General features: G+C 69.8%; 98 protein-coding genes and 1 pseudogene (1 of these 99 cut by a window edge). 41 read left to right on the forward strand and 58 right to left on the reverse strand.

The genetic code is table 11. The features are described from left to right. Nucleotides 1–42 precede the first annotated feature (42 nt). Genes OO70_RS05785 through OO70_RS05805 form a run of 5 tightly spaced genes read left to right on the forward strand, consistent with a single transcriptional unit; the run spans nucleotide 43 to nucleotide 3,501 of the window. A complete protein-coding gene (locus OO70_RS05785; protein WP_043664829.1) occupies nucleotides 43–1,542 on the forward strand; it encodes a ferritin family protein in 1,500 nt (499 codons plus the stop codon). Between the two features lie 10 nt (nucleotides 1,543–1,552). Further along, nucleotides 1,553–1,807, forward strand: coding sequence for a toluene-4-monooxygenase system B family protein (locus OO70_RS05790; protein ID WP_043664831.1), 255 nt, complete (start codon nucleotides 1,553–1,555; stop codon nucleotides 1,805–1,807). Beyond that, the gene (locus OO70_RS05795; protein WP_063749679.1) at nucleotides 1,800–2,156 is read left to right on the forward strand and encodes a Rieske 2Fe-2S domain-containing protein; all 357 of its coding nucleotides are present in this window, start codon (nucleotides 1,800–1,802) and stop codon (nucleotides 2,154–2,156) included. Before OO70_RS05790 ends, OO70_RS05795 begins: the two co-directional genes overlap by 8 nt. After that, nucleotides 2,153–2,467: an MmoB/DmpM family protein gene (locus OO70_RS05800; protein WP_043664834.1), complete on the forward strand. Its 315-nt coding sequence runs from the start codon at nucleotides 2,153–2,155 to the stop codon at nucleotides 2,465–2,467. The genes OO70_RS05795 and OO70_RS05800 overlap by 4 nt, the downstream gene beginning before the upstream one ends. A 32-nt stretch (nucleotides 2,468–2,499) precedes the next feature. Next, nucleotides 2,500–3,501, forward strand: coding sequence for a ferritin family protein (locus tag OO70_RS05805; RefSeq protein WP_043664837.1), 1,002 nt, complete (start codon nucleotides 2,500–2,502; stop codon nucleotides 3,499–3,501). 66 nt (nucleotides 3,502–3,567) lie between these two features. Here OO70_RS05805 and OO70_RS05810 read toward each other — a convergent pair whose 3' ends face one another. From OO70_RS05810 to OO70_RS05830, 5 genes are all read right to left on the reverse strand, one after another. After that, nucleotides 3,568–4,125 carry a YciI family protein gene (locus tag OO70_RS05810; RefSeq protein WP_043664839.1) on the reverse strand — a complete coding sequence of 186 codons (558 nt, stop codon included), beginning with the start codon at nucleotides 4,123–4,125 and terminating at the stop codon, nucleotides 3,568–3,570. A gap of 53 nt (nucleotides 4,126–4,178) precedes the next feature. After that, nucleotides 4,179–5,120: an alpha/beta fold hydrolase gene (locus tag OO70_RS05815; protein ID WP_043664842.1), complete on the reverse strand. Its 942-nt coding sequence runs from the start codon at nucleotides 5,118–5,120 to the stop codon at nucleotides 4,179–4,181. 87 nt (nucleotides 5,121–5,207) lie between these two features. Then, entirely contained in the window at nucleotides 5,208–5,852 is a 645-nt protein-coding gene (locus OO70_RS05820) for a molybdopterin-dependent oxidoreductase (protein ID WP_043664844.1), read from the reverse strand. 497 nt (nucleotides 5,853–6,349) lie between these two features. Next, a complete protein-coding gene (locus OO70_RS05825) occupies nucleotides 6,350–7,195 on the reverse strand; it encodes an aldo/keto reductase (protein WP_106971631.1) in 846 nt (281 codons plus the stop codon). Nucleotides 7,196–7,252: 57 nt separating this feature from the next. Beyond that, nucleotides 7,253–8,140, reverse strand: coding sequence for a helix-turn-helix domain-containing protein (locus OO70_RS05830; RefSeq protein ID WP_043664850.1), 888 nt, complete (start codon nucleotides 8,138–8,140; stop codon nucleotides 7,253–7,255). A 215-nt stretch (nucleotides 8,141–8,355) separates the two neighbouring features. Here OO70_RS05830 and OO70_RS05835 point away from each other — a divergent pair, with 215 nt between their 5' ends. Continuing rightward, nucleotides 8,356–9,333: an aldo/keto reductase gene (locus OO70_RS05835; protein WP_043664853.1), complete on the forward strand. Its 978-nt coding sequence runs from the start codon at nucleotides 8,356–8,358 to the stop codon at nucleotides 9,331–9,333. Here OO70_RS05835 and OO70_RS05840 read toward each other — a convergent pair. Further along, entirely contained in the window at nucleotides 9,324–9,557 is a 234-nt protein-coding gene (locus OO70_RS05840) for a PASTA domain-containing protein (RefSeq protein WP_043664855.1), read from the reverse strand. The genes OO70_RS05835 and OO70_RS05840 overlap by 10 nt on opposite strands. A gap of 165 nt (nucleotides 9,558–9,722) precedes the next feature. Then, nucleotides 9,723–11,114: an MFS transporter gene (locus OO70_RS05845; RefSeq protein WP_051740716.1), complete on the reverse strand. Its 1,392-nt coding sequence runs from the start codon at nucleotides 11,112–11,114 to the stop codon at nucleotides 9,723–9,725. 157 nt (nucleotides 11,115–11,271) lie between these two features. Between OO70_RS05845 and OO70_RS05850 the strand changes: the two genes are divergently transcribed. The 3 genes from OO70_RS05850 (at nucleotide 11,272) to OO70_RS05860 (ending at nucleotide 13,822) form a co-directional block, all read left to right on the forward strand. Next, complete coding sequence (locus OO70_RS05850; protein ID WP_043664857.1) at nucleotides 11,272–12,153, forward strand: aldo/keto reductase; 882 nt, start codon at nucleotides 11,272–11,274, stop codon at nucleotides 12,151–12,153. Between the two features lie 94 nt (nucleotides 12,154–12,247). Next, complete coding sequence (locus OO70_RS05855) at nucleotides 12,248–13,057, forward strand: SDR family oxidoreductase (RefSeq protein ID WP_043664861.1); 810 nt, start codon at nucleotides 12,248–12,250, stop codon at nucleotides 13,055–13,057. A 24-nt stretch (nucleotides 13,058–13,081) separates the two neighbouring features. Continuing rightward, nucleotides 13,082–13,822 carry an SDR family oxidoreductase gene (locus OO70_RS05860; protein WP_043664863.1) on the forward strand — a complete coding sequence of 247 codons (741 nt, stop codon included), beginning with the start codon at nucleotides 13,082–13,084 and terminating at the stop codon, nucleotides 13,820–13,822. Between the two features lie 34 nt (nucleotides 13,823–13,856). Here OO70_RS05860 and OO70_RS05865 read toward each other — a convergent pair whose 3' ends face one another. Together OO70_RS05865 and OO70_RS05870 are read right to left on the reverse strand one after the other, a co-directional pair. Beyond that, nucleotides 13,857–14,486 (reverse strand): flavodoxin, encoded by a 630-nt coding sequence (locus tag OO70_RS05865; RefSeq protein ID WP_051740718.1) that lies wholly within the window; start codon nucleotides 14,484–14,486, stop codon nucleotides 13,857–13,859. Nucleotides 14,487–14,571: 85 nt separating this feature from the next. Next, the gene (locus tag OO70_RS05870) at nucleotides 14,572–15,423 is read right to left on the reverse strand and encodes an aldo/keto reductase (RefSeq protein ID WP_043664869.1); all 852 of its coding nucleotides are present in this window, start codon (nucleotides 15,421–15,423) and stop codon (nucleotides 14,572–14,574) included. 237 nt (nucleotides 15,424–15,660) lie between these two features. Between OO70_RS05870 and OO70_RS05875 the strand changes: the two genes are divergently transcribed. Both OO70_RS05875 and OO70_RS05880 read left to right on the forward strand, forming a co-directional pair. After that, a complete protein-coding gene (locus OO70_RS05875; RefSeq protein ID WP_043664871.1) occupies nucleotides 15,661–16,578 on the forward strand; it encodes a helix-turn-helix transcriptional regulator in 918 nt (305 codons plus the stop codon). Nucleotides 16,579–16,659: 81 nt separating this feature from the next. Then, nucleotides 16,660–17,586, forward strand: coding sequence for a helix-turn-helix domain-containing protein (locus OO70_RS05880; protein ID WP_051740720.1), 927 nt, complete (start codon nucleotides 16,660–16,662; stop codon nucleotides 17,584–17,586). Between the two features lie 42 nt (nucleotides 17,587–17,628). Here OO70_RS05880 and OO70_RS05885 read toward each other — a convergent pair whose 3' ends face one another. The 6 genes from OO70_RS05885 to OO70_RS05910 all read right to left on the reverse strand — a co-directional run bounded on the left by OO70_RS05885 (nucleotide 17,629) and on the right by OO70_RS05910 (nucleotide 22,601). Further along, nucleotides 17,629–18,039 (reverse strand): nuclear transport factor 2 family protein, encoded by a 411-nt coding sequence (locus OO70_RS05885; RefSeq protein ID WP_043664874.1) that lies wholly within the window; start codon nucleotides 18,037–18,039, stop codon nucleotides 17,629–17,631. A 2-nt stretch (nucleotides 18,040–18,041) separates the two neighbouring features. Continuing rightward, a complete protein-coding gene (locus OO70_RS05890; protein ID WP_043664877.1) occupies nucleotides 18,042–18,848 on the reverse strand; it encodes an MBL fold metallo-hydrolase in 807 nt (268 codons plus the stop codon). A gap of 45 nt (nucleotides 18,849–18,893) precedes the next feature. Further along, on the reverse strand, nucleotides 18,894–19,502 hold the full coding sequence (locus OO70_RS05895) for a DsbA family protein (protein WP_043664879.1): 609 nt from the start codon (nucleotides 19,500–19,502) through the stop codon (nucleotides 18,894–18,896). 143 nt (nucleotides 19,503–19,645) lie between these two features. Next, nucleotides 19,646–20,140 carry a MarR family winged helix-turn-helix transcriptional regulator gene (locus tag OO70_RS05900; RefSeq protein WP_043664882.1) on the reverse strand — a complete coding sequence of 165 codons (495 nt, stop codon included), beginning with the start codon at nucleotides 20,138–20,140 and terminating at the stop codon, nucleotides 19,646–19,648. A gap of 118 nt (nucleotides 20,141–20,258) precedes the next feature. Continuing rightward, on the reverse strand, nucleotides 20,259–21,389 hold the full coding sequence (locus tag OO70_RS05905; protein ID WP_043664885.1) for an ABC transporter substrate-binding protein: 1,131 nt from the start codon (nucleotides 21,387–21,389) through the stop codon (nucleotides 20,259–20,261). A gap of 174 nt (nucleotides 21,390–21,563) precedes the next feature. Next, nucleotides 21,564–22,601, reverse strand: a complete 1,038-nt coding sequence (locus OO70_RS05910) for a LacI family DNA-binding transcriptional regulator (RefSeq protein WP_043664888.1) — start codon at nucleotides 22,599–22,601, stop codon at nucleotides 21,564–21,566. A gap of 299 nt (nucleotides 22,602–22,900) precedes the next feature. On the opposite strand from OO70_RS05910, the gene OO70_RS05915 reads away from it, so the two are divergent. From OO70_RS05915 to OO70_RS05930, 4 genes are all read left to right on the forward strand, one after another. Further along, complete coding sequence (locus OO70_RS05915; RefSeq protein ID WP_234336726.1) at nucleotides 22,901–23,788, forward strand: carbohydrate ABC transporter permease; 888 nt, start codon at nucleotides 22,901–22,903, stop codon at nucleotides 23,786–23,788. Continuing rightward, entirely contained in the window at nucleotides 23,785–24,606 is an 822-nt protein-coding gene (locus OO70_RS05920; RefSeq protein WP_043664893.1) for a carbohydrate ABC transporter permease, read from the forward strand. The genes OO70_RS05915 and OO70_RS05920 overlap by 4 nt, the downstream gene beginning before the upstream one ends. Before the next feature lie 55 nt (nucleotides 24,607–24,661). Further along, on the forward strand, nucleotides 24,662–25,927 hold the full coding sequence (locus OO70_RS05925) for an ABC transporter substrate-binding protein (RefSeq protein ID WP_043664895.1): 1,266 nt from the start codon (nucleotides 24,662–24,664) through the stop codon (nucleotides 25,925–25,927). 108 nt (nucleotides 25,928–26,035) lie between these two features. Next, nucleotides 26,036–29,116 (forward strand): alpha-L-rhamnosidase, encoded by a 3,081-nt coding sequence (locus tag OO70_RS05930; protein ID WP_051740722.1) that lies wholly within the window; start codon nucleotides 26,036–26,038, stop codon nucleotides 29,114–29,116. Between the two features lie 29 nt (nucleotides 29,117–29,145). Here the strand turns inward: OO70_RS05930 and OO70_RS51105 are convergent, their stop codons facing one another. Continuing rightward, nucleotides 29,146–30,414: a tyrosine-type recombinase/integrase gene (locus OO70_RS51105; RefSeq protein WP_234336729.1), complete on the reverse strand. Its 1,269-nt coding sequence runs from the start codon at nucleotides 30,412–30,414 to the stop codon at nucleotides 29,146–29,148. A gap of 29 nt (nucleotides 30,415–30,443) precedes the next feature. Next, a complete protein-coding gene (locus OO70_RS05940; protein WP_043664898.1) occupies nucleotides 30,444–30,863 on the reverse strand; it encodes a TOBE domain-containing protein in 420 nt (139 codons plus the stop codon). Nucleotides 30,864–31,185: 322 nt separating this feature from the next. On the opposite strand from OO70_RS05940, the gene OO70_RS52090 reads away from it, so the two are divergent. The 4 genes from OO70_RS52090 (at nucleotide 31,186) to OO70_RS05960 (ending at nucleotide 35,063) form a co-directional block, all read left to right on the forward strand. Next, a complete protein-coding gene (locus tag OO70_RS52090; RefSeq protein ID WP_043664900.1) occupies nucleotides 31,186–32,463 on the forward strand; it encodes a methyltransferase domain-containing protein in 1,278 nt (425 codons plus the stop codon). Nucleotides 32,464–32,484: 21 nt separating this feature from the next. Then, nucleotides 32,485–33,243, forward strand: a complete 759-nt coding sequence (locus OO70_RS05950; RefSeq protein ID WP_043664903.1) for a class I SAM-dependent methyltransferase — start codon at nucleotides 32,485–32,487, stop codon at nucleotides 33,241–33,243. A 222-nt stretch (nucleotides 33,244–33,465) separates the two neighbouring features. Next, nucleotides 33,466–34,155: a M24 family metallopeptidase gene (locus OO70_RS05955; protein ID WP_043664905.1), complete on the forward strand. Its 690-nt coding sequence runs from the start codon at nucleotides 33,466–33,468 to the stop codon at nucleotides 34,153–34,155. A 62-nt stretch (nucleotides 34,156–34,217) separates the two neighbouring features. Then, nucleotides 34,218–35,063, forward strand: a complete 846-nt coding sequence (locus OO70_RS05960) for an MOSC domain-containing protein (protein ID WP_043664906.1) — start codon at nucleotides 34,218–34,220, stop codon at nucleotides 35,061–35,063. Nucleotides 35,064–35,183: 120 nt separating this feature from the next. Here the strand turns inward: OO70_RS05960 and OO70_RS05965 are convergent, their stop codons facing one another. Together OO70_RS05965 and OO70_RS05970 are read right to left on the reverse strand one after the other, a co-directional pair. Then, entirely contained in the window at nucleotides 35,184–37,628 is a 2,445-nt protein-coding gene (locus tag OO70_RS05965; protein WP_043664908.1) for a glycoside hydrolase family 2 TIM barrel-domain containing protein, read from the reverse strand. A gap of 49 nt (nucleotides 37,629–37,677) precedes the next feature. Then, the gene (locus OO70_RS05970) at nucleotides 37,678–38,625 is read right to left on the reverse strand and encodes an alpha/beta hydrolase (protein WP_043664910.1); all 948 of its coding nucleotides are present in this window, start codon (nucleotides 38,623–38,625) and stop codon (nucleotides 37,678–37,680) included. A 181-nt stretch (nucleotides 38,626–38,806) separates the two neighbouring features. Here OO70_RS05970 and OO70_RS05975 point away from each other — a divergent pair, with 181 nt between their 5' ends. Further along, nucleotides 38,807–39,739: a LacI family DNA-binding transcriptional regulator gene (locus OO70_RS05975; protein WP_043664912.1), complete on the forward strand. Its 933-nt coding sequence runs from the start codon at nucleotides 38,807–38,809 to the stop codon at nucleotides 39,737–39,739. Between the two features lie 22 nt (nucleotides 39,740–39,761). Here the strand turns inward: OO70_RS05975 and OO70_RS05980 are convergent, their stop codons facing one another. The 3 genes from OO70_RS05980 to OO70_RS05990 all read right to left on the reverse strand — a co-directional run bounded on the left by OO70_RS05980 (nucleotide 39,762) and on the right by OO70_RS05990 (nucleotide 41,403). Next, a complete protein-coding gene (locus OO70_RS05980; protein ID WP_043664915.1) occupies nucleotides 39,762–40,130 on the reverse strand; it encodes a roadblock/LC7 domain-containing protein in 369 nt (122 codons plus the stop codon). Nucleotides 40,131–40,216: 86 nt separating this feature from the next. Continuing rightward, nucleotides 40,217–41,056, reverse strand: a complete 840-nt coding sequence (locus OO70_RS05985) for a hypothetical protein (protein WP_043664916.1) — start codon at nucleotides 41,054–41,056, stop codon at nucleotides 40,217–40,219. Then, nucleotides 41,053–41,403, reverse strand: coding sequence for a hypothetical protein (locus OO70_RS05990; RefSeq protein WP_051740725.1), 351 nt, complete (start codon nucleotides 41,401–41,403; stop codon nucleotides 41,053–41,055). Before OO70_RS05990 ends, OO70_RS05985 begins: the two co-directional genes overlap by 4 nt. A 164-nt stretch (nucleotides 41,404–41,567) precedes the next feature. Here OO70_RS05990 and OO70_RS05995 point away from each other — a divergent pair, with 164 nt between their 5' ends. Further along, nucleotides 41,568–41,933 (forward strand): hypothetical protein, encoded by a 366-nt coding sequence (locus tag OO70_RS05995; RefSeq protein ID WP_043664919.1) that lies wholly within the window; start codon nucleotides 41,568–41,570, stop codon nucleotides 41,931–41,933. A 176-nt stretch (nucleotides 41,934–42,109) separates the two neighbouring features. Here the strand turns inward: OO70_RS05995 and OO70_RS06000 are convergent, their stop codons facing one another. Continuing rightward, nucleotides 42,110–43,750, reverse strand: coding sequence for a CocE/NonD family hydrolase (locus tag OO70_RS06000; RefSeq protein WP_043664921.1), 1,641 nt, complete (start codon nucleotides 43,748–43,750; stop codon nucleotides 42,110–42,112). A gap of 62 nt (nucleotides 43,751–43,812) precedes the next feature. Beyond that, nucleotides 43,813–44,454 carry a helix-turn-helix transcriptional regulator gene (locus OO70_RS06005; RefSeq protein WP_043664924.1) on the reverse strand — a complete coding sequence of 214 codons (642 nt, stop codon included), beginning with the start codon at nucleotides 44,452–44,454 and terminating at the stop codon, nucleotides 43,813–43,815. A 377-nt stretch (nucleotides 44,455–44,831) separates the two neighbouring features. Here OO70_RS06005 and OO70_RS06010 point away from each other — a divergent pair, with 377 nt between their 5' ends. Next, nucleotides 44,832–45,767 (forward strand): hypothetical protein, encoded by a 936-nt coding sequence (locus OO70_RS06010; RefSeq protein WP_043664926.1) that lies wholly within the window; start codon nucleotides 44,832–44,834, stop codon nucleotides 45,765–45,767. Between the two features lie 8 nt (nucleotides 45,768–45,775). On the opposite strand, the gene OO70_RS06015 is transcribed toward OO70_RS06010, so the two are convergent. Continuing rightward, nucleotides 45,776–48,619: a helix-turn-helix transcriptional regulator gene (locus OO70_RS06015; protein WP_051740727.1), complete on the reverse strand. Its 2,844-nt coding sequence runs from the start codon at nucleotides 48,617–48,619 to the stop codon at nucleotides 45,776–45,778. A gap of 192 nt (nucleotides 48,620–48,811) precedes the next feature. On the opposite strand from OO70_RS06015, the gene OO70_RS06020 reads away from it, so the two are divergent. Further along, nucleotides 48,812–51,679, forward strand: a complete 2,868-nt coding sequence (locus OO70_RS06020; protein ID WP_234336735.1) for an AAA family ATPase — start codon at nucleotides 48,812–48,814, stop codon at nucleotides 51,677–51,679. 55 nt (nucleotides 51,680–51,734) lie between these two features. On the opposite strand, the gene OO70_RS06025 is transcribed toward OO70_RS06020, so the two are convergent. Beyond that, a complete protein-coding gene (locus tag OO70_RS06025) occupies nucleotides 51,735–54,935 on the reverse strand; it encodes an alpha-L-rhamnosidase (protein WP_043664927.1) in 3,201 nt (1,066 codons plus the stop codon). 176 nt (nucleotides 54,936–55,111) lie between these two features. Next, on the reverse strand, nucleotides 55,112–56,986 hold the full coding sequence (locus tag OO70_RS06030) for a transglycosylase domain-containing protein (protein WP_234336736.1): 1,875 nt from the start codon (nucleotides 56,984–56,986) through the stop codon (nucleotides 55,112–55,114). A 303-nt stretch (nucleotides 56,987–57,289) separates the two neighbouring features. Between OO70_RS06030 and OO70_RS06035 the strand changes: the two genes are divergently transcribed. From OO70_RS06035 to OO70_RS06055, 5 genes are all read left to right on the forward strand, one after another. Further along, nucleotides 57,290–58,051: a response regulator transcription factor gene (locus OO70_RS06035; protein WP_078651259.1), complete on the forward strand. Its 762-nt coding sequence runs from the start codon at nucleotides 57,290–57,292 to the stop codon at nucleotides 58,049–58,051. A 173-nt stretch (nucleotides 58,052–58,224) separates the two neighbouring features. Next, the gene (locus OO70_RS06040) at nucleotides 58,225–59,760 is read left to right on the forward strand and encodes a sensor histidine kinase (RefSeq protein ID WP_234336739.1); all 1,536 of its coding nucleotides are present in this window, start codon (nucleotides 58,225–58,227) and stop codon (nucleotides 59,758–59,760) included. Next, entirely contained in the window at nucleotides 59,760–60,317 is a 558-nt protein-coding gene (locus OO70_RS06045) for a hypothetical protein (protein WP_043664930.1), read from the forward strand. Before OO70_RS06040 ends, OO70_RS06045 begins: the two co-directional genes overlap by 1 nt. Before the next feature lie 123 nt (nucleotides 60,318–60,440). After that, a complete protein-coding gene (dacB, locus tag OO70_RS06050; RefSeq protein WP_234336744.1) occupies nucleotides 60,441–61,715 on the forward strand; it encodes a D-alanyl-D-alanine carboxypeptidase/D-alanyl-D-alanine endopeptidase in 1,275 nt (424 codons plus the stop codon). A 67-nt stretch (nucleotides 61,716–61,782) separates the two neighbouring features. Further along, on the forward strand, nucleotides 61,783–62,289 hold the full coding sequence (locus OO70_RS06055) for a MarR family winged helix-turn-helix transcriptional regulator (protein WP_043664936.1): 507 nt from the start codon (nucleotides 61,783–61,785) through the stop codon (nucleotides 62,287–62,289). A gap of 10 nt (nucleotides 62,290–62,299) precedes the next feature. Here OO70_RS06055 and metX read toward each other — a convergent pair whose 3' ends face one another. From metX to OO70_RS06125, 14 genes are all read right to left on the reverse strand, one after another. Then, nucleotides 62,300–63,445 (reverse strand): homoserine O-acetyltransferase MetX, encoded by a 1,146-nt coding sequence (metX, locus tag OO70_RS06060; protein WP_078651260.1) that lies wholly within the window; start codon nucleotides 63,443–63,445, stop codon nucleotides 62,300–62,302. Beyond that, nucleotides 63,442–64,803 carry a bifunctional o-acetylhomoserine/o-acetylserine sulfhydrylase gene (locus OO70_RS06065; protein ID WP_078651261.1) on the reverse strand — a complete coding sequence of 454 codons (1,362 nt, stop codon included), beginning with the start codon at nucleotides 64,801–64,803 and terminating at the stop codon, nucleotides 63,442–63,444. The genes metX and OO70_RS06065 overlap by 4 nt, the downstream gene beginning before the upstream one ends. Before the next feature lie 306 nt (nucleotides 64,804–65,109). After that, entirely contained in the window at nucleotides 65,110–65,667 is a 558-nt protein-coding gene (gene ssuE / locus OO70_RS06070; protein WP_043664942.1) for an NADPH-dependent FMN reductase, read from the reverse strand. Nucleotides 65,668–65,723: 56 nt separating this feature from the next. After that, nucleotides 65,724–66,473 carry an alpha/beta hydrolase gene (locus OO70_RS06075; protein ID WP_043664945.1) on the reverse strand — a complete coding sequence of 250 codons (750 nt, stop codon included), beginning with the start codon at nucleotides 66,471–66,473 and terminating at the stop codon, nucleotides 65,724–65,726. Nucleotide 66,474: 1 nt separating this feature from the next. Next, entirely contained in the window at nucleotides 66,475–67,509 is a 1,035-nt protein-coding gene (locus tag OO70_RS06080) for an LLM class flavin-dependent oxidoreductase (RefSeq protein WP_043664948.1), read from the reverse strand. A gap of 20 nt (nucleotides 67,510–67,529) precedes the next feature. Beyond that, nucleotides 67,530–69,266, reverse strand: a complete 1,737-nt coding sequence (locus tag OO70_RS06085; protein ID WP_043664950.1) for an FAD-dependent monooxygenase — start codon at nucleotides 69,264–69,266, stop codon at nucleotides 67,530–67,532. Between the two features lie 10 nt (nucleotides 69,267–69,276). Further along, a complete protein-coding gene (locus OO70_RS06090; protein WP_043664952.1) occupies nucleotides 69,277–70,617 on the reverse strand; it encodes an LLM class flavin-dependent oxidoreductase in 1,341 nt (446 codons plus the stop codon). 48 nt (nucleotides 70,618–70,665) lie between these two features. Beyond that, the gene (locus tag OO70_RS06095) at nucleotides 70,666–71,514 is read right to left on the reverse strand and encodes an ABC transporter ATP-binding protein (protein WP_043664955.1); all 849 of its coding nucleotides are present in this window, start codon (nucleotides 71,512–71,514) and stop codon (nucleotides 70,666–70,668) included. Further along, entirely contained in the window at nucleotides 71,511–72,485 is a 975-nt protein-coding gene (locus OO70_RS06100) for an ABC transporter ATP-binding protein (protein ID WP_043664957.1), read from the reverse strand. The genes OO70_RS06095 and OO70_RS06100 overlap by 4 nt, the downstream gene beginning before the upstream one ends. Beyond that, nucleotides 72,485–73,390 (reverse strand): ABC transporter permease, encoded by a 906-nt coding sequence (locus OO70_RS06105; protein WP_043664961.1) that lies wholly within the window; start codon nucleotides 73,388–73,390, stop codon nucleotides 72,485–72,487. Before OO70_RS06105 ends, OO70_RS06100 begins: the two co-directional genes overlap by 1 nt. A 2-nt stretch (nucleotides 73,391–73,392) precedes the next feature. After that, nucleotides 73,393–74,424, reverse strand: coding sequence for an ABC transporter permease (locus OO70_RS06110; RefSeq protein ID WP_043664964.1), 1,032 nt, complete (start codon nucleotides 74,422–74,424; stop codon nucleotides 73,393–73,395). A 45-nt stretch (nucleotides 74,425–74,469) separates the two neighbouring features. Further along, nucleotides 74,470–76,029: an ABC transporter substrate-binding protein gene (locus OO70_RS06115; RefSeq protein ID WP_043664967.1), complete on the reverse strand. Its 1,560-nt coding sequence runs from the start codon at nucleotides 76,027–76,029 to the stop codon at nucleotides 74,470–74,472. 487 nt (nucleotides 76,030–76,516) lie between these two features. Next, on the reverse strand, nucleotides 76,517–77,449 hold the full coding sequence (locus tag OO70_RS06120; protein ID WP_043664970.1) for a DsbA family oxidoreductase: 933 nt from the start codon (nucleotides 77,447–77,449) through the stop codon (nucleotides 76,517–76,519). Continuing rightward, nucleotides 77,446–77,895: an RrF2 family transcriptional regulator gene (locus OO70_RS06125; RefSeq protein ID WP_043665523.1), complete on the reverse strand. Its 450-nt coding sequence runs from the start codon at nucleotides 77,893–77,895 to the stop codon at nucleotides 77,446–77,448. Before OO70_RS06125 ends, OO70_RS06120 begins: the two co-directional genes overlap by 4 nt. Before the next feature lie 164 nt (nucleotides 77,896–78,059). On the opposite strand from OO70_RS06125, the gene OO70_RS06130 reads away from it, so the two are divergent. From OO70_RS06130 to OO70_RS51115, 3 genes are all read left to right on the forward strand, one after another. Further along, the gene (locus OO70_RS06130) at nucleotides 78,060–78,566 is read left to right on the forward strand and encodes a cupin domain-containing protein (RefSeq protein WP_043664974.1); all 507 of its coding nucleotides are present in this window, start codon (nucleotides 78,060–78,062) and stop codon (nucleotides 78,564–78,566) included. Between the two features lie 83 nt (nucleotides 78,567–78,649). Next, nucleotides 78,650–79,267 carry a TOPRIM nucleotidyl transferase/hydrolase domain-containing protein gene (locus OO70_RS06135; protein ID WP_043664976.1) on the forward strand — a complete coding sequence of 206 codons (618 nt, stop codon included), beginning with the start codon at nucleotides 78,650–78,652 and terminating at the stop codon, nucleotides 79,265–79,267. Between the two features lie 73 nt (nucleotides 79,268–79,340). Continuing rightward, nucleotides 79,341–80,048 (forward strand): SMI1/KNR4 family protein, encoded by a 708-nt coding sequence (locus OO70_RS51115; protein ID WP_158711412.1) that lies wholly within the window; start codon nucleotides 79,341–79,343, stop codon nucleotides 80,046–80,048. Nucleotides 80,049–80,475: 427 nt separating this feature from the next. Here OO70_RS51115 and OO70_RS06145 read toward each other — a convergent pair whose 3' ends face one another. The 9 genes from OO70_RS06145 to OO70_RS06185 all read right to left on the reverse strand — a co-directional run bounded on the left by OO70_RS06145 (nucleotide 80,476) and on the right by OO70_RS06185 (nucleotide 93,802). After that, nucleotides 80,476–85,020 (reverse strand): non-ribosomal peptide synthetase, encoded by a 4,545-nt coding sequence (locus tag OO70_RS06145; protein ID WP_051740731.1) that lies wholly within the window; start codon nucleotides 85,018–85,020, stop codon nucleotides 80,476–80,478. Further along, the gene (locus OO70_RS06150; RefSeq protein ID WP_043664979.1) at nucleotides 85,020–85,274 is read right to left on the reverse strand and encodes an acyl carrier protein; all 255 of its coding nucleotides are present in this window, start codon (nucleotides 85,272–85,274) and stop codon (nucleotides 85,020–85,022) included. Before OO70_RS06150 ends, OO70_RS06145 begins: the two co-directional genes overlap by 1 nt. Then, complete coding sequence (locus tag OO70_RS06155) at nucleotides 85,271–86,971, reverse strand: acyl-CoA dehydrogenase family protein (protein WP_043664981.1); 1,701 nt, start codon at nucleotides 86,969–86,971, stop codon at nucleotides 85,271–85,273. The genes OO70_RS06150 and OO70_RS06155 overlap by 4 nt, the downstream gene beginning before the upstream one ends. Then, the gene (locus tag OO70_RS06160) at nucleotides 86,968–88,605 is read right to left on the reverse strand and encodes an acyl-CoA dehydrogenase family protein (RefSeq protein WP_043664985.1); all 1,638 of its coding nucleotides are present in this window, start codon (nucleotides 88,603–88,605) and stop codon (nucleotides 86,968–86,970) included. Before OO70_RS06160 ends, OO70_RS06155 begins: the two co-directional genes overlap by 4 nt. Then, complete coding sequence (locus OO70_RS06165; RefSeq protein WP_234336748.1) at nucleotides 88,605–90,341, reverse strand: fatty acyl-AMP ligase; 1,737 nt, start codon at nucleotides 90,339–90,341, stop codon at nucleotides 88,605–88,607. The genes OO70_RS06160 and OO70_RS06165 overlap by 1 nt, the downstream gene beginning before the upstream one ends. Before the next feature lie 104 nt (nucleotides 90,342–90,445). Then, nucleotides 90,446–90,652 carry an MbtH family protein gene (locus OO70_RS06170; protein ID WP_324604836.1) on the reverse strand — a complete coding sequence of 69 codons (207 nt, stop codon included), beginning with the start codon at nucleotides 90,650–90,652 and terminating at the stop codon, nucleotides 90,446–90,448. Between the two features lie 42 nt (nucleotides 90,653–90,694). Then, nucleotides 90,695–91,870, reverse strand: a complete 1,176-nt coding sequence (locus OO70_RS06175) for a methyltransferase (protein WP_456113473.1) — start codon at nucleotides 91,868–91,870, stop codon at nucleotides 90,695–90,697. Continuing rightward, entirely contained in the window at nucleotides 91,867–93,213 is a 1,347-nt protein-coding gene (locus tag OO70_RS06180) for a glycosyltransferase (protein WP_051740733.1), read from the reverse strand. Before OO70_RS06180 ends, OO70_RS06175 begins: the two co-directional genes overlap by 4 nt. A gap of 64 nt (nucleotides 93,214–93,277) precedes the next feature. After that, complete coding sequence (locus tag OO70_RS06185; protein WP_043664989.1) at nucleotides 93,278–93,802, reverse strand: YceI family protein; 525 nt, start codon at nucleotides 93,800–93,802, stop codon at nucleotides 93,278–93,280. A gap of 333 nt (nucleotides 93,803–94,135) precedes the next feature. On the opposite strand from OO70_RS06185, the gene OO70_RS06190 reads away from it, so the two are divergent. The 4 genes from OO70_RS06190 (at nucleotide 94,136) to OO70_RS06205 (ending at nucleotide 98,168) form a co-directional block, all read left to right on the forward strand. Further along, on the forward strand, nucleotides 94,136–94,603 hold the full coding sequence (locus OO70_RS06190; RefSeq protein ID WP_043664992.1) for a MarR family winged helix-turn-helix transcriptional regulator: 468 nt from the start codon (nucleotides 94,136–94,138) through the stop codon (nucleotides 94,601–94,603). 200 nt (nucleotides 94,604–94,803) lie between these two features. Continuing rightward, nucleotides 94,804–96,045 carry a PucR family transcriptional regulator gene (locus OO70_RS06195; protein WP_234336750.1) on the forward strand — a complete coding sequence of 414 codons (1,242 nt, stop codon included), beginning with the start codon at nucleotides 94,804–94,806 and terminating at the stop codon, nucleotides 96,043–96,045. A gap of 350 nt (nucleotides 96,046–96,395) precedes the next feature. Next, nucleotides 96,396–97,049, forward strand: coding sequence for a class I SAM-dependent methyltransferase (locus OO70_RS06200; protein WP_043664994.1), 654 nt, complete (start codon nucleotides 96,396–96,398; stop codon nucleotides 97,047–97,049). A 72-nt stretch (nucleotides 97,050–97,121) separates the two neighbouring features. Next, nucleotides 97,122–98,168 (forward strand): barstar family protein, encoded by a 1,047-nt coding sequence (locus tag OO70_RS06205; RefSeq protein ID WP_043664997.1) that lies wholly within the window; start codon nucleotides 97,122–97,124, stop codon nucleotides 98,166–98,168. Nucleotides 98,169–98,224: 56 nt separating this feature from the next. On the opposite strand, the gene OO70_RS06210 is transcribed toward OO70_RS06205, so the two are convergent. Further along, nucleotides 98,225–99,028, reverse strand: coding sequence for a class I SAM-dependent methyltransferase (locus OO70_RS06210; protein WP_043665543.1), 804 nt, complete (start codon nucleotides 99,026–99,028; stop codon nucleotides 98,225–98,227). A gap of 114 nt (nucleotides 99,029–99,142) precedes the next feature. Further along, nucleotides 99,143–100,105 carry an NAD(P)H-dependent flavin oxidoreductase gene (locus OO70_RS06215; protein WP_043665545.1) on the reverse strand — a complete coding sequence of 321 codons (963 nt, stop codon included), beginning with the start codon at nucleotides 100,103–100,105 and terminating at the stop codon, nucleotides 99,143–99,145. An 89-nt stretch (nucleotides 100,106–100,194) separates the two neighbouring features. On the opposite strand from OO70_RS06215, the gene OO70_RS06220 reads away from it, so the two are divergent. Continuing rightward, nucleotides 100,195–100,596 (forward strand): ankyrin repeat domain-containing protein, encoded by a 402-nt coding sequence (locus OO70_RS06220; protein ID WP_043665000.1) that lies wholly within the window; start codon nucleotides 100,195–100,197, stop codon nucleotides 100,594–100,596. Nucleotides 100,597–100,626: 30 nt separating this feature from the next. Here OO70_RS06220 and OO70_RS06225 read toward each other — a convergent pair whose 3' ends face one another. Beyond that, the gene (locus OO70_RS06225) at nucleotides 100,627–101,220 is read right to left on the reverse strand and encodes a TetR/AcrR family transcriptional regulator (protein WP_043665003.1); all 594 of its coding nucleotides are present in this window, start codon (nucleotides 101,218–101,220) and stop codon (nucleotides 100,627–100,629) included. 91 nt (nucleotides 101,221–101,311) lie between these two features. Here OO70_RS06225 and OO70_RS06230 point away from each other — a divergent pair, with 91 nt between their 5' ends. Together OO70_RS06230 and OO70_RS06235 are read left to right on the forward strand one after the other, a co-directional pair. Beyond that, complete coding sequence (locus OO70_RS06230) at nucleotides 101,312–102,256, forward strand: alpha/beta fold hydrolase (protein ID WP_043665006.1); 945 nt, start codon at nucleotides 101,312–101,314, stop codon at nucleotides 102,254–102,256. A 99-nt stretch (nucleotides 102,257–102,355) separates the two neighbouring features. Beyond that, a pseudogene (locus OO70_RS06235) lies at nucleotides 102,356–103,466 on the forward strand (IS630 family transposase). A gap of 446 nt (nucleotides 103,467–103,912) precedes the next feature. Here OO70_RS06235 and OO70_RS06240 read toward each other — a convergent pair. The 4 genes from OO70_RS06240 to OO70_RS06255 all read right to left on the reverse strand — a co-directional run bounded on the left by OO70_RS06240 (nucleotide 103,913) and on the right by OO70_RS06255 (nucleotide 106,449). Next, on the reverse strand, nucleotides 103,913–104,644 hold the full coding sequence (locus OO70_RS06240) for a DUF7873 family protein (RefSeq protein WP_006376607.1): 732 nt from the start codon (nucleotides 104,642–104,644) through the stop codon (nucleotides 103,913–103,915). A 268-nt stretch (nucleotides 104,645–104,912) separates the two neighbouring features. Then, nucleotides 104,913–105,524, reverse strand: coding sequence for a hypothetical protein (locus OO70_RS06245; protein WP_043665011.1), 612 nt, complete (start codon nucleotides 105,522–105,524; stop codon nucleotides 104,913–104,915). Beyond that, a complete protein-coding gene (locus OO70_RS06250) occupies nucleotides 105,511–106,011 on the reverse strand; it encodes a sigma-70 family RNA polymerase sigma factor (protein WP_043665014.1) in 501 nt (166 codons plus the stop codon). The genes OO70_RS06245 and OO70_RS06250 overlap by 14 nt, the downstream gene beginning before the upstream one ends. A gap of 42 nt (nucleotides 106,012–106,053) precedes the next feature. Further along, the gene (locus tag OO70_RS06255) at nucleotides 106,054–106,449 is read right to left on the reverse strand and encodes a hypothetical protein (RefSeq protein ID WP_043665016.1); all 396 of its coding nucleotides are present in this window, start codon (nucleotides 106,447–106,449) and stop codon (nucleotides 106,054–106,056) included. Between the two features lie 296 nt (nucleotides 106,450–106,745). Here OO70_RS06255 and OO70_RS06260 point away from each other — a divergent pair, with 296 nt between their 5' ends. From OO70_RS06260 to OO70_RS51120, 3 genes are all read left to right on the forward strand, one after another. After that, nucleotides 106,746–109,040 (forward strand): FUSC family protein, encoded by a 2,295-nt coding sequence (locus OO70_RS06260; RefSeq protein ID WP_043665019.1) that lies wholly within the window; start codon nucleotides 106,746–106,748, stop codon nucleotides 109,038–109,040. Nucleotides 109,041–110,125: 1,085 nt separating this feature from the next. Continuing rightward, nucleotides 110,126–110,257 (forward strand): hypothetical protein, encoded by a 132-nt coding sequence (locus OO70_RS56595; protein WP_267881211.1) that lies wholly within the window; start codon nucleotides 110,126–110,128, stop codon nucleotides 110,255–110,257. 64 nt (nucleotides 110,258–110,321) lie between these two features. Next, on the forward strand, nucleotides 110,322–111,038 hold the full coding sequence (locus OO70_RS51120) for a HEAT repeat domain-containing protein (RefSeq protein WP_199827253.1): 717 nt from the start codon (nucleotides 110,322–110,324) through the stop codon (nucleotides 111,036–111,038). A 37-nt stretch (nucleotides 111,039–111,075) separates the two neighbouring features. Here OO70_RS51120 and OO70_RS56600 read toward each other — a convergent pair whose 3' ends face one another. Next, nucleotides 111,076–115,343: the 3' portion of an RHS repeat-associated core domain-containing protein gene (locus OO70_RS56600; protein ID WP_267881207.1), read on the reverse strand. 2,356 nt of this gene lie beyond the right edge of the window; 4,268 of the gene's 6,624 nt are visible here — the last part of the coding sequence; the start codon falls outside the window, past its right edge; the stop codon is at nucleotides 111,076–111,078.

Raw genomic sequence — 115,343 nt, forward strand, 5'->3', positions numbered from 1 at the left:
GACGAGGCAGCCCGCGCACCATTCCAGCAGGATGTGATCCGCATGCTTCTCACCCAGGACGACTGGTACGAGACCTCGCGCGACCTCGACTGGACCTTCTCGTACGTGGACCGCGCCGCCGCCTTCCCCACGGAGTGGACCGGCGCCGAGGGCATCCCGGAGGACGCGTGGGAGGCCTGGGAGGAGCCGTTCCGTGTCTCGTACCGGGACTACGTGCGCGTCCAGCGCGAGAAGGAGTCCGGCGTCAAGGCGGTGAGTAACGCCCTTCAGCGGGCGGGGAGTTACGACCAGTTGCCCGCCTCCCATGTCGCCGCCTCGCAGATGCACATGGGCCTGATCACGATGGTCGAGTACATGGCCGTCACCATGCAGAGCCGGTTCTGCCGCTTCGCGCCCTCCCCGAAGTGGCGCAACCTCGGCGTGTTCGGGCTGCTCGACGAGACCAGGCACACCCAGCTCAGCCTGCGGTTCTCGCACGCGCTGCTGAAGCACGACACCCGCTTTGACTGGGCGCAGAAGGCGTACCACACCAACCAGTGGGCGGTCGTCGCGGCGAAGAACCTCTTCGACGACATCATGCTCAACGCCGATTGTGTGGAGGCGTGCCTCGCTTCCAACCTGACCCTCGAACACGGCTTCAGCAACATCCAGTTCGTCGCGCTCGCCTCCGACGCGATGGCCGCAGGCGACGTCAACTGGTCGAACCTGCTGTCCTCCATCCAGACCGACGAGGCCCGTCACGCCCAACAGGGCTTCCCCACCCTGGAAGTGGTGATGGCCCACGATCCGGGGCGGGCCCAGCGGATCGTGGACGTGGCGTTCTGGCGCGCCTCCCGGATCTTCCAGACGCTGACCGGACCGGCGATGGACTACTACACGCCGCTGGACAAACGGAAGATGTCCTACAAGGAGTTCATGCTGGAGTGGATCGTCGACCAGCACGAACGGGTGCTGGAGGACTACGGGTTGAAGCGCCCGTGGTACTGGGACGACTTCCTGTACTCCCTCGACAACGGCCAGCACGCGATGCAACTCGGCCTGTGGTTCTACCGGCCCACCCTCTTCTGGAACACCAGCGCCGGCGTGTCACGGGACGAACGGGCCTGGCTGAACGACAAGTACCCGCAGTGGGAGGAGAATTGGGGCGTCCTGTGGGACGAGGTGATCCGCAACATCAACGCCGGACACATCGACCGCACCCTCCCCGAGACACTCCCCGCCCTGTGCAGCGTCACCCAACTGCCCCTCGGCACCGCGATGTCCCGTGACCGCCTGGCCCCCGTCTCCCTCGTCCGCGACGGCCGCGTCCACCACTTCGACAGCGAGATCTCCAAGTGGTGCTTCGAACAGGAACCCGAGCGGTACGCGGGACACCGCACGGTCGTCGACCGGTTCATCGGCGGGGAGATCCAACCCATGGACCTGCCGGGCGCGTTGGCGTGGATGGGCCTGACCCCGGACGTCATGGGCGACGACACGGACGGCTACCGCTGGGCACGCGAATACGCCACCGAATCCAAGGCAACCGAATCCAAGGCATAGGGGGAGTGTCATGGCGCTGTTCCCCATCGTCGGCAGGCTGGTCGGCGACTTCATCCCGCACCTGGTGGCCGTCGACACCGACGACACCATGGACACCGTCGCGCGGAAGGTGGCCGTGCACAGCGTCGGACGGCGGGTGGCGGCTCCGCCCGGCGTCCCGTCGTACGACGTGTACCTCGGCGACCGCAGGCTCGACCCCTCGGTCAAACTCGGCGAACTGTCCCTGCTGCCCCTGCAATGGCTGGACGTGCGGATCCGTGACTGAGAAGGAGGCCCCCGCCGACTACGTCCCGGTGGCTCCCCAGGACGCCCTGTGGGACGGCGAGATGGAACCCTTCGAGGTCAACGGCACGGAGATCCTGCTGGTCCGCATCGAGGGCGACTACCTCGCCTACCAGGGGACCTGCCCGCACCAGCGGCAGTCCCTCGCCGAGGGAGACCTCGACGGCACCGTCCTGACCTGCGCCTTCCACCTGTGGGAGTTCGACGTGCGCACCGGCCGGGGCATCAACCCGCGCGGCTCCTGCCTCGTACGACACGACACCCGCATCGCCGACGGCCAGGTGTACGTCAGCCGCCACCCGTCCGACGAAAGGCCGGCCCCCACCCCATGACCGTCTACGAACTGGACAGCGACGCCCCGCTCGACCCCGTCCTCGTCGGCCCCGTACTGCGGTCCGGACCGCTGGCGGACGCCGTCATCGAGGCGGTGTCCGACGACAACCCCGACCGGGACGTGTACGTCGTGGACCGCGACGACTACGTACGCGTCCACACCCCGCACGAGTGCCGGCTGACCTGGCGCAGCCTGGAGGAACACCTGGGCGGGACCTTCCAACTCTCCGCCCTGGAGATCGAGATGCCCTCCTTCAAGGGGCGGATGCGTTCCCGGTCGCAGGAATACATGTGGTTCCACAGCGAGTGACGAGGCAGTCGGCGACGAGGTAAGGAGAAGCCATGGCACAGCAGCGCGCGACCCGCCTGCGCACCTGGAGCGCCTTCGGCGACCTGGGCCGCCGCCCCAGCGAGTACGAGGTCCTCACCCACGGCATGAACCACACGATGGGCGCGACCCCGCTGGAACTGCCCCCCGACGCGCACGGCAACCGCTGGCTGCGCGAACACCGCGACGGCATGGCCCTGACCGTGCCGGACTGGGACGCCTTCCGCGATCCCGACCGGGTGACGTACGGCAGCTATGTGGCCATGCAGGACGACCGTGAGACATACGTCGAGGGCCTGCTCGAACGCTTCGACAAGGAACAGCACGACGAGCGCCTCACCGCGGGCCGACTCGACCTGCTGGCCCTGGCCGTCACCCCCGCCCGCTACCTGGTCCACGGCCAGCAGATGCTCTCCGCCTACCTCCAACAGCTCGCCCCCGGCAGCTACATCGCCACCTGCGCCGCGTTCCAGACCGCAGACCAGCTCCGCCGCGTCCAACTCCTCGCCTACCGCACCACCCAACTGTCCCGTGCCCATCCCGACCGCGCCTTCGGCATCGCCGAACGCACGACCTGGGAGCACCACCCGGACTGGCAGCCGTTCCGACAGGCCGTCGAGGAGGCCCTGGTCGCCTACGACTGGGACCTGGCCCTGGTCGCGTTCCAACTGGTCCTCAAACCGGTCGCGGACGCCGTACTCCTGCACGGCCTGGCCCGCCGCCTCGACACAGTCGGCGCCCCCCTCGACTCCCTGATCACCGACGACCTGGTGCTGGACGCCCAACGCGCGGCCCGCTGGACCCGCGCCCTGCTGACGTTCCTGACCGACGCCGACCCCGGAAACCGGGCGGTCCTCCAGGGTCACCTCGACACATGGGCCGCGCACGGCACCGCCATGGCGGCCGCGGGCGCCCGCCTGCTGGGCACCTCGGACATCGAGGCCACGGCCCTGAGCACGTGGGACGAACTGCTCGCAGCCGGTGGGCTCACTCGGCCAGGGACACCTTCGGCATGAACTCCGGTGAGCGCGGCTCCAGTTGACAAGGTGGCGGAGTTCGGGGGACGTGCGCGGACCCTGGGGTCAGGACGGCCGCCCGCCGAACTGCCAGTTGTGCACCTCGATGTCCGCGTACCGCTCCTCGGTCAGGACCGCGCGTGCCGTCTCCGGGTCCGGTGCGCGAAGCAGGACCGCCGTACCCAGCCAGGTGGCACCGTCGTCGGACAACAGCGGCCCGTACGCGATGAGTTCGTCCCGGCCGGGCGGCACCGCGAGGTCTGCCGCAGGCTGCCGCCCGGCGCCGAGACCGATCACCAGGTACCGGTTGCCGCCGGTGCGGCCGCCGGGGAAGTCCCACATGGTGCGCCCCAGCGTGTTGCGCCAGCGGCGCAGCATGACGTCCCGGAAGACGCCTGCCTGGTAGTTCGGCTCGTCGAAGGCGAACGCCCGGGCGGCGGCCGGATCGGGCAGGTCGAGGATGTGCACACTGCCGGTGGCGGTGTCACCGTCGTCGGCCAGGGTGGGGCCCCGGGCGATCATCTCCTTCGCGTACTGGTCCATGTAGGACCAGTGTTCTTCCAGCAACTCGTCGCGAAGTGGCCCGGAGTGGGGCCGGTCACGGTGGTAGCAGAGGAATTCCATGCCCGAAGGATCTCCTCATGGGGGTGAGCAGCGCGAGCGGGTTTCGGTTTCCCCTACGCCGTGAGGAAGTCGATGAGCGCCGCGTTGACCTCGTCGGGCCGTTCCTGCTGGGTCCAGTGCCCGCAGCCGGCCAGCTCGATGGGCTTGCGATGCATGTGGGGCATGAAGGTGGGCAGCTGCTCGATGATCTCGCGGGCGCCGGGGAAGGCGGGGACGAGGTCGCGGTCGCCGTAGATGTACAGGGAGGGCACGGTGACCACGGCGTTGTCCCACGGCGCGGTCAGTTCCCAGTTGCGGTCGAGGTTGCGGTACCAGTTCAGGGCGCCGGTGAAGCCCCCGGAGAAACTCTCGGCGAGCGCGTCCAGATCGTCCTCGGTGAGCCACTCCGGCAGCACCTCGGGATCCTCCATGGCCCCGAGCCAGCCCCGCTCGGGGTCGACCATCGGCTGCATGATCTCGCCGGAGGGGGAGGCCGCGGCGGAGGCGGAGTAGAGGAACTTGCGGAGCGTGGTGCGGGTGTCTCTGGCGAACTCGGCGTCGGCGACACCGGGACGCTCGAAGTAGTTCCAGTAGAACCGGCCCCCGAACAGTTCCCGCATCATGGCCAACGGACGGTGCGGCCCCCGGAACGGCGGCGGCACGCTCAGACCGGCCACTCCCAGCACCATGTCAGGCCGCAGCAGCGCGGTGTGCCAGGCGACCGGCGCGCCCCAGTCGTGGCCGACGACGTACGCCTTCTCCTCGCCCAACTCCTTGATCAGGCCGACGACATCGCCGACCAGGTGGAGGATGGTGTACGCGTCGACGTCGTCCGGATGGTCACTGGTGCCGTACCCGCGCTGGTCGGGGGCGACCACGCGGAAGCCCGCGTCGACCAGGGGGCCGAACTGGCGGTGCCAGGAGTGCCACGACTCGGGGAAGCCGTGGAGGAGAACCACCAGGGGGCCCTCGCCCTGCTCGGCGATGTGCAGCCGAATACCGTTCACGTCGACCATGCGATGCGCAACCATGGGGACGAGCCTACGTGCCGTGATCGTCGGGCGGCAGGGCGGGTTTTGGACCTGAGGGGAGAGCCCGGACCTTCAGTTGTTCTGGCCCGAATCGTCCGCGTCCTGCTCCTGGTAGGAGTAGCGCTGCTCTTTCCAGGGGTCGGCGATGTTGTGGTAGCCGCGCTCCTCCCAGAAGCCGCGACGGTCCTCGGTGAGGTACTCGATCGCGCGCAGCCACTTGGGGCTCTTGTAGCCGTACAGGTGGGGCACCACCAGGCGCAGCGGGAAGCCGTGTTCGGCGGTGAGGGGCTCGCCGTTGTGGTGGGTGGCCAACAGGGTCTGCGGGGCCGTGAAGTCGGCGAGGCGGAGGTTGGCGGAATAGCCGTACTCCGCCCAGGCCATGACGTGCGTGACCTCCGGCGCGGGCGGGACCAGGTCCAGGACGGCGGTGGCGGGGATGCCGTACCACTCGTGGTCGGTGGAGGTCGGGCCCGACGCGCAGTGCAGGTCGGCGACGACCGTGACGTGCGGCAGGGGCGCCAGTTCGTCGAACGTCCAGCTGTGCTCGGCGCCGTCGGTGGTGGCACCGTGGACGCGCAGGTTCCAGCGTTCGGGGCGGAAACGGGGGACCGGCCCGTAGTGCGAGACCGGCCATCCGTGCACATGACGCTGCCCGGGCGGGATACGGCGGGACGCGTCGGCGGTGGCCTCGGCCGCGCCTTGTCGGTCGCTTGCCACGCGGCACGTCCCTTCTTCGCTGGTGACCTGGTTATGGCCACCTTTCCCGAGCAGCGTAGGCGTTCACATCCAACGCGACCGAGGCCGGGGCTCGGGTGTACCTGCGCGCGTCGCCGCTGATCGGCCTTTCGGTTGTGGCGGCCAGTTCCGTCAGCTGGATTCCGGGCGTCGACGCCTGGTGTGAGGAAGATCGCGATCATGCGCGGACTGATGCCCACGGTGCGACAGTGAGCGGCCCCGGGCCGGGCGGGCCCATGCGCCCGATCCCTCACCGAGCACTCGTGGCCGACGGACTCATAATCCGTCGGCCGTGCCGGGCGCCCCATAGATCATGGCGTAACCGCCGAACTCGGGGCGGCGAGAAACGGCCCGTACATCCTTTGGCGCGGGGGACGGGGGGCAAGCCCAGCCCGTGCGCAACCGACGGCGCGTGCCCAACGACGGTGATCGCGGACCCCGACCTTTGCGCAGCCCTTCCTTTGAGATGCAGGGCGTTCTCAGCCGAGGCGGTATCCGCCGACGGCGCTGACCATCTGTGGGTCGCGGTGGTCGAAGACGATGCTGGCGCCGGTGTCCAGCGTGGCGATGCGGTCCATCTCGTCGGCGGTGAGCTCGAAGTCGAAGACCGTGATGTTCTCGGCCATGCGCTCGGGGCGCGAGGACTTGGGGATCACCACGACACCGCGCTGGGTCAGCCAGCGCAGCACCACCTGGGCGACGGACTTGCCGTGCGCTTCACCGATGGCGCTCAGTGTCGGGTCGCCGAAGATGTTGTTGCGGCCCTCGGCCAGCGGGCCCCACGCCTCGATCTGCACGCCGCGTTCCGCCATGAGGGCCTGGTCGTCGGCGCGCTGGAAGTACGGGTGGGTCTCGATCTGGTTGACCGCCGGGACGATCTCGTTGTGGTCTGTCAGGTCGACCAGACGGTCGGCATAGAAGTTCGACACGCCGATCGCCTTGATCAGACCCTGGTGGTGCAGGTCCTGCATGGCTCGCCAGGAGCTGTAGTAGTCACCGAAGGGCTGGTGGATCAGGTACAGGTCCAGGTAGTCCAGTCCGAGCAGGCGCAGGGACGTGTCGAAGGCCGCCTTGGCGCCCTCTTCGCCCTTTTCGTTGACCCACATCTTGGTGGTGATGAACAGCTCGTCACGGGCGATGCCGCTGGCCTTGATCGCCTTGCCTACGGCCTCTTCGTTGCCGTAGGCGGCGGCGGTGTCGAGGTGTCGGTAGCCGGTGGCGAGGGCGTCGGTGACGACCCGCTCGGTCTCCTCGGCGGGGACCTGGAAGACGCCGAAGCCGAGGATCGGCATCTGGACACCGTTGTTCAGCGTGACATGGGGGATCTTGGACATGGTGAACCTTTCGGGGTGGTGCTGAAGGGCACGAGGGTGGGCCAGGGCCTACTGGCCGCTGTCGCTCGGTTCTTCCCGAGCGGGCTCGACCGGGTCCGGCGCGGCAGCCCAGCTGGCGAGCAGGTCGAGGGCCTGGCGGCTGGGTGAGCCGGGTTCCGCGGTGCAGATGATCAGTACGAGACCGGCGTCGGCAGGCATGTCCAGGGCTTCGTAGGAGAGGTCCAGGTCACCGACGACCGGGTGGTGCAGCCGCTTGATTCCCGTGCGGTGCAGCCGGACGTCCTGTGTGGCCCACCGGGTGCGGAACTCCTCGCTGCGGGTGCACAGTTCGCCGATCAGATCGGTGAGTGCCCTGTCGTAGGGGTTCTTGCCGGCCATGAGGCGCAGTCCGGCGACGCTGTCGCGGCCGGTGGCCTCCCAGTCGAGGTAGTAGCCGGCCGCGCGGGGGTTCAGGAAGCGGAACCGCGCGGCGTTGACCGGGCGGGCGGGGTCCTCGTACAGCGGGGAGAGGAGGGCTCTGCCCAGCGTGTTGGTGGCCATGACGTCCCCGAGGCCGTTGGTGACGTAGGCAGGGGAGAGCTGGCTGTCCAGGATCGCCTGGATGGCCGGACGTACCCGCTGTACCGCCGGGCGTCGGCGTACCGCCGTGCCGCTGTTGGCCGCACGCACCAGGTCGAACAGGTGGGCCCGCTCGGCCTCGTCCAGCAGCAGCGCCCGGGCCACGGCGTCCAGGACGCTCTCGGAGGCGCCGCGCACGTTGCCGCGCTCCAGCTGGGTGTAGTACTCCACGGACACCCCGGCCAGGTCGGCCACCTCGCTGCGTCGCAGACCGGGTACACGGCGGGTGCCGCCGTGGTCGACGAGGCCCGCCTGCTCGGGGGTGACCTTGCCGCGGCGGGAGATCAGAAAGTCCCGTACCTCGCTGCGGTTGTTCATGTCTTTCACGCTACGAGCCTCACCGCGAAGGTGGGAGATGCTGCCAGTACCCCCCTCGGCGGCACCCTGTTGACATGTCTGCCGTCGAGGTACGGGCCGCCGGGGATGCTACGTGGGGGGTGCTGGCAGCATCTCCCACCGCCACTGTCGGCTACCTAGCCTCGTTGACGAGGCAGCCGGTGTCGCCCGGCTGCGCCGACGATGAGGAGCGCGTCATGCAGTACACCCGTCTGGGTACCTCCGGCCTGAAGATCAGCCGCATCGCACTCGGATGCATGAGCTTCGGCGACACCTCGCAGATGCCGTGGGCGCTGGACGACGACGGCGCCGAGCCGATCTTCCGCCAGGCCGTCGAGTCCGGGATCACCTTCTGGGACACCGCCAACATCTACGCCTACGGCACCTCCGAGGAGATCGTGGGCCGCGCGATCAAGAAGTACACGAAACGCGACGACGTCGTCCTGGCCACCAAGCTGTTCAACCCCATGCACGACGGACCCGGTGGGTCCGGCCTGTCGCGCAAGGCCGTGATGGAGCAGATCGACGCCTCCCTGACCCGGCTGGGCACCGACTACGTCGACCTCTACCAGATCCACCGCTTCGACCCGCAGACCCCGGTCGAGGAGACCATGGAAGCCCTGCACGACCTCGTCAAGGCCGGCAAGGTCCGCTACCTCGGCGCCTCCTCGATGTGGGCCTGGCAGTTCGCCACCATGCAACACGCCGCCCACAGCCACGGCTGGACGCCCTTCGTGTCCATGCAGGACCAGTACAGCCTGCTGGCACGGGAGGAGGAGCGGGAGATGTTCGGCCTGCTCGCCCACTCCGGCGTCGGCTCCATCCCCTGGAGCCCCCTGGCCGGCGGCCGCGTCGCCCGCCCCTGGGGCCAGGACAGCACCGCGCGGGCCAGGACCGCCCCCGACACCGACTACGCCGGACGCCCCCTGTTCGTCGACACCGACGAAGCAATCGTCGACGCCGTCCAGAAGATCGCCGACGCGCACGGTGTCCCGATGGCCCAGGTCGCGCTGGCGTGGGTACTGAAGAACCCCGTCGTGTCCGCGCCCATCGTCGGCGCCACCAAGACCCACCACCTCACCGACGCCGTCGCCGCGCTCGACCTCACGCTGACCGACGACGAGATCGCCGCGCTGGAAGACCCCTACACCCCGCGCCTGCCCACCTACTTCTGATCGAGCAGCGGATCCCACTTCGTCCAGATCCTGACTGCCGCGGCAGGTGCTGCCATGGTTCCGGGCGGGGGCTCCTGGTGAGCGATCACCATGCTCCGTGGCAGTTGCCGGTCCATGTCGTAGTAGCCCAGGAACAGCCCCAGACCACGGCAGAGAGCGTGCGCTTCTCGTCCCGTCATCCCGACCACGTCAGGGACTTCGATATGCGTCGGCCTGTCATCCATTCCGGCACCATACGACCGGCCGCGCCGCCGCGGGGCTACTCGGCCGACCCGGTTGCCGGGGACCTCGTGCCGGCGCGGCTCGCCGTCGCTCTCGTCGTAGCGGGAGGCGTCGTAGGCCAGGGCGGGCTGCCCATCACCGCCGAGTCCCTGCTCCGATCCGCCGGATCACCGGCTCGCCGTAGGCCTGAGCAGCAGCCCGCCGGTCATGGCGGTCGCCGCCAGCAGTGCCGTGCCGATGAGCAGGCTGACGTGCATGCCGTGCAGGAAGTCGGACCGGTCGGCGATCAGGGCGCCGAAGACGGCGACGGCGAGGGCCCCGCCGAACTGGCGGGAGGTGTTGAGGACGCCGCCGGCCAGGCCCGCCTGCTCCGGGCGCACGCTTCCCAGCATCAGTCCGGTCATCGCGGGTACGGCCAGGGCGCCGCCGAGGGAGACCGGGATCATCAGGATCGCGACCAGCCAGATGGGGGTGGTCCCGGGCAGGAAGAACAGGAGCAGCAGGCCCGCCGCCATGATCCACATTCCGGCGGTCATGACGAGCCGGGCGCCGAACTTCCGTACCAGTCGGGCGGTTTGGAGGGCCACGACGCCGGTCAGCAGCGTCATCGGCAGGAACGCGATGCCGGCGGCGAGCGCGGACAGGCCGCGCAGTTGCTGGAAGTAGAGGCTGAGCAGGAATGTCAGGCCGTAGAAGCCGATGTTGAGGGTGAACCCGGCCAGCAGGGTGACGGTCACCGGGCGGGAGCGGAAGAAGGTGAGCGGCAGCATCGGGTGGCGGCCTCGGGCCTGGGAGCGCAGGAACACCGCGAGCGCCATTGCCGACAGCGCGAACGCGGCGATCACCGGGGCGTCGCTGAAGCCGTACTCGCCGCCCTCGATCAGCGCGTACGTCAGACCGCCCATCGCCAGGACCACGCTGATCTGCCCGGTCCAGTCGAAGGGCACCGGTCGTCGCGGGGAGCGGACGACGCGGGTGAGCAGCGCCAGGGCTACGGCGCCGACCGGCAGGTTGATGAAGAAGATCCACCGCCAGTCCACGGCGCTGAGCGCACCGCCGAGCAGGGGTCCCGCGGCCGAGCCGACAGAGCCGCCCAGCGCCCAGAACCCGAGGGCACGGACGCGATGGGCGGCGTCCGGGTACGCCTCGCGGATCAGAGCGAGGGTGGCGGGCATCATGACCGCCGCGCCCGCGCCCTGCACCAGGCGGGCCGCGACCAGGACGGGCAGCGTGGGCGCCAGGCCGCAGGCCGCCGAGGCGATCAGGAACAGCCCCATGCCCACGCCGAACGCCTGCCGGGCGCCGATCCGGTCCGAGACGGACCCGGCGGACAGCAGCAGCGCGGCGAGCACCAGGGTGTAGCCGTCGACGACCCACTGGAGCCCGGTCATACCGCCGCCGAGGTCGGCGCCGACGGTGGGCAGGGCCACGCTCACGATCAGCGCGTCCAGGGTGATGACGAAGAAGCCGAGCAGTGCGGCACCGAGCGCGAAAGCGGGGGCGGTTGTCCTGCCGCCGCCGGGCGGAGCGGTGGCAGTGGGCGCCTGCGTGCTGGTCATCGAGACTCTCCTGGTGACGTGATCCTTCGAGCTCCCAGCGTGGGAGCGGAGCGTCGGGCGTTCCAGGCCGGGTTGTGCGGGGGTGTGGGATGCGGGGTAGTGACAGGGCCCCTCAGATGAGATGCGGGGGCGTCGGACGCCTGCCTATCGTCGAAGCATGTCCCCCCTCACGATCACTCTCAGCAACGGTGTCGAGATGCCCGCTCTCGGGCTCGGCGTCTTCCAGACACCGCCCGATGTCACGACCGCCTCGGTCGAGGAGGCCCTGCGCGTCGGCTACCGCCACATCGACACGGCCGCCGCCTACGGCAACGAGCGGGAGGTCGGCGACGGCATCCGCCGCTCCGGCCTGGCCCGCGACGAGGTGTTCGTCGAGACGAAGCTGTGGATCAGCGACTACGGCTACGACAGCGCGCTGCACGCCTTCGACAAGAGCGCGGGCAAGCTCGGCGTCGACCAGCTCGACCTGCTGCTGCTCCACCAGGCCCTGCCCTCCGCCTTCGACCGCACCCTCGACGCCTACCGGGCGCTGGAGAAGCTGCTCGCCGACGGCCGGGTACGGGCCATCGGCGTCAGCAACTTCATGCCCGAGCACCTGGAACGGCTGCTGGCCGAGACGTCCGCCGTGCCCGTGGTCAACCAGATCGAGGTCCACCCCTACTTCCAGCAGACCGCGCTGCAGCGCCTGCACGGCCGGCACGGCATCCTGACCCAGGCGTGGTCGCCCATCGGCGGCATCACCTCCTACCGCGGCGGCGAGAAGCGGACCTTCGACGACCCGGTCCTGCTGGAGATCGCCGGGCAGCACGGCAAGTCGGCCGCGCAGGTCATGCTGCGCTGGCATCTGCAGGAGGGCCGCTCCGCGATCCCGAAGTCGGTCAAGCCCGCCCGCATCGCCGAGAACTTCGACGTCTTCGACTTCGAGCTGACCACCGAGCAACTCGCCGCGATCGACGCGCTCGACACCGGCGTACGCGGCGGACCGGAGCCGGACGCCATCACGCTTGAGGCCTACGGCATCGAGATCCCCGAGGCGTGAAGTCGCCCTGCCGGTGGTGCGGTTCGCCGACGCCTCCCTCAGCACACCGATGTACCGCTGACTCCTGTCCTCACGTCACGGAAGAGCCTCCGTCATGACCCGCGCCACCCCTCTGACCGTCCTGGTCGTCGGCGCCACCGGCAGCATCGGAACCCTCGTCGTCGCCGAAGCCCTCCGGCAGGGCCACCAGGTGAAGGCCCTCGTCCGCGATCCCGGGCGCGCGCGGACCGCGCTGCCTGAGGCCGCTCGGCTCGTCACCGGGGACCTCACCGATGCCGACACCCTCAAGGAGGCCGTCGACGGCATCGACGCCGTGGTCTTCACCCACGGCTCCCACGGCGGCCCCGGCCAGGCGGAACGCATCGACTACGGGGCCGTCCGCAACACCCTGGCGGCACTGGGCGACCAGCCGGCCCGGATCTCGCTGATGACCGCGATCGGTGTCACTGGCCGCCCCAGGAACGCCGACGGCACGGTCCGCGACGACATGATCACCGACGCCCACGCGTGGAAGCGCCGCGGGGAACGCCTGGTCCGGGCCAGTGGGCGCCCGTACACGATCGTCCGACCGGGCTGGTTCGACTACAACGCTCCCGGCCAGCTCGCCCTGACGATGCTTCAGGGCGACACCCGGCACGCCGGCAGCCCCAGCGACGGTGTCATCGCCCGTCGGCAGATCGCCCAGATCCTCGTCTCCGCGCTCACCTCGCCCGAGGCCGACCACAAGACCCTCGAACTCGTCGCCGAGCACGGGCCCGCCCCCGCCGACCTCGACCCGCTGTTCGCCGGCCTCACCGCCGATGTGCCCGGTTCCCTCGACGCCGCCCTGGACAGCGCCAACATGCCGCTCGACGCCGAACCCGCAGCCGTACGACAGGACTTGGAAGCTGTCCGGCACGCCTGACCGCCAACCATTCTCAGGGAGCCCATGGTGGAGAACAACAGCGGCAAAGTCGTCGTCATCACCGGCGCCAGCAGCGGACTCGGCGCGGAGACCGCCCGGCACTTGACCGCACGCGGTGCCAAGGTCGTGCTCGGGGCCCGCCGTCTGGAGCGGCTGGAGGAAATCGCCGACGAACTCGGCCTCGACCGCAAGGCGGTCGTGCGGACCGACGTGAGCGACCGCGGGCAGGTGAAGGCGCTGGTCCAGCGGGCCGTCGACCTGCACGGCCGTATCGACGTCATGCTCAACAACGCCGGTCTCATGCCGCTGTCCCCGCTGGAGATGGAGCGGTTCGACGAGTGGGAACAGGCCATCGACGTCAACATCAAGGGCGTTCTGTGGGGCATCGCGGCAGCCCTGCCGCACTTCAAGGAGCAGCGGTCCGGCCACTTCATCAACGTCTCCTCGGTGGCCGGACATGTCATCAGCCCCGGCGGAGCGATCTACTCGGCGACGAAGTACTCCGTGCGCGTCATCTCCGAGGCACTGCGCCAGGAGGTCAAGCCGTACGACATCCGCACCACGGTCATCTCGCCCGGCGCGGTGGACACCGAACTGCCCGCCTCGGTCAAGGCCGAAGGCGTCGCGGACGCGGTCGCGGGCCTCTACCAGGACTACGCCATCCCTGCGGACAGCTTCGCCCGCTGCGTGGAGTTCGCCATGAGCCAGCCCCAGGAAGTCGACGTCAACGAGATCCTGTTCCGTCCGACCCGTCAGCAGCGGTGACCGGCGGCCCGGCGAAGGTCCTGGGCCCGCCCGGTCACGAGGCGGGCAGTCCGACGCGCCGCAGCCAGGCGTCGACGGCGGCACCGGCGTCCCGGACTTCCTCGCCGCGTACCGCGAGGCCCTCGGCGATCGTCGCGCCGGGGCAGGAGGCGGCGTAGTCGCGTGCGGTGGTGCCCAGGCCGCTCATGGCGTGGGTGGTGAACGGGACGACGGTTCTGCCGCGGAAGTCGAGGGCTTCGGTGAACGTCGTCATGATCATGGGAGCGCGGACGTTCCAGATGGGGCTGCCGAGCAGGATCGTGTCGTAACGGCCGATGCCGGCAAGTGGGTTGGCGATGGCCGGACGTGCGTCGGTGTCCTGCTCGCGGACGTTGCGTCGGACGGTCGCGTCGTAGGCGGACGGGTAGGGGTCCGCGGCCCGGATGCGGTGGACGTCGCAGTCGATCCGGTCCGCGATCATCCGAGCCAGGACCTCGGTGTTGCCGACCTCGATGTTCCGGCGTCCGCCGTTGTAGTAGTTCTCGCCCGGCCGGGAGAAGTAGGCCAGCAGGACGGTGCGGGCACCCGGGGCGGGTGTGCCGGACTGCTCGGCGGACTCGGATTCGTCCGGGCGGGGTGAGGCGGGGGAGGCGGAACAAGCGCCGATCGCGGCACCTGCCGTCATGACCGTTCCTCCTGTGAGCAGGCCGCGGAGCACTGTGCGGCGCCGCGGCGCGGTGGGAAGGGTATGGCTCATCGCTGGGGCGCGCTCAGCCGTTCACGCGTCGCGCGCTGAGCCACTGGACCATCGCCGGGTCGCGGTGGTCGAAGAACAGCGAGGCGCCGGTGTCCAGGGTGGCGATGGCCGACATCTGGTCGTCGGTGAGCTCGAAGCCGAAGACGTCGAGGTTCTCCGCCATGCGCTCGGGCCGGACCGACTTGGGGATCGCGACAACGCCCCGCTGGACCAGCCAGCGCAGCACCACCTGGGCCACCGACTTGTCGTGCTGCTTGCCGATCTCGCTCAGCAGCGCGTTGGTGAACAGGTCGTTCTTGCCCTCGGCGAACCCGCCCCAGGACTGGATCCGGACCCCGTGCTCGCGCATCAGGTCCTGGTAGTCGGCGCGCTGGAAGAACGGGTGGGTCTCGATCTGGTTGACCGCCGGGGTGATCTCGTTGTTGATGATCAGGTCGAGGAGCCGGTCCGGGTAGAAGTTGGCGACGCCGATCGCCTTGGCCAGGCCCTCCCGGTTCAGCGCCTCCATGGCACGCCACTGGCCGTACACATCGCCGTAGGGCTGGTGCATCAGGTACAGGTCGACGTGGTCCAGGCCGAGCTTGGCCAGCGACGTCTCGAACGCCCGCCTGGTGTTCTCCTCGGCGGGTGCGTCCTGGACGTACAGCTTGGTCGTGACGAAGAGTTCCTCGCGCGGTACGCCGCTGTTCTTGATGGCGCGGCCGACGGCCTCCTCGTTCTCGTAGGAAGCGGCCGTGTCGAGCAGCCGGTAGCCGGCCGCGAGGGCCTCGGTGACGGCCTGTTCGGTCTGCTCCGCCGGGATCTGGAAGACGCCGAAGCCGAGGATCGGCATGTCGACACCGTTGTTCAGGGTGACGCTCTGCATGAGGGGTGCCTTTCGAGCGGGATGCGGGTGCGGAGCAAGCACGGGCCGGATGCCGGGCGACGCTCGAACACGGGCGGGAGGTGCCGACGCGACCGGTGTGAAGCCCGCCGGAATTCACCTTCGCGCTTTTTCGCCACCGGTGGCAGGCCGAGCCGTGCCAGGGGGTGGCGAGCCGGGTAGTGACAGGGCCCCTCACCGCTCTGCCGCGCAGGTCAGAGCGGTGTGACACTGAAGGGCATGGCATCCGAGCAGAGCAGTGACGGCGGCGCCGAGCTGGGCCGGTTCCTGCGTGCCCGCCGCACACAGACCGCACCCGAACAGGTCGGCCTCACGGCCGGCGCTGGCCTTCGCCGCACCCCCGGTCTGCGTCGCGAGGAGCTGGCCACTCTCGCCGGGATCAGCATTGACTACTACGTACGCCTGGAACGCGGCAAGGAGACCTGGCCCGGTCCCTCCGTCGTCGACGCCCTCGCCCTCGCCCTGCAGCTGGACGACGCCGAACACCAGCATCTGCGCGAACTGGCCGTCCGCGCCGCGCGGTACGCCCCCGAGCCGCCGCCCGTCCCGAGCCGGACCGTGCGCCCGCACCTGAAGCTGCTGCTCGATGCGATGCGTCCGAACCCGGCGTACATCGTCAGCCGCAGCATGGATCTGCTCGCCGCCAACCCCGGCGGCCTCGCCCTGTACGCGGGCCTGGACGACTGGCCCGCCACCCAGCGCAACCTCGCCCGCTACTTCTTCCTGCACCCCGCGGCCCGCGAGCTGTTCCCCGACTGGGACATCCAGATACGCGCCTGCATCGCCCGGCTGCGCGCCCTGGCCGGCACCGCCCCCGACGCCCCCGACCTGACCACCCTCGTCGGCGAACTCGTCCTCAAGAGCCCCGACTTCGCCAGGCTGTGGGACCGCTACGACGTCACCGGCCGCAAGGCCACCCACAAGACGTTCCACCACCCACAGGTCGGCGAAGTCACCCTGGCCGCCCAGTCCATGGACCTGAACGGCACACCGGGCCAGCGCCTTGTCGCCTACGCTGCGGAACCCGGCACCCCGGACCACGACGCCCTGCTCCTGCTGGACATGACCGCTCCCGACTCAGGCCCCGGCAAGCGGCCGGGCATGAACGACGTGCTGCAGCCGCGCGCATTGCCCTGATCCGGCAGCGGGACCCCGCAGGCCACGCAGGGACGCACACCCACTGATACATGACCCCAAGAAGACGGGCAAAATGGTCGCATGGAGCGCGCAGCGGAGAAGGCGAAGGTCCATCCGACGGGTGCCACGAGCGACCTCGGCACCTATCTGCGCGCCCGCCGTGCGCAGGTCACCCCCGAGCAGGCCGGGCTGACCGCAGCCCCCGGCCCGCGCCGCACGCCGGGTCTGCGCCGCGAGGAGCTGGCCACGCTCGCCGGGATCAGCATCGACTACTACGTACGCCTGGAACGCGGCAAGGAGACCCACCCCGGCCCCACCGTCGTCGACGCCCTCGCCCGCGCCCTGCTCCTCGACGCGTCCGAGCACCGGCACCTGCGCGAGCTCGCTTCCCGTGCCGCCTACGCCCCCGAAGCGCCGCCCGCACCCGGCCACACCGTGAGACCACAGCTGTTGGCGCTCCTCGAGTCCGTGCGCCCGAACGCGGCCTACGTCGTCAGCCGCACCCTGGACCTGCTCGCTTTCAACCCCGGCGCGCTACGGCTCTTCGCCGGACTGGCCGACTGGCCGCCGCCGCGACGGAACTTCGCCCGCTACGCCTTCCTCCACCCCCTCGCCCGCGACGTACTCGACGACTGGGACGAGCAGGCCCGCGCCTGCGTCGGCCGGCTGCGCGCCCTGGCCGGTACCGAACCGGACGCCCCGGACCTGGCCGAGCTGGTCGGCGAACTCCTGGCGAAGAGCCGGGACTTCGCCGACCTGTGGAACCGCTTCGACGTCAAACCGCACGCCCCGGACCCCAAGACCTTCCACCACCCCGAGGTCGGCGACCTTCGCCTCGGCTACGAGTCGATGCCGCTGGAGCACAGCCAGAAGCAGCGGTTCGTCGTGTTCTTCGCCGAGCCGGGTACCGCCGACCACGACAAGCTGATCCAACTCGACGCGGAACGCGGGGAGTTGGGGCTCGACGTCGAGGAGGGACGGCTGTCCCGGCGCCGGGCGGCCGACTGAGCAGTAAGGGCCGCCCGGCTTACCGGAAGAACTCCCGTTCGCTCAGCGGGACATGGCGTCGCGCACGAGAGCCGTATCGACGAACTGCTCGAAGCGCACGATGAGTCCACCGCGTACGACGAAGTGGTGCGCGACGCGGACGTCGATCGACTTGGCGGTGGACTTGTTGACGGCGGTGTAGCGGGCCAGGACGACGACGTTCTCGCCGTCGACGACGTAGGTGTCGTCGTGGGCGGTCCAGTCGTCCCAGTCCTGGCCGAGCTTCTCCATCACGTGGGACGTGACCCCGTCGGGGGTGCGGTAGGTGCCGGCGAGGGGGAAGCCGGCCATCTCCGTCCACTCCACGTCGGGGGCGAGGGTGGCGCGGAGGGCTTCGAGGTCACCGGCGGCGGAGGCCAGGTACTGGCGGCGTACGACATCGGCGGGGGCGGTGGAAGTCGTGAACTCGGCCATGGTCAGCCCCACTTCATCTCACCCTTGGCGACCTTCGCACCGATCTGGGCGGCGATCAGCATCCCGTTGCCCGGGTAGCGGCTGACCAGTGCCTCGGTCAGCGCGGCGCCGTCGGCCGCCTTGCCGAGTTCCTCCTCGAAGGCGAGCAGGTAGTCGCGGGTGGCGGTGATGGCGGAGGCGTCGGCGGCGGTGCCGGGCAGGCGGTGGCCGGGGACGACCAACTCCGGCTTCAGGGCGGCCATTTCGTCCAGCAGGTCGACCCAGGACGCGCGATCGCCCGGGGTGGGGGTGTCGGCGACCCAGACGTGCTCCTGCTGGAAGAGCAGGACGCCGCCGAAGAGCGCGCGGTGCTCGGCCTGCCAGAGGTAGTGGCGGTCGGGCAGGCCGGCCGGGCCGCCCTTGAGCTGGAAGCGGTGGCCTTCGAAGGTGAGGTCGCCGGTCAGCGGGGTCAGCTCGACCAGGCGGGTGGGCAGGTTGGGACCGAGGGCCTCCCACGCCTTGAGCTTGCCCTCGTAGGAGTCCCGGATGTGCTCTATGACGAGCGGGGTGGCGACGAACGTCGCATCGGGGAAGGCGTCGGCGATCACCTCGGCGCCGAAGTAGAAGTCCGGGTCGGCGTGGCTGATGAACACGGTGGTCAGCTTCTTGCCGGAGTCGAGGATCTCGGCGGCGAGGCGGTGGCCGTCGGCGCGCGTGAAGGCGGCGTCGACCAGCAGCGCCTCCTGCTCGCCGGTGACGAGCGTGGCCGTCTTGTTCTTGCTGCCGGCGGGGAAGTCGAGGTCCAGGATCTTGAAGGCGAGGCTGCTCATGCGGGGGCTCCTTTGCGCAGGGGATGGGGTGGGGCCAGGGGAAGATCAGTGGACGGAGAAGCGTGCGTCGACCTCGTCGGCGGTGGCTTGGCCGTAGGCCAGCGGGGTGACGGAGTCGCCGTCGACGGCCAGCAGAGTGGGGAACCCGGTGACGCCGAGCTGGACCGCGCGGCGGAAGTCGGCGTGGGCCGCTGTCTGTGCCTCGGGTGCTTCGAAGGCGGCAACGACGGCATCCGCGTCGAGCCCGGCGGCCCGGGCGACCGTCCGGTAGGTCACCGCCTCGGACAGGCTGCGTCCGTCGACGTAGAAGGCGGCCTGGAGGGCCGCGGCCAGCTCCGCCGCGCGGTCGGGGGCGACCTGGCGCAGGGCTGCGACACCGCGGGCGGCGGCCTCGGAGTCCATCACGAAGGAGCCGTCGGCGATCAGCTGCTCGTAGCTCTCGCCGAACTCGGCGCCGGTCAGCTCGGCGATCTTGGCGTTCGCGCCCTGGACGTAGCCGAACTCGCGGATCGGCACCCGGCGCGACCCGGTGAACAGGCCACCGGAGACGACCTCGACCGGTAGTTCGGGATGGCGGGAGGCGACCTCGCTCAGCGTTCCGGAGAATCCGTGCGACCAGCCGCAGTAGGCGTCGAAGACGTAGACGAGCTTCATGGATGACCTCGAAGGCGTGTCCTGCCCACCCGGTGTGGGCATTCGTCTGACGAAACAGTAACTGACTAGTCAGGTATTTCCTGATGGGTGTGAGGTGGGACACGCGGATGGAGCTGTGGTTGCTACATCAGGCCGGTCGTCGGTCAGGGCAGTCGGGGCAGCACGTCCCGGGCGGTGTGGCTGAGGATGCGGAGGTCCTCAGCGAACCGCTCGCGGTCCTCGGCGGGGAGCGGTGCCACGAAGTACCGCTTGATGTTCGCCACGTGCACCCGAGACGCGTGCACCGCCGTCTCCTCACCCAGCGGAGTGAGTCGCACCAGCTTCGCGCGCCGGTCCTCGGGGGAGTCGGTGCGTGCCACGAGTCCCGCCGCCACCATCCGGTCCACCAGCCGGGTGGCACCGCCCGTGGTCAGGACCTGTTCCTGGGCGATGGCCCGCATCGACATGCCCGGGGCGCCCGCCCGCCCGAGGATCAGCAGCACCTCGAACATGAGATGGCTGATCCCGCACTCCTCCTCCAGGGCCCGCCCGAGGATGTACTCCAGTCGGTTCGCCGCCCCCTGCAGCCGCCCGAACGCGAGGATCAGTTCGTGGTCGGCGGCCTCCTTCGCCGTGCTGATGCCCGCCTGCTCGCTCACGGCCTCGCCGCCCCTTCCGCCGTCCCGGGTATCACCGTACCGATCATGCCCGGGGCGGAGGGGTGTCAGGTCCGGCGGGCGCGGTCGCGGGGCATCGGCCGGCGCGCCCGCTCCACGTCTATGCCCCTGGGTGCAGTCCCAGCCAGCCGGGCGTCGGGTCGCCCTTGACCTCGCCGAAGTAGAGGGCGAATGTCTGCTTCCAGCGCTCGACCGCCGCACGGTCCGCCATGAAGCGGGGGAAACCGTCCACGTGGGCGTTCGGGTACTCCCACATTGGCTTCAGTCCGGCCGGGGGAGTGATGTCCGTGCGGACGGACCAGCCGTTGAACGACCCGTTCTGCATCTCGGTCGACAGCTGCCAGTTGAGGAAGAGCTTGGCGGCCGTGGAGTTCTTGGCCTGCTTGAGGATCGCGGTGCGCTGGCCCCAGGCCATGAACGGGTGCCCGGCGCCGATGGCGAACGTCACGGGGGACGTGCCGACGGCGGACCCCGCGGTGCCGACGCCGATCGCCTTCTGCCCGCCGAAGACCGCGTCGCCCGGGGAGTTGCTGCCCCGCCCGAACTGCACGTCCTGCGTGGCGAATTGGGCCACCCAGTCCCAGCCGTACGTGCGGGCGTACAACGAGAAGAGGTAGAGGACCGCGTCGTCGTCGTGCGGGTAGGCGGAGGCGATCTTCCCCTTCCACTTCGGGTCGACCAGGTCGCGCGGGGTGAGCGGCGTCGTCCCGCCGACCGTCGCCGTGTCGTACAGGAAGCTGAAGGCGATCGCCCCGGTGGCCACCCACGCGCCCTGCGGATCCTTGAACGCGTCGTGGACCTTGGCGAACCCGGCGGGCTTGTAGTGCAGCAGGCGGCCCTGCTGCTTCCAGCGGTCGAAGTCCTGGAGGGTCTGGAACTGGACGACGTCCGGGACGAGGGTGTCGGTGGCGAACTGGTTGTCGACGCGGACGTCGTGGTACTTGCTGTAGTCGACGATCAGCGTGAGGTCTATCTCCGGGAAGCGGTCCTTGAAGGCCGCCTTGGTGCCGTCCTGCTGGGTGGGGGTGTCGCCGCCGGCGTAGACGACGAGCTTGCCGCCTTCCGCGAGCGCGGCCTGGTAGAGCTCGTCGAGCGTCCGGGGTTCCTCGCGCCCGCCCGCGAGGCGGGACCCTGCGGGGGAAGCCGCGGCCGGACTCGCCGAGGCGCCGAACGCCCCGACTCCCAAGGCGGCACCGGTGGCCAGGACATGTCGTCTGCTGAATCTGGGCACGCTGAGGAGACCTCTCTCATGGGGGGGTGAAGCCCGCCGCCTGGGCGCGGCCATGGCCGTCGGGCGCCCTTCATCCTTGCCGAGCCCCGCCCGGATGGGCAACGTTTTCCAAAGGCTCAGTCCCAGGTTCAACCGAACGGTTGAACGCCCGCTGCACAGCTCGGGGTTGACGTCCTACTTCGCCGGTCGTGCCGTGGACCGGCGCGGTACGAGCGTGGGGGAGAGAGTGACCTGGGCCGAGCGGCGCCCACGGTCGGCGATCCGCTCCAGGAGGAGGCGTACGGCGTTCTCGCCCATCTCGCGGCCGCCCTGGTCGACGCTGGTGAGCGAGATCGGGCCGAACGCGGCGAACGTGGTGTTGTCGTATCCGGCGACCGAGAGGTCGCCGGGAACGGACAGCCCGGCCTCGGTGACCGCGTCGAGCACGCCCATGGCGACGATGTCCGCTCCGGCGAAGACCGCCGTGGGCCGGACGGGCCGGGCCAGCAACTCCTTCGTGCCCCGGTGGCCGCCTTCCTGGGTGTAGCTGGTGGAGACGACGTCGATCCACTCCTCCAGTCCGTGCTTCCGCATGGCCAGGCGATAACCGTCGGCGCGGCGGGCGTTGGGCATCTCCGTGAGGCGTGTCGGGTCGGTCTCGTGATGTTCGATGTGGGCGATCCGGCGATGGCCGAGGGCGGCCAGGTGGCCGACGACCAGGGCGGCGCCCTCGACGTCGTCGTCGACCACGGTGTCGTACGCGGGGGATGACCCGTGGCGGCCGATGACGACGGTCGGCACGGCGGTGCCGACGCGCTCCATGTGGGCGCGTGACGAGATCGGTGCGACCAGGATGATGCCGTCCATGCCCCGGTCGATCATCGCCTCGGTGACGCGTGCCTCCTCCTTCTCCCCGTTGAAGCCCGGGCCCAGCAGCACCTGGTACTCGGTGTCCGCCAGCGAGGCGGTGACGCCGTCGAGGATCTCGGGGAAGAAGGGGTTGCGGATGTCGGGCAGCATCACGCCGATGGTGTACGTCTGTCCGCGCAGGCTCCGGGCGCCGGCGTTCGGCCGGTAGCCCAGCTCGTCGATCGCGCGGCGCACCTTGGCGCGCATCTCGGGGCTGGCGCCGTACGCGTTGCGCAGCACCTTGGAGACGGCTGTCGTGGACACCTCTGCGTGACGGGCGACGTCGACGATGGTGACGCGTCGAGGCCGGGCCTGCGGCTCCATCCGGTTCCTTGTCCCTTCGGGAAACGTTGTCGAGGAGTGTAGGGCGGAATGTGCGATTCGGCGGAGTCGTCGCAGAGGCTGAGCCGCGCCGCCGCCGTAACAATCACGCAGCTTGCGCGGCATCTTGACGTCACGCGGGACGCTCTCTAGGGTCTGGCAACATCTTTGGGGAACGTTACCCACATCGCTACCCACATCGTCCACGACGACCACCGGTCGGCACCCCGCACAACAGCCCGAAGTGCCGGAACCTCGATTCAACGCCCGGTTTGAAACGTTTCAAGGAAGGAGGTCCGACGGTGCCGAAGGTACGGCGAGCCCGAACCACCCCGCCCTGGTGGTTCGCGCTGCCCGCGATGCTGCTGTTCGCCTTCGTGGTCCTGGTGCCGAGTGCCCGCGGTGTGTACTACGCGTTCACCGACTGGGACGGTCTCGATCCCGGCTTCTCCTTCGTCGGCCTGGACAACTTCTCCGCGATGTTCCGCGATGCCGATGCGGTGCAGGCCATCTGGCACACGTTGCTGATCGCCGTGGCGATCACGGTCGTCCAGAACGCGCTGGGCCTGCTGCTGGCCCTCGGCGTCAACTCGGCCATCAAGTCCCGGAATGTGCTCAGGGTGTTCCTGTTCGCCCCGGCCGTGATCACCCCGATCGTGACCGCCTACCTCTGGCGCAATCTGCTCGGTCCGGACGGCGCGGTCAACAGCCTGTTCGGCGTCGTGGGGTTGGGCGGCTGGCGGCAGGACTGGCTGGGCAGTCCGCAGGTCGCCCTGTGGTCGGTGATCGGGGTGATCGTCTGGCAGTACGCGGGCTATTCGATGGTCATCTTCCTGGCCGGACTCCAGTCCGTACCCAAGGAGATCCACGAGGCAGCCGCCATCGACGGCGCGGGCCCGGTGCGCCGCTTCTGGTCGGTCACCCGCCCGCTGCTGGCCCCGGCCCTCACCATCAACCTGATGCTGTCGATCATCGGCGGCATCAAACTCTTCGACCAGGTCTACGCGTTGACGGGCGGCGGCCCCGGCCACGCCACCGACACACTCTCGACGCTGATCTACAAGGACGCCTTCACGCTCGGCGAGTTCGGCTACAGCATCGCGCTCGCCGTGGTCCTCACGGTCATCGTGGCCGTCGCGTCCACGGGCCAGTACCTCGTGTTGTCCCGCAACGAGAGGGCCACGTCGTGAACCGCTACCGCCGTCACACCTTCGCTCTGGAACTGTCGATGATCGCCATCGCCCTGGTCGTCGGCTTCCCGGTGTACGTCCTGGTCAACCTCGCCGTACGGCCCGCCTCGGACACCTCGTCGCCGATCAGCCCGACCACCTCGCCGACCCTGCACAACTTCACCCAGGCCTGGCAACAGGGCGCCCTCGGCGGCGCGTTGGGCAACAGCGTGCTGGTGACGGCGTGCAGTGTCTTCGTCGTGCTGGCCGTCTCGTCGCTGGCGGCGTACCCGCTGGCCCGCGTCACGGCCCGCTGGTCCCGGGGCACGTTCCTGGCCTTCCTCCTAGGACTGGTGCTGCCCTTCCAGCTCGCGTCGCTGCCGCTCTACCAGACCATGCGCGACCTGGGTCTGCTCGGTACCCCGTGGGCCCTGGTCCTCTTCTACTCCGGCCTCCAGGTCCCGTTCACCGTCTTCCTCTACGTCGGCTTCCTGCGCGCCCTGCCCCGCGACTTCGAGGACGCGGCCCTGATCGACGGCTGCACCCCGCTACAGGGCTTCCGCTACGTCGTCCTGCCCATGCTCAAGCCGATCACGGTGACCGCCCTCGTGCTCAACACGGTCGCTGTCTGGAACGACTTCTTCACCCCGCTGCTGTACCTCAGCGGCAGCGCCCAGCAGACCATGCCGGTCGCGATCGCCGGGTTCGTCGGCCAGTACGTCACCGACTGGAACCTCATCTTCGCCGCACTGGTGATCAGCATCCTGCCCGTCCTGCTCGTCTACTTCCTGCTCCAGCGCAGCATCATCAACGGCTTCGCGGGAGGGCTGCGCGGATGACATCCGAGGTCCACCCGTCACCGATGCCCGGTGGCTCTTCCCTGAGGGGGACATCATGAAGACACGCCAACTGCCGGTCCTGATCGCCGCGTTGACGGCCGGCGCCCTGCTGGCAGCTTGCAGCGGCGGCACCAAGGCCGGGGGATCCGGCGGCGGTTCGAAGACCCTGACGCTCGCCTCGGTCGACCAGGGCTCGGTCGAGGACGTTGTCAAGGCCTTCGAGAAGGCCAACCCGGGCGTCAAGGTCCGCTACACCACCAGCGGCGCCGACCAGTACCAGCAGCAGATCCGTACCCAACTCGCCTCGGGTACCGCGCCCGACGTGATGTCGGTCTGGCCCGGCAACGGCAACCCGGGCGCCACGGTCGTGCTCGCCAATCCGGGCTATCTGCGCGACCTCTCGGACCAGCCCTGGGCGGCGAAGATGCCGGACGCCATCAAGACCGTGGCTCAGTACAAGGGCAAGACGTACAACGCGATCTTCGGGCAGAACGGCATCGGCGCGGTCTACAACCAGCAGGCCATGGCGAAGGCGGGACTGACCCCACCCGACACCTGGACCGATCTGCTGGCCTTCTGCAAGGCCGCGAAGGCCAAGGGAACCCCCGCCTTCGCACTGGGCAACCAGGACAACTGGGTGACCCAACTCGTCCTGTACGCACTGGTCGCCACCACCGTCTACGGCCCCGACCGCGCCTTCGACCAGAAGATGCAGGCGGGCCGGGCCACCTTCGCCCGGTCGCAGTGGGCCACCGCCCTGGACAAGTACCTGACGATGGAGAAGACCGGCTGCTTCCAGAAGGACCCGCTGGGCACCAACTACGAGGCCAGCCAGGCCCTCGCCGCCTCCGGCAAGACCCTCGGCATCATCCAGGGCAACTGGGTGATCGCCCTCCTGAAGGGCAAGAACCCGCAGGGCACGTTCACGCTCAAGGCGCTCCCGGCCACCGACGACCCGTCCCAGACCCTCATTCCGGCGGCGGCGGGCGCCGGCTACGGCGTCAACGCCAAGGCGAAGAACCCCGAACTCGCCCTGAAGTTCGTGAACTTCGTGATGTCGCCCGAGGGCATGACCCTGTTCGTCAAGAAGCAGGGCGGCCTGCCCTCTCTGCCCGACACGGGCTACTCCGTGGACCCGTCGCTGGCCGAGCTGTCCAAGTTCATCGGGTCGGACCGCACGGTGCCGTTCATGGACCAGCTGTGGCCCAACGCCAAGGTCCAGCAGACCATGCTCAGCGGCCTCCAGGAGATCTTCAGCGGTCAGTCCACGCCCGAAAAGCTCCTCGACGAGATGGACGCCGACTACAAGGCCGGCTCCTGACCAACCCCCCCCAACACCCGAAGGGATGACGGTGTGAGCAATGCACCCCACAGCAATGCACCCCACCATGCGGACGGCACGAACCGTGAGGGAATCCGCCGTAGAACCATGCTCCTGGCGACGGCCGGCGCGGTGCCGGTAGTGGCCGGGGCCGTGGGCGGCTCCGCCGCCGCGCAGGCGGCACCGGGCCGCCGCGCGGACGCCGCGGTGACCGGACTGACCGCGGAACACCGCGCTGACCCCCTGGGCGTGGACGCCGAACGGCCGCGCTTCGGCTGGCACATGCGGTCCGCCTCGCGCGGGCGGAGCCAGGGGGCGTACCAGATCCTGGTGGCGAGCTCACCGGACAGGCTGACCGCCGGTCGCGCGGACGTCTGGAACAGCGGCCGCGTGCGCTCCGCCGATTCCGTGGCCGTCCGCTACGCGGGCAGGGCGTTGAACGCCTCGACCCGCTACCACTGGACCGTCACCGTCTGGGACGCCGAGGGCCGTCCGGTCGGTACGGCGCCCCCCGCCTTCTTCGAGACCGGCCTCATGAGCACCGACGGCGTCGGCGGATGGGCGGGCGCGCAGTGGATCGGGATGAAGGGGAAGGTCCCCAACTCGGCCGGGGCGCCGATGCTTCGGAGGCACGTGGTGCTGAAGAAGGGGGTGCGTGAGGCGCGGCTGTACGTCTCGGCCCTCGGCGTGTACGAGGCCTACGTCAACGGTCGTCACGTGACCGTCCCGCAGGACGACGGCACCACGATCGAACTGCTCCCCCCGGGCTCGACGAACTACGACGCGCGCGTCAACTACATGACGTACGACGTCACGGACCTCGTGACGCGAGAGCGCGCGGACGTCACCCTCGGGTTCGTCCTGGGCAACGGCTGGTACAACGGCCGTATATCCGACGGCAGTACGTACTACTCGGCGGCCGGCAACGCCCTCGCCGTCAAGGCCGAGCTGCTGATCCGGTACGCCGACGGGACGTCGCAGACGGTCGTCACCGGGCCGGACGGCGGCTGGAAGGCCACCGACACCGGCCCCTACCGCGCCGACGACATCTACGACGGCCAGACCTACGACGCCCGGATGGAGCTGCCGGGCTGGGCCGTGCACGGGTTCGACGACTCCGCCTGGTCGGACGTGGAGCGGGTCGCCTTCGACGGCAAGTTCCCGGACGCGCGGCTCCTCGCGTACCCGGGCGAGACCGCGCGCTTCATGGACCGCTGGGACCGGCGACCGCAGTCGATCACCGTCGCCACGGGGGTGACCGGGCAGGACGGCAGCCCCAACGGCAGGGGACGCATCGTCGTGGACCCCGCCCGGACGGTGACCGACGCCGCGAAGGCGGCCTCCGCCCCGGTCACGATCGGCAGCGGCGAGACGGCCGTCTTCGACCTCGGCCAGAACATGGTCGGCGTGGCCCGCTACAGCCTGCGCGGCCCCGCCGGAGCCAAGGTCGAGTTCAGGTTCGGCGAGATGCTCAACGACGACAGCGCCGGCGCGGACGGCCCCGAGGGCTCCCTCTATCGGGCCAACCTCCGCAGCGCCAAGGCCACCAGCACGTACGTCATGAAGGGGGACCGGCACGGGGAGACCCACCAGGACTCGCTGACCTTCTACGGCTTCCGGTACGTGTCCGTCACGGCGACGGACACCGTCACGATCACCGGTCTGACCGGCAAGGTCGCCACGTCGGCGATCCGCGAGATCGGCACCCTCACGACCAACGATCCCGACATCAACCAGCTTGCGAGCAACATCCGTTGGGGCCAGCGCGGCAACTACCTCTGGGTACCCACCGACTGCCCGCAGCGCGACGAACGCCTCGGCTGGACCGGCGACACCCAGATCTTCTCCACGACCGGTCTGTACAACGTGGACGCCGGGATCTTCCTCAGCCACTTCCAGGACACGGTCGTCGACTCCCAGGCCATCTACGGTACGGACAAGGCCCAGTTCACCGGGGTCGCTCCCACCGGACGTTTCAACTTCCCCGGTGGCGGCAGCGGTTGGGCGGACGCCGGTGTCATCGTGCCGTGGACCGTGTGGCAGATGACCGGGGACGCGACCGTCGTCAAGGACAACTGGCCCGCGATGACCCGCTACTTGGACTGGATCCAGGAGCAGACCGGCGACACCTACGCCGGACAGGGCTCCCTCACGGGCGACTGGCTGGGGCCCCAGAAGACCAGCGCCCAGCTGATGAGCGACGTCTACTACGGCTACAGCACCCGGCTGATGGCACAGATGGCCCGCGCGATCGGCAGGATGGCCGAGGGAGAGGTGTACGACCGGCTCTTCGGACGCATCAGGCAGGCGTTCATCACCAAGTACCTGAGCACCGAGGGCGGCACGGTCACGGTCAGGTCCAGTCTCGGCGACGCCTCCCCGATCGAACCGGGCTCCGACCCCAACCAGAAGACGGAGGACAACAGTCAGACGGCGCTGCTCTGGGTCCTCAAGCTCGGCTTCTACGAGACGGAGGCCCAACGCCGCACGCTCGTGGGCCTGTTGGCGGACAACATCGGCAACGACGCGGCCTACAAGGCCGCGCACCCGAACAGCAGCCGGGTCAGGTACGCCGAGAACACGCTGTCCGTCGGCTTCCTCGGCGTCAACGTCCTCGCCCCCGTCCTCACCGACGAGGGGCGCGCGGACCTGGCGTACAGGCTGCTCCACCAGGACGCCCTGCCGTCCTGGCTGTTCTCCGTGCGGAACGGCGCCACCACCGTCTGGGAGCGTTGGAATTCCTACTCCAGGGAAGACGGGTTCGGGCCGGTCAGCATGAACTCCTTCAACCATTACGCCTACGGCGCGATCATGGAGTGGATGTACGCCTACATGGCCGGCATCGCCCGAGACCCGGACAGCCCCGGCTTCAAGCACTTCGTCCTGCAACCCCACGTCGATCCCACCGGCAGGATCACGCAGGTGTCGGGCTCGCACGAGTCGCCGTACGGCGAGATCAGGAGCGAGTGGAAGGTGGAGGACGGAGGCGGGAGCCTTGTGTACGACGCGCTCGTGCCCGCCAACAGCGAGGCGACGCTGCGACTTTCTGCCGTCTCCGCCGATGCCGTCCGCGAAGGACGGACTCCGCTGGCCCGAGTGGACGGGGTGCGTCTCCTTGGCCACAAGGACGGCGTGGCCTCGTACCGCTTGCCCTCGGGCCGATACCACCTGACCGCTCGGCTCCGCTGATCTGTTGACGCCTGACCAGCGGGTGCCGGTCAGACAGGTGCCGACATCACGAAGCGGCCGTGTCCATCGGGGGATGCGTTCAGGACGCTGGTTGGACACAATGATCGGAAAAGACTGACAAGGGAAGGTGTGGGGCGGGTGGGACTCGAACCCACGGCCGACGGTGAAGCGCGTGAGTGAGAAGTCGGACGGTTGCTCCTGCGGGTAGCGGTCGTTGAAGTTCTCCACTCTGACCAACTCCAGCTCGTTCGCCGCGCAATGGTCTTGTATCCACCTGACGGCGGCGTGGCGGCATCATCTTGGCTCCGCCCGGCCAGCGCGGCCAGGCCGAGGAGTTCGGAGTCCGGCTGGGTCTGCGCGCCGACGGCCCGGGTGCCTTCCGACTGCCGTGCGCTGCGGGCGAAGAGGACAGCAAGGCCGTCGTGCCAGACAGCCTCGGGGACCTCCAGCGGGGTACGTACATCGAAGGCGATGGCGCGGGGGACGGCAGCCATGATCGACTCGGCCTCGGCCCGCATCATCTCGGGTAGCACGCTGGTGTAGGTGTCGGAGGTGATCTGGCGCGAGGAGTGGCCGAGCTTCTCCTGGACCACCTTGATGCCGTTCCCGGCGAGCAGAGACATGGTGGCGGTCAGGTGGCGTAGGTCGTGGAGGGGGACCGGCGGCAGACCGGACAACTCGACGGGACGGGTGAAGCGTCGGGATATCCAGTCGGGGTGGAGCGCCTCACCGTTCTCCTGCGTCCACGTCCGCCCGGTCTCGACGTAGGTGTCGCCCCACTCCTGGCGCTTGCGTTCCTGTTCGGCGCGGAAGCTGACGAAGGTGTCACCGGACTCAAGGCTCAGTGACAGGGTGCGGACGCTGTCGGCCTTCGGCGCTTCGCCGTACGGCTGGTAGGCGAACTCCACGATCTGCTTGGAGATCCGCAGCCGGAGTGCGTCGGTGCTGACCTCTGTCCAGGGGATCCTCCCGGACTCCATGTGCCCCATCGTGCCGGAGGTTGCGGGCAGTTGGCCGCGCCGCCCGGTGTAGGTCCCGTGCGATATGCCGTTCTTCAGCAGCCCCACCGACCTTGCGGAGTATTTGGCGAACTGATTGTCGAGGGTTTCCGGTGGCATGGCGGCAGTTCGTCGGCTGTCACGGGAATTTCCTGCACGGCGTTCAAAGGCAGAACGTGAGTTCCCGCGCGGAGCTGCTCGCGGGAACTCTCCAGCGATGGCCTCGTGTCTCGCCCTCAACGGCCCATGCCGGGATCGCTGTCTGAACTTGATCGGGTGATGCGGGTCGGTTTGGTCCACGTCTGAAACTGTCGAGCAGGACTGCCTGGTCAGACCGTTGCCAGCGACACCTCGGTCGACTTGATCAGCGCGACCACCGGCGAACCGGTCCGCAGACCCAGGTCACCGACCGCGTCCTTGGTGATCGCGGCGGTCAACTCGCCCCCGTCGACCGTGACTTTGACGACGGCCATCGCCCCGCCGGTGGCGACATCGCTGACCGTGCCGGGCAGCTGGTTGCGGATGGACAGCCCCTCCACCCGGCTCGTGGCGAGCGCGACCTCGGTGGACTTCATCATGGCGCGTACGGCCGTACCCTCGGCGAGCCCCAGGTCCTTCACGGCCTCCAGCGTGATCGCCGCGGTGAGGTCCTGGCCGCCGTCGAGGCGCACCTTCACGGTCGCCATCACCGCGCCCGGCGTGACGGCGGTGACGGTGCCGGGAATCTGGTTGCGGATGCTCAAGCTCATGACGGAACGCCTCACAGAGAAAAGTCTCGATTGCCGGATTTATTACTGACTGTGCGTCCACAAGCTAGTCGCTCCGGCCGCGCTCGTCACAGACCCCGTCGCATCCGCCACCTGAGAGTTTGCTTCGGCCTGGCAAATCGGAGGAACCCGCGAACAGGGACGTCGACCGTCGGCATCCCGCCGTTGCGCCGGAGGTATGCGCGCATGCCGAGGCTGCGAAGGAATTGAACTGGCACATGCGAGGTGACCTGGGCCCTTGGTCTCGTATCCGCGTTTCGGTTCAGCCGTCGCCCGGGTACGGTCGTGCGGGAGGTGGTGGCCCGTGATCCAGATCGTGGAGCACGCACCGCAGGAAGGCCCCTACGCCATCGGCACCGCGCTCGAGGCGGCCGGGCTGCCGACCCGGGTCTGCCGCACCTGGGCGGGCGATCCGGTGCCGGAGACAGCCGACGACCTGGTCGGCCTGGTGGTGATGGGCGGGGCGATGGCCGCCTACGAGGACTTCCCCGGCCGTAGCGCGGAACTGGTGCTGTTGCGCGCCGCACTGGAGGCCGAGGTCCCGGTGCTGGCCGTGTGCCTCGGCGCGCAGTTGCTGGCCGTGGCGGCGGGCGGTGCCGGCCGGCCCGGCGAGGGCGCGCAGATCGGCTGGGCCGACGTACGGATGACGGAGGCCGCGCAGGCCGACGTCCTGTTCGGGGCCGTTCCCGAGCGGCTGCGGGTGCTGCACTGGCACGGCGACACGATGGACCTGCCGGCCGGGGCGACGCTGCTGGCGTCCTGCGACCGCTATCCGGTGCAGGCGTTCCGGGTCGGCGGCTCGGCGTGGGGGATGCAGTTCCACCTGGAGGTGGACGAGGCGGCGGTCGGCGCCTTCGCCGACGCGTTCCCGGAAGAAGCGGCCACCGCCCCCGGCGTGGTCGAGTCCGCGCCCGCCGAACTGGCCGCGCTGGCCCGCCACCGCGACGGCGTCTTCAAGCGCTTCGCCGCCTTCGTCGCGGAGCGGGCCGAGCAGACGGCGACACGAGCCTTCTTCACCCGGCGAGCGGCCACGTGGGAGCGACGGTTCGCCGGCGACGGCCCCCGGTACGCGGCGGCCGTCGACCGGATGGAACTCCGCCCCGGCCGGCGCGTCCTGGACCTCGGCTGCGGCACCGGCCGCGCTCTGCCCGCGCTGCGCGCCCAGGTCGGCGACGCGGGCCTCGTCGTCGGCATCGACCTCACGCCCGCGATGCTCACCGCCGCGCTCCGCGAAGGCCGCGACAAGGACGGGCAGTTACTCCTCGCCGACGCCTGCCGACTGCCGTTTCCGACAGGGACAACGGACGCGATCTTCAGCGCGGGCCTTGTCAACCACGTACCCGACCCGGCGACAGCCCTGCGCGAATGGGCCAGAGTCACCACCCCGGGCGGCACCCTGCTCCTTTTCCACCCCTCCGGCCGCGCCGAACGCGCCGCCCGCCACGGCCGCCCCCTCGACCCGGACGACCCCCTCGCCGAGGAGAACCTCCGCCCCGCCCTGCACGCGGCGGGCTGGCACCTGACCTGCTACGAGGACGCCCCGCACCACTTCCTTGTCCGCGCGTCACGCAATGCTGGATGAGCCACCGAGAGGACTGAAGACATGACCCAGGTCACGGGGGACACCGACTACGGCCTCGTCGGCGCCGCGTACACCCGCATCCGCCGCACCGACCCTCGCATCGCAGCCCTGGTCCACGCGGCCCTCGGCGACGCCCGGACCATCGTCAACGTCGGTGCGGGCGCGGGCAGTTACGAACCTCTCGACCGCCACGTGCTTCCCGTCGAACCGTCCCCGGCCATGCGCGCCCAGCGCCCCGCCCATCTGGCACCCGCCCTCCACGGCGTCGCCGAACACCTGCCCTTCGACGACGACTCCGTGGACGCCGCGATGGCCATGGTCACCGTGCACCAGTGGCCGGACGCCGAGGCCGGACTGCGCGAGATGCGGCGCGTCGCTCGCGGTCCCGTGGTCGTGCTGACCTTCGACGGCGACGAGCTGGACCGACTCTGGCTGATGGACTACGTCCCCGAACTCCGGGTCGCGGAAGCCGCCCGCTACCCGGCCGTCGACACCATCACCCGCACACTCGGCCCCGGCACCCGGGTCCGACCGGTGCCGGTCCCCATCGACTGCGTGGACGGCTTCACCGAGGCGTACTACGCCCGCCCCGAAGCCTTCCTCGACCCGGCCGTACGCCGGGCCCAGTCCGCCTGGACCTTCCTCGAACCCGGCGTAGAGGAACGCGCGATGGCGACGCTCGCCGCCGACCTGACCTCCGGGGCATGGGACGAGCGGTACGGCAGCCTCCGTACGCGGCCGGAATTCCACGGCGCGGTCCGCCTGATCGTCAGTCCCTGACCTCAGCACCGGGCACGGCGGGAGTGAGCGGTCCGTGGCACGGCGGCAACCGAGAGCGCGGCGCGCGGCAGAAGGCGGACGAGGGGCCGGTGCCCGTGAACCCGCTGCCGGTCCGGCAGGTTCCGCTCGCGCGGGCCGCCGCGCCGACCAGGGCCGATGCCAAGAGAGTCCGCCGTACGGAACGCCGTTGCCGAGGACGATCTGGCTGACTAGGTTCGGCTCATGGCTGACGACGAACCCACGCGGGCCGCACGCCTGCTCGATGCCCAGGCCAAGGCCGCACTGCTCTTCGCGGAGATCGAGGAGCGCGGGCTCGTGGCGCCCGGCGAGGGGGAGCGGGCGGTCAGCGACCGGGTCCGCGACCTCGCGAACGAGATGTTCGGCACCACCAGGCACTGGCACAAGCGGATCGTGCGCTCGGGACCGAACACGCTCAAGCCGTACAAGGAGAACCCGCCGGACCGGCTGATCGGCGCGGACGACATCGTGTTCGCCGACTTCGGGCCGATCTTCGAGGAGTACGAGGCCGACTTCGGCCGGACCTTCGTCCTGGGCGACGACCCGGTCAAGCACCGACTGCGCGACGACCTCGCCAAGGTGTTCACGGCCGGCCGGCGCTTCTTCGAGAACACCCCGGACATCACCGGCCGGCGCCTGCACACCGAGGTCTCCCGCCTTGCCGACAAGGCGGGTTGGGAGCTCGGCGGCTGGCATGCCGGACACCTGGTCGGCGAGTTCCCGCACGAGACGATCGAGGGCGCCCATGTCGAGTCGTACATCACCCCCGAGAACGACACCCCGCTGCGCCGCACCGACAAGGCGGGCCGCACCTGCCACTGGATCCTCGAGGTCCATCTGATCGACCGCGAGCGGGAGTTCGGGGGCTTCTACGAGGAACTGCTCACCCTCTGACGGCGGTTGGCGCTTCGAGAAATCCACTGAGGTGGCGGCGGACCGGCGGCCATAGTTGATCCATGGGGACTGTGGCCGCGCTGTACCGGTATCCGGTGAAGTCGATGTTGGGTGAGGCAGTGATCGCCGTCGCGGTCACGGAGAGCGGGCTTTCCGGGGACCGGGTGTACGCCGTCCTCGACGGGACGGGCGCGGTGGGCAGCGCCAAACACCCGCGGAAGTGGGGCGAGTTGCTGCGCTGCCGGAGCCGACTGGACGACTCGGGTGTGGTCCGGGTCGTACTGCCGGACGGGACCGCGCTGCCGGTCGAAGAACCGGACCTGGACGGGGAGTTGTCCAAGCTGCTGGGGCGCCAGGTGTTCGTCTCGGCTGTCGTACCGGACCACGGTCGACTGGAGCGCGCGGTACCCGAGTACGAGGGCGGTGTCCCGGAGGTCGTGCGGGAGTCGGCGACCGTCGACGTCACGGGGGACAGCATCACCACGGGCGGTGTCGCACCGGGGACGTTCTTCGACTTCGGCCGGGTCCATCTCGTCACCACGGCGGCCCTGGACCGGATGCGCACCGTGTACCCCGCCGGGGACTTCGACGCGCGCCGCTTCCGGCCGAACCTGGTCGTGAACACCCTTGGCGGGCCGGGCTTTCCGGAGGACGCCTGGGTGGGGTCGCGCCTGCGAGTGGGGGAGGCGCTGTTCCGGGTGCTGGTGCCCACACCGCGCTGCGTGATCCCCACCCTCGGCCATGACGAACTGCCGCCGGACCCCGGCATCATGCGTGCCGTCGCCCGCGACCACCGCATACCGGTGTTCGACCTCGGTCGGCTGTCGTGCCTAGGTGTGTATCTGGACGTGCTGGAGGCGGGGACGGTGCGGGTGGGTGACCCGATCGCGTTGGAGGAAGCTGCGTGACCGCGACATGGGGTGGGCGCGGGTTCTTGCCTTCACTCTCACGTCGGTCGGGGACCGGCGCATCGACGCGCCCTTGAGCGCGGGTTCCCCGGCACCGACGAAAGGCCTTTGCGCGTGCCGTCACCCGAGGCGCTGCACGGTGACGACGACTTCCAGCGGCGCGCACTCCGGTGCCGAGGCGACGAGGTGGATCCTGCCGGGGCCGGTCGGGCGGAGGACGGCGAGGGCGCGGCCCTCGTAGGTGCGGCGTTCGGTGGCGTCGAAGCGTTCCTCGGTGGACGGGTCGGCGCTGCCGAAGCCCAACAGGACCCCGGCGCCGGAGACTTCGACGGTGACCGGGCGGTCGGCGGCGGTGTGCAGGGTGCCGTTCGGGTCCGTCAGTGTGAGGGTGACGTAGGCGAGGTCACCGCCGTTCGTCGTGATGCTCGGGCGGTCGGATGCGGCGTTCAGCTGTACCGGGCCGGTCGCGGTGTGCAGGGTGTGGCGGCCGGTCTCGGTGCCGTCGCGGTAGGCGATGGCGAGGAGTTCGCCGGGCTCGTACGCCGTGTCGAACTCGGTGCGGAAACGGTGGTCCTCTCCCACCGGCCGGCGCCCCAACGAGCCTCCGTTGACGAGGAGTTCGACCTCGTCGGCGTCGCCGTAGACCTCTATCGTGATCGGTTCGCCCTCGTGTCCGGGCCACGTCCAGCTGGAGAGGGAGTCGCTCCAGGCCCATGGTGTTCCGGCCCAGGTCTTGCCGTGGTGCTCGGGGCGGCGGACCGCGAGGTAGGGCTCGGTGCGCAGGCCGAAGACGATCTCGCGGTAGTAGGAGGCGGGGCGGCGGTGGCCGGTGATGTCGAGGTCGCCGCAGCCCGCGAGGAGGTAGGGGTAGGGAGCGGTGTGCGAGGGGCGCGGCGACTCGGGGGTGAGGTATTGGGGGCGGCCGATGCCGACCTCGCCGAGATAGTCCCAGCCGGTCCAGGTGAAGTCGCCGATGACGTGGCCGAGTTGCTCGACCAGGCGCCAGTTGCCGTCGATGCGGGTGGGGAAGGTCTCGGTGCCGAGGATGATGCGGTGGGGGAAGAGGTCCTTGTCCATGGTGTAGCGGGCTTCGGCGTAGTTCATGCCGGCGACGTCGAGTACGGCGAAGGACTCGGCGGTCTTCTCGGTCACGAGAGTGGAGGCGCTGATCGCGTTCATCATGTCGCCCGCGTCGGCCATGAGGGTGTTGATGCCGGCGCCGTCCGCCGGCGCTTTCTCTCGCATAGCCCTGAGTTCGGACAGGACGGCGAGCATGCCGTTCACCGCGTTCGTGACGTAGCGCGTGGGGTCCGACGAGCGGACTTTCTCGGCGAGTCTGCGTCCCCACGCGGCACCTGAGGGTGTGCCGGTCTCCGGGATCTCGTTGCCGATCGAGTACATGATGACGCTGGGGTGGTTGACGTCCTTGGCCACCATCGCCTCGATGTCGCGTTCCCACCACTCGGGGAAGTCGAGGCTGTAGTCGAACTCGCTCTTGCCCGACGTCCACACGTCGAAGGCCTCGTCGACGACGAGCATGCCGAGACGGTCGCACGCGTCCAACATCGGCTTGCTCATGGGGTGATGGGACATGCGGAGCGCGTTGAACCCGGCGTCCTTGAGGAGTTGGACCCGGCGTTCCTCGGCGCGGGCGAAGGTCGCCGCGCCCAGAACTCCGTTGTCGTGGTGGACACATGCGCCGCGCAGCTTGACCGTCTCGCCGTTGATCCGCAGCCCGTGCTCGGGATCCAGGCGCAGCGAGCGGATGCCGAAGCCGACGGTCTCGGCGTCCAGGTCCTTCAGGGCCACGGTGGCGGTGTACAGGGCGGGCGAGGCCGGGCTCCACAGGAACGGGGCCCGCACGTAGAGGCGTTGGCGTACGGTCGCGGGTTCACCCGGCATCACCGTGGCCTTCGAGACGTCGCTCGCGACGACGCTCCCGCCGCCGTCGCGGATCTCGGTGACGACATCCACCGTACGGATCGCGATCGAGTCGTTCTCGACCCGCGTCATGACCTCGACCACCGCCCGCTCGCCGTCGATGTCCGGGGTGGTGACCCGGACCCCGTCGGGCGCGATCCGCACCACCTCGCCGACGAGCATCCAGGTGTCGCGGTAGATGCCGGCGCCGGTGTACCAGCGCGAGTCACGATGGGTGCGGGCCTCGACGCGGATCTCGTTGTCCTCACCGAAGCGCAGGAAACGGTCCGCGTCGATGTGGAAGTGCGAGTAGCCGAAGGGGCGTTGGCCCGCGTAGTCCCCGTTGACGAAGACGACGGCGTCGCGCTGGACGCCCTCGAACTCGAAGAGGATCCGCTTGCCCCGATGCTCCTCCGGAACGAAGAACGTCTTGCGGTACTCGTACGTCCCGCCCGGGAAGTACGCCCCGGCGCCACCCTCCATCGTGACTTCGCCGCCGGGCCCGGAGCGCTCCCGCTCGCGCTCGATCATCGCGTCGTGCGGCAACGTCACCGGCCTGAACGGCACCTGCGCTCCGGAGAGTTCGGCGAACGGATTGACCTTGGGGCGGGTCTGCCAGCCGTCGTTGAAGGACGTGCGGATCATGAGGGCTCCGTGAGGTGTGGCGGAGGTACCGGTGCGGGTGGCCGACGGCTCATGCCTCGCCGGGTGCCGTCGAGGCCGATCCGGTCACCCGTGCGCCCAGCCAGGCACGGCCGCGCGTCAGCAGCGCGCGGGCGATGCGTGTGTCGGGGGCCCAGGTCTCGAAGCCGTGGGGAGCGCCGGGGACGAGATCGAACGCGCAGTCCACGCCCGCGTCGCGCAGCCGGTCGGCGTAGGTGCGGCACTCGTCGGCGAACAGGTCGATGTCGCCGACGCCGATCCACGCCGCGGGCAGCCCGCTCAAGTCGGCGCGCCGGGACGCGACCGCGTGGTCCGGGGTCTTCGGGCCGCCGGGCCCGGTGCCGAGGTAGGCGTCCCAACCGGCCCTGTTCGCCCTGCTGTGCCACACCCGGTGCCGCACCCCGTCCAACTCGCGGCGCGCGGCCGTGCGGTCGTCGAGCATCGGGGCGAACAGCCACTGCGCGACCGGCTGGACCCCTCCGGCGTCGTACACCCGCTGCGCCAGGCAGGCGGCCAGACCCGCGCCCGCGCTGGCACCCCCGACGGCGACGCGCATCCGGTCGATCCCCAGGGAGCCGGCCGACTCCTGCAGCCATCGCCAGGCGGCGGAGACGTCGTCGAGCGCGGCCGGGAAGGGGTGTTCGGGGGCGAGCCGGTAGTTCGTCGAGACGACGACGATGCCGAGGTCGCGGGCTGTCGCCGAGCAGAAGGCGTTGTCCTGGACGACATCGCCGATGACGTACCCGCCGCCGTGCACCCACAGCAGTGCCGCCCCCGAGCCACCACCGGCAGGGGTGTACACGCGCATGCCCCGGCCCTCGTCCAGGACGCGGACGTCGACACCTTCGACCGGCTCGCCCGGCCCGTGCCGCACGACCAGGGCGTGCACCAGGCGCCGCCCCCATGTCCGACGTAGTGGCAGCCGTGGCATCCGCGCGACGGCGCGCCGCAGTTCAGGGTCGACCGCGTCGAGTCTCATGGGCGGCTCTCCTCGAATCCGGTCCGAAGCACGCATCTCGAAGCACGCATCCCACAGTAGGTAAATCGTATTACCTACTGTCTGCGGTACGGTATCCAGCGCATCCCGCACCGCACAAGCCCCAGATCAGACCCCACGCAGGAGGCCCGGGCGCCGGGCCCCCGTTCCGAGGAGCGAGCCAGTGAGCAGGTCCCCGCGCGCGACAGCCAAGGACGTCGCCCGGGCCAGCGGCGTCTCACAGACCACGGTGAGCTTCGTTCTCAACGGGGCGGCCGGGCACGTCTCCGAGGAGACACGGGAACGGGTACGGCAGGCCGCTCACGAACTCGGCTACGTCCCCAACGGCTCGGCGCAGGCGCTGCGCAAGGGGGCGTCCCGCATCGTCCTGCTCAACATCGAGGGAGCCCCCACCGGCAGCAGCCTCGGCAGCTACATCAAGGGCCTCGACGCCGAACTCGCCGTACACCAGCACGTGTTGCTGGTACTGCACGGCCACCTCTCCTCGCAGGCCCTGTCCGACGTGGCACAGGCCGTCTCTGCGCGGGCCGTGATCGACCTGGGCGACGCGGGCCGTGCGGACGACCTCGGCACCGACACCGAGACGTCCCTCGACGCCTTCTCCGCCCAGGCCGACGTACCGGTCCGCTATCTGGTCGACCGGGGCCACCGGCACCTCGCCACCGCCATGCCCGACACCCCGGAACTCCGGACTCTGGCCGGTCTCCGGGGCCGGCTGATCCGGCGGGCCACGCACGCCGCGGGGCTGCCCGACTGCCCCACGCTCGTCCTGCCCGGCAGCCTCGACACCGCCGAGGAGCGGCTACGGGCGTTCCGTACCGAACACCCTGACGTCACAGCCGTCCTCGCCTACAACGACGACCTCGCCCTCGTCACGCTCGCCGCGATGCGCCGCCTCGGACTACGGGCACCGGACGACCTCGCCGTCATCGGATTCGACGACACCCCGCACGGAGCGCTCTTCTCGCCCGCTCTCACCACCGTGCACATCGACGCGGAGGCCATCGGCCGCAGCGCAGCACGCGGCGCGCTGGGCCTGCCGGCGGCCGACACCGCCTCCGAACCGGCACAAGTGATCGTCCGGGAGTCCGCGTAGACGCCCATGCGCCCTATGTGTCCTATACGTCCTTGTCGAGGTGCCGGCGCAGCTGCGCCGTGACGGCGGGGATCTCACGGCGGAACGCCGCCTCGTCCAGGCCGTCGTCCGCCACGACGGCGAGCAGCGCCCGCTCTCCGACGGCCGTCACGATCACATGGCCCGTGCTGCACCGCGCACTGATCTCGCGCAGGTGCCCGGTGCCGCCCTGATCGGCGAGCCGGTGGCCGAGAGCGATGGTCGCCGCCGCCACCGCGGCCATGGATTCGGGGTGGGTCTTGTTCACGTCGCTGGCCACGACGAGCCCGTCGCTGGTGGCCAGCGTGGTCTCGGTGACTCCCATTACGTTGTCCCGCAGGGCGATGAGGAGGTCGGTCACGGGGTCGCTCATGGTGTCTTCTTCCTGTTGCGTGCAGGCGGAGGGACAACGAGGCAGGAGGGGAGCCCGGCCCGAACGAGGCCGGGGGCAGGCGGTGTTCAGTCGTGGGGCCGATGTGCCGGTGCGGAGTGCCGGCCGGGGAGGCGACGCGGGAGCGATGTGGAGTCGAGCGCGGAGGGTGCCGCGGCGGGGGGTGCGATGCGCGGTGCCGTGCTCGGCCGCTGCTCCGTGGAGGGTGTGTGCGGTCGGACGAGACCGCGGTCCAGCAGGAGTCGTAGGTCGATCATGACGGAGAAGAGGCCTCGGCCCAGAGTGAAGGCGATGTCCCGTGCCGTCCTGCGTCCGTCCGTGGTGGCCAGGACGTCCTGGTGTCGGGCGGGAAGCCTGCCGACGATTCCGGGGATGCGCGCGGTGGATGCCGTGCGCAGGCGGGTGCGGGCGAGGGCGGCGACCGAACCGGGTTCCCCGGCAAGGAGGTTGACGCGCCGGGACACTTCGCCGAGGAGTCGCTCGGGGGTGACGCCGGCGTTGCGGTACAGCGTGGGCACGGGGTCGGTCACCTCCCAGCTGTCGGGTACGGCGAGGGACAGTGCGAAGGCGGCGTCGAAGAGCGCGCTCAGGCTGATGACTTCCAGTTCGCCGGCGCCGACCAGCCCGCGGTGCACCAGTTCGGCGGCGAGGTGTTCGTGGGTGGTGTCGGCGGCGCGGACCGCCGACCATGCCTCTTCGCCGATTCGGCCCGACCTGAGCAGCAGGCCTTCGACACCGGGTGCGCCAGGGGTCTCCATGGCCACCACAAGGCCGTCGCGTACGTGGATCGCGCCACCCGGGGTGCCGGTGACGACCACGGTGCAGGAACGCTGTTGGGTCTGGAGGGCCACCAACAGGGCGGGAACATTGCGGGAGTCGGGAAGCGGTTCCTTGGTGCCTTCCGTCATGCCAGCAACTCGTCGGCGTGCCGGTTCAGTTCGCGCAGTGCCCAGGTGAGGTTGGTGCGTTCGCGGTCGACGGTCGCGCACAGCAGCAAGGGGTCGCCCTGCCGCGGGAGTTGGATCGTCACCAGATGCTGGGTGGAGGTCGTCACGATGACGTTCTCCAACTCGCCCGCCGCACCTGCCCGAGTGAGGCGGATACGGGCGATCTCCGCTATTTCGCAGGAGTCCTGACTGGCACTCACATCACCCAGTTCCGCATAGGAAAGGCCGGTGACGGCATCCAGCAGTGCGGCTCCGCTGATACCGGGCGTGGTCAGGGCGCGGCCCAGTGCGGCGTCGAGCGATGACAAAGGTCCCCCCTTCAGTCACTCTGCCGAGCAGACTACTTTATTTGCCAACTATCGCAACTCTGACCAAAGATGGTGTTGTCTGATACCCGCACGGTTCGCATTGGGACCGTATTCGTGGCGAGATCCCGTGTCTTGCCGGGTCGTGAGGGGAAACGAGGCACCACGTGAACATTGAGGCGACACTCAAGGAAGCGATGACTATCGACGGGGCCCTGGGGGTGTCCCTGGTCGACTACGAGAGCGGCATGACGCTGGGGGCGTTGGGCGGTGGGCCGCATCTGGACCTGGAGGTCGCGGGGGCGGGCAACACCGAGGTCGTGCGGGCGAAGCAGCGCACGCTGAAGTCCATCAACGTGGACGACCAGATCGAGGACATCCTGATCACCCTTGGTCGGCAGTACCACCTGATCAGGCCGCTGGTGAGTGCGCGCGGCTCGCTCTTCCTGTACCTGGCCCTGGATCGGGAGCGCAGCAATCTGGCGCTGGCGCGGCATAACCTCAAGCGCCTTGAGGCTGCGCTGGAGGTATAAACGCCGTGTGGCATATGACAATTGAGTAGTCGCGACGCCGGTTCGGTCTCGGTGCGGAAATGCGCGCCGAGACCGGCCGGGACTTGGTGATGCCGTATTCCGGGACATGGGGCTGCGGTTGAAACGGCAATAATTGTCTAGTCCACAAATGTCTAGTCCTCTTATCGCGGTTTCGCTCAACTAAGCCGTTTCGTGCGGACCGTTGAGCGGACCGGCAGGAGTACGGCGGACGGGCGTCCGGGGTCGTGGAACACTTCCTGGTCCGCCGCGCGGAGCGTCGTGGCGGTCGCCCTGGGTTCGCCGGTGCCGGGATTGCGGTTGTAGCGCGGGAACGCCCCGCTGGACACCTGCACCCGGATGCGGTGACTGCGCCGGAAGCGGTACGCCGTCGGCCACAGCCGTACCTTCGCGCAGGAGACCTGGTCGGCGTCGGTCAGACCGACCAGGCCGTCGCACACGTTCGTCGAGCGACCCTTGGCGTCCACGTCGCACAGCCGGACGAACACATCCGCATGCGGCAGGCTCGAGCGGAACCAGATCTCGGCGCCGACCTCACCGATCACCTCAACATCCGTGTCCAGTACGGCAGTTGTGTAGGTCAGCACGTCCGGCCGGGCTTCGAGCGCCGTGTTGTCGACGCGACCGCCCCTGACGCCGAGGGCCAGGCGCACCCCGCCGACGGCCGGGGTCGGTTCCGCCGGGTCGTAGTGGTAGCCGTCCGGCGCGGACTCGGCCGGTGTATCTGTGGAGAGGGTGCCGCCCGGGTGGAGATGGAAGCGCTGCGGGACGTAGCCGGGTGGCGGCCAGGACGGGAAGTCGCGCCAGCTCTCCTCACCCATGACGAACAGGCGGACCGGGGCACGCTCCGGTGGCTGCTCGCCGCGGGCGTGGGCCAGACCGAAGCCGAGGGCCTCGGCGGCTGCCGTGACGCCGACGCCCCTGGAGGTGTGCGACCAGGGGCCGACCGTCACCCGGGCCTGCCGCCCGGCCGCCTGCAGGGCCTGGTGGTCGCGGAGTTGACCGGGCAGGAAGATGTCGTACCAGCCACCGACCGAACTCACCGGTACGGCGATGTCGGCCACCCGGTCACTGTGGTCGAGCTCCGCCCAACGCGGCGAGTCGGCGTCGTGGGCCAGGATGTTCTGGATGTAGTCGGACCGGTGCCCCAGCGCGGCGACGTCGGCCTCGCCGAGCGGCAGCGTGGACATCGCGCGGCGGACCCGTCTCGCGCCCAGGAGTTGGCGCGGAATCGCCCATCGGCGTTCCTGGCCGGCGACCATGACGCCCCAGCCGAACGGCGTCTCCAGGGAGAACCCGTCCGCGCGGAGGAACTCCAGGGACAGCGCCGATTCCGACACCGCCGGGATCATCGCCCTTACCTGCGGCGGCAGTTGATCGGCGACCGCCCACTGCACGAAGCCGAGGTAGCTCATGCCGTACAGCACCATCGACTCGCCGAACCAGGGCTGCTTGATCACCCAGTCCACGGTGTCGAGACCATCCTCGCGCTCGTTCCGCAGGGGGTCGAAGGTGCCGCCCGAACCGAACGTCCCGCGTGTGCTCTGGATCAGCACCTGGAAGCCACGCTCCGCCAGCGGCCGGACCATCGGCCCCGCGGCCGCGCCCGCCCTGCCGTAGGGGATGCGCAGGAGCACGGTCGGCAGGCCGTCGCCGCCGGACTTCGGGGTCCAGCGGTCGGCCAGCAGGACGGTTCCGTCGCGCATCGGCACCCGTAGGTCGTGCGTGACGACCAGATCCCGGGTGAGCGGTGGAGGAAGGTGCAGCAGACGCTGAGTGAGGTGGCTGCCCAGGTTCATCGGTGTCCTCCGTCAACTCCGGTGCCGGAAGCCGATGTTACGGCGGGTGGTGCGACGGCGACTCAGATCAGTCCGGCCCGTATGGCGTACGAGACGGCATGGGCGCGATTGCGGGCCCGCATGCGCTTCATGGCGCCGTAGAGGATGTACCTCACCGTCCGCTCGGAATAGGAGAGTTCCGTCGCGATCTCGTCGCACTGTCTTCCCTCGGCGATCAGGCGCAGTACGGCCGCCTCGCGCGGGCTCAGCGAAGCGCGGTCACGGGAGGCGGCGAGGATCTGCTCCTTCTGCGCGGAGTCCCGTGACCGACGTGGGGGAGCGTGCCGGGCGGAGGGTTCGCTCCGGTCCTCGCCGGCCACCGCGCGCACCGTGCGGACGAAGACGTCGGGGCTGCAGAAGTCCCACCGCACGACGGCGCGGACGCCCCGGTGCCGCGCCGCCGACACGTCGGCCTGCCACTGGTTGCTCACCACCAGCAGAAAGCGCGCGTCCGGTTCGTCGCACAGGCCGGGGAGCAGGTCCAGGACGGAGGCGTCCGCCACGTCCACGGCGACCACGATCGCGTCGGCCTCCCGGATCCTGTCGTGCGGCACTTCACGGAGCCGGGGCTCCATGGCGACGAAGCCGGCCAGTCCGGCGCGGATGAGGGGAGCGGGCGCGTGGATCGCCACGCGCAGGGTCTCGCCGCGTACTTGCTGAGGCATGTGCTCCCACCTCGCACCTGGGGTCGTCCATGAGGTTCGGGAGGACGATGCTGTCACCGGGGACGTGCGCATTTCCGTGCCACGGGCCCGTCACCCGTCAACCGAGGGAAATCTGGCGCGAGTTGGCGAGCGACCCTGATCCAGGGGCGAACGTCACGACGGCCTCGGGCGGGAGATCCAACTCCCTGTACGGACCGGCAAGGTTGGCGGTTTCGCCTTTCACCGGACGAGGCGGGCGCGTGATCATTCCGTGGGAAGCGCGTTCTCACGCCCTTCGGATGCAGGCCCGCCTCTTCGTCGGCGTTCCCCGTCCACGGCCCGTGTCTTCAGAGGGCCGGTGACCGTCTCTGACAACTTCTAGCAACAAAGGTGGCCGCATGATCGCGTCCATTGCCCTGTGCGTGGTGCTCGGCCTGCTCCTGCTCGGCGCCGTGTTGTTCCGGCGCAGCCGCAACTCCTCCTCCGAGCAGGGCCGTTCGGTGCTGTCGGGCGCCGAACGGAAGGTGCTCGAAACCGTCGCGCTGGGCCTGCGGGCCGTGGCCGCGGGGCGTCCGGACGGCGGGCGACCGCTGCCGGAGGTGTACGCGGTCGTCCACTCGGGGAAGCGGCTGACGTTGCGGCTCGCCGAGGCGGACCTTCACGCACCGACGCCATGGACCGCGGACGTCTCCGGGAAGGAGTGGTCGGTGGACACGGCGAACCTGCGGCGCACCGGCAACGGGAGCGGCGGGCCCACCCATCCGTACTCCCTGACCGTCACCCTCGGCCTCCACAGGGGAGAAAGGACGCTCGTCGACCTCTCACGGCTGAGCGGCCCGATCGCTCTGACGGGAGACGACAACGACGTCCTGCGCATGGCGCAGGCGCTGATCTCCGAGCTGGTCTCGGGGCCGGTCGGGACCCTCGCGACCGTCGTCCTGGTGGGCTCGGCGGCCACTCCCTCGGTGACCGACGGACTGGGCGCGCGATCGCCCCGCCTGCACACCGCGGCCACCCGGGGCGAGGCACTGGCCGTCGGAGAGAACACGTCGTCCGGCGGCGGCCTGAGCCAGTCGGCCCTGCAGACCCTGTACATGGGCAGGGACCGCGGCGCGGCGAACGCTCGGACCCACGCCCGCCGGCTCTTCGTGGTGACCGCGGCCCAGTACCGCAACGAGAGGTGGGGCGAGACCCCGCTGCGCGGCACGGACGCGCTTCTGGTGCTCGGCTACATCCCCAGCCTGGAGTGGAACTTCCAGGTGAAGCCCGACGGCTCCCTGAACACCGGCCGACTCGGCGTACCCATCGACACCCACACCGCCCGCCTCGGCTGACCGGTCGGTCAGGGCCGGGCCGACGGCGTCCCTCGCACGGAACCCCCACCCGTGCGGGGCGCACCCTCCGGCACCAGGAGCCGGCGGGCGAGGCTCCCGTCCAGCCAGGCCGCGGCCAGTTCCACCCGGGAACGGCATCCGGTGCGATGGAAGAGCTGGGTGAGCCGCCGCTCCACGGTCTTCTCGCTCCACGCGAGCCGCGCCGCGATCTGCCGGTTGGTCGCCCCCTCGCTGACCATCGTGGTCAGCCTGACGTCCTCCTCGCCGAACTCGTCCCTGGCCGGACGCGTCCTCGGCAGTCCGAAGGTCATCCGCCGCGTCATATGGCCCAGCGTCGTACGGGTGGCCCGCCCGATTCCCAGCGACTTCGCGATCCGCGAGGCCTCGGTCAACCACTGCTCGGACTCGTCACCGATCTCCATCAGGCCCAGGCAGCAGAGCAGCCCCAGGTAGGCGTCGCCCCGTCGGCGCACCGAACGCAGGGCGGCCAGTGCGCTGTCCGTGTCGCCGTGCACCAGACCGCGGCCGAGGAGCATCGCCTCGCGCGTCGTGGGAGAGCCCACCACCTCGTGCAGCGCCTCCAGTTCGGCCAGGCCCTCCCGCATGGCCTGCGGCATGTCCGCCACCAGAGAGAAGGAGACATAGCGCAGCAACACCTTCTCGGTGCCCGCGAACAGACCGCTCCCGTGAGCCCGTCGTACGTCCCTGAGGGCCCCCTCCAGTGCCTCGTCCACTCGGCCCGACCAGTACCGCAGGCCCAGCCTGGCCCAGGCGACCAGAGGGTGGGGCACGGTGTCCGGGATCAGGTCCAGCCAGGTCCACGCGCGCCCCAACTCCCCGCGCACGCAATGGATCTCGGCCGCGAGCGCCCGGGCCGGCTGCGCTGCGCCCGCCGTCGTGCCGTGGGTCCGGCTGCCTGCCTCGAGCCGGCGGGCGGACACCAGGGCCTGGTCCCAGTCGCCTTCGAGGTAGTCGCGGACCATGGCGTGGTACCACGCGGCGGTGCTGTTCCCCGGCCCGGCGTAGCGGTCACCGAGCACGGCGGTCAGGGCACCGGCCAGGTCCGCGTGCACGACGGCGGTCCGCAGCCGGTCCAGGTCCGGTGTGCTGTTCGCGTCCGCCGGCCTGGTGTGCTGAGCGGCCGACAGTTCGGCGCGGCTGCCCGCGGCGGCGGCCAGCAGCCGTAGTTCGGGCGAGGACGGCAGCGGCCCGGACACCGTTCGGTGGTGGGCGGTCGACGGCCGGTGAGTCTCACCTTCCGCGCGGGACGGCACCGGACCGATCCCGAACGGACCGGCGAGCTCCGCGAATTGGGCTATGACGCGGACGTCGCACACCTGGATGTACGGCACCTGGTGCTCGTGCAGCGCCGCCAGCGCCCACACCTCGGCGACGAAGTCCAGGCAGTCCCGGTCCTGCTCGGCGGGCGACGCGGCCAGGTGGGCGAGCAGCGGTTCGCCCAGCGCGAGAGCGGCGGCATGGTCGGCGTGGCGCAGGCTCAACTCGGCGCACTCGCGCAGGACTCCGGGTGTGCGGTGGTCGTACGGAGTCAGGCGCCGCAGCGCCGAGGTGTAGGCGCGGACCGACCGGGGCCAGTCCGCCCTGGCGTCCGTACGGGCCGCCGCGAGCAGCACGTCCACCGCGAGGGCGTCGTCCAACTCGGCCCCGGCGGCGGCCACATGTTCGGCCAGCCGGGGGTAGCAGCTGCCCGCGGTCTCCGCGCCCAGCCGATCGGTCAATGACCTGGTGATCTTGGCGTGCAGCGACGACACGTCGTAGGGGGTCGGCAGTGCGCGCAGCGCCGCCGCGAGGGCCGGTACGGCGAACGCCATCCGGCCGTTCCCGTCCACGGTCAGAATCCCGTCCTTGACCAACGGGGTGAGCGAGCGGTCGACGAGGCCGGCCCGCCGTGGGCCACCCGGCTTCAGGCGCAGCAGATCGTCCAGCCGTACCTCGGCGTGTTCGACGATGCGGGCCACGGCCGCCGTTGCTTCCAGGCTGATGGTGTCCGGCGGTGAACCCGGTCGGCGGAATCGGCTCAGGTCCGTCATGCCGTCGCTGAGCCGTAGGGTCCGCTCCGGTTCGGTCAGGCAGACATGGCCGTCGAGTTCCAGGAAGTCGCCGTGCTCCTCCATCGCGTCGAGCACCGACAGCACGGCCTCGGGGGTGCCCGCCATCGGACCCAGCGCACCCAACACCGCTGTCACGAGGGCGGGTTCGACCGGGCGGCCGAGCCGCCGGACGACGAGGGCCTCGACGTCGGAGGGCCGCAGCGGCGGCAGTTCGAGGAGCCGGTCGGCAGCCGCCGTCAACGGCGAGGCTCCGTCGTCTCCGGGGCGGACGGGGCGGCCCGCCATCACCATCGGCACCCCGGCCGGGCGGAAGACGCGCAGCAGGAGGCCGAGGGCGGAGGCCGTCGGCTGCGGCATCTGTTCCACGTCGTCGACCACCACCGCGAAAGGGATGTGGGCCGCCGCGTCCGCGAGGATCTCGCTCAGCACGGACAACAACGCCAACTCGCCGTCCTGGCCGCTGCTTTGGAGCCGGATCCGGCGGACCGCGCCGACGCGCACCGGGCTGCGACGGTCGTGGAACTTGGCGAGCACCGAGTGGACGCCGTCGGCCAGGGCGGCCGCACCGGGCGGGCTCGCACCATCGTGACAGCGCAGCCGTAAGACCTTGGCGCCATCCTCGGTAGCTGCTCGCCGGGCTTGTTCCACGACGGCGGTCTTGCCCGTTCCCGGGCCTCCGACGATCAGGAGGGTGCGGGCCGAAGCGCCGGTCGACAGCAGAGTCTCCGTCACATCCCGGATCTCGCCGTCCCTGCCGATGACAGGTCCCAACTCCCGCACGTCCCCACCCCTTTCGGGTTCGGGGTGTGATCATAATGTGGCCGCGGGGCCGGAACCGAACATACGGCCGACCGGAGACGCCAGGAACACCCGATCCCGTCACCGCCCGCCCGGCACATGTCGTCGAAGAGAGCGCGGTGGAACATGGCTGTTCCCTCCGAGAACCCCTGGTTAGTGCGCTGCGGGAGTGCCGTGGGAGTGGGTCCCGCGAGCGACTTTCTGGTCGGCCGTGAACGGGAGTTGGGTGAGGTCCGCAGTTGGCTGACTGATGCGGGCGGGCCGCGCCTGGTGCTGGTCCGGGGTGAACTGGGCGTCGGGCGAACCGTGTTCGTGCACGAGGTCGCCGAACGGCTGCGCACTGAGGGGGCGTTCGTACGCGTCGTGGGGTGCGTACCGGGCGACGGCGCGCGGCCTTTTCTGCTGGCGCTGCGGCTGGTGATGGCGTTGGAGGAGCGCCGGTCTGCGGAGGCCGTGCGGGCAGCCGGGCAGCGTGACGAGGCGGTGATGCGTCGACTGCTGGGCGTCGCTCTGGCGCGGTCCGCGGTCGTGGTGGTGGACGATGCCCAGCACGCGGACGCCGATTCGCTGGCCCTGCTCGCCGGGACCGACTTCGCGGGGGTGTCGTCCGGTGTCCGGCTGCTGGCCTCGGCCGCAGGGCGCGGTGAGCGGGACGGGGCCGGAACGGGCCGGAGCACGTCCAGTTCCCGGAAGGGCGCGGAGGCGGCCGGGACCGTAGGACAACTGGCGGGCGTTCAGGGCGCCCGCACGATCGTGTTGTCCCGGCTCGCCCCGGACGAGACCACCGCTGTCCTCGCGCGGCGGTTGGGGGCGATCCCCGACACCGGTCTGGCCCGCCGGGTGCGGGACCTCACGTGCGGGCTGCCCGGCGCGGTCGACGCTCTGCTCACCGAGTGGGTGCGGCAAGGGGTGATCCGCGTGGCCGACGGTCACGCCTTCGTCGGGGTGCGGACGCCGACGCCGGTGCTGCGGGACGACGACCGGTTCATGAGGGCGTTGGACGCGCTGGGCGAGCCGTGCCGCACGGTGGCTGGGGCGCTGAGCATCCTGTGGCCTCTCGGCGTACGGGCCGTGGAGCTGATCGCGGAGTCGGCAGGGCTGTCCACCGACGCCGTCCGTGACGCCCTCCGTGACCTGAACGACGCCGAGATCGTCGAAGACCTCCCAAGCGTCGAGGGCACTCCCGCACAAGGCTGCGCGTTCGGCGTTCCGCTGGTGGCACATGCTCTCCGCGAGCGGCTCGGGCCGCTGGACCGCAGCCGGCTGTCCGCCATCGCGGTGGAGACACTGTGGGCGGATGCGGACGGAGTGGATGCCGCGTCCGGGGTGCAGCCGCCGACGACGGTCGGGCTCGACGAGGTCGACGCGGTGGCCTACCTGGCGGACCGGATCGCGGAGGCGGGGAGCCTCGTGGACCGGGACCGCGCGGTCACCGAGTTGACGGCCGCGGCGGAGCGCCTGCATCCCGACTCCGAGGGCAGGGGAATGCTCCGGTGGTGCCAAGCTGCCGGCCACCTCGTGGAGCGGCCCGCCGACCGGGTCCCGGCCCTGCACCGGTACGCCGTCGCCGCCTACTTCGCGGGCGACTTCCGGACCGCGCGGACCATCGCCGAGTCCATCCTGCGCAACCGCCCGGACATCCTCGGCCGACTGGAACTGCAGGAGACCGCCACGCTGTTCACGGTGGCGACGGCCGACGACCTGGACTGGCAGGCACTGTCCCGACTGGCCACGGAGGCGTGGTGGGACGAACTGTCGCTGCCCGTCCTGGCCACCACGACCGGCCGGGCCCTGGCCCTGTGCCTGCTGGCGAGATGGCGCGAGGCGCTGGACCTCCTGGCACGGACAGAACCCGTCTGGACCACCGATGTCCGCGCCCGCGCCAACCCCGCGTGCTTCCGCGACGCGGCGGAACTGGCGCTGGGCCGGCCGGAACGGTTCAGACGCTCACTGGCCATCCCGGAAGCGCCGCACATCGGTCCCGACCATGCGTACGCGCTGACCGTCGCCAAGTTCGACGAACTCCTCAACGGAGGGGACCTGCACGCCGCCGAAGCCCTCCTGGCCGCCCAGGGCCTGACACTCGACCTGCTGCCCCGCCCCAGCCTGTTCCTTCTGCGCCACCTCCGGGGCGAGTGGGACCAGGCCCTCGAGCCGACCCGCTGGATGCTGGCGAACAACCAGTTCCACACGCCGGCACTGGACAAGTACGTGATCCCCGCGCGGACCGCCGCGATCCTGCTCGCCCGGGGCCGCGTGACGAGCGCCCGCCGCGTGCTCGACGGTGTGCGTGTCGTGGGGGAGGGCCCACCGGAAACCTCACTGGACGCGGCCGAAGCAGCGCTGCTGCTGACCCTCGGCGATCCCACCGGCGCCGAGAAGTCGCTGCGGCGCGGCCTGGACGCGGCGGACGCGCACGGGCAGATCGCCGGTACCGACCAACTGTGGTTCTCCCTCACGGAGTTGCTCGCGGAAGCGGGACGCACGACCGAGGCGGTGACCTGCCTGGAACACCTGGAACGTGTCTCCGACCGGACGGGTTCCGGAAGGGCACGGCTGAGCTACCTCCTCGCATCTGCCCGGGTGCTACGGCAGGACAGTCCCGCCACCGCGGAGGGGCAGCTCCGGGAGGCCGTGGAACTGGCACGCTCGCGCAGCCAGCCGTACGAGACGGCGGTGACCCTCGTCGCCGCCGCCGAGGCGGGCGCCGCCCCACCCGCACTGCTGCGTGAGGCCTACGACCTGTTCGGGCAGAGCGGCGCGGCCCTGGACCGCTTCCACACCCGGACCGCCATGCGCACGGCCGGGATCACCGTCCCGGGCCGCAAACAGGCCACCGTCGAGAGCGAGCAACTGCTCGCCACGTTGATCGCCGAAGGACTGACCAACCGTCAGATCGCCACGGTGCTGCGGCTCACGGAGGACGCGGTCGCCAACCGCCTCTCCCGGCTGTTCGCACGCACCGGGCTGCGGTCCCGCACAGAAGTGGTCACGGCCGTACTCACCGGCCACCGCACGCGCGGGCTCGCCCCGGATGCGTAGATCCCGGTGGAGGCTGCCCGGGCCGGTGACGGCCCGGGCAGCCGCACCGCCCTGCTCAGGTGGTGAAGCGGTGCGTGCCGGAGCCGACCCGGAAGACAGCGCAGCCGTCCTCCTGGCGCAGGAACGTCCCGTGCGTGCGGGTCACCGTGTCGGGATCGGACGCGGGGATCCACACCTCGGCGGTCGTGTTGGGCGGCACCGTGCAGCTCAGCGAGAACCGGCCCGACCGCTCCCGCCAACGGGTCGCGACGGGGCCGTAGACCGAGGTGAACGTGGCGCGCGCGGTGGTGACGGCTCCGCCGGGACGGGGGCGGATGACGATCTCGCGGTAGCCGGGCCGGCCCGCCGAGATGCCGGCGATGTTCGTGTACATCCATTCCCCCACCGAGCCGTAGGCGTAGTGGTTGAAGGAGTTCATCCCCGCGTCCTGGAAGCTGCCGTCGGGACGGATGGAGTCCCAGCGTTCCCACATCGTGGTGGAGCCCCGGTCGATCTGGTAGCCCCAGCTGGGGAAGGAGCGCTGCTGGAGCAGGCGGTAGGCGACATCGGTGTGGCCCGTGGCGGTCAGGACGGGCAGCAGTCGGGGAGTGCCGAGGAAACCTGTCGACAGGTGCCAGTCCTTGGCCTCGATGAGTGCGACGAGCCGGTCGGCCGCGGGCTTCCGTGACGCGTCCGCCAGCAGGTCCATGGACAGCGCCAGGACGTAGGCCGTCTGCGTGTCGCCTCTGATACGGCCGTCGGAGGCGACGTAGGCGTCCTGGAAGGCCGTCCGTATCCGTCCGAAGAGATCGCGGTACGGGCCGGCGTCCGTGCCGAGTGCGTCGGCCATGCGGGCCGCGAGGTCGGCGGCGTGCGCGAAGTACGCGGTGGCGATGACGTCCTTGGGGGTCTCGTCGTCGACGTTCAGCCAGTCGCCGTACCCCTGCGCCGGGCGCAGCAGCTGGTTGCTGTTCCTCTCCAGGTACGTCAGCCAGGTCTGGACCGACGGCCAGGCGTCCGCGAGGACTTGGCGGTCGCCGTACGCCTGGTAGAGGGCCCACGGCACCGTGACACCCGCGTCGCCCCAGCCGGCCGTGCCGTTGCCGACCGTGCCGACCATCGGCGCCACATCGGTGAACGCGCCCTCCGCGGTCCGCGAGTCCCGCAGGTCGACGAGCCACTTGGACAGGAAGCGGGCCGACTCCATCGTGTACGCGGCCGTGGGCGCGAAGACGTTGATGTCTCCCGTCCACCCCAGGCGCTCGTCACGCGCGGGCGTGTCCGTCGGCACGGAGAGGAAGTTGCCGCGCTGACCCCAAGTGATGTTGTGGTGCAGCTGGTTGAGCATCGGCACGTCGGTCTCGAAGTCGAGGGTGAAGGGGGCGGACGTGTGCATGACGCGGCCGGTGACGGCCTTGGCGGTGGGAGTGCCCGGGAAGCCGGTCACCTCGACATAGCGGAACCCGTGGAAGGTGAAACGGGGTTCGTAGATCTCCTCCTTCCCGCCGCCCTTGAGGGTGTACGTGTCGGTCGCCGCCGCGGTCCGCAGGTTCGCGGTGTAGACGGTGCCGTCGGGGTTGAGCACCTCGGCGTGTCTGAGCCGGACGGTCGTGCCCGCGTCGCCCGACACGCGAAGCCGCACCGAACCGACCATGTTCTGGCCGAGGTCGAACACGTAGGTGCCGGGCCGGGGTTGGGTGATTCTCTCCGCTGTCAGCTCCCGCTCCACCCGCACCGGACCGTCCACCTGCGCGACGATCAGGCCGGGACCGACGTCACCGGCGGCGCGGACGCCGAGCCAGCCCGCGTCGTCGAAGCCGGGCGAGGCCCAGCCGGGGGTTTCCTTGCGCGCGTCGTACGTCTCGCCGTTCAGCAGATCGGCGGCGACGATCGGTCCGGCGGCGGCCCGCCAGTCGGTGTCCGACGCGATGCGCTCGCTCGTCCCGTCGGCGTACTCCACCTCCAACTGCGCGAGCAGCGCGGGGTGTTGGCCGTACTGACCCGGCCCGAACATGCCCACGTTGCCGGCGTACCAGCCGGGTGCCAGGTATGCCCCGATGGCGTTGGCGCCGGGCCGCAGGAGCGCGGTGACGTCGTACGTCTGGTACTGGACGCGCGTGCGGTAGTCCGTCCAGCCGGGGGAGAGTCGGTCGAGGCCGACCCGGCTTCCGTTGAGGTGTGCCTCGTAGAGTCCCAGTGCCGTGGTGGAGAGACGTGCGCGGGACAGCTTCTTGCGCGACAGCCGGAATGCGCGCCGGAGTTGGGTGACGGCGTACGACACCGGGACGACCCGCCCCCACGGTCCGCCGCCCCAGGCCGCCGCCACCCGGACCGCCGGCCAGCCTCCGTCGTCGAACCCCAACTCCCGCCAGCCGTCGGCCGGTTCCTGATCCGTGGTCTTCCAGGAACCGTCGGTGAACACCTTCTGCTCGCCGGAGGCGGTACGGACCACGAGGGCGGCAATGAGTCCCGCCGGGCCCACGGTCGCGTTGGTGGCGGCGACGGCGATAACGTTGTCACCACTCCGCACCCGGTCCAGTACGTCGATCACCGCCGGGCGTTTCCAGTCCTCGTTGTCCGTGTCGAGGTCGGTGTGGCCCACCTCGACCCCGTTCACGGAGACGGCGTACACGTTGTCGGCGGTGATGGCGAGCGTGGCGGAGGTGATCCCGTCGGGCAGTTGGGCAGTGGCGCGGAACCAACGGGTGGCCGCCGGAACGCTGTTCGTCGGATCGCCCTCGGGGAACCAGATCCAGGAACCGCCCTCGAAGGACGGCGCGTCCGCGAGGCCCACCGGTGCGGCGATCCAGTCGGCGCTCCACTGCGCGGCGCCCATCAGCCCGGTCTCCCACCACGAGGGCGCGCTCCAGCCGGAGACCCGGCCGTCGGAGTCCCACACACGTACGGACCAGTGGTAACGCGTCCGGGGCTCGAGTTCAGGACCTCCGTAGGACACGAGGACGGACTCGCCGGACGTGACCTTCCCGCTGTCCCAGATGTCCGGGTGGGACAGGCCCGACGCGGTCGTGGCGACGCGGATCTGATAGGCGCTCTGACGCGTGTCCACCCCGTCGGAGACCAACGGCCAGCTCAGGCGGGGGCGTTGCGCGTCGATCCCCAGCGGGTGCTGGACGTATTCCACGGTCGGCTCCGTCACGCGCAGGCCGGCGCTCTGCGCCTGTCTGGATGCCGGTGCGGCCATCGCCGGTACGCCGTCGACGGCCGCTGCCGCGACCGTGGTGACTGCGCCCGCGAGAATGTTCCTCCTGCTGATCACTACGACTCCTCACTCGCCCGAAAGGGGTGAATCGATTCACATTGGAGAGGCGTGGGTAACGTAGAGCCGCGTGGGGTGGGGGTCAATCGGTGTGCATTGGTTTTGTGACAGGGATATTTCGCGGTCGGTCCCGGCGAGTCCGGTGGGGGCAATGGGTGCGAGTGGATTGAACGGTTTCAATTACTGGCCGGATCACGCTCCGCGGGTTCCGTGCGGTTCAGGTCGAACTCGCCGGTGTGGCCCATGAAACGGGCCCAGATCCGCGGCGGAAAGATGTTGCCGCGGAGGGAGTCGGCGCCGCCCACGTCCTTGAGGGAGAGGAGTTGGGCCTGGCCGGGCTTGTTGCGGAAGAGGGTGATCGCGGTGGACAGGTCCTTGGTGTAGCCCACGAACCAGGCCGACTTGGTGAGGTCGTCGGCGCCTGTGGCGACGGACGCGGCGCCAGGGGCGACGGACTGGGTGCCGTTCTCGAAGGCCACGCCCTGCAGCACCTTGTCGACGATCGCGGCCACCCCCGGACTGAACGCGGCGCGCGAGTCCGGGTGTTCGAGACCGCCGACCGGCTCGCCGTGCCTGAGGATTCGGGTCACCGAGTACGGATCGTTCTGCCGGCCGCTGTTGGCGAAGGTCGCGTAGGCGTCGGCCGTGCGGATGGCGCTGGGTGTCGAGGTGCCGATCGGGAAGGTCTGCTCCAGCGGGGCCATGCTGCTCTTCAGCAGCCCGGCGTCGACGGCCGCGTTTCGGATCGCCACCCAGCCTATGGACTTGCCCAGTTGGACGAAGGGTGCGTGGGCCGAGGTCACCAGAGCGCTCTGCATGTCCGAGATCTCGGGCGGAGGCGTGTACGCCGACCGGCGGACGGGATGGGCGCGCCGCTGGTCGTCGATGAGGGCGGCGAGCGCGAAGGTTTTGAACACCGACCCGGCCGGGACGCCCGAGGTGTCCGCGTTGTCGGTGAAGTGCCGGGTGGCGTCCGAGCCGCCGTAGAGCGCGAGTACGGCGCCGTCCCGGGGCCGGATCGTGGCGGCGCCGATCTGGACATCGCGGTCGGTGGGGCGGTTCTTCGGGTCGAGGCCCTTGCCGGTGACGTCCTTGACGGCCTGCTCCAGCCGCCGCACCTTGTCCTTCTCGAAGGTGGTGTGGATCCGGTAGCCGCCGCGCGCGAGGTCCTTGGCGGCCAGTCCGGTGCGCTTGGTGATGTAGGCGTTGGTGACATTGACGAGATAGCCGATCTGGCCGGCCATGCTCGTCGACACTGATTCCTTCTTGGGCTCCGGGAACGTTCGGTACTTGTTCCGCTCCGCCGGGGTCATCAGCCCGTTCGCGACTTCGCGGTCCAGGGTCCAGCTCCAACGTGCCACCGCACGGGCGTGGTTGGCGGCGCTGAGTGATGGGTCGTACTGTTCCGCGCCCTTGAGCGTCGAGGCCAGCAGTGCGGCCCGGCTCGGGTCGAGGTCCTTGGCCGGAATGCCGTAGTACGCGTAGGCCGCGGCCTGGATCCCGTATGCCTGGCGGCCGAACCAGCTGCTGTTCAGATAGCCCTGGAGGATCAGGTCCTTGCTCTTGGTCCGGCTCACCTTCAAGGAGATGAAGAACTCCTTGACCTTGCGGGTGTAGGTCTGGTCCTGCGACAGATAGGTGTTCTTCACATACTGCTGGGTGATGGTCGAACCGCCTTGCACATCTTCGCCCTTGGCCATGTTGACGACCGCGCGCAACTCGCCCGTGAACGAGACGCCGGGATCGCTGTAGAAGCTCGCGTTCTCCGCCGCTACCACCGCGTTCCGCATCGAGGCGGGTATCTGGGACAGCGGCACGATCTGCCGGTTCACCGCCCCCACGGCCGTCATCTGGCTGCCGTCGGCCCAGTAGTAGACGTTGGCCTCCTGCCGCGCCGCCGCGTTCTCGTCCGGTATGGACACCTGCGAGTACACGTAGGCGAAGAGGCCGGACAGGCTGCCGACGAACAGCAGAAAACCGCCGAGCAGCAGCCGCCACGACGGCAGCCAGCGGCGGAGGCCTCTTCGGCCGCGGCGCGGGTAGTCGATCAAGCGCCTGCGGTGGGAGCTCGCGGCACGGTGGGTCCGCGCCGGGGGAGAGGACGGTTCCTGCGACGAAGGGCTGCGCATCGAGAGGGACTCCTGGGTCACTGCCAACTGGCGACTGCCGAAAGGGCGTTGTGAGGTGACCGAGGCTGGAGGAGCCATGTGATCGGACCTGGATCGGAAAGTCACGAGACCGTAACGGCCCCTCGGTAGGCGGCGCGTGCCCCGCGGCCGGTCACGACAGTGGTAAATCGGCCATGATCATGTGATCGACCATCAAGAGCGTTCCGTGTACGGATACTTGTGCGCATGCCATGCGTCCTGTTGATCGAAGACGACCGCGCGGTGCGTGAAGGTGTCCAACTCGCGCTGCGCCGTCAGGGGCATGACGTCGTCGCCGTCGGGACCGGCGAGGACGGGCTCGGCAGGTTGCTCTCCCACGGGGCGGACGTCGTGGTCCTCGACCTGATGCTGCCCGGCATGTCGGGGCTGGAGGTCTGCCGCCGGATCCGCGCCGGCGACAACCAGGTCCCGATCATCATGGCTACCGCCCGGGGCGACGATGTGGACATCGTGGTCGGGCTCGAAGCGGGAGCCGACGACTATGTCGTCAAGCCCGTTCAGGCCCGGGTCCTCGAAGCCCGTATCCGTGCGCTCCTGCGGCGCGTCGGCGCATCGCCCGACGGGGGTCTGCCGAAGATCGAGATCCACGGCGAACTGGCCATCGACCGGGCCGCGTTGACCGTCAGCAGCAAGGGTGTGCCGGTCGCGCTCGCCCCGTCCGAACTGCGGCTCCTGCTGACCCTGTCCGGCTCGCCGGGCCAGGTCTTCAGCCGGCAGCAACTGCTCGAAGCGGTCTGGGAGCACAACTTCCACGCGGACGCACGGCTGGTGGACGCCTGTGTCAAACGGCTGCGCACCAAGATGGGCGAATCCCCTGGGCAGCCGCGCTACATCCACACCGTGCGCGGGTTCGGCTACCGGTTCAAGGAGACCGCGCAGGAGCCCGCCGGGCCGGGTCGGCCGGATGTGAGCCTGCCCGGCCGGTACGACCTGCCCGGGCCGCGGTGAGGAACCTGCTGAAGTCCCCCACGAAGCGGCCGGAGGCGCCGGACGCGGCCGGGCACGCGACTCCTGAGGCGGCGCGGCCCCCGGCGCGACACGGGTCGCGGTCGCGGTCGCCGAAGGGTGAACCCGCGCAGGGCCGGACGGGCAACGCGGCGAGCGATTCCGGGAAGGCCCCGATGAGGGGCGCCCGTGCGATGGCCCGGGTGCGGGGACTGTCACGGCTGCGCGGTGTGCGCGTCCGGCTGGTGCTGGCTTTCGCCCTGGTGACGGCCGTCGCCACCCTCTCCACCGGCGCCCTGACCTTCCGGGAGGCGCGTACCGGGGTGCTTCAGCAGAGCCAGGACGCGGTGATCCGGCAGTTCCGCGATCACGTGAACAACGTCGTGGCCGACTACCGGCTTCCCCTGAGTCCCGCCCAACTGCAGTCGTTCGCCGATGACGTGGCCAAGTCCGAACCCGCCCAGAGCTGGCGGGTCCTGGCGGCCTATCGCGGTCTGAGCGCCACGTCCACGCCCAAGGATCCGTTCGCCGAGTTGACCCAAGACATGCGGACGGCCGTGGCCACCCACTCCTCCGCGCTCTTCCAGCGGGTGACGGTCCACGGTCGCCCCGCACTCGTCGTCGGCCTGCCGGTCCCCTTCGAGGACTCACGGCGGACCGCGACTGAAAGGTCCGGTCTGTCCGTCTTTTTGACGGTCCCTCAGATTGCCGAACAGCGCTCCATCGACGCCCTGGTCGGCGCCGTCGAGCGGGCCACCGTACCCGCACTGGTCCTGGCCGTTCTGCTCGCCCTCCTCGCCGCCCGCGGTGTGCTGCGTCCGGTGCGTGCGCTGCGCGACGCCACCCGCAGCATCGCCGAGGGACACCTGGACACCCGGCTCACCGTCGAGGGCTCCGACGAACTCGCCGATCTCTCCCACACGTTCAACGAGACCGCCGCCGCACTGGAGGAGTCGGTCGCCGAACTGCGCCGGATGGAGACCCGTGCCCGCCGCTTCGCCGCCGACGTCTCCCACGAACTGCGCACTCCGCTGGCCGCCATGTCGGCGGTCACCGACGTCCTCGACGAGGACGCGGCCCACCTCGATCCGGACACGGCCACCGCCGTACGGCTGATCAGCGAGGAAACCGTCAAACTGGCCCGCCTGGTGGACGACCTGATGGAGATGTCCCGCTTCGACGCGGGCGCGGCCACGCTGCACCTGGACGACATCGACCTCGCCGAATCCGTCCGCAGCACCCTCGCCACCCGCGCCTGGCTGGGGACCGTGCACACCCAACTGCCCCCGCCCGGTGCACTGCGCGGCCGTCTCGACCCCCGCCGGCTCGACGTCATCGTCGCCAACCTCGTCGCCAACGCGCTGCGCCACGGCGCGCCACCCGTACATCTGCGGTTGTTCGGCTACGACCGCCCGGGCGCCGGGCCGTGGGCGGTCATCGAGGTACTGGACAGCGGTCCCGGAATCCCCGACGACGTCCTGCCCCTGATCTTCGACCGCTTCTACAAGACCGACACCGCCCGCACCAGAACCGAGGGCAGCGGCCTCGGACTCGCCATCACCACCGAGAACGTCCGCCTCCACCACGGCACCGTCCACGCCGCGAACCACCCGGGGGGCGGCGCCCTCTTCACCGTGGAACTGCCCCTGTCGCAGAACGAGTTGGCCCCGGACCCCTCCGAAACCCCGGCGGAAGGCGGCCAGTTGCCGTGATGTCCACGACCGCCCGCTGCCGGCTCGCCGCGCTGCTGCTTCCGGCCGGACTGCTGCTGACCGCCTGCGGGGTCCCCGCCAGCGGCGTGGTGCCCGCCGGAGACTCCGCGACCGGGATCGGGCAGAACACGATGCTCTACTTCGTCCGTCGCGACGCCCTGATCGCCCTGCCCGACAACAGCGGTCCGAGCACCGATCTCAAAGCCGCACTCGCCTACCGGACCCAGGACGCCGACCCGGTGCGGTTCGACGTCGAGCTGGCCGTGTGGCTGCTGGCCGACGGTCCGGGCGACGCGTATCGGGCCAAGGGTGTGTCCAGCGACTTTCCGGCGAACCAGCAGGCGAGACCGCACATCGGCACAACGGGCAGCGCGGTGACGGTCGAACTGCCGCCGTGGCCCCGGCCGTTGAGCGATCTCGCGACCCGCCAGCTGCTCTGCACAGCGGCCGACGCCTTCCTCACCGCCAGCCCGGACACCGAACCGGCGGAGTTGACGGTCAAGGTGCCCGGGCATGCCGTGTGGCACGCCGACGCCTTCGACAAGACCTGCTCCTGACGGTGCCTCATGGGCGCGGGGCGCGGTTACAGAACCGAGACGAAACGAACCAGGGGCGGTCTTGAGTCGCTGGTCACATGGTCGCCGTACGAGACGGATCAGCAAGGCGAAGGAGAGAACGCCGTGGGTAGGCATGCGCTGCCGCGTGGCAGGAACGGGAAGTTCGGCAGGAGCGGTCAGCGGGTGGCCGTGATCGCGGTTCCGGTGGTGGCCGCGATGACGATGACCGCCACCTCCGCCTCGGCGGCGAGCGCGCTGACGCCGGCAGACAAGGCGATGGCCGGGAAGCTGAACCAGCGGGTGGGCGTCGCCCACCTGGGCAGCAATGTGGTGGGTGAGGTCCGGGACGTCGTCTCGGGGCAGACGGTGTGGTCCAAGAACCCCACGAAAGGGGTGATGCCCGCGTCCACCAACAAACTGGCGACCGCGGTCGCCGCGCTCACCGTGCTGGGTCCCAATCACACCGTGCAGACCAAGGCCGTCTACCGTTCCGGCACGGTGTATCTGGTCGGCGGCGGCGACCAGCAGCTCAGCTCCGCCGACCTGAAGAGCCTCGCCACCGCGGCCGCCAAGGTCCTGAAGGCCCAGGGCCACCGCTCGGTGCGGCTGATGTTCGACGACCACCTCTTCGCCGCCCCCAGTCTCGCCACCGGCTGGAACAGCGGCTACTACCCGGACACCGTCGCTCCGGTCCGCGCCCTGCGGATCGAGGGGAACAACACCCAGGACACCGCGCTCACCGCCACCAAGTACTTCGCCCAACAGCTCACCGCCCAAGGCGTCACGGTGGGCACACCCGCGCGCGCCACGACACCGTCGGGCACCACGGTGGTGGCCACCCACACGTCCAAGCCGCTGTCGACGACCGTCGAGTACATGCTCAAGCACAGCGACAACGACATCGCCGAGGGCCTGCTGCGGCTCACCGCGCTCGGCCAGGGCCGGGCCGCCACCTTCGCGGGCGGCGCCGCCGCGGTGCACGCCGTGCTCGTGCAGTACGGCGTACCGCTCACCGGCGTGAAGGAGTACGACGGCAGCGGCCTGTCCCGCAGCGACCGGATGACCGCCGACGCGCTCTCCGCCATCGCCGGACTCGCCGTCGACACCCGCTACCAGGCCAAGCTGTGGCCGATCCTGAAGGGCCTGCCGGTCGCGGGCGTCGACGGCACCCTCAGTACGTCCTACGGCCGCTTCACCACCGCTCCCGCCTCCTGCGCCGTGGGAAAGGTCGATGCGAAGACCGGCACCCTGAGCGATGTGTCCGCGCTGGCCGGGGTCGCCAAGGGACAGGACGGCCGCTGGAAGAGTTTCGTGTTCGTCGAGAACGGCACAGCGCCCACCGCCACCGTCACCCACGGCCTGGACGGTCTCGCCGCCACGGTCGAGGGCTGCTGGTAGCGGACGGTTCGAAGACCGGCCCGAAGGGCGGTTTGAAGACTCAAACGGGTGGATCTAGAGTGCGACCATGACCACGACGCCACGCTGGCTGGATGCCGAGGAACGGCGAGCCTGGCTCGCCTACGTCGAGTTCTCCACCCTCCTCTCCGACCACCTCAACCGTCAGCTGCGGCGCGACGCGGGGATGACGCACGCCGACTACATCCTGTTGGCCCACCTGTCCTCGATTCCACAGGGCACCCTGACCATGTCGGAGCTGGCCGAGCGTCTCAAGATCACCCGCAGTCGGCTGACGCACGCCGTGACCCGCCTCCAGGAGGCCGGCTACCTGGACCGCTACGAGGACCCCGCGAACCGGCGCAGCCAACTCGCCGCACTCACCGCGCAGGGCCGCGAGTTCCTGGAGCGCGCGGCCCCCGGCCACGTCGAGGCCGTACGCCACGCGGTCTTCGACGTGCTGACGCCCGAGCAGGTGCGCCAGTTCGCGGAGATCGGCGAGGCCATCAACGCCGCGCTCCATCGCGAGGAGGAATCCGGCGACGACCAGGAGGCGCTGCCCTGGCGTCGACGCTAGGGCAGCACCGCTAGCCGACCAACTCGCTTACGAGCGCGGCCACTTGCTCCGTCTCGATCAGGAACCCGTCGTGCCCATACGGCGATGCGATCAGACGGAGACGGTCCGCCGACGGGATTCCGGCCGCCAACTCCGCCTGCTGGGACGGCGGATAGAGACGGTCGGAGTCGACCCCGGCGACCAGGGTCCTCGCGGTCACCCGGCGCAGCGCCGCGCGCGTGTCACCGCGGTCGCGGCCGATGTCGTGGCTGTTCATGGCCTCGGAGAGAGTGACATAACTGCCCGCGTCGAAACGGCGCACCAACTTGGCGGCGTGATGGTCGAGATACGACTCGACCTGGTACCGGCCGCCGTTCCACGGATCCTCCGAACCCTGCGGCGCACGACCGAAACGGACCGCCAACTCCGGTTCGCTGCGGTAGGTGACGTGGGCCAGACGGCGGGCGAGCCCGAGTCCCGCATGCGGCCCCCGGCCGGTGTCGTGGTAATCGCCGCCGTGCCAGTGCGGATCGGAGCGGACGGCGTGGAGCTGGATGTTCGTCCAGGCGATCTGCTCGGCGCTCGCCGCAGCGGTGGTGGCGAGCAGCAGAAGCGCCTCCGTCCGCTCCGGATACGTCACCGCCCACTCCAGCGCCCGCATCCCGCCCATGGACCCGCCGACCACCAACGCCCAACGCTCGATGCCCAGTTCATCGGCGAGACCGGCTTCTACGGCGACCTGGTCGCGCTGCGTCAGGAACGGGAAACCCCCGCCCCACCTGCGCCCGTCCGGGCGGAGAGACGACGGCCCCGTGCTGCCCTGACAGCCGCCCAGCACGTTCGGCGCGACGACGAACCACCGCTCCGTGTCCAGCACTTGACCCCGCCCGACGAGCGCGTCCCACCAGCCGGGAGTGGGATGCCCCGGCCCGGCCGGTCCGGCGACATGACTGTCACCGGTGAGCGCGTGCAGCACCAGCACGGCGTTCGAGCGGTCCGGTGCGAGCCGTCCCCACGTCTCGAACGCCAGCCGCACACCGGGGAGTTCACCGCCCGCCTCCAGGGCGAGGGGCTTCTCCCGGGTGTGCCACTGACGGCGCCCGGGCGGGTCCCCCTTCCGCCAGGCCCCGGAGGCCGGCGGAAGGGGGACCGCTGACGGTGTCGGTACGGTGCTCAGGACGCACCCTTGGCCGCACGGAACCCGGCCTCCAGGTCGGCCTTCAGATCGGCGAGGTTCTCGATGCCGACCGACAGACGCACCAGCCCCGGCGAGGTACCCGTCGCCGCCAACTGCGCCTCGTCCAGCTGACTATGGGTCGTAGATGCGGGGTGAATGATGAGACTGCGGACGTCCCCGATATTGGCGAGATGACTGAACAGCTCGACCGCGTCCACGAACCGCTTCCCGGCCTCGACGCCGTCCCGCAGTTCGAAGGCCAGCACCGCTCCGGCGCCGCGCGGAAGATAGCGCTGCCCCGCCTCGTACCACCGGTTGGACTCGAGTCCCGGGTAGTGGACGGCGGCCACCTCATCCCGCTGCTCCAGCCACTCGGCCAGAGCCTGCGCGTTCGCCGAGTGCCGCTCGATGCGCAGGCTCAGCGTCTCGACGCCCTGGAGGAGCAGGAACGCCGAGTGCGGCGAGATCGCCGGGCCCAAGTCACGCAGCAACTGCACGCGCAGCTTGATGGCGAAGGCGCCCGGGCCGAGCGCCGGCCAGTACTGGAGGCCGTGGTAACTGGGGTCCGGCTCGCTGAAGTCCGGGAAGCGCTCGGCGTGCGCGCCGAAGTCGAAGGTGCCGCCGTCGACCACGACACCGGCGATCGTGGTGCCGTGCCCGCCGAGGAACTTCGTCGCGGAGTGGACGACGATGTCGGCGCCGTGCTCGATCGGGCGCAACAGGTACGGGGTCGGCACGGTGTTGTCCACGATCAGCGGAACACCCGCCTCGTGCGCGACATCGGCCACCGCCCGCACATCGAGCACATTGCCGCGCGGATTGCCGAGCGTCTCGGCGAACAAGGCCTTCGTGTTCGGCCGGATCGCCGCCCGCCACGCCTCGAAGTCGTCCGGGTCGTCGACGAAGGACACCTCGATGCCGAACTTGGGCAGCGTGTGCCGGAAGAGGTTGTACGTGCCGCCGTACAGGGACGTACTGGAGACCAGGTGGTCGCCCGCGGACGCCAGCGTCAGGATGGCCAGGGTCTCCGCGGCCTGCCCCGAGGCGAGGGCGACGGCGGCGACTCCGCCCTCCAGGGCGGCGACGCGCTGCTCGAAGACGTCCTGGGTGGGGTTGTGGATCCGGGTGTAGATGTTGCCGGGCTCGGCCAGCGAGAACAGGTCGGCGGCGTGCTGGGTGTCGCGGAAGACGAACGAACTGGTCTGGTAGATCGGCGTCGCCCGCGCCCCGGTCGTCGGGTCCGGTGCGGCACCGGCGTGGATCTGCTTGGTCTCGAAGGACCAGGCCGAGGTGTCGGGACCTGCGGGCTCGTCGTCGGGCGTGTGACCCGCGGTGACGGAGTCGATGGGCTGGCTCATGCTTCTCCCTTGGGCGGGGCGTGCGGGGTGCGGGGTGACTGAGGCGACCGCGAGGCCGCTGCCCCGACCGGAAACGGGGAGGGCGGAGGACGGCACGGCGCGGTGGTGGAGAAGGGGGATCGGATGCCGGAGCGGAGCGTCAGCTCTCGGCGGAACACCCCGTGCTGGTGACACGCACGTAGTCGACGTGGCGGCGGGTCACGAGCACGGTCATGGTGTGAGAGAACCACAGCCGGTGCCGGAGAACCAGCGTGACGTGGGGAGTTGAAACACGACTGCCACATCCACGCCGGCCCCCGGTCCGGATCACCCCGTGGACGCCAGCACCGCCGTACGGCCTCCCAGCGCCCTGGAGAAGTGATCCGTGACCTGCTCCAGCGCCGTGGCCGCCGAGGATGCCACGGTCAGGGAGCCGTCGTCGCCGACGGTGATGTCCTTGTCGAGCGTGAACCACCCCGGCACGATGTGCGAGGGCCCCATCGAACTGAGCACCGGCCTCAACGCGTAGTCGATCGCCAGCACATGGGCCGTACTGCCACCGGTGGCCAGCGGCAGCACCGTCTTGCCGGTCAGCGCGTACTGCGGGAGCAGGTCGAGCAGCGACTTCAACAGGCCCGAGTACGCGGCCTTGTAGACCGGCGTGCCGATCACCACCCCGTCCGCCTGTTCGAACAGGGCCGTGGCGGCGACGATCGCCGGGTGCCCGAAGTCGGCGCCCAGCAGGGCCTGCGCGGGCAGGGTACGTACTTCCAGCGGGGTCACGTCATGGCCTTGGCGGCGGAGGCGGTCGTCCAGGTGACGCAGGAGTCGTGTGGTGCGAGAGGTGGGGGAGGGGCTTCCGGAGACGGACAGGATCGAGGCCATGACGGGACCTTTCGAGGTCGGGGTTCAGACGGCGTACCGAGCGGGCGGCCGGACGCTCACCAGGCGGTCGACCGCACGGTGATCAGCGGACGCAGTTCGTTGCGCAGGGTCTCCAGGAAGGTGACGACCTCGGCGGCCACCGAGCGGTGCTGGAGGTCGTTGAGGACATCGTGATGAGCGCCGTGCACGACCGAAAGCCGGGCGCTGGGAAGGGACTTGGCCGTGTGCTCGAGCGCCTCGTGGTCGGCGAGCGGGTCGGCGTCGCCGACGAGGAACAGGGTCGGGACGGCGGCTTCGCTGTCGTAGGCGGCGGTGAGCACGGCCTCCGGGATCGCGTCGTCGAGCGAGCCGCGCCGCACCTCGGGATCCTCGGTGAGGGCGCCTCGGTGAGCCGGGCAGGAGGTGCGGACGTCGAGTTCCTCGTCCCAGGTGCCGGCGGTGACGGCGGGGACCTGACCGGGAAGACCCGCGAGGACCACGGCGTCGGGTTGCGCGTCGGGTGCCTGTCCGAGCGGCGCGGCCACGGCGGCGGCGCCCGAGTCGGCTCCGATCAGGACGAGGGGCCGTACGACACCGCCCTCGGTCGCCGTGTCCTCGGCGGCGGCGGTGAGGCGGGCGGTGAGGGCGGTGAGGTCCTCGGTGTCGAGGTCGGGGGCGTCGATCACGCGGACCCGGTAGGCGTCGGCGGCGAGGCGTCTGCCGAAGCGGGCGTAGGTCGCCCGGGTCTCGCCACGGCCCGGGACGACGAGGATCGTGCCTCGGACGCGGAGGCCCTCGGGGCCGAAGTAGTCGCTGTACTGGGTCATTTCACACTCCTGCGGATACGGGCTCGGCCGGCCGCGCGGGCTGCCAGCCCAAGGCGGGTGCCACCTCGGTCGCGATGAGTTCGAGGGCGCGGACGGCGGCGTCGTGGTCGGGGACGGCGGGGTTGAACTGGGTGATCAGGTCCGTCGCGACGGGCAGCACCTTCTCCTGCCCGAGGGCCGCGACGATCTCCTCGGGATGGCCGTAGAACGAGTGGAAACGGCGCAACGCCTCGTCCGCGTCAAGGCCCTTGGGGAACGCGCCGTGCTCCGCCATGCGCAGCGCGGCCCGGTGGACGTCGTCGCCGATCGCCGCGAGGGCCGTACGCCGGTCCTTGGCGGGGAACACAAACCGGGAGAGGCCGATGCGCGGGCGGTGCACTCGGTCCCAGGCGGCCAAGTAGGCGTCAGCCCACGGGCGTTGGACCTCGTCGGTGGGGGCGTCGAAGCCGTAGGCCGCACGGTTGAGCAGCAGGTTCGAACCGCTCTGCGCGGCGTACCGGGCCCCTTGCTCGCTGAACACCCCTTGCCAGACGCGGTGGTTGAAGTCGCCGGGCCGGGGCTGGATGCGGAAGCCGGGCGTGCCCACCTCGCGGTGGTCGAGGGCCTGGCGCACGATGTCGAGGTTCTCGCTGGTCAGTTCACGCTTGCGCGTCACGTCCTTGCCGAACGCCGCGTACTCCACCTCGCTCGATCCGCTGCCCACGCCGAACTCGACGCGGCCCCCGCTGAGTGTGTCGACGGTGGCGATGTCCTCGGCGAGCCTGACCGGATCCTCCAGCGGCAGGACGGTGACGGCGGTGCCGAGCCGGATGCGGGTCGTGCGGGCCGCCGCGTGGGCGAGGAACGTCCACGGTGAGGACAGTCCGCCGCCTCCGAGAGAGACGTGGTGCTGGGCCACCCAGCCGACGTCGAAGCCCAACTCGTCGGCTACGACGAAGAGTTCCTGTGCATTGCGGTAGGTGCGGGCGATGTCGTCGTCGCGGCCCTGGACGTGGGTGAGGAAACCGAGCCGGAAGCGTGGTCTCTCGCTCGTCATGGGGTGATCGCCTTTCGGTCTCAGGCTGCCGTCGTGGCGGGGGTCGGGGTGCGTGCCACCGGCGCCTCGACCTGGCCCAATACCCGGTCGAGTACGGCGCCGGCGCCGGCCTCGGGCAGCCGGATACCGCGCCAGACGACGTGCTGGTCGGGGCGGATCAGGACGTTGGTGGTGCCGTAGACGGCCCGTGCCGCCGGGTCGGTGAGGTGGACGACGGTGAACGGCAGGGAGCGGGCGGCGGCTTCGGCGGCGAAGGCATGCTCGACCGTTCGGTCCTCGGTGAGGACGAGCAGGCCGAAGGAGGTGCCGAGGCGGTCGTATAGCGTGCCGCCGCTCGGGTCGACGGGGCCGTCCGGCGCGCGGTGGCCCGGTCGCGGGTCGTCCTCGTAGACGTCGGCGCGCCAGGGCGGTTCGGTGTCGAGCTGGCCGGGTTCGTACCAGACGACCGCCGAGGCGTCGTAGCGCTCGTCGAAGGCGACCCCGTCGCTGCCGAAACGGTCCCGGCGCAGGCGTGCGCCGATCTCGGCCCGCCGCCGTACGGCCTCGTCGCCGAGGTCCGCGTCGTCGGGAATCCCGGCGGCCCTGATCTCGGCGAGGGTGGCCTCTGTGCGCCGCGCCCGCTCCAACGAGTGCTCGGCGACACGCCAGTTGTGCGGGCGGCGCTCCTGGTCGTAGGAGTCGAGCAGACTCGGCGGAGCGTGGCCGTCGAGCACCGCCGAGAGCTTCCAGCCCAGGTTGACCACGTCGCCGATGCCTTCGCCCAAGTTGCCGCCGGGCGTGCGTACATGGGCGGCGTCACCGGCCAGCAGGACCCGGCCGCGACGGAACGTCTCCGCGATCCGGGTGGCGTGGTAGAAGGTTGTCGCGGACACCAGCTCGAGATCGAGGTCCAGTCCGAACGCCGCCCGCCCGATGTCCAGCAACTCGCCCTCGCTGGGCTCGTGTTCGAGGGGGTAGGGCCCGGCGTACACCCGCCACTCGCGTGCGCTGACGGCGGCCAGGAAGCCGGAGGCGCGGGCGTTGACGACGATGTTCGTCGCGCTCGGCGAGGGTCCGACCCGGTCGGAGATGTCGCCGGTGCGGACGATGAGGCGCAGCCGTTTCTCGGTGGCGTGCTGTCCGGTTCGGCCGATGCCGGCCAAGCGGCGGGTGGTGCTGCTGCCTCCGTCGGTGCCCAGGACGTAGGCGGCCCGAATGGTGTGTGTGCGCCCGGAGTTGACGTCCACGACCTCCGCGTCGATGCCGTCCTCGTCCTCGCGCAGCGCGGTCAACTCCCAACCGCCGGACACGCTGACGCCCTGTTCCGTGAGGTGGTCGAGGAACACCCGCTGGAACACGGTCTGCGGGCGGCGCAGCGCCTCGTCCGCGGAGTGCCCGGAGGCGCTTCCCCTGGTGGTGAACGACGGGGCGGGCACCGGCATCAGTTCGTGCCCGGCGAGGGAGGTGACCAGCCGCGTCCCCCGGTGCCATTCCGGCGGATACGTCCACGCGTCCCTCACGCGCTGGAGCAGTCCCCAGCGTCGCAGATGCTCCACGACACGCGGGGTGTGGCCCATCGCGCCGGCCCGTACCAGGGTCGCGGTGCGGGCCCGGTCGACGACGGCGACCTGGACACCCCGTGAGGTCAACTCGACGGCGGCCGCGAGTCCCACCGGGCCCGCGCCGACGACGAGGACGCCGACCGTCGCCGGGGGAGTGGCGGCGGGGAAGCGGACGGTGTGGACGTCGCGGCCCCCCGTCGCCGACAGTTCGGTCATCGCGCGGCCCTCAGTCGTTCACGAGCTGGCGCTCGCGGGAGTGACGGTTGGCGGGGATCGGCAGGCCGAGGTTGCCGCGCAGGGTGTCGGACGTGTACTCGGTGCGGAACAGGCCGCGCTTCTGGAGGATCGGGACGACACTGTCGACGAAGTAGTTCAGCTCTTCCTCGGTGCGGAAGGCGAGGTTGAAGCCGTCGAGGGCGCGGGCGTCGAACCACTGTTGGATGGTGTCGGCCACGGTCCGCGGGTCCCCGACGAACGGCGACTGGTGGAACTGGTTGACGGATTCGGCTACTTGACGCAGGGTCAGGTTCTCGGTCCTGGCCCGCTCGATGAGCTGCGTGGCACCCGTGCGCCCGCCCTTCTCGGCGAGGTGGGCGACATCCGGGAAGGGCGCGTCCAGGTCGTGCACGCTGAAGTCGTACGCCCCGAAGGAACGGCCCAGCAGCGCCAGGTTGCGGCCGAAGTCGTCGTCCTCCTCGAAGATCTCCCGCTCGCGACGGCGAGCCGCCTCGTCGGTGGCGCCGACGACAGGGCCGCCGTGGATGAGGATCTTGACGTGCTCGGGGTCGCGGTCGTAGGCGGCGGTGCGCTTCTTGACGTCGGCGTAGTAGTCCCGCGACGACTCCAGGGTGCCTCCGGGCGCGAAGATGCCCTCGGCGACCTGGGCGGCGAGATCACGGCCCTCCTCGGAGACACCGGCCTGGAAGATCACCGGCTGGCCCTGCGGGGAGCGGGAGAGGTTCAGCGGGCCCGCGATCTTGAAGTGCTCGCCCGCGTGGTCGAGTTCGTGCAGCTTGGCCGGGTCGAGGAACACGCCCCGCTCGACGTCGGCCGGGAACGCGTCGTCCTCGTAGGAGTCCCACAGCCCCCGCGCGACCTGCACGAACTCGAGGGCACGGCCGTAGCGGGTGGCGTAGTCGAGGTGCTCGTCGAGTCCGAAGTTCCGCGCGGTGCCGGTGTCGAAGCTGGTGACGACGTTCCAGCCGGCCCGCCCGCCGCTGATGTGGTCGAGCGAGGCGAAGCGGCGGGCGAGGTTGAAGGGCGAGTTGTACGTCGAACTCGCCGTGCCCACCAGGCCGAGGTGCTTGGTGTGGGTCGCGACGGCCGACAACAGGGTCAGCGGTTCGAGGCGGTTGAGGTAATGCGCCGGGTAGGTGGAGTTGATGAACTGGCTGTCGACGATGAACAGGGCGTCGAACAAGGCGTGTTCGGCCGCCTGTGCCAGCCGGATGTAGTAGTTGATGTCGATGCTGGCGTTCTTCGCGACGCGCGGGTCCTTCCACAGACCGTGCTGGCCGGGACCGCCCACGCCGTAGGGGTGAAGGGCGAGGTGGAGCGTGCGGGACATGGCTGTTCCTGTTCTGTCAGCGGAAGTTCAGCGGAAGTAGACGGGGTGTCAGGCGTGCAGGAGGGCGCGCAGGAGGGCGCGCAGGGTCTCGCGTTCGGCGCGGTCGGCCGCCGCGCTGTGCAGGGTCGGCGCGGACCGTACGAGCAGGCGGGTGTAGGGGTGCTGGGGCCGGCGGATGACGTCGGCGGCAGCGTCGATCTCGACCAACTCGCCCTGGTACAGCACGGCGATGCGGTCGGCGACCCCGGCGACGGACCCGAGGTCGTGGGAGATGAAGACGAGCGCAACGCCGTCCGCGCGGAGCTCCTTGAGGATCTGCAGGATCTGGACACGGTTGGCGGAGTCGAGCGCGCTGACCGGTTCGTCGAGGATGACCAGCCGTGGCTCGGTGACCAACGCCCGTGCCACGGCGACCCGTTGACGCTGACCACCGGACAACTCGCCCGGCAGCCGGTCGAGCAGATCCTCCGAGAGCCGTACCCGGTCGAGGAAGGCGCGCACCCGCGTCGCCGCCTCCTGCCGGGACACGCCCTGGATCAACAGCGGTTCGGCCAAGGACGTTTCGATCGTCACGTCAGGGTCGAGGCTGCGCAGCGGGTCCTGGAAGACGTACTGGATCACCCCCCGACGGCGCAGCGCGCGCCACTGGCGATGGCCGTACGCGCCGACCTCCTCGCCGTCGATCACGATCGACCCGGACGAGGCACGCACCAGGCCGAGCGCGGCGCGCGCGAGCGTCGACTTGCCGGAGCCCGTCTCGCCGATGATGCCGATGGTCTCGCCCGGCGCGATGCTCAACGAGACATCGTGCAGGGCTTGTCGGCGGCGCCGGCGCAGGCCGTAGTGCACGTCCAGGCCGGTGACCTCAAGGACGGGACCGGCGGGCTCCCCGCTCATGCGGACTCCTCGACTTTGTCCCCGGCGGCGACGGCCCCCGCGGCTTCTGTGGCGTCTATGGCATCTGTGGCGAGGAACTTGTCCAGGCCGTACTGCTCGTGCTCGGCGATCAGCAGCCGGGTGTACTCGTGCTGGGGGTGGTGCAACACCTCGTGTGTAGGGCCCTGTTCGACCACCTCGCCCTGCCGCATGACGAGGACCTCGTCGCAGAGTTGCGCGACGACGGCCAGGTCGTGGGAGACCAGGACGAGGGCAAGGCCGGTGCGTTCACGGAGGTCGGCCAGCAGGTCGAGGATCTCGGCCTGGACGGTGACGTCGAGCGCGGTCGTGGCCTCGTCGGCGATGAGGATGCGCGGGTCGGCGGCGATCGCGGCCGCGATGAGGACCCGTTGGAGCATGCCGCCGGAGAGCTCGTAGGTGTACTGGGTGTAGACCAGCTCCGGGTCGCGCAGACGCACCGCGTGGAGCAGTTCGATCGCCTGGCGGTGCGCCTCGCGCCGCTTGAGGCCCTTCTTGACCTTGAGCACCTCGGCGATCTGGGCGCCCACGCGGATCGAGGGGTTGAGATAGGACGCCGGGTCCTGGAAGACCGCGCTGATCGTGGCGCCGCGCAGGGCAGTCCACTGCGCCGACGAGAGGCCGGAGATCTCCTGTCCGTCGATCTCGATCGAGCCGCCGGTGACCTCGAAGTGGGCGGGCAGGATACCCAGCGTGGCCCGACAGGTGAGGGTCTTTCCGCTGCCCGACTCACCGACGATGCCGACGGCCTTGCCGGGCGTGAGCGTGAAGGAGACGCCGTGGACGATCTCCTGGCCGGCGGCCTGGTCGCTGATGCGCACGTCGCGTACGGACAGGACGGGTGTGGATGGAGCGGCGGCCGGACGGACGGGCTCCGTCGTGCCGGTCTCCTCGGCCCCGGCCCTGTTGTTCCGCTCGGCCTCGGTCAGGACTTTCTCGGAGAGAGTTGCCATCACGCACCTCCGGCGTGAACGTGAGCGAGGTCGGCGTCGGAGTCGGTCCCGGCGAGGCGATTCGCGCGTGCCTTGCGGTTGTTGACCAGGGCCCGGCCCGCCTCGCCGGACACATCGCGGATCGCGTCGGCGAGGAGGTTGCAGGCCCAGACGGTGACCATGATCAGCAGGGCGGGGACCAGCGGAGCCCACGGCTTCTGGGTGAGATAGCCGAGGTCCGAGGCGAGCAGGCCGCCCCAGGTGGGCGCGGGCGGCTGGACGCCGATCCCGAGGAACGTCAGCGTCGAGACGATGACGAAGCCGACCCCGATGGTCTGGGCGAGCGCGACGGCGATCGGCGGAAGCACCTTGACCCACACATGCCGCCGTACGACCCACCCGATGGAGGCGCCGGAGATGAGCGCCGCCTCCACGTACGGCGAGCGGGCCACGGCCAGGGTGGCGGCGCGGGCCACCCGGTAGAACAGCGGGGACACCAACACCCCTGTGACCAGCATCGCTTGGGTGATGCCGTTGCCCAGGAGGGCGACCACAGCGACGGCGAACAGCAGGAACGGCAGGGCGACCAGGGTGTCGGTCAGCCGGAGGGTGACCCACTCGAAGACCCGGCCGAAGTAGACCGACAGGATGCCGGGGATCGCCCCGACACCCAGTGCCGTGAGGGCGACTTCGAGCGAGCCGAGCACGCTGACCCGGGAGCCGTCGAGCAGCCGGCTCAGCACATCGCGGCCGAGGTAGTCGGTGCCGAGCCAGTGGGCGCCCGAGGCGTCGGCGAGTGTGTCGGGACTGGTGGCCAGCGGGTTGTCGGGCGCGATGAACGGCCCGAGGACGGCGAGCAGGGCGATCACCGTCAGGATCACCAGGGCGATCCGGCCGGACGTCAGGGAGAGCACGCGGCGCACCATGGTCACACCCCCCGCTGGGACGCCGGCGTCACACGCGCCAGCACCAGGTTGACGATCAGGTTGAAGACGACGACCAGGACGATCGACACCACGAGGACCCCTTGGACGGCCGGAACGTCACCGGCCTGGGCCGAGTCGTTGGCGAACCGGCCGAACCCCTGGAGCCCGAAGATCCACTCGGTGACGACGGAGGCGCCGACCAGCGTGGGGAACTTCAGACCGAGCGTCGCGAGCGCCGGGCCGAGGCCGTTGCGCAGCACATGCCCGAAGAAGATCCGCCGTGGACTGAGCCCCCGTACGATCGCGCCCGTCACGTAGTTCTCGCGGTAGGCGGCGATGAGGCTGGTGCGCAGTTGCCTGGCGACGTCGGCAATCACGTCGAAGCTCAACGCGACGGCGGGCAGGGTGATATGGGCGAGCCACGGCCCGACCCCCTGCGCCGCCGGGACGTATCCCGCGGACGGGAACACATGCAGCCCCACCGCGAACACCGCGACCAGCACGATGCCGACGACGAAGGCCGGCATCACCGAGATCACCGTGACGAAGCCCGTGATCGCACGGTCGATCCACGTGGTGCGGCGCAGAGCGGCGATCGTGCCGAGGGCGAAGCCCGCGACCACACCGATGATCAGCGCGAAGAACGCCACCGACAGGCTCACGCCCAGGCCGAGGCCGATGAGGGTGGAGATGTCGGCGCCGTTGGTCCAGCTGGTGCCGAGCTGCCCGTGCAGGACGCCGCCCAGCCAGTCGACGTACTGCACGAGGAAGGGCCGGTTGAGACCCCACTGTGCTTCAACTCTCGCTACCGCTTCGGGAGTTGCTTCCTCGCCCAGCTGGATCCGCGCCGGGCTGAGCCCGCTCAGTGACCGCAGCGCGAACGTCACGAACGTCGCGACCAGGAACACGGGCACGAAGATCGCGATCGACCGGGCGAGGGTGACCAGGACGCGGCCCAGCGTGTGCCGCGCCCCGGTCGTGGCGATCCGGTGACGGACGTCGGGTGGTGTGGCCGGTGCCTCCGTCGTCGTCATGGCTTGCCCCCTCTCTGTAGTGGCTGTACAGGGTTTGACGGAGTGTCAGTTCGAGCCGATGGTCACGCCGGTCCAGTCGATGTGGGCCGGGTTCTTGGGCAGGGCGGAGATGGACTTGCTCTTCGCGACGAGGTTGGGCGAGGAGTACGTGAAGACCAGCGCCTTGCTCTGCAGGCCGGCCCGGGTCGCCGCCTGGAGGACCTTCGCGTAGTCGGGGGAGTCCAGCGGAGTCTGGCGGACCTTGGCGATGGCCGCCTCGAAGCCCGAAGGCTCGTACGGCGAGCTGAGGTTGAGCGGCCCGTTCGGACCGAAGTGCGCGGTGAGGGTCTGTGCGGCGGAGTCACGCCCCGTCGTCCCGTACAGCGAGAACGTCAGGTCCTTGGCGAAGAACGGGGTGGCCCAGTTCTTGTCGACCTTGATGCTGACCGTGATGCCGACCTTCGCCAACTGCGCCTGGACGATCTCCGCTTGGGGATCCTCGGCCGGGATGACGAGGTTGAGTTTGATCTGCCCCGCCTTGTAACCGGCCTCCGAGAGCAGCTGCTTCGACTTCGCCGGGTCGTAGGCGTAGTCGTTCGCGGACTGCGGGTCGTAGGCCACATAGCCCTTGGGGAAGGGCTGGTTGGTGGTCGAGCCGTAGCCGAAGCTCAGTTTGTCGACGAACTCCTGGCGGTTGATCGCGTAGCGGACCGCGTCGACGACCTTGTCGTTGTTGAACGGCGCCTTGTTGACGTTGAGGCTGAGGTTGTTGGCGTTGAAGCCGGGCTGGACGAAGACGTCGAGTCCGGCCTTCTTTGCGGCCTCGGCCTGACTGGGCGTGATGTCGGCGAAGTTGTAGACGCCGGTCTGGAGTCCGGAGACGACCGTCGCCGCGTCGGGGGCCGAGGTCAGCTCGACGTTGTCGATGTGGATGTCCTTGGCGTCCCAGTAGTCCGGGTTCTTCTTCAGGAGGACCTTGGTGCCCGGGACGAGCTGCGTGACGGTGAACGGGCCCGCGCCGACCGGGCTCTGGTCCAGCTTGGTGGGCGACTTGGCTGCCTTGGGGCTGGCGATCTGCAGGACGCGCTCGCCGAGGAGTTGGGGGATCTGGTAGTCGACCTGGCTGAGGTGGAGCACCGCGTCCAGTCCATTGGCGTCCACCGACTTGATGGAGGTGAGGTCGCCGAAGAGCGCGGAGTTCTTCTGCCTCTGGGCGCGTTCGATGGCGGCCTTCACGGCGGCGCCGTCGACCGGCTCGCCGTCGCTGAACTTCAGGTTCGGGCGCAGATGGAAGGTGATCTGGTCGCCCTTGGCGTTGTACTCCCAGCTCTTGGCCAGGTCGGGCACGGCCTTGCCGGTCGCGTCCGTGCGGGTCAACGAGGCGTAGACCAGAGCGAGTTCGCGGAACTGGGCGCCACTGCCGCTGACGACCGGGTCCCAGTGGGTGGGGAAGTAGGAGGAGGCCCACTTCAGCGTGGCGCTGCCGCCGGCCGTGGAGGCGTCGCCGCCGCAGGCGCTGAGCGCGGGGACGAGCACGGTGGCGAGGGCGGTCCCCAGGGCGGCGGCGCGGAGTCTGCCGGGGCGGAGGGACGCCCGAGGGCTGCGAGACGTGAGTCGTCCGGACATCGTGATTTCTTTCTTCGAGGGCTCCCGGCCGCGCCGGGGCAGCGGAAGGGGAGCGGGGGCGGCTGACCCGAGGGCCGGACACCGCGCAGACCGGGACGACGGACATGCCGATGCGGCTTCGAGGCGCACGGGGGCATGCCGCGCCCAGGACATGAGGCGTCGGCGGATCGCGGGAGAGAACCGGGATACGGAGGCGGAGAGACGGCGACGAAGCGCGAAGGGAGCGGCGCGGGAAGACGGGCGCCGGTCGGCGAGGCGGTGGGGCGCCGATGCCTACGGGGGCGGGGTCAGGCGCCTGTGGGCCGGGGGCGGCGGGTCAGCGACAGAGAGCGCTACAGGTGCGCCGCAGGTCCACGTAGCGGCACACCACACCGGGGTGCGTCGTGAGCATGCTGCACATCCTGGGGCCAGCCGCTGGAGGCTGTCAATGGACACCAATTGGTGTCTCATTGGGCGGGACGGCCTCTGACCGCTGATCAGAGGCCTGTCAGGGCGCGGCGGGAGGGGCCGGCGCGACGGCGGGGTGCACCGCGGCCTCCTCCGGGTGCAGCCACAGCGGCCCGTTGCCCGTGTCGACACGGACGGCGCCGGGCGGAGGCCACGGGCCGCCGTCGGTCAGCAGTACACGCTCCGGCTCGGTGAGGGTCCGGTACCGGGCGAGCGCCGCCGCCGAGTCCAGCGTGGTGGGCGCGGGCAGCGGCCCGGGGCTGAGTTCGGTGACGGCCGAGACGTACTCCTCGTACGGTCGCCAGCCGGGTACGACGCGGTATTCGGCTGCGGTGCGCACGAGCAACGTCGGTAGCGCGTACCGGTGTTGGCCGTCCGGGGTCTCCTTGGCGGCGCCGGGATGGGGTGATTCGCAGCCGTGCACCGACAGCACTTCATCGACCGGTCTACGCGCCTCGGCACGGTCGGCGCGCACCCTCTCCAGCACTTCCGCCGACGCCGCGTCGGTCGCGAGCCGGCCGAGATCGAGGCCGGGTACGCCCGACACCACGGACAGTGCCGACTCGGGGGTGTCCGCGGGCTCCCCGAGCACGAACACGCTCTCTCGCAGCCGCCGTAGCACCCGATCGGCCACCTCCGCACCCTGTGCTTCGGCCGCCTTGGCGACCAGCGAGGCCGGCCAGGAACTCGCGGCGACACGGCTCAGGCGACGTGCTCGCGGTGCGTGGGTGTGGACGCTGATGTCCTCGACGTAGCGCGCATACCAGGCCGTTTCGGCGGCGGGGTCGGGCGCGGGGTCGTCGTCGTGGTCGAAGAGGATGCAGTACGCGCGACGCCAGCGGACGCGGCCCGCGAGCGCCGCGCGAAGACGGCGGAACACAGGCTCGGATCCCCAGGCCCAGGGACACAGGGGGTCGGTGAACTCGACGACTTCGACGGCGAGTTGGGCCGCAGGAGTCGTATGGGCCGTCATGCGGCTCCCTGGCGGCTCAACTGCTCGCCCGCCGCGTGCTCGTCGGTCGTGGCGGGCAGCAGCGTGGCGAGGGTGGTCCCACCCAGTACGGCGGCGGCCTGCGCCTCGATCTGCCGCCACACCCCGGGCAGACCCGAGGCAGGACCGGGGTAGTCGAGTCCGGCCAGCGGTTCGCTGCGTAGGGTGATCAACTCGCCGTCCACGGCGCGGGCGACGTCCAGGAGCGTGATCTCGTCGGCGGGCCGGCCGAGCCAGTAGCCGCCCTCGCAGCCGCGTTGGCTGCGCACCAGACCGGCTCTGCGCAACTCGCCCACCACGGACTTCAGGAACCGGAACGGGATCTGCTGCGAGGAGGCGATCGCCTCGCACGTGAGCGGACGGGCAGGTTCGCAGGCGAGCTCCAACAGGGCCCGCGTGGCGTAGTCCGCCTTCGCGGAGATATGCATGCGCACATAATGCCCGACGCGCGCCCCGGCACGAGGACTTCCAGTGGTTCCCTCATCCGATCCCCTCGTACCCGTCCCTCATACATTGCGGGAACATTGCCGCAGGTGAAGCACAATGGACACCTCTTGACATCCTTTTCGGGGCGGCTCTAGCGTCCCGAACCATGAGCGAGCCGTTGACAACCCCCGGCGAAGGTTTCCACCCCCATCTCCACGACGCCGCAGGGCACTCGACAGCCCCCCTGCGCACCCGCCTGCACCACATCCGCGCCGACGCCCTCGACGGCGACACGGCACAGAGCGGCGGCATGCGCAGATTCGCCGCGGTGAGCGGCAAGACCGTCGGCTCCGAAAAACTGTGGATGGGCCAGACCCACGTCGCCCCCTCCACGTCCTCCTCCGACCACCACCACGGCGAATCCGAGACCGCGATCTATGTGGTGAGCGGACACCCCGAGTTCGTCTTCCTCGACGACACGGGCCCGGCGCCGCAGGAAGTACGCCTGCGCACCTCGCCCGGGGACTACATCTTCGTCCCGCCGTTCGTACCGCACCGCGAGGAGAACCCGGACCCCGCCGACGAGGCCGTGGTGGTGATCGCACGCAGCACGCAGGAGGCGATCGTGGTGAACCTTCCGGGGCTGTACGTGCTGGGGGCCGGGGAGGTCTGAGGGGGCCTTGCTGCTCGCTGGCTGCCCGCCGTGGCTGCGGAAATTCCCTCGCGGCGCGGCCGGAAGCAGCTGAGACTCGTGTCATGACTGACATGGAGGCGTTCCGGAACGCGGTCACTGCGTGGGCGACGGGTGGCCCCGGCGACTCCGCGCACGAGCTGGCCGCGCGACTCTCCGTCCGGACGGCAGTCCTGGTGGAAGGCCCGAGCGACGTCGCGGCGGTCAACGCGCTGGCGGAGAGCCGCGGTCGGAACCTGGCGGCCGAGGGGGCCTGCGTCCTGTCGATCGGCGGCGCGATGAGCGTCGGCCACTACGCCCGTCTCCTCGGCTCACCCGGCTTGGGTCTCCGCCTCACCGGACTGTGCGACGAGGCGGAACGCCCCTACTACGCCCGCGGCTTCGAACGGGCCGGTGCGTCGCAGCAGAGCATCTACGTCTGCGCGGCGGACCTGGAGGACGAACTCATCCGCGTGCTGGGCGTGACACGGGTGGAGGAACTCGTCCAGGCCGAGGGCGACTTGCGTGCCCTGAAGACCTTCCTGCGCCAGCCGGCTCAGCGTGGCCGCGCCCCGCAGCAGCAGTTCCGGCGCTTCCTCGGCACGAAGAAGGGACGCAAGATCCACTACGGCCGCGTCCTCACCGAGGCCCTTGACCCCGAGCGTGTGCCGGCACCGCTCGACGACCTGCTCGCCGGCCTCTGACCGCTGGGCGGAGTGGGTCAAGTTGTCGTGTTCGACCAGCAGTTGAGTGAGACCGGCGGCTATCTTGCGGGGCATGCAGACGGTGAACTGGAGCGGTGTCCGGGAGCGGACCGTCGCTCTTTATGCACGGCGGGGATCCAGGGCCGGTGTCGGTGCCGTTCTCCCGCCGGTCCTCAGTGAGGCTCAGGTGCGTCAGGCCGAGGAACAGTTCGGGGTGGTGTTCCCCGACGAGTACCGCCAGTACCTGCTGCGCGTCAGTGCTGGCGGGCGGGTTCGCACACTTCGGGTCGATCAGAGTGGCTGGCACTGGGAAGGCGACCAGCCTTCAGATCGTGCGAACCTGCATGTTGCTTTCCCGGACCACGACACCGCTCTCGCAGCGAGCGAAGATCTCTGGCTGAACGAACCCCAGGAGGGGGATTACGCTTCTGCTGCGGCCTACCAAGCCGATCACGACACGTGGCGGGAGACGGCCGATGTCGCCGAGGACGCGCGGACTTCCGGGGCCATCCCTCTCCACGATCACGGCTGCGGCTTCTACACCGTCCTTGTCGTCAGCGGACCCATGCGTGGCGCCATGTGGTTCGACGGACGCGCGACCTGCGATCGCCTCAACCCGCTCTTGAACGACGACGGACACCCCGCCACCTTCGCCGAGTGGTACCTGGACTGGCTCACCCGCGAGGAGCAGCTGACGACTCCGGAGCTGCGTCGTGCGGTAAACGACCGCTGGCATGCCGGGACGGACGTGCCCATCTGGCTGCGTTGGTTCGACTCGTGAGCCGTGAGCCGGTCTCACCGTCGCCGCCCAGTTCGCCATCGCGATACGCAACGTTCTGCGCACCACCAGTTTCACGGCCCCGGGCACCGCACGAAGGCTGCAGCGCGCTGCGGCACGCCCTGTCAATCCTTCCTGGAACGGGGCAGCCGGGCAGGGCGGTTGGCGCCTCGTGTAGCTGCCGGTCAGCACGACGCGGGCACGCGTCATGTTGACGAGCCACTGGTATGCCGTGGGACAGAGACAACGGTCGCGGCGATCCGCCCGGGCGACAGCGTGCGCCACCTGGAGCGGGTCTTCTTCGGACGACCTGGCTACAGGTTCCCGAGGAGCGGCAGGGACGTTACGGCTCATGCCACACGCCGTGGGCGCGGCCTCGGCGTGGTGGCGAACTTCCCGCCGGTCGGCCGGCTTGCGCGGCCAGCCCCGCTCACTCAGGTCGGGACCCGTCCCTGGCTTCCATCGGACCCATCTTCCGCACGGACCGCACGGGCACCTCGATCCGGGCCAGGAGTGTCGGCGATCCCTCCTCCAGCACCGACACCACAGCGTCGATCACCGCGACCAGCGAACGGACCACCTCGTGTGGATCGACCGGCGCCACCGTCTGGACCTTCAAGCCGAAACCGTCGCCGGTGTCGTCGACATGCACCGTGATCGGGAAGCTGGTCCGCTCGACGGCTCCCAGTAGTTCGGCGCCGTGCGCCGCCAGTTGCTGCTCCATGGGAACAGCGCCGTGCCGGAAGTTGAGCAGCGAGGTGTACAGCGGTGCCGTCGGTGCCACGCCGCTCATCCGATGCGCCAATGGCATCGGGGCGTGCTCGTGGACGAGCAACTCGGCCAAGTGGGCTCGGAGTTCGCGTATCGCCACCGCAACAGTGACTGAGGCGAGGTTCACGCGTACGGGCAACACATTGACGTACAGCCCGGGGACACGGTCCGCCCCGTCGCCGGCGTTCATCCGGCCGAGCAGCACCGTGCCGAACACCACGTCGTCACGACCAGAGGTTGCCGCCACGACCCGTGCCCAGGCGACATGGAACAGAGTTGCCGCGCTGACAGCCGACTGCCGTGCCTGTTCCCGCAACCGGGTCGACACTTCGGCGTCCAGCCGCATCACGGCCTCGGACACGTCACGGCCGTCGCCACACACGTTCAGCAGCCCGTACGGCGCCGTGGGTTCGCTCACGTCCCCGAGCAGGTCGGCGAAGAACTGGGCGTGCCCGCGCTGCGGAGCATCCTGGCGCGCCCGGGCGACGAAGTTCCGGAACGGCAGCGGTTCCGGCAGGGCGTCCCGGCGTCCTTCCAGAATCGCGGTCACCTCGCCCATGAGGAGGTTCAGGCTCGTGTAGTCCACGATCACGTGGTGGATGTGCAGCATCAACGCACACCGGTCTCCACCGGGATCGCGAGCCACCAGGGCCCGGAGCGAGGGGGCGCGGGTGAGATCCATGGTCACCGGGGCTGCTGCCACCAGCCGGTCCGCCGGATCGAGCACGTCCGCGCCGGGACCCTCGTCGAAGGCCATCTGCTGGACGGGCAGCGGTGCCTTCCGCAGTACGACCTGGACCGGTTCGCGGAGTCCTTCCCACAGGAAGGCCGTACGGAGCACGTCGTGCCGGTCGATCACGTGCTGGAGGGCGTCGAGGAATGCGTCCAGCCGCGCCGGGGCCTGGAAGCCCAGCACCACCTGGAGGATGTAGGGATCGGCGCTGTCCGCGCCCGCTGCGGCACGGTGGGAAACGAGCGGTCCCTGCAGGGGAGCCAGTGGATAGATGTCCGCGATGTTGGCCGCACCACCGGGAACCGCCGCCGTGATCCGGTCGATGTCCTCCGCCGTGAGCTCGGTCGGCGCCACCATCTCCGGTGTGATCACCATGGTGTCGGCGGGAATGCCGTGGGGCGGGGCGGGAACCTGATCGGTCGTCTGACCTGCCGCCGCCAGACCGGCCACCGTCGGCGTGGCGAACAACGCCGGGAGGTCCACCCGGACGCCCCGCTCGCGTGCCCGTCCCGCCAGGGTCACCGCCAGCAGCGAGTCGCCCCCGAGCTCGAAGAAGTTGTCGTCCACTCCTACGTCCGGGAGCCCGAGGACCTCGGCGAACACCGAACTCAGCACCTTCTGCCGCGCTGTGGCCGCTGCCCGGCCCGTCGTAGTCGGCGCGTACCGAGGTGCGGGCAACGCCTTGCGGTCCAGCTTGCCGTTCGGCGTCAGCGGCAACGCGTCCAGCCGGACGATCGCCGTCGGCACCAGGTGCTGCGGCAGGAACTCCGCCAGCTGCCGTTGCAGGGCATGGGTGTCGATGTCGGCTCTGTGCCCGATCACGTAGCCGACCAGGCGTTTGTCTCCGGGCCGGTCTTCCCGTACGACCACGGCCGCCTGGGCGACGGTCGGCTGGGCCAGCAGCGCCGTCTCGACCTCGCCGAGCTCGATCCGGACCCCGCGGATCTTCACCTGGTCGTCGCTGCGGCCGAGGTATTCCAGGCTGCCGTCCGCGCGACGGCGGGCGAGATCGCCGGTGCGGTACATACGGGAGCCCGCGGGGCCGTGGGGATCGGCCGTGAAGCGCTCCGCGGTCAGGGCGGGACGGCCGAGATAGCCGCGGGCGAGCTGGATGCCGGCGAGATAGAGCTCACCGGTCGTGCCAAGCGGCACCGGGTTGAGCCCGGAGTCCAGAACGTAGGCGCGGGTGTTGGCGAACGGCAGTCCGAGCGGCACCTCGTCGTCTTCCGGGCCGGTGCGGTAGGAAGTCACCTCTATCGCCGCCTCGGTCGGGCCGTAGAAGTTCCAGAGTTCGGCGTCGGCGGAAGCGTGGAAGCGGCGGACGACTTCCGGTGGCAGTGCCTCTCCGGTGCAGGCCACCAGCCGTACGGAGGGGCCGAGTTGGGCCTCGGCGAGGAAGACGGCGAGCATCGACGGCACGAAGTGGACGATCGTGACACGCTGCTCGCGGATCAGCTCGGCGAGGTAACCCGGGTCCCGGTGGCCCTCGGGGCGCGCCACGATCAGCGTGGCTCCCTGGACGAGGGGCCAGAAGAACTCCCACACCGAGATGTCGAAACTGATCGGAGTCTTCTGCACGATCCGGTCGTCGTGGGTCATCCGGTGGTCGTGCTGGAGCTGCCACAGACGGTTCAGCAGACCCTCGTGCGGTACGACGACTCCCTTGGGGCGGCCGGTGGAGCCCGAGGTGTAGATGACGTACGCGGCGTCGCGGACGTCGACCTCGATCCCCAGGTTCTCCGGTGACTCGTCCGCGCCGGCATCGGCGGGAAGCCATGCGAAACCGGGTACCTCCCGTTCGGCGATCACCAGGGAGGCCCCGCTGTCGGCGAGGACGTAGGCGATCCGCGCGGCGGGGTTGCCCGTCTCGACGGGTACGAAGGCGGCACCGGCCTTGAGAACGGCCAGCAGTGCCACGACGAGATCGACCGAACGCGGCAGCATGACGGCGATCCGTGACTCCGGTCCGACGCCCCGGCGGCGCAGGGCACGGGCGAGGCGGTTGGCCCTCGCGTTGAGTTCGCCGTAGTCGACGCTGTCGTTCTCGAACACGACGGCTTCGCCGGCCGGGTCCTGGGCCTCCACCATGTCCACCAGCGAGCGGGTGGAGACGGACACGGAGGTGTCGTTCCAGTCGGCGAAGCGGCGGTGCTCGTCGGAGTCCAGCAGGTCGAGGGTGCCCACGGGCCGTCCGGGCGTGGTCGCGGCGGCTGTCAGGAGCCGGAGACAACGGTCCCGGTGGGCTTCGACCCCGGCCGGGGTGAACCGGTCGGGATGGCCGCTGAAGGTGAGCCGGATGCCGTCGTCGGCGCTGCCGTCGGCGAAGGCGTTGACCAGAAGGTCGCGGACCGGGCCGGCGGACACTTGGTGCACGATGGCCTCGGCACCCCCGACGACGATCCGGCCGGGTACGGAGGAGAGCACGTTGACGGTAGGGCCGGCCAGGGCACCACGCTCGCTCCGCGCGGCGAGTTCGCGGCGCAGGTGCTCGTCGGGGAAGCGCTGGTGGCGCAGCGCCTCGGCCAGCCGGACCCGCGTCTGGGCGAGCAGGTCGACGAAGGTGGTCCAGGGGTGGACGGTCAGCCGCAGGGGCAGGTCATTGACCAGCATGGCCGGGGTGGCAAGGGACTGCGGGCTCGTACGCGCAGCCAGGAAGACCCGGATCACGATGTCGTCGGCGCCGGTCATGCGGTGGGTGTACGCGGCCACGGCGGCGATCACCGGCAGGGACCAGCGGGCGCCGGCGACGGTGCGCAGCCGCTCGACGGTGTCGGTCGGCACCAGCCCAGTTGCCTGCGGCAGGCCGCAGGCCAGACCTGATGATCCGTCGCCCAGTTCGGTGGAGGAAGGCAGGTCGGCGAGCTGGGTGAGCCAGTGCCGGCGGTCCCGTTCGTACCGTGGGGAGCCGGTGTACGCGCGCTCTTCGGCGAGTACGTCGGTGAGCGGTGCGAAGGGGGAGGCATTCGGAGTCCCGCCTGTGGCCAGTGCGTTGTAGATGTCCAGCAGCCGTCCGAGGTACAGCGTCTGGCCGTGGGCGTCGAGCAGGATGTGGTGGTAGCGGAAGTACAGTCGGTCCCGGTTCGCGCCGAGCCGCAGGAGCGTGTGGGTGAAGAGCGGGCCGTCGGTGAGGGAGGGCGGCGGTTGCGCCTGCCAGGCTTCGATGAGGGTGCGCGCCGCTGCCTCCGGGTCCCGCTCATCGCGCAGATCCACCACGTCGAGCCTGGCTTCGGTGGCGGGATCGACTCGCTGGCTGACGGTGCGACCGTCGTCGGTGAAGCGGACCCGCAACGCATCGGTCTCCGCGACCGCCTGACCCACTGCCCGCTGGAGCAGCCCGGGATCGATACCGGCGGCGGTGTCGATGTAGACGCCGCAGACGAACATGGGGCTCTCGGGATGCAGCCGCTGTGCCACCCACACACCGTGCTGAGCCGCCGTCAGCGGTATCTCCGGGCCCGCGCCCGCCGGCATCACTTCGCCTCCGCCAGGAGGCCGTCGATGATCCGGCTCAGTCCGTCGACGCTGGGGTTGTCCCACGTGATCTCGGGTGGCAGCACCAGGCCGAACTCGTCCTCGATGTCGGCGGAGACGGCCAGCGCGGTCAGTGAATCCAGGCCGTAGTCGGTCATGGGGAGACTGGTGTCGATCTCCTCGGGTGTGCGGCGCAGGTAGGTCGCCACCCGCTCGGTAAGCCATGTGCGGACGTCGGTGGTGCCTGGAGTCATCGTGCGTTCTCTTCTCGGAGGGTCAGCGTGCGGGCGGCGAGGCCGAAGGAGCGGTGGCTGTGGAAGCGGTCGAGGAGCTCACGGTGGAGCGCGTCCTCGACCGCACCGGCGAGCGGGGTGTTTCGGTGCGAGCGGTGCAGGGCGGCCAACAGCCAGGGAGAGTCGGCCAGGAAGGGGTCGGTGGCGTGCCGCCGGACCTGGAGGCAGCTGATGCGGCCGAGCAGCGCGATGTACCGGTCGGCCAGGTCGTAGGCCTCGGGCGGGGCGTCGACGCCGAGTTCCGTCATCGGCAGGGCGGCGCAGGCTCCGGCCAGGGAGGTGAGCTCGGCCAGGTCCGTTTCGGCGACGGCCCGCAGCTGCCGGTCGGAGCTGTCCCAGGGCTCGTCCAGTGCGGCGGCCAGGGAGGCGGCGAGGGGGTCACGGCCCGCGGCGTGCAGGGCCAGCCGGTCGTAGCGCAGGGCGGGCAGGGCCGCGTCCAGGGCGAACAGGTCGGCCGGAGCCGAATCGCCGGTGAGCCAGGAACGCCGTGCCAACAGGGGGAGTTGGGGCAGCACACTCATCTGGCAGGCGGCCCGGGCGATGTGCCCGAAGCCCACCGGCGCGAGGTCGCGGAGCAGCTTCTGGAATATCGCCGTCGGTCCGCCCCGCAGATAGAAATGCGCGCCGAGCAGTTCGGCGAGCCGGTCCATCGCGTCCAACAGCACCTTGGACACGGCGTACTTGACGGCCGCCGAGTAGACACTCGCGGACCCCGGCACCAGGTGCAGAGCGCGGATGCCGACCGCGCTGATCGCCTCGGCCCGCAGCAGATCGGCGAAAACGCCCACCAGCACGGAACGGACATGGGGAATGTCGATGGCGGCGCCGCCGTACAGGGTGCGGGACGACAGATGGGCGATGGCGGTGCGCAGGGCGGTGTCCAGCCCGCCGGTGGCCATGGCGGGCAGCGCGGTACGGGTGATCTGGAGTGCCTTCAGCGCGATCTCCAACCCCGCGCCGGTGGGTCCGAGGACCGCGGTGGCCGGCACCCGGACCCCGGTGAACTCCAGTCCGCCGAGCTGCACACCGCGCATGCCGACGCTCAGGAAACGCGGCAGATCACGGATTCCGGCGCCGGGGGTCGAGGCCCGGTCGACCAGCACCAGGGAGTGGCTGCGCGGACCGGGCCGTGGGTCGGTCCGCGCGAGGACGAGCAGGTCCTGCGCCCTGCGGATGTTGGTGACGACCTCCTTGCGCCCATTGAGCAACAGATCCGCGCCGTCGGCCGCCGCGGTGAACTCGGTTCCCGCCATGTCGTTGCCGTGCGCGAGTTCGTGGAACGCCACGGCCACCCGACCACCGGAGAGCAGCGACCGCGCCACCCGGGCGGCCTGTTCTCCGGGGCTCGCGGTCCAGATGTTCACACCGGCGATGAAGGAGCTGGCGCCGTAGCCGAGGGCGAGCGCCGGGTCACGGCGGTGGACCGCGCGCATCACCTCGACGAGATGGTCGACCCGCGTGAGCCGCCCGCCGTACTCGGGCGGCACGAACTCCGCGTTGAGACCGAAGACATGCAGCGCCTTCTCACCGGCCTCCAGCATCTCGGCGCGCTCGTCCGCTTCGAGGACCGCACGGGTTCCGACCGGGTTGGTGGGGTCGGCGGGGTCGCCGAGCAGCCGTTCGAGGTCGTCCACGCGCCGGGGGACGAAGGTGGTCACACGGCACCGTCCAGGAGGGTGAACGCAGGCGCGGTCCAGTCGATGACGACGGCGGCCAGATCGTCGTAGGCCTGGGTCTCGGGCAGGTCGAGAAGATGGGTGAGACAGGCACGCGGCCACAGTGCGTCCCGGGTCAGGGCTCCGGCCGGGCGAGCGGGGTTGTGCAGCCAGAGCCGGAGGCAGGCCGCGGCGGCGTACAGCCGCTCGTATCGCTCGGCGAGGGCGAACGCGCCGCTGGGGAGTCCGCCGCTGACCGGCACGAAGTCCGCGAGTTCGGTGGCCAGTTCGCGGCTCTGCCGCTCAACCGTCTCGGCGAGCAGGGTCAGTTCGGGGTTGCCCTGCCCGCGGATGCGCTCGACGGCTTCGGGAAGACTCTGTACGAGGCTGCAGCCGGTGGCCGACGTGAGGGTGAGCAGGGCCGGGTCGATCGGGGTCGACGGGGTGCCGAGGTCGGCCGCGGCACGGACGGCGGAGGTGTCTGCGGCGGTGCGGCGCAACAGCCGGCCCAGCCGGGGTGCCTGGGTGAGGAGAGCCGTGCGGTTGACGACGGTGCTGCCGTCGAACACGGCGCAGATGCGGTGGTCGCGGTCCAGCTTGGCGAATCCGCTGCCGGGGGGCGACACCACGAAACCGCGGAGGCCGATGAGTTCCCCGAGCCGGCCCAGCAACTCCTGGACCTGGGTGGGCACGTACGCCTTCGCGACGGCGGAGGTCACGGAGAGTTCACCGGGAAGTTCGTGCACGGACCGGCCGGCGAGGATGCTCACCGCCTCGGCGGCGAGCGCGGCCGCGGCAGCACGGCCGAGGGTGCGGCGCACGTGCGGCAGATCGGACAGCCGGCGCCCGTACAGTTCGCGTCCCGTGACGAAGTCCCGGGCCAGCCGCAGGGCGTGGTCGGCCGCGCCGAGCGAGAGGCCGAGGCAGGCGATGCGGGTGAGCTGGAGGGAACGCAGGACGAGGCCGAGGCCGTCACCGGGATTCCCGATCAGGGCGTCGGCGGGCACCCGTGCTCCGTTCAGTACGAAGCCGCTGATGTCGGCGCCCCGGATGCCGTGCGTGGGGACCTTGGGAAGCGCCTGCCAGGCGGTGGGCGGCAGGTCATCGCGGTCGACGAGGAAGAGGCTGAAGCCGCGGCCGCCACCGGCCGGATCGGTGCGGGCGAGAACGGTGCCGAGCCGCGCCCGACTCCCGTTGTTGATCAGGTACTTCTCTCCGTCCAGCCGCCAGGCGCCGTCCTCCCGGGTGGCGGTGAGCTCGCCCGCCAGAAGGTCACTTCCGTGGGCGCGCTCGGTCAGTCCCCAGCAGACGGCGTCTCCGGCGCGCACCCGTCCGGCGAGCCGACGGGTCTGCGCGGGCGTGCCGTCGATCCACACGGGCACGGTCCCGAGGAAGGTCTTGCCGTGGGCGATGGCCACGGTCAGGTCGCGCCGCGCGACGGCACGGATCAGTTCGGCCATGGCGGGGAAGTCGGAGTCGGGGGTGAGAACGTACGAGGCGGCCAGCCCCGCACCGTCGAGGACCGCGACCGCCTCGGCGGGGAACTCCTCCCGGGCGTCGAGTTCGTGCAGCGTCTCAGGGGCCCAGGCACCCCCTTCGTGCGCGGTGAGTATCCGTTCCAGTACGTCGGCCTTCATCACACCGCCTCCGCTGGCCCGGGGCGGCCCAGAGCGGCGGTCAGATGCGGGTCCTCACTGGCCAGCAGGGGTTCGAGCGCACCGCTCAGATAGCGCGCACGCATCGCCGAACGCTTCACCTTGCCGCTGGTCGTACGGTGGACGGCACCAGGTCGGAGCAGCAGAACCCCGCCGACCGGCACGCCGATTTCCCTGGCGACCGTGAGTTTCATGGCGGAGGCGATGTCGCCCATCCGGCTCGGCCCCCAGTGGCCTCTGATCTCGTGCAGGACGACAACCGACTCCGGAAAACCCGGGTCGCCGTTCCCGCCGACCGTGAAGACAGCACCGTGCAGGCCACGCAACTCCTCATGATGGGAGCGAAGTTCGTCCTCGACGTCCTGCGGGTGAATGTTGCGGCCGTGCAGGACGAGAACGTCCTTGCGGCGGCCGGTGACGAAGAGATGGCCGTCCAGCAGCCCGCCTAGGTCGCCTGTGCGCAGGAACGGGCCCTGCCCATCGGCGGTATGGGCCTCGAACGTGGCCTTGGTGGCCTCGGCCTGCTCCCAGTAGCCCGCGGTGACACTCGGCCCACTGACCCAGATTTCTCCGATCCGGCCGACGGGCAGTACCTCGCTGCTGTCCGGATCCACGATGCGTACCCGTAGACCGGTGCTGGAGCCACAGCCCACCAGGTCCCGCGACGGCACACCGGGAGCCGCGCGACGCAGGACGGACCGTTCCAGAGCGGCTACGTCCGCGGGTACCACGTAGGGCGGTTGGGAGACGCCGCTGCTGGTGACGACCAGGGTCGATTCGGCCAGCCCGTAGAGGGCGGCGAGCGCATGGGACGAAAACCCGGCGGTCCCGAAGCGTTCGATGAAGCCGGTGACGGTGCGGGAGCGGATCGGCTCGGAACTGTTGACCGCGACATGCACCCGGCTGAGGTCGAGGTCCGCGAGCTGGTCGTCGGAGACCCGACGCAGGCAGAGTTCGTAGCCGAAGTCGGGGGAGGCGGTGAAGTTGACGTCGAAAGTGTCCAATAGCTGCAACCACTGGTGCGGGCGGCGCAGAAAGGTCATCGGATCCATCTGCACATACCCGTTGCCCATCAGGATGCCGGGCAGCATCAGACCGATCAGGCCCATGTCGTGATAGAGCGGGATCCAGCCGCCGAAGCGGTGCGAGGGCTGTACGTCGAGGCTGTGCCACCCGCTGTCTAGGTTGGCCTGCAGATCGCCGTGCCGGACCATGACGCCTTTGGGAGCGCCGACGGACCCGGAGGTGTACTGCAGGAGGGCCACGGTGTCAGGCCCGGGCCGCACCCTGGGCCTCCACGCGTCGGGGTCGGCGTCCTCCGTGTCGGTGGGGTGGCAGACCAGTCCGGCCAGCCCCTCGTCGGCGGCCCACTTCTCCACCTCCTTCAGGCCGTGCCGGTCGGTCAGCAGGACGCGGGCCCTGGCATCCAGGGCGATTCCCGCGAGGCGTCGGCGCTCGTGGCGGTAGCGGCCGGGCAAGGGGCCGGGGACGGCGACGAGCCCGGCGTAGAGGCATCCGAAGAACGCGGCGGCGAAGTCGACGCCCGGCGGATACAGCAGCAGAACACGGTCGCCGGGCTCGGTGCGCTCGGCGAGCCACACCGCGGTCCTGCGAGCCCGTGTGTCCAACTCCGCGTGAGTCAGGGAGACGCTGTCCTGTGCTCGTCCCGGGTCCGGCACGAACGTGACCGCGCTCGTCGTGCTCGATTCTGTTTCCACGCGTTTCCTGAGAGCCGATACAAGGTCGACACCGGACGTCAGCACGCCACTCACGAAAGAACACACCATCCAAGACGGAACGAGTAAATCCCTGCCGAAAGCTGCTACTTGAACGCGTCGGCAAGGCTTTTCGGGCGCATGTCGGTCCAGTGGATCCCGATGTACTCCAGGCAGTCCGCGCGCGACGCCTCCCTGAAGACCACGTACCAGCCATGAGGAACATCGAGGAACACCGGCCAGAGCGAATACTGATCCTCGGCATTCCTGATGACGACGTATTCAGCACTTTCATCCTCGAACGGATTGGCCATCATTCGCTCCATGTAGCGCTTTCACGCGGTGACCGGGCCCGTTCAACTGCCGCACCCCATAAACGGATTGATCACTGGGGTGCGGTGTCCAGGATGGCCGCCGACGTGGCTGACTGTCGATGTGCCAGGCCACCGACTTGACCCGCTCGCGCGGTGGATTCCCACATCGGCCGGCTGAATGGTTCGAGGCCGGCGGTCACCGCCGGGCAATCGCCCCACGACGAGGGCGTTCGCGCTCACCCCGGCGACCGGAACACGTTCCACCGCTGCGCACCCGGCCAGCCGCAGCCACCGCTCGTACGCGGCGCCGGTGTAGTTCCTGCCACGCCGAGTCTCTACGAGCATCAGCAGGTTGAACAACGCGGCGGGCGCGGGTCCCGACTCGTCATCGTCCATCAGCAGTTCGGCGACCAGGATCCGGCCCCCGTCCGGGAGTGCCGCCGCGACCTTGTCGAGGATGACCTGGTTCTCCGCGGCGCTCCAGTCGTGCAACACCGACGACAGGAGGGCCACGTCGTGCCCGCCGGGCAGCTTCTCCTCGGCGAAGAAGTCGCCGGCCACGCAGGTGATCCGGTCGCTGAGGCCCGCCTCGGCGATCCGCTCCGCCGTCTGCTCGCACACGAACGGCAGGTCGTAGACCGTTGCTTCCAGGGTCGGGTAGGCCCGGCACAGCTCGATCGTGAACGCGGCACCGCCACCACCGACATCCAGCAACCGCCGCACCGACCCGAAGTCGTACGCCTCGGCGACAGCCCGGGCCGTGTACGTCGACAGCGAGTGCATGCCCCGCCAGAACGTCCGCACCGTCACGGGATCGGCGTCGTCGAACAGCGAATCCCGCTGCGTCGCGTCCCATACGGTTGGCGCGTCGGTGTGCACCGCCTCGGCGAGACGCATCCAGCCCGCGTAGACCCGTTCGTCCAGCATGGTGACGAAATCGCCGAAGTAGTAACGGGTTCCGGGGACCAGGTACTCGCGCGCCAGCGGCGACGCCCGGAACCGGTCACCGTCCTTCTCCAGCAGCCCCAGACCTGCGCATCCGGTGAGCAGCATCCCCGCCGGACGTGTCCGCAACTCTCGTGCGGCGGCGAACTCTTCGACGGTGATCCCGTCGCCCGTCGCCAGGCTGAACACGTCCAACTGCACGGCGACGGCGAGTGTCTTGCTTGCGAACAGCCCCGAACTGAGCTGCATCAAAGCGAAGGGTGCAACCGTCACAGCTCGTCCCCTTCCCGTCGCAGGCCGAGTCGTGAATGCTCGCCCCCTGCCGTGGCCTGCTCGACGATGTCGGCGATGGCGTCGAAGGGCCGGTACTCGGCGCACTGACTCCGGATCTCGCTCGCGCGCTTGCGGTATCGCGGGTCGTTCAGCACATCGTCTACGGCGGCTCGGACGGCGGCCGTTCCGGGGCGGGCCGTGTGCAGATTGACGCCGATGCCGGACCACTCGACGCGTGCGGCGACCTCGGGCTTGTCCTCGGTCTCGCCGCCGACGACGAGCGGGACCCCGTGCCGCAGGGCGGTCTGGACACCGCCGTATCCGGCGTTGGTGACCAGGACGTCGGCGAGCGGCAGCAACTGCTCGAAGGGCACGAACCCGGCGAGGCGGACGTTGGCGGGAACCTGGTCGTCCAGCGCCGCCCTGACCATGTCGGGACCGTCGGGGCGTGCCGTGGCGGCCACGACGGTCACGTCCGCGTCGGCCAGCGCCCGGAGCGTGGGCACGAGGAGCTGGGAGAAGTCTCCGTTCTCCACGGTGCCCTGCGTGACGACGACAACCGGCCTGTCGTCGGACAACTCCGCCCACCAGTCGGGGAGTTCGAACTCGCTGTCGGTGGCGGCCGGAAGGGGGCCGATGAAGCGGAAGCCCTCCGGGGCGTCGCCGCGCGGGTACTCGAAGGCGGGAACGGTCAGCTGCAGCAGATGGTCGGGGACCGTGGCCATGGCATCGAAGAGGGGAGCGGGCAGTGTGACACCCATCGAGGTGAAAACGCCTTCCACGTACTGCTGCGGATCCGCGAAGAACGCGCCCATCTGGACGCGCATGTCGTCGTAGCTGGCACGTTCTTCGTCGGTGGTGGGCGGGAGCAGCCCCGGCCCGAAGGGCGCGGTGTCCGCGCTGCTGAAGGCGGGCGGCGCGATGCCGATGTTCACCAGGAGCGGGCGCCGGCCACGGGGAGCGCGCAGGGCCGTCGGCAGCGCCCAGAAGGACATCGGCTCGCTGATCACCACGGTCGCGGGAAACTCGGCGAGGAGCTCCTGGAGGCGCTTGTCGTGGATCGGCGCCTGGTCGGCCGCAAGGTGCTTGATATCGAAGACGATCCGCTCGAGCGGCGCGAGTTTCTCGCGCTCGGCGAGCGCGGCGTCCAGGGCGCCGACAGTGACGTCGACCTCCGCGGGGTGCGGGACGAACCGCGCCCCGGTCGCGCTTATCTGCGCTTCGAACTGGGCGCCCGTGTAGAAGAGAACCTCGTGTCCGCGCTTCGTCAGGTCGGCCGCTATCGCCGCGAGGGGTACGACATGGCCCGGTACAGGGCCCGCTGTGACAATGATCTTTGCCATGATCTCTTTTCCGGATGGACAGGAACGTGGTCTTGGACAAACCAGTGGGCAACCGGTGGGTATGTCAGGCCTTGAAGGCGCGGGCGCTGATGTCGACGGACAGGTGACGGGCCGCCATACCGCGCATCTTGGTGATTCCGAGCGCGTAGCGGTCGATCGTCCCGTGGGCGGTGAAGACCGCCGATGCGCCTGTGATGTCGATGTCCGTCACGGTGAGCTCGACGGGTGCCGACTTGCCCTTCACCGTAAGGACCCCCGATACCGTGCAGCTGTCCGTCCGGCGCTGAATCCCGCTGGTCCGGAAGGAGATGGTGGGGTGGCGGCGGGCATGGAGGAACAGGGCCGACCTCACCTGGGGGTCCCTGATGAAGTTCCGGGTCGAGAAGCTCGAAGCGGAGATCTCGGCGTCCACGGTGGAGTCGTCGACCTGGTCGGAAACGATGATCACGCCGCGCGTCACGGCGAAACTGCCACGGACCTTGCCCAGGCCGAACATGTGCTTGGTGGTGAAGGCGACGGTCGATGTCGAGCCGTCGATGAGGTAACGCCCTGTCGGCGGCGCCGGGAGGGCGGTTGCGGAAGTGGACATGGCATCGGGGTCCTTCGTCGAGTGGCGTGCAAGGACTGCCGCGAACAAGGGACGGTTCTCGGTTCCGTTCGCGACAATGGCCAATCTAGCAATCGCTGCCTGCGCAGGCAACTAACAGTGTGTGATGGGATGTCGCGCACGGTGGCGAGTGGGGGAGTGCCGGTCGATCGGTCCCATCCGCGAACCCGCTGGACAGCAGGGTCAGATGGTGTCTGGAGGGGCAGTCGACAGCGCTCGCGACTGGTGTGACCTGACGCAGCATGGCGGCTGACTGAGGCACGTGGAGGTGTCGGCAACTCGATAGCTGCCTGCAACTGCAAGTATGCTGAGGTCATGACGGATGGCCCACCCACGAACCTTCAACCACTGGACGCTCTGGAGGAGCCGGCATGGCGAGATCTCGCCCGCTTCTTCGTGCTGGCGCCGCGGTACCTCGACGACGACCTGCAACGCGGCGCGAACATCTCACTCAGTACCTACAGTGCGCTGACGCACCTGTCCGAGGCGCCCGATCAGGTACTGCGGGTCGCTGAACTCGCCAACCGTGTCTACCTGTCAGGCAGCAGGACGACGCGTCTGGTCGACGCCCTCGCTGCTGACGGTCTGGTGGTCAAGCGACGTTCCGCAGATGACGCGCGGGGTGTCGAGGTCATCCTCACGGCGAAGGGGTTGGAGAGATTGCAGCGGGCCTACCCTGTGCACCTGCGCAGCGTGCGGGAGCGCGTTCTCGATCACGTCCCGCGCTCCACCCTGCCCGATCTTGCGGAAGCGATGCGTGCCATTGCCAAGGCCCTCAGTTAGCGGCAGAGGCGGGCCGCCGTGACCCCGGAGTCCACGATGACCGTTACGGCGGCGCCCGGCGCCCGCACCCTTTGAATCGGGGGCAGAGTGAGGAACCACCGTGTGTGCGGGGCAAGTCAGTGGTTTGGCACATCGACAGTGAGCCCCGGCATCGATCATTCTGAATGCGGCGACCGGGATCGCAAGGCGAGGGTGTGAAGGTGTCAGACGGATCCGACAGCGGTTTGGCCAAGCTCGTTGTGGGCCTGCTCGAGAGAGCTGACGAGCTCGGCGATGCCATGGCCGAACGTATCCGGTCCGTGGCCAATGACCATGGTGGGAACTGTGTCCCGCTGGAGGATTTGCGCGAGTCCTGTCGTGTGGAGCTGCGCAACGTGTTGCTGGTGCTTGCCGGGCGGGCCCCGCTCGATGCTTCGGTGGGTGCTACGGAAGGGCGCAGACGAGCCCAGCAGAACGTGCCGGAAGCCACCCTGATCGCCAGTTACCGCGCGGGCATCAAGTTCGTATGGGAGTTGCTCATCGCGGAAGCGTCCGCCACCGGTCTCGTCGACCACGAAGGTCTCGTCGAGGCTGTGTCCTCGATCTGGGCCGTCCAGGACACGATGATCGAAACGACCGTCGCGGGTCACCGGGAGGCGACCACCGAGCGCCTTCGCAGCGCGGAGCAGGAGCGTTCCGCGCTGCTTGAAGCCCTGCTGACCAATCGGAGCCTGGACGCCGGGATGCTGCTGGCGGCGATCGACGTGCTGCACATGCCGCGGTACGGCTCGTTCGCGGTCGTCGCGGCGGAGGTGCCGTCGGTGGGCCGTCAGCCACTGGCGAGGATGGAACAGGCGCTCAGCCGGTCCCATATCCACTCCGTGTGGCACATGCGTCCGGACACCCACGTCGGCATCGTCCAGCTCACGTCGGCGCGGCAGTACGACGAACTCGTCGAGGTACTTGAGGGCGAGTCGGTCAGCAGGACCGGCGTCAGCCCCGTCTATGACGATCTGTACAACACGAGTGGGAGCCTGTGGTACGCAAAGATCGCCATACAGAGCGGACGTGCGGGTGGCTGTGCTGTCACCGTGTTCGACGACTGCCTGGTCGCGATCGCCGTGGCGACCGCTCCTGAGATCACCCAGCGTCTGGCCCGCAATATCTTCGACCCGCTCGACGCGCTCCCCGAGGCGGAACGAAACGTGTTGATCGACACTCTGGAGGCCTGGATGGCCTGCGGAGGCTCGACCGAGGAAACGGCAAAGCACATGTACTGCCATCCCAACACCGTGCGCCTGCGCTTTCGTCGGATCACCGAGTACACCGGACGTTCGACCTCGGAGCCGCAAGGGATCACAGAACTGTGCATCGCACTCCACGCGCTCAGGCAGAACCCGGAAGGGGCAGCCCGCGGTGCTGCGCAAGGTAGGAACGACCTGCGCATGCCAGGAGCATCCTGAAGGGCGTTACACCAGGCCGTGTTCGGGCAGGCCGGAGCGGGTGGGCGGCATCGTGTGTTCATGAGGCGAGGGCGAGGGCGAAGGCGAGGCCGAGGTTGTGCGGGTGAGTGACGGCCTCGACGGCGTGATGGAGCCGTCGCCGTGCCGGCACGGCGAACAACGGACCCGGCTGCGCATCGTGAGATTCGTGCGGCGGCACATCGCGACCACCAGCACCTGCTGGGCCCTCAACACCCAAGCCATACAACGTAGATGCCAGATCACGGCCGAGTGCGACACCCTTTGGCGAGCATCCCGCCCCGTTGGCAACATGGCCGCCTTCGGCCACCCCCCCCAGGGAGGCATCCACCGTGTCCACCCCCGACAGCCAGATTGCGTACTGGGATACCGCTGCAGCAACCAAGACGTTCACCCATCCACTCCATCTGCCCTGGCTGGACGGGATCAGCAGGCACGCCGCGGTTCTCGACTACGGATGCGGCTACGGCCGCACCATGGCGGAACTCGAACAGCACGGCTTCGGCAACCTGTTGGGCGCCGACACCTCACCGGCAATGATCAAACGGGCCCAACACCTGCACCCCACCATGCACTTCACCACCCTGAGCGAACCACCGGCCCTGCCTTCCCCACATGCCGAATTCGACGCCGTCCTGCTCTTCGCCGTGCTGACCTGCGTCCCCGCAGACGAGTCCCAACACCGGTTGATCACCGAGCTGAACCGCATCCTCAAGCCCGGCGGAATCCTCTACGTCAGCGACCTTCTCCTCCAGGACGACGAACGCAATCGCCGCCGCTACAGCAAATACGCGACCGGCCACGGCAGTTACGGCGTATTCGAGACCGGCGACGGCGCGGTCTGCCGCCACCACTCACGTGAATGGCTCACCATTCTGCTGGCGGGTTTCGAAGTGCTCAGTTCCCGAACCATCGTCGTGCCCACCATGAACGGCCATGAGTCAACGGGCATCCAAATCCTCGTCCGAAAGCCCACCGCGACATGAACGCGGTGCAGAGCCAGGCCAGTTGACGACTGCCATGAGAAATTAGCCTCGCGGTCAGCTCCTGGTCCAGGCATGATCTCCACCGTGCACGAGGACAAGGACCACCGGAGACAGGGACGTTACGCACTGACGGAGACAGCGCACGGCCAGGTCTGGGGCGTGTGCGACGCGGTGGAGGGACTTTTCGGAGAGCCCAGCGGGGGACTGGGTAGCAACCGGGTATGGCTCGTGCGGGACGACGAGACGCTCGAACCCTGGCCGCTGGAGGACACGGAGAGCGTAGGGCGACTCCGGTGCGCAGACAGCCTCATACTCACCGGCTTGGACGACTACGAAGGTCCGCCCGAGGGCTACCGGGGCCCGGTCCGAGTACACAACGAACGTCAATGGCTGGGCTCCTGCCGGGAGTTCGCACGCATCTTGCCGCAAGAACGAGTTGCGCCCCCGCTCGTCCTACGGGGACTTGCCCAGGGCGACGCACTGCGGGCCGCACTCTCGAAGAACACGCGGCGGTCGCTGAATCTGGAGGAAGCCGCCCTGGAAATACGGGACGACCACGGCGAGTTGCTCACCGATCGGCTGCTGAACGCCAGAGTCCGGGCCTGGCGCCCATCTTCCTACGGGGCGGATCTGATCGACCTGGAACTCGACGGGGAGTTGTTCGAGCCCGTTCCCGATTACGCCCGGACGATCTGGAAGCGGTGGCTTGCCGGGCCGCCGATCAGCTTCGGTGCCTGGGCCGGCCTCGACACCCGTCACCGTTGGGTCTGGCTAGACCTCGTCCAGGAGCGGGGGTTCAGGCGCTCCCGTGGCGACCGGCCTGCTGGCCACGCCTACGAACTCGACGGCCGTCACGTCACCGACGTCCCAGGCCTCTACCTGGCGCTCGGCGAAGCAGTGAACGGCCCGGGCGGCTACTTCGGCGGCTGTCTGGCGGCCGTCGACGACTGTCTGCGTGGCACCTTCGGCTACACCGCCCCGGCAACCCTGCTCTGGCGGAACGCCGCGACCGCGCACGAGTATCTGTCCCACGTCCTGACACCGGCCGGCCGGCCGTACGACCTGTTCGCCGAGGCTCTCGATACCCTTGCCGAGGGCGGCGTGCGCGTCCTCACGTGAAGCGGCATCGGTGTCTGAACGAGCGTTGACGACGCGCGAATATCGGGATCAGCTCGCTAGACACCCACGTCCCCGACCTGCCCGATGAGCATGCTTACACGCACGTCCTCGATGAACCGCTCGTCCGCAGGGAGCGCCTGCCGGATACGTTCGGCGAAGGCGGCGCGGTCGTCCGGTCCGGGCAAGCGATCGGCGGGAATCGCGGAGCAGACTCCGCCGAAGAGTTGGTCGAAGCTCAACTCGTCGCTGTACTCGACGAACAACTCCCGCACACCGCCGAAGCCCGCAGACCGAAGTGCCTCCGCGTACCTCAGCCGGTCACGGCTGCTCGTGCCGCAGGTCGCCGTCAGCGTCGTACCGAGCCACTCTTCAAGGCAACTGCGCAGGGCCCGGGACCATGAGCTGTCCTGGAGCCACAACGGCGTTCCGTTGGAAATCACCGCGATGCCTCCACCGACACGCAGCAGCGGCAGTACGGCGCGGAACAACTCCTCGTGCCGCATCCAGTGGAGAGCCTGCCCGATGACCGTCAGTGCCAATGACCGTTCTCCCAACAGCCCACCCAGCGCCGGGAGTTCGGTGTCGGCACCAAGTACCCAGGTCGTGTTCCGAACCCCCTGAGCCTCCGCCGCGTGCCGGGCCAGCCGCAACATGTCCGGCTCCGGATCCATCCCCACCACCGAGCGGACCCGGGAAGCGAAAGGAAGAGCAAGCTGCCCGGTGCCGCATCCCATGTCGAGCACTACATCGGTCTGCGAGAGTCCGAAGGCTTCCTCCAAGGCGTCGAAGACCTGGGGCGGGTACCCACGCCGGAACTCCGCGTAGTACTCGGCCACGGCACCACTGAATCCCACTGTCATGGCCCCACTGTGCCGGGCATCGGCCAGATCGGACACCAGGCGCACAGGGCGATCGCTGTCCGCTGAATCCGGGAGAGGAACCCCCGTCCGGTGCTCAGCCGACGAGGCTTTCCCTCACTCCTTTCCAGCGCGGGCAAGGGCCTCTTCGGCCTGTGCGGCGATGCTGTTGACGAGATCGGCTGCCGACGGCAGGTCGTTGATGAGGTCGACGGCTTCGCCGGCCCATACGGGCAGTGCGGGTATGTCGCCCTGCGCCAGGGCGAGTTGGTAGGCCTGCCTGGCGTGGGGATCGGCGGTGAGTTCGGTCTCCCGGCCGCGCCACGCGTCGAGGAAGGGGTGACCGAGGGTGCGGGCGGTGTACTTCGACGGCCAGCGGGAGCCTCGGGCGATGTCGAGGATGCTGTTCCGCTCGGTGTCCCCGCCGAGCCCCTGGACGATGGCGTCGGCGGTCGAGGGGCTGACCAGGGATTCGGTCGTGGCCTGGAAGCGGGTGCCGATGAGCGCTCCGGCGGCGCCGAGGGCGAGTGCAGCGGCCAGGCCGCGGCCGTCGGCGATCCCGCCGGCGGCGAGCACAGGCACGGGAGCCGCCAGATCCACGACCACCGGCACGAACGGCAGAGTGGAGCGTCCGTGCCGAGCTCCGTGTCCGCCGCTCTCGGACCCCTGGGCCACGATGACGTCGGCGCCGAGGTCCACCGCTCGCCTTGCCTCCTCCAGATCAGTGACCTGAATGATCAATGCCGCACCTGCCCGGCGGACACGTTCGGCGAACGGGCTCGGATCCCCGAACGACAACATCACCGCAACCGGCTCGTGTTCCAGCGCGTGCTCGATCGCGTCGATACCGATCTGCCAGGTCAGAAAGCCGATTCCCCACGGCTTCGTGGTGTTGTCTGCGACGACGGCCGACTCGCGGGCCAGCCACTCGCGATCCCCGTTGCCGCTGCCCAGCAGGCCCAACCCGCCACCGCGGGAGACCGCTGCGGTCAGCGCACCACCGGCCGACCCACCCATCGGGGCCAATGCGACCGGGTGCTGCACACCGAACAACTTCGTGAACGCCGTCGACAGGGCCATGGCCACCATCATCACCCTTGCCGACGCACGAGCTGAAGTGCTGTGGATAGCAGTGGTTCCGCCCCGCGCACCGACCCTAATCTCGGCTCATGAACCAGCGGCGGCGAAAGAAGCTCTCCAGGCGTCTCTTCGGAGCAATACAGGCAGGTGACACCGCCGTTGTGAAGGCGGTACTGCGGGCGGGAGCCGAGCCGGAGCTGGCCGACAGCGACGGCACCACACCTCTCTACGCGGCTTCCGTGAACGGAGAAACCGCCATCGTCGGTCTGCTCCTGGCGGCCGGCGCCGCTCCCGACACCGAGAGCAGCGGAATCGGCGCGGAAGGAACGCCGTTGTGCGCAGCCGCATGTTGGGGCCACACGGAGACGGTGCGTGAACTGCTGGCCCACGGCGCCGATCCGACCGTACGGGAGGATCACGGCACCGGTTGGTCGCCTCTGGAGTGGGCGAACAACGGTCCCCATCCCGAAACGGCGGCTCTCCTCGGTTAGTTGATGACCAAGGCCTGCCGACAGCGCGCTTCAGCCCCGGCCGCGCAAAGCCTGCGCGAGTGCGCTCATGCTGATGTCGACGATCTTGCGGAGCTGCTTCTGGCTCGCCCGGGCCCGGCTCATCACGGCGAGCGACTGGTTGACCGCCGTGATGTGAGTGGCGTAGTTCTCGGCGTCCTTCTCGGTCAACTCCGCTGTGTTCAGGGCGGTCCGCAGCCGCGCACGCTGAAGCCCCACCGCTTCGATCGCGCGCGCGGCGATGGCGGGGCTGAGTACGGGTGTTGCCATCGCGGTCTGAGCGACCAGGCATCCGTCCGGCACGTCGGGGTCGGCGATGCGTTGGAGGGTGACCTCGAAAAACGCCTGTATCGCCTGAAGTGGTTCCTCGGACGTGCCGGAGGAAAGCGCCTGTTCGTATCTGGCTCCGTACCGGACGGCGTAGCGGTCCAGGCAGTGCAGGTAGAGCGAGTCCTTGTCGCCGAACGAGGAGTAGAGGGAACTTCGGTTCAATCCGGTCGCCCTGGAGAGGTCGTCGAGCGAGGTGTCGGCGTATCCGTCCCGCCAGAACTGGACCATCGCCGCGTCGAGCGCGATGTCCACGTCGAACTGCTTCTTCCCAGCCATCCCGCACGCACCCCGTTCTTGAGCCAGTCCATCGTGGCTTTGCCCCACCCTATCTTGAACTGAACAGTCCAAGATGAGTTAGGCTCGATGCATGACCGACGCCGGCATCGCCCCGAACCGTACTTCCGGCCAGCACGACATCCCCGGACTGCCGCTGCGCGGTCTCGCGGGTTTCACCCATCGCTGGGTCGACGCGGAAGGGATCCGGCTGCACGCCCTGGAAGGCGGTCGGTCGGGCGGCCCCACCGTCGTACTGCTCGCCGGATTCCCGCAGACCTGTTGGGCCTGGCACAGAGTGATGCCGCGCCTTGCCGAGCGCTTCCACGTGATCGCGGTCGACCTGCCGGGACAGGGCCACTCTGATCGTCCTCAAGACGGTTACGACAGTCACACCCTCGCCTCGCGCGTCCAGGCCGCGCTGACCGCGCTCGACGTGCCGAAGTACTGGCTCGCCGCCCACGACATCGGGGCCTGCGTCGCCTTCTCGCTCGCCCTGAGGTATCAGGACCGCCTCCACGGCCTCGCCCTGCTCGACGCCGGAATTCCGGGAATCACCCTCCCGGACACCATCCCGACAGATCCCGAACGGGCCTGGAAGACCTGGCACTTGGCGTTCCACCTGGTGCCCGAGCTGCCCGAGACGTTGATCACCGGCCGTGAACGGGAGTACGTGGGCTGGTTCTTGAGGGCCAAGACGCTGTCCCCGAGCACGTTCGACAGTGCCGAGATCGACTACTACGCCGCCTCCATCGCAGCCGAGGGAGGGCTCCGAGCGGCTCTCGGCTACTTCCGCGACGCCGCGGAGTCAGCGCGCGAGAACCAAGTCGCTCTCGCACGGGGGCACTTGACCCTCCCGGTCCTGGGAATCTCCAGCTCCCACGGCTCGATCCCCGACATGGCCGCCTCCCTCAGCCCGTGGGCGGAGAACGTGACCGGCGTCGTCCTCCCGGACGCCGGACACTTCATTCCCGAGGAGCAACCCGACGCGACCGCGGACGCGTTGACCGCGTTCATCGATCGCGCGCGTCTCGGGTAGGAGCGGCAAGGGCTCCCTAGTGCTTTGACCGGGAAGGTTCCCCGTGTTGCTCGTTGTGCTGCTTGGAAATGAGTTCTCCAAGCAGCGTGGGGAGGCGGGATGGCGAAACCGGTCCGGGTTCGCGGACTGACCGAGCAGGAGGGCCAGAAACTCCAGCGCATCGTCCGGCGGGGCAGCACGAGTTCGGTGCGGTTCCGGCGGGCGATGATGCTCCTGGCTTCAGCCGGCGGCAGCACGATCCTCGTCATAGCCCGCGTGGTCCAGGCTGACCAGGACACCGTCCGCGACGTGATCCACAAGTTCAACGAGATAGGGCTCGCATGCCTGAACCCTCGCTGGGCGGGAGGCCGTCCCCGCCTTCTCGATCGTAACGACGAGGACTTCGTCGTCCAGACGGCCACCACTCGCCCGACCGTGCTGGGCAAGCCCTTTACCCGCTGGTCCATCCGCAAGCTCGCCGATCATCTGCGACGCAACCGTGCCCGCCCCGTCCTCATTGGCCGGGAGGCCCTGCGGTGCTTACTCGCCCGCCGCGGGATCTCCTTCAAGCGCACCAAGACCTGGAAGGAGTCCCCAGATGCGGCCTTCGACGCGAAGCTCGCCCGGGTTGAGTACGCGATCAATGAACGACCGGACCGCACTTTCGCGTTCGACGAGTTCGGGCCCCTGGGAATCCGCCCCACCGCCGGCTCCTGCTGGGCTGAGCAGTCGCAGCCCGGCCGCCTGCCGGCGCACCCACGGAATCACCTACTTTCACGGCTGCTACTCCGTCGGCGACGACCAGATGTGGGGGATCAACCGGCGCCGCAAAGGCATCGACCACACCTGGGCCGCCTTGAAGACGCTCCGGGCAGCGCGCCCGGACGGCGCCCCGATCTACGTGATCCTCGACAACCTCTCCGCCCACCTGAACTGGAGAATCCGCAGGTGGGCGGACCGAAACAAAGTTGAGCTGTGCTTTACCCCGACCTACGCGTCCTGGGCCAACCCCATCGAGGCGCACTTCGGACCACTACGGCAGTTCACCCTGGCCAACTCGAACCACCCCAACCACACCGTTCAGACACGGGTCCTGCATGCCTACCTGCGCTGGCGCAACAAGAACGCCCGTCACCCCGACGTCCTCGCGGCCCAACGACGCGAACGCGCCCGCATCCGCAGCGAAAGAGGCATCCGCTGGGGCGGCAGACCCCTATCCACCGCGGCCTGACCACTCAACCCGGTGAACCTTCCCGGTCACAGCACCAAGCTGCGGGCCGGAACGTGACGGAGCCCGGGAGCATGTCCAGCTCCCGGGCTCCAGCTTGCCACCCATTTGCGCACACCGGCGGCGTTTAAGAACCGCGGGTCATGTTGAGATCGACGTGTTCTGCCTTTGAACTACAGCGCCACGAGAGAGGCGCCGAGGGGACTTGAACCCCCATCCGTCGATGTTCGCCCACGCTCGGTCGATCCGGTGTTCGGCGGCGAATACTGAGACTGGAGCGAGAATCTGAGTTTCACGGGGCCGCCTCTGCCAGGCTTGGGCCACCCCCGCACGTGGTGCGGGGAGAGGGATTCGAACCCCCAACTGACACCCCTTCATCAGCTTCAACATCAGTTTCAGCTTGCGCTCATCGCGCACCCTCCGCTCGCGACGGAGGGCGTGTGTGGAGGCTACCGGAACAGGTAGCCGAATACCGCGTCGCCGACCCGCTGGTCGGTGACCTCGGTGTTGTTCGCCTCCTCGCGGGCGAACTTGACGGACTGCTGGAGCTTCTCAACGCGGTCGAGGAGCTCGTTGACCCGCCGGGCGGGCAGCGCGCCGGAGAACTTCACCGTGGTCCAGTAACCGACCGGGACGTCCTCGTAGTACACCTCGACCTGCGCCGGGTGCTTCTCCGTGGCCTCGGCCTTCACGTGGTTGCGCGGGACCTTCTTTGTGCGGATGGTCCGCACCGGGTCCGTCTTCCACGAGTCCGTCGAGGGGTCCAGGTTCCAGGACTCGGAGGCGTCGAGCACTGGCAACTTGCGCACGAAGGTGTGCAGGTCGGTGAGTTGCTTCTCCAGGAACAACAGGTAGGGGACGGGCACCTGGGGCAACAGCACCGTACCGTCGACCACCACGTCCGCGACCGCAGACCGGTTCGCCCAGTCCTTCGTCGCGGTCACGTCGAAGAGCCGCGTCAGCGTCCCGGCGGTCGCCCGCAGAGCATCCTCGGCCTTGATCTGCACCCGCGTGGACTCGGGCGGCAGCTGCTCGCCCTCCTCGTCCTTGGGCTGATAGGTCCGGGAGATGCCGGCCAGCAGGGCGGGCTTCTGCACGTCCTGGTGAGCCTGGGTGAGCTCCTGGAGGGCCTTGGACTTGACGCCCTTTTCGACTGCGATGATCTGATTCAGCTTCGGCACACGGCGAACCTAACAACCCCGCGCCGCACGCACATCCGATTAAACGCCTGCCCCGTCTTTTCCGCCTGAGAGGGCGGGACGGCGAGTGTGAGCCCGGACCGGGGCGCGAAGGTCACCAACCGTAAGGAGGCCGCCCGGCCGGCGGCCCGTGCGGTGCATCGCAAGGCGGAGGGCCACGGCTCCTACCGCACGTACCTCGGTGGTCCGACCAACGCGTCGAGGCGCCGTGCCAGCCGTCGCGACACGGTGAACCTTCCCGGTCAGAGCACTAGCGGGGGCTGCGGACGACGATCGTGACGTACTGGGTGAGTTGGTGGGACGGGGCAGGTGTCCGGCAACTGGCCCACAGCGTGGGCTTGTTGATCGCGGGGCTGGTCGGGATCGTGACCCTGGCCTCGAAGGATCCGGTGGCGGATGCGTCGACCGAGGCCAACTGGTAGTTACCGGCAGCCGTGGCGGTGGCCTGTGGTTGCCCCGTCGACTTCTTCTGCTCTTCCATCGAGAGGCTCACCTTCGCACCGCGCTCCCAGCGGATCCCGAAGGACACCGCCTTCCCTGGGGCGCAGCCCGTGCCGGTCAGCGTGACGTTGCCGCCCGGCACGGTCTCGGACGGTGAGGCGAGCAGAGATTTGGTGGAGCCGGGAGGCGTGCGGTGGAGGGTGCCGGGCGCCGTCGGACCGGGCGTGCTGGTTCCGGAACGTTCCGAGGCGACCAGGGGGAAGACCGCCAACACCGCTGCGGCTACGGCTGTGACCGTCGCGACCTCGCGGACTGTGCGGCGACGCCGGGCGCGACGCCGTAGGTCCGAGAGCGGCGGTTGCCGGGCGGCCCGGGTGCCCTCCTCGACGAGTCGGCGAAGGTCGTGTTCAGGGTCGGCCATGGGGGGACAGAGCTCCTTCCGGATCGGCGGCGAGGTGGCGGGCCAGGTTCGCGCGGGCACGGGCGAGCCTGCCGCGCACGGTGCTCACCGGGAGGCCCAGTTGCTCGGCGACCTGCTCGATCGGCAGATCCAGTACGTCGTGCAGCAACAGCACCGGGCGCTGGTTCACCGGAACCCGGCGCAACATCTCGGCGATCTCGACCGTCTGCGGCGTGAGTTGGGGCAGCGGGCGCTGGGCACCCAGGCGCAGCAGAGCCGCGGCGCGTCGGCGCAACCGCCGGATCTCGCTGACGGCGAGGTTGATCGCCACCCGGCGCACCCACAGTTCGGGAACGTCGTACGCCCGGATCCGAGGCCAGCGGTCCAGGGCCCGGATGAACGCCTCCTGCACGACGTCCTCGGCCTGCTCGAGACTGCCGGTGACCGAGAACAACTGACCGACCAGCCGCGCGTACGCCGACTGGTAGAACTCCTCGAAGTCCGTCATGCCGGCCTGCCGTCCTCGGCCACTGCCGCTGTCACGCTCCACTCAGTTCGTGCTCACCGGTGCGGCCTCCACGCGCTTCTCGGCGGGAGTCAGCGCCAGCCAGGCGAGCTGCGCCGCGGTGGCCTTGCCTTTCGCCTTCAACTGCCCGACCAGCTTGTCGGCTTCGGTGACCTGGGCCTTGGTCGGGCGGCCGGTCGTCACCTTGATCTCCCGCTGTATCTCCAGGAGTTGTCGGTTCTCCTCGGACGGCTGGTCCTTGGTCTTGTCGCTGGTGGCCGCCTTCGGTTTCGTGGCCTGCTTGACCGCGGTCTGCGACTGCTTGACGGACTGCGGTGTGGTTCCGTGGTCGGACGAGGCGAGCGCCGTCGTGGCCAACACGGCGCACAGGCCCGCGGCGGCGACGCCGACAGCGGCGAATCCCAACGTGCGGTGCTGCATGGTCGATCCTCACGTTCGTGGTGGAGCGGGGTGGAGGGAAGGTCCGAGGACCTGACTCACTAGGGCGAGCCCGACCGCCGTATCACCACCCCCACGCCCCGGACCCCCACCCGGCGCACACTCCACGGGCCTTCGTCATCGAACCGTGACCGATGCCGCCGCCCGAGATCCGGCGACCGGACTCGGCCCCGCCCCTGCCCGATGTGATGGCACAGTGTGCGGGCACCGGGAATGTCGGATACTCGTGAGCGGCGGGGCATGTGGGTGCTGTGCCGACAGGAGGTACGCGAGCGCGTATGGAAATACCTTGGCGCGTCCTGTCCGGGCGGATCCCCACCTGGTTGCGCGATCACGATCCGGGGTTCGTGGCGACCCGCCGGGCCGCGCGCACCGCGCTGGTGATGCCCGCCCTGTTCGCTCTGTGCAGCCAGGTGCTGCATTCCGTGACGATGGCGACCTACGCGGCGTTCGGTTCGTTCTCGATGCTCCTGCTGGTGGAGTTCACCGGCCCCATGGTGCAGCGCCTGCGGGCCCACGTGGGTCTGGCCGTGGCCTGGGCGGTACTCATCTGCCTCGGCACGCTGGTGGCCCGGACGACCTGGCTCGCGGTCACCGTCATGGTCGTGGTCGGCTTCCTGGTGCTCTTCTCGGGTGTGGTCAGCTCCGTTCTCGCGGGCGCGTCGACCGCGCTGCTGCTGGCTTTCATCCTCCCGGTGACCTCGCCCGCCCCGCTGTCGCAGCTGCCCGACCGGCTCGCCGGCGCGGGCCTCGCGGCGGTCGCCGCCGTGCTCGCGATCTCCTTGTTGTGGCCCCGGCCCGCCGCGGACCCGCTCAGCGCACCAGCCGCCCGCGTCTGCCGAGCGGCTGCGGCGCAACTGCGTACGGACGCCTCATGGCTCGCCGGCGGGCCGGACGCACCCACCACCCGGCAGTGCGAGGTCACCGCCGGTCAGGCCGCCGCCGCCGCGGCGGACCTGCGCACCGCCTTCGACGCCACGCTCTACCGGCCCACGGGTCTGTCCGCCGGCTCCCGCGCGCTGGTCCGGCTGGTCGACGAACTGACCTGGCTGAGCGCCATCGTGGCCGACAGCGGCCCTCCACTCGAGGACCCCAGGGCCTGCGACGCCGACGCACACGCCGTACGGCGTGCTGTCGCCATGACCCTGGACGAGGCGGCCGACATCCTCGACGCCCCGCGCAACGCGCCCGACGCCCTCCGTGCCGCCCTGCTGAACCTGCGTACGGCCATGGACGGCATGGAACTCCGCGCCACCCACCGGCTGCCCGTGCACCGGCCGAAACCCGGCACGGAGTCGGAGGTCCGCGCCTTCATCGAAACCCTCGACCTGTCGTTCCGCGCCCAGGAGTTGGGGTACGCCACCCTCCAGATCGCCGGCAACGTGGACCTGGCCGCGGCTGCCGAGCGCCGCAGCTGGCCCGAGCGGTTGCTGGGCACGGAACCCGGCGCACTGACGCAGCCGCTGGGATCCGCCGTCGAGCGCGCCGCCGCACACCTGGAGCCGCGCTCGGTCTGGCTGCACAACAGTCTCCGGGGTGCGGTCGGCCTCGGCATCGCGGTGGCCCTGGCGAACCTGACAAGCGTGCAGCACTCGTTCTGGATCCTGCTGGGAACCCTGTCGGTGCTGCGTTCCAACGCGCTCAACACCGGGCAGAACGCGCTCCGGGCCCTCGGCGGCACGCTCGCCGGTTCGCTCATCGGCACCGGACTGCTCCAGCTCATCGGGCACCACAGCACCGTGCTCTGGTTCCTGCTCCCGGTCGCCGTGCTCATCGCCGGCATCGCCCCCGCTGCCATCTCGTTCGCGGCGGGACAGGCGGCCTTCACCGTCACCCTGGTCATCCTGTTCAACATCGGGCAGAACCCCGACTGGCACATCGTGCTGCTGCGGATCGAGGACATCGCCCTCGGCTGCGCGGTGAGCGTACTGGTGGGCCTGTTCTTCTGGCCGCGTGGTGCCGCGGCCGCCGTCGACCGGGCACTGTCGGCGGCGTACACCGACAGCGCCCGCTATCTGGCCGACGTGGTGGAGTACGCGGCCAGCCGGTGCAGTATCGGCTGCATCCCGACCGACGCCCCGCTGGAGGCCGGTCGGCAGGCGGCCGCCGCGTCCCGTCGGCTCGACGACGCCTTCCGCAGCTACCTCGCCGAACGCGGCGCCAAGCCGGTGCGGCTGTCCGACATGACCACCCTGGTCACCGGGATCGTAGGACTGCGCCTCGCCTCGGACGCCGTACTGGAACTGTGGCAACGCAACGGCGGTGAGGAGCGGATCGAACCCGACCGTTCCGAGGCCCGGCTCACGCTGCTCGACACCGCCGGCCGGGTGGCCGACTGGTACCGCGATCTGGCCGTCGGACTCGGCAGGCACGCTGCCGTGCCCGACCCGCTCTCCCGCGACCCCGACGAGGAGGCACGCCTGGTCCACTCCCTGCGCCGCGACCTCCGCGACGACGACGGACACGCCACGGCGACAGCCGTGCGCATCATCTGGACCGCCGACCACCTCAACGCGGCCCGCCGCCTCCAACCCGGCCTCGCAGCCGCGGCGAAGCCGAGTGAACCGGCCTGACCACGTGAGCGGCTGAGCCAGGGAGAGCCCGAGCTCACCCCGGGTAGGGAGCGGCGTCGCGTGCCGATCGGAGTGCGACCGCCCACCAGGCCAACTGGTCGAGCACGGTCCGGGCGTACACGGGAGACTCGGGATCCAGCGGGCGACCGTCCTGTCATTCTGCGCGTTATTCATCGGATGCAACACCCGCCCCTGGATGTGGAGTTGGAGCGGAGGGGGATCCAGTTCGCGCCTTGGCTCCCTGACCTGAGGGTATGCGACGGCTGGACCTGTCGAGTGCGGCACATCTGGTGCTCGTCGAGGACGTCATTCATCTCGACGAGCAAGCGGCCGTGTTCGAGGCCATGTTGGACGGCTGGGAGCTGCAGCAGAGCCGACTGCTGCAAGCCACGACGATCAACCCGCGGCTGTCGCTGATGCGACGACTGCGGGCCTTCACCGGCGCTTGCCCGAGGGGCCGTTGTGCCTGCGCTGCTACCGGCACGATCCGAACTCCCAGGCGACGTGCGTCCGGTGCGGGCGGCGCAGCTGGAGTGACGCGCGTACGGCGGACGGGCCGCTGTGCGGCAACTGCCGGCCCCGGCGCAAAACACACTGCCACCTGTGCGGCGAAATCCGCGACTACCGCACGGTCCTGCTGGGCGGCCCGGTATGCCGGACCTGCTACATGCGGCTGGTCCTGAATCCCCGGCCATGCCCGCTGGTCGGCGACGAACTCGGCGACCAGGTCCGGTTCGACCGGGCGGTGTTCCCGCTCGGCGCTGGTGCCCCATCCGGCGCTGAAGTGCCGCCCGCTCCACGGGTTAGTGCCCGCGGGCCTCAGCTGCTGGGCCAGGCCGCGACGGGCGGTGGTGGTCAGCGGCGTGGTCCGGCGATCAGCCGCAGGGTGCCGGTGCAGGGCTTCGGCAAAGTCGCAGGCTGTCCGCTTCGTGATCATGTGAGCCCGAGGAGGGCGAGGGGCGGGTCGCGTCGCGGGCGTTTCGCCGTAGGCCGGCGGCGATGTTGCGGGCCCCGTCGAGTCGTAGGGCGCCGATGGCCAGGTTGCCCCAGGTGGCCATCGCGCGGGGCGCGTTGCCGGTTCGCAGTTGGGAGGCGTCTTCGGCGAAGGTCACGTCTCGCACGTCTCGATCACCCTGCCGTTCGGCGACACGGCCACCATCCCCGACCCTGTAGGCATCACCTTGGAGACAGTGAAGCTCAAGGACTTCGTCGGCTGACGCGATACGCCCCGCCTTCGGAAACGCGGTACCGGTGGCAGCGCCCACCGGCGAAGATGGGGCTGTGGAAGCCAACGTCGCAGCATTGATCGTGCAGGCCGGGCGGCAGGACGCCGAAGACCGGGCCGAGGCCGCTTTCGGGCTGGCCACGGCGGTCACCGGACGGGAGGACGATCCGGCGGTCAGTGCGCTGATCCGGCTGACCGGGGACGCCGAACCGGACGTCAGGGACCAGGCCACGTTCGCGTTGGGCACATTGGCCGCAACGGACAGCCCTGCCGTCCGCGACGCCCTGCGGGCGCGGCTGGACGACACCGACCCGGACACCCGGGAGGAGGCGGTACGCGGTCTCGCCCTCCGGCGCGACCCACGGGCGGTACCGCTGCTCGGGGAACTGCTGGCGGCCGGAAGCGCGCATCCGCACACCCTCCAGGCCGCCGCCGTACTCGCCGACGCCGCGCTGCTGCCCGCGCTGGAGCAGTACGAGCCGGGGGATCCCGAGGTGGCCGAGGCGCTGACCGCCTGCGACCCCGCGCAACGGGACCAGCGGGACCGGGCCGCCGCCACCCTGCTGGAGGAGACACACCGGCTACTACCCGGCACGGACGCCGCGCTGTCCCTGCACCGCATGGAGGCGTCGCCCGTCCTGACGCTCACCACCGGGAACGCCCCGCTGACCTGGAACGTGGACCGACTGCTCGCACGGGCCGACGGCGACCCGCTGCGAGCCGCCGCCCTGGTCGCGCAGGACGCCGAAGCCGTCGGCCCGGCCCGCGTGTAACGCGACAATCACGCGGACCGGACCTGCGTGCGCGGAGCTACTTGCTCTTGCGCTTCTGGGCGTTGCGGGTCTGCTCGTTCACCTTCTGGTTGTACTTCACCTTCTGCTTGGCCGCCTTGAGGATCGACTGGTCGCAGGGCCTGCCTTCCTTCTCGGCCTTCAGCGCTTCCAGCTCCGCTGCGGTGAACTGCTTCGCGCTCTTGTTCTGCTGGCCGCCCTTGCTCTGCGCGACGTAGGGGCTGTCGTCCCACGAGGTCGAGTTGCCGTACGAGTCCTGCCAGCTGTCGACCCGGTCGTTGATGGCCGACGCGGTGTAGTAGATCGCGGCGACCACGACCACCGCGACCACGAGCACGACGATGACCTCGGGCAGGCTGACCGCCGCGGCGACCTCACCGACGGCCGCGGCCACGAATCCCCAGAACTGACCGGTCGGGTCGACCTGGTTGAGCGGATTGCCGGCCGTGTAGCGGTAGGCGCGGAGTGTGCTGCGTACCGCGGGGTCGACGGTGATGAACTCGGCTGTGGCCGGGTCGTAGTAGCGGGCCCGGAGGTACTGCAGACCGGTCTCGGCGTCCGTGTACTGACCGGCGTACTCCAGCGGCGTCGCGGCCGTCCCGGTGTGCGAGGAGACCTCGCCGTACGGGGTGTAGGCGTAGGAGCCGGTGATCGCGCCGGTGGAGTCGGCCAGCGCGCGGGTGGAGCCGAGTTGGTCGTGGAAGTACCACTGGGTGGTGCCGCCGATCTGCTCGACCGGGGTGCCGCCGGGGCCGTAGAGATAACTGGTGGTGCCGTCCGACAGCAGGTCCGGGACATCCTCGTCGTCCCAGGTGAAGTTGGTGGTGACGGCACCGACGGTCTTGGCCGCGCGCAGTCCGTTCCCGTCGTACCGGTAGCTCGCGGTGGCGCTGCCGCCGACGGCCGTCAGCCGGGCGGCCTGGTCGTAGGCGTAGGTGGTGGTGGCGGACGGGGTGACCCGGCCGGTCCGGTCGCCCTCGTTGTCGTAGGAGTACGTGGTCGAGCCGGTGGCCGGGCTCGCGCAGGCGGCGCCGGACGCGAGAGCGGCGGTGCTGCTCCAGCACAGCCGGCCGGCCGGGTCGAACACCTGGTTGGCGGTGCCGACCTGGACCGGGTTTTCGGCGGCGTCGTAGGCGAAGCCGGTGGTGGTGCTCCCGGCGGTGGCCGTCTTGAGCTGTTCGAGCGCGGTGTAGCCGTAGGTCTGGGCGCTGCCCGGCACTCCGGTGGGGGTCTCACCGCTGAGCTGTCCGGCGTTGTCCCGGGTGTAGACCAGCGAGGCGAGGGTGGTGGTGCCCTTGGTGAGGGTGTCGGATGCCGGGTGGTCGGCGTCGTCCAGACCGGTGGTGGCGGTGGTGCCGTTGGGGTAGGCGGTGGAGGTCCACTGGCCGTCGGCGCCGTAGCCGAAGGTGGTGGCTTTGCCGTTCCAGTCGGTCAGTCCGGACAGCCGGTTGGCCTTGTCGAAGGTCCGGGTGACGGTGCCGGCTCCCGGGTAGACGACCGAGGTGGCATTGCCGTTCTGGTCGTAGACGTAGCCCGTGGTCGCGCCGGCGCCGTTGGTGTGGCTGAGCACGTCGCCGAACGAGTCGTAGGTGAGCGTGCTGGTGCCGGTGCCGTCGGTCATCGATGTCAGGTTGCCGGACGGGCTGTACTCGATCGAGGTGACGTCGGGGGTGGCCGGGTCGGAGTAGTCCACCGAGACCGGGTTGGAGCCCGGGTCGTAGGTGTAGGTGGTGACCCGGTTGTCGGGGTCGGTGACGGTCAGCAGATTGCCCGCCGGGTCGTAACCTGCCGTGCTGACCCGGCTGTCCGGATCCGTGACCGAGGTCTGCCGGCCCTGGTTGTCGTAGCTGTAGGTGGTGGGCGCGTGGGCTCCGTCGACGGTCTTCTGGACGGTGTCGTCGCCGTTGTAGACGGTCTGCGTCGTGGTTCCGTCGGCCTGGGTGACGCTGGTCTGCCGGTCGGCGGCGTCGTAACCGTAGGCGGTGGTACGGCTGTTGCCGTCGGTGGCGGAGGTCTTGTCGCCGTCGGCGTCGTAGCTCGCGGAGGCGCTGTGGCCGAGCGCGTCGGTGGTTTTGGTGATGTTGCCCCACGCGTCGTACGCGTAGGTGGTGCAGCCCTTGGCGGGCGGGGTGCAACTGGTGGTGGTGTCTGCGGCGTTGCCGATCGGGGTGACCAGGGTGGTGAGCAGGCCGCGTCCGAGGTCGTAGCCGTAACTGGTCTTCTCGTTGGCCGTGTTGGTGCTGCTGGTGATGTCACCGGCGGCGTCATAGGTGTTGAGGCCGGTGTTGCCGCGGGCGTCGACCGTCCGCGTGGAGTCGCCGGGGTGCGCGGTGTCGTCGTAGTAGACGTTCACGGTACGGGCCGCGGTGGTCGAGTCCTCGTTCACCGGCTTCTTGGTGACGCTGGTGAGCAGGCCGTATCCGGTGCCGCCGGCCGCGATGTGGCCGGACTCGTCGTAGCCGTAGACGGTCTGCAGGCCGGACGGGTCGATGGTCCGGGTCAGGTTGTCGCTGTCGTCGTAGAGGTAACTGGTGGTGAATCCGCGGGCGTCGCTCTCGGAGTTCTTGTTGCCGTGGTCGTCGTAGGAGAACGTCTGCAGGTTGCCGTCGGGGTCGCTGACGGAGGTGACGCCGAGGGTGACCGGGTCGTAGGTGTACGTCCAGGTGCCGGTGTCCGCTGTGCCCGCGCCCTTGGTCTCCGACGTCAGCAGGCCGTCGGCGTAGGTGTCGATCGTCCGGTGGCCGGCGGGGTCGGTGACCTGGGTCTGCCCCGCGACCAGTCCGGCGCCGGTGTCGGGCCCGTAGGTGAAGGCGGTGGTCTTGCCCGTCGGGTCGGTCTGGGTCAGTACCCGCTCGGAACTGTCGTAGGTCATCGACGTCACCGGTGTCGGGGTCGCGGTGGAGCCGTACTGCGCGGGTGTGCGCACCGACGCCATCAGGTGGTCGGCGGTGTAGGTGTAGACGGTGTGGTCGTCGTCCTTGAGCGCCGGGGTGCGGGTGGTGCCGACGCCGTAGACGTCGGTGAGGTCGCCTGCCGTGTTGTAGGCGTAGGTCACCTGCCGTCCGGCGGCGTCCTTCAGGCCGGTGATGTGGCTTCCGGTCCAGGTCAGCGTGTAGACCCGGCCGCCCGGGTCGGTGACCGTCGACAGATGGCCGGAGTCGTCGTAGGCGAGCTTCGTCGCATACGCCGGGCTGGCCTTGCTCCCGACCAGGTCGGTCTCGGAGGTGAGCCGGCCGGTGGCGGTGTCGAAGGTGAAGACGTTCTTCGAGGTGCGGGTGAAGGTGTACGCGGAGCCGGACTTGGTCAGCGTGGCGTCGTAGCGCGGGGCGGTCGGGGTGTAGGTGCCCGATGCGTTGGTGAAGGTGACCTGGGAGCCGTCCTCCTGAGTGACCGTCACATCACCGCTGGTGGCGTACGTGCTCGCGGACAGGTTGTAGGAGTACGTCCAGCCGTAGCCGAAGGGGCCGTTGACGGCGAGTGAGCCGTTGGGGCCGCTGGGGTCGGCGACCGATTCCGCGTAGGAGCGGGTGAAGTCAAGCGGCATGCCGCGGCCCGGCGTTGACAGGTCGGTGTAGCTGTCGCCGAAGTACCCGGTGCTGGTGTCGACCGGGTCACCGGCCGTCCGCTTGGCGCAACCGCACTGGACCCAGGCGGGGTTGGAGCCCTTGGGCGCGTCCTTCACGCCCGGCGGGCCGCCGATCGGATGACCGGGGGTGCCGCCCTCCGGGATGAACGCGACGGCGTCGTACGCCACGTCGTAGTCCGCGTAGTTGATGTTGCCCGAGCCCGAGATGTCGCTCTTGTTGGTGAGCTTGACGGTGCCGCCGTTCTCCATCGCGAAGGTGCCGATGGTCACCCACTCCTCGGAGCCCCAGTCCTGGTTCACCCGGATCTTCCAGGGGCTCACCCCGCCGCCGGGATTGATCGTGTAGACGACGTTGGTCGCGGACGCGGCGGTGGACGGGAAGTGCAGCTTGATCTTGTAGTACTGGAGCTTGGGGAGAGTCGGCGTCCAGGTACCAGTGTTGATCTCCGCCGGGGTCGAGCCGGTCTCGGTGTGCGTGAACAGCACATGCCCGCCGAAGCCGACGCCGAGCTGGTGGGTGTCGATGGCGCCGACCGGGTTGCCGGACGCGTCGGTGCCGTAGGAGTACGTAAAGGTGCCGTTCTGCGACCAGTTGGACGATCCGCAGCCGACCAGGTTCAGCGGTGGCTGGCTCTGCGACTCGTCGACGATGATCGGCGAACCGCTGCCCTCGTCATGGACGTGGGCGGTGTCGAGGGAGC

Origin of the sequence: Streptomyces xylophagus (assembly GCF_000716435.1) — a bacterium.
Taxonomy (GTDB): Bacteria; Actinomycetota; Actinomycetes; order Streptomycetales; family Streptomycetaceae; genus Streptomyces; species Streptomyces xylophagus.

Coding starts and splice junctions, on each gene's coding strand:
- OO70_RS06075 (WP_043664945.1), bottom strand. CDS start 66,473: ATGACCCAGTACAGCGACTACTTCGGCCCCGAGGGCCTCCGCGTCCGA.
- OO70_RS06055 (WP_043664936.1), top strand. CDS start 61,783: ATGACCACGACGCCACGCTGGCTGGATGCCGAGGAACGGCGAGCCTGG.
- OO70_RS06115 (WP_043664967.1), bottom strand. CDS start 76,029: ATGTCCGGACGACTCACGTCTCGCAGCCCTCGGGCGTCCCTCCGCCCC.
- OO70_RS06160 (WP_043664985.1), bottom strand. CDS start 88,605: ATGAAGGCCGACGTACTGGAACGGATACTCACCGCGCACGAAGGGGGT.
- OO70_RS05830 (WP_043664850.1), bottom strand. CDS start 8,140: ATGAACAACCGCAGCGAGGTACGGGACTTTCTGATCTCCCGCCGCGGC.
- OO70_RS06100 (WP_043664957.1), bottom strand. CDS start 72,485: ATGGCAACTCTCTCCGAGAAAGTCCTGACCGAGGCCGAGCGGAACAAC.
- OO70_RS05980 (WP_043664915.1), bottom strand. CDS start 40,130: ATGAGCGACCCCGTGACCGACCTCCTCATCGCCCTGCGGGACAACGTA.
- OO70_RS05855 (WP_043664861.1), top strand. CDS start 12,248: ATGACCCGCGCCACCCCTCTGACCGTCCTGGTCGTCGGCGCCACCGGC.
- OO70_RS05850 (WP_043664857.1), top strand. CDS start 11,272: ATGTCCCCCCTCACGATCACTCTCAGCAACGGTGTCGAGATGCCCGCT.
- OO70_RS05865 (WP_051740718.1), bottom strand. CDS start 14,486: ATGACGGCAGGTGCCGCGATCGGCGCTTGTTCCGCCTCCCCCGCCTCA.
- OO70_RS06260 (WP_043665019.1), top strand. CDS start 106,746: ATGGAAATACCTTGGCGCGTCCTGTCCGGGCGGATCCCCACCTGGTTG.
- OO70_RS06185 (WP_043664989.1), bottom strand. CDS start 93,802: ATGTCCACTTCCGCAACCGCCCTCCCGGCGCCGCCGACAGGGCGTTAC.
- OO70_RS06125 (WP_043665523.1), bottom strand. CDS start 77,895: ATGCATATCTCCGCGAAGGCGGACTACGCCACGCGGGCCCTGTTGGAG.
- OO70_RS05805 (WP_043664837.1), top strand. CDS start 2,500: ATGGCACAGCAGCGCGCGACCCGCCTGCGCACCTGGAGCGCCTTCGGC.
- OO70_RS05880 (WP_051740720.1), top strand. CDS start 16,660: ATGGAGCGCGCAGCGGAGAAGGCGAAGGTCCATCCGACGGGTGCCACG.
- OO70_RS05965 (WP_043664908.1), bottom strand. CDS start 37,628: ATGATCCGCACGTCCTTCAACGACGGCTGGCAGACCCGCCCCAAGGTC.
- OO70_RS06150 (WP_043664979.1), bottom strand. CDS start 85,274: ATGACTCCAGGCACCACCGACGTCCGCACATGGCTTACCGAGCGGGTG.
- OO70_RS06045 (WP_043664930.1), top strand. CDS start 59,760: ATGTCCACGACCGCCCGCTGCCGGCTCGCCGCGCTGCTGCTTCCGGCC.
- OO70_RS05870 (WP_043664869.1), bottom strand. CDS start 15,423: ATGCAGAGCGTCACCCTGAACAACGGTGTCGACATGCCGATCCTCGGC.
- OO70_RS05940 (WP_043664898.1), bottom strand. CDS start 30,863: ATGAGCTTGAGCATCCGCAACCAGATTCCCGGCACCGTCACCGCCGTC.
- OO70_RS06065 (WP_078651261.1), bottom strand. CDS start 64,803: ATGAGCCAGCCCATCGACTCCGTCACCGCGGGTCACACGCCCGACGAC.
- ssuE (WP_043664942.1), bottom strand. CDS start 65,667: ATGGCCTCGATCCTGTCCGTCTCCGGAAGCCCCTCCCCCACCTCTCGC.
- OO70_RS06255 (WP_043665016.1), bottom strand. CDS start 106,449: ATGCAGCACCGCACGTTGGGATTCGCCGCTGTCGGCGTCGCCGCCGCG.
- OO70_RS05810 (WP_043664839.1), bottom strand. CDS start 4,125: ATGGAATTCCTCTGCTACCACCGTGACCGGCCCCACTCCGGGCCACTT.
- OO70_RS06130 (WP_043664974.1), top strand. CDS start 78,060: ATGAGCGAGCCGTTGACAACCCCCGGCGAAGGTTTCCACCCCCATCTC.
- OO70_RS06230 (WP_043665006.1), top strand. CDS start 101,312: ATGACCGACGCCGGCATCGCCCCGAACCGTACTTCCGGCCAGCACGAC.
- OO70_RS06170 (WP_324604836.1), bottom strand. CDS start 90,652: ATGGCCAATCCGTTCGAGGATGAAAGTGCTGAATACGTCGTCATCAGG.
- OO70_RS05930 (WP_051740722.1), top strand. CDS start 26,036: ATGCTCCTGGCGACGGCCGGCGCGGTGCCGGTAGTGGCCGGGGCCGTG.
- OO70_RS05925 (WP_043664895.1), top strand. CDS start 24,662: ATGAAGACACGCCAACTGCCGGTCCTGATCGCCGCGTTGACGGCCGGC.
- OO70_RS51115 (WP_158711412.1), top strand. CDS start 79,341: ATGCAGACGGTGAACTGGAGCGGTGTCCGGGAGCGGACCGTCGCTCTT.
- OO70_RS06105 (WP_043664961.1), bottom strand. CDS start 73,390: ATGGTGCGCCGCGTGCTCTCCCTGACGTCCGGCCGGATCGCCCTGGTG.
- OO70_RS06120 (WP_043664970.1), bottom strand. CDS start 77,449: ATGACGGCCCATACGACTCCTGCGGCCCAACTCGCCGTCGAAGTCGTC.
- OO70_RS05895 (WP_043664879.1), bottom strand. CDS start 19,502: ATGAAGCTCGTCTACGTCTTCGACGCCTACTGCGGCTGGTCGCACGGA.
- OO70_RS06000 (WP_043664921.1), bottom strand. CDS start 43,750: ATGAACCTGGGCAGCCACCTCACTCAGCGTCTGCTGCACCTTCCTCCA.
- OO70_RS06040 (WP_234336739.1), top strand. CDS start 58,225: ATGAGGGGCGCCCGTGCGATGGCCCGGGTGCGGGGACTGTCACGGCTG.
- OO70_RS05860 (WP_043664863.1), top strand. CDS start 13,082: ATGGTGGAGAACAACAGCGGCAAAGTCGTCGTCATCACCGGCGCCAGC.
- OO70_RS06145 (WP_051740731.1), bottom strand. CDS start 85,020: ATGCCGGCGGGCGCGGGCCCGGAGATACCGCTGACGGCGGCTCAGCAC.
- OO70_RS05960 (WP_043664906.1), top strand. CDS start 34,218: ATGGGGACTGTGGCCGCGCTGTACCGGTATCCGGTGAAGTCGATGTTG.
- OO70_RS05970 (WP_043664910.1), bottom strand. CDS start 38,625: ATGAGACTCGACGCGGTCGACCCTGAACTGCGGCGCGCCGTCGCGCGG.
- OO70_RS06215 (WP_043665545.1), bottom strand. CDS start 100,105: ATGGCCCTGTCGACGGCGTTCACGAAGTTGTTCGGTGTGCAGCACCCG.
- OO70_RS05985 (WP_043664916.1), bottom strand. CDS start 41,056: ATGACGGAAGGCACCAAGGAACCGCTTCCCGACTCCCGCAATGTTCCC.
- OO70_RS06245 (WP_043665011.1), bottom strand. CDS start 105,524: ATGGCCGACCCTGAACACGACCTTCGCCGACTCGTCGAGGAGGGCACC.
- OO70_RS05815 (WP_043664842.1), bottom strand. CDS start 5,120: ATGGTCGACGTGAACGGTATTCGGCTGCACATCGCCGAGCAGGGCGAG.
- OO70_RS06005 (WP_043664924.1), bottom strand. CDS start 44,454: ATGCCTCAGCAAGTACGCGGCGAGACCCTGCGCGTGGCGATCCACGCG.
- OO70_RS05845 (WP_051740716.1), bottom strand. CDS start 11,114: ATGACCAGCACGCAGGCGCCCACTGCCACCGCTCCGCCCGGCGGCGGC.
- OO70_RS05950 (WP_043664903.1), top strand. CDS start 32,485: ATGACCCAGGTCACGGGGGACACCGACTACGGCCTCGTCGGCGCCGCG.
- OO70_RS06190 (WP_043664992.1), top strand. CDS start 94,136: ATGACGGATGGCCCACCCACGAACCTTCAACCACTGGACGCTCTGGAG.
- OO70_RS06080 (WP_043664948.1), bottom strand. CDS start 67,509: ATGACGAGCGAGAGACCACGCTTCCGGCTCGGTTTCCTCACCCACGTC.
- OO70_RS05910 (WP_043664888.1), bottom strand. CDS start 22,601: ATGGAGCCGCAGGCCCGGCCTCGACGCGTCACCATCGTCGACGTCGCC.
- OO70_RS06110 (WP_043664964.1), bottom strand. CDS start 74,424: ATGACGACGACGGAGGCACCGGCCACACCACCCGACGTCCGTCACCGG.
- OO70_RS06205 (WP_043664997.1), top strand. CDS start 97,122: ATGATCTCCACCGTGCACGAGGACAAGGACCACCGGAGACAGGGACGT.
- OO70_RS05785 (WP_043664829.1), top strand. CDS start 43: ATGCTTCTCACCCAGGACGACTGGTACGAGACCTCGCGCGACCTCGAC.
- OO70_RS06220 (WP_043665000.1), top strand. CDS start 100,195: ATGAACCAGCGGCGGCGAAAGAAGCTCTCCAGGCGTCTCTTCGGAGCA.
- OO70_RS05800 (WP_043664834.1), top strand. CDS start 2,153: ATGACCGTCTACGAACTGGACAGCGACGCCCCGCTCGACCCCGTCCTC.
- OO70_RS06010 (WP_043664926.1), top strand. CDS start 44,832: ATGATCGCGTCCATTGCCCTGTGCGTGGTGCTCGGCCTGCTCCTGCTC.
- OO70_RS06035 (WP_078651259.1), top strand. CDS start 57,290: ATGCCATGCGTCCTGTTGATCGAAGACGACCGCGCGGTGCGTGAAGGT.
- OO70_RS06225 (WP_043665003.1), bottom strand. CDS start 101,220: ATGGCTGGGAAGAAGCAGTTCGACGTGGACATCGCGCTCGACGCGGCG.
- OO70_RS05890 (WP_043664877.1), bottom strand. CDS start 18,848: ATGAGCAGCCTCGCCTTCAAGATCCTGGACCTCGACTTCCCCGCCGGC.
- OO70_RS06180 (WP_051740733.1), bottom strand. CDS start 93,213: ATGGCAAAGATCATTGTCACAGCGGGCCCTGTACCGGGCCATGTCGTA.
- OO70_RS05955 (WP_043664905.1), top strand. CDS start 33,466: ATGGCTGACGACGAACCCACGCGGGCCGCACGCCTGCTCGATGCCCAG.
- OO70_RS05790 (WP_043664831.1), top strand. CDS start 1,553: ATGGCGCTGTTCCCCATCGTCGGCAGGCTGGTCGGCGACTTCATCCCG.
- OO70_RS06085 (WP_043664950.1), bottom strand. CDS start 69,266: ATGACCGAACTGTCGGCGACGGGGGGCCGCGACGTCCACACCGTCCGC.
- OO70_RS06210 (WP_043665543.1), bottom strand. CDS start 99,028: ATGACAGTGGGATTCAGTGGTGCCGTGGCCGAGTACTACGCGGAGTTC.
- OO70_RS05885 (WP_043664874.1), bottom strand. CDS start 18,039: ATGGCCGAGTTCACGACTTCCACCGCCCCCGCCGATGTCGTACGCCGC.
- OO70_RS05835 (WP_043664853.1), top strand. CDS start 8,356: ATGCAGTACACCCGTCTGGGTACCTCCGGCCTGAAGATCAGCCGCATC.
- OO70_RS05840 (WP_043664855.1), bottom strand. CDS start 9,557: ATGGATGACAGGCCGACGCATATCGAAGTCCCTGACGTGGTCGGGATG.
- OO70_RS06250 (WP_043665014.1), bottom strand. CDS start 106,011: ATGACGGACTTCGAGGAGTTCTACCAGTCGGCGTACGCGCGGCTGGTC.
- OO70_RS06090 (WP_043664952.1), bottom strand. CDS start 70,617: ATGTCCCGCACGCTCCACCTCGCCCTTCACCCCTACGGCGTGGGCGGT.
- OO70_RS06135 (WP_043664976.1), top strand. CDS start 78,650: ATGACTGACATGGAGGCGTTCCGGAACGCGGTCACTGCGTGGGCGACG.
- OO70_RS05875 (WP_043664871.1), top strand. CDS start 15,661: ATGGCATCCGAGCAGAGCAGTGACGGCGGCGCCGAGCTGGGCCGGTTC.
- OO70_RS06095 (WP_043664955.1), bottom strand. CDS start 71,514: ATGAGCGGGGAGCCCGCCGGTCCCGTCCTTGAGGTCACCGGCCTGGAC.